The sequence below is a fragment of the Pseudomonadales bacterium genome, from assembly GCA_024234215.1.
In the GTDB taxonomy this organism is placed as follows: Bacteria; Pseudomonadota; Gammaproteobacteria; order Pseudomonadales; family UBA5862; genus JACKOQ01.
This window is the reverse complement of sequence record JACKOQ010000003.1, coordinates 229,862-342,181: the sequence shown is the minus strand read 5'-3', so window position 1 is coordinate 342,181 and position 112,320 is coordinate 229,862. Positions and strand designations below refer to the sequence as shown.

Genomic DNA, 112,320 nt, shown 5'->3' with positions numbered 1-112,320 from the left:
GCTCGGGTGATGCGCGCGGCATGCACCGGGCGCAGGGCGAGTATGCGCTGCTGATGGGGCAGATCGACGATGCGCAGCGGCAGCTCGAATATGCCCGCGCGCTGTCGCAGGGCAACTACGGCGAGAGTGCCTCGGTCGACGAGCGGCTGGGGCAGATTCGGCGGCTGCGCAAGCAGTTGGGCATGGCGACGCGCTGAATCAGCGTGGCGGCAGGCTTTTCGAGAAGGCCAGCATCCGCTCCAGCGGCACCATGGCCTGCCGACACAGCTCTGCGTCGAGTTCGATCTCGTTGCACTCATCACGCAGGCTGACCAGCAGATTCTCCAGATGGTTCATCGCCATCCACGGGCAGTGGGCACAACTGTGACAGGTGGCGCCACGGCCGCCGGTGGGGGCCTCCAGAAAACGTTTGCCCGGCGCGAGCTGTTCGAGCTTGTAGATCAGGCCGCGGTCGGTGGCGACGATGAAGGTGTCGTTGGGCAGCCTGCGGGCCGCCTCGATGATCTGGGTGGTTGAACCGACCAGATCGGCCAGATCGAGCACCGTCTTCGGCGATTCGGGGTGGGCCAGCACGGCTGCGTCAGGGTAGACATGCTTGAGGTCGCGAATGCCTTGGGCCTTGAACTCCTCATGGACGATGCAGGCGCCGTCCCACAGCAGCATGTCGGCGCCGCTCTGCTCGGCCAGGTAGCTGCCCAGGTGCTTGTCCGGTGCCCAGAGAATCTTCTGACCCTCTGCGCTCAGATGTTCGATCAGTTCGAGCGCCATGCTGGAGGTGGCCACCCAGTCGGCACGCGCCTTCACGGCGGCGGAGGTGTTGGCATAGACCACCACGGTGTGGTCGGGATGGGCATCGCAGAAGGCCGAAAAAGGGTCGATCGGGCAGCTGATGTCGAGTGAACAGGTGGCCTCCAGCGTTGGCATCAGCACCCGCTTGTGCGGTGTGAGAATCTTGGCGGTCTCGCCCATGAAGCGCACGCCGACCACCATCAGCGTGGTGGCGGGGTGTTCCTTGCCGAAGCGGGCCATCTGCAGCGAGTCGGAGACGAAGCCGCCGGTCTCCTCGGCCAGTCGCTGCAACTGCGGGTCGGTGTAGTAGTGGGCGACGATGACCGCATTCTTGCTGGCCAGCAGCGCCTCGATCTGCCGTTTCAGTGCCTGATACTGCGCTTCGGCCAAGTGATGCCCGTCGCGGGCTTCGACGAAGAGGGTTTCGTCGATCTGGTGACTTTTCAGCAGCTTTTCGGTCACGTTCATGGGCAGTGCGACCTCTCGGCGATCCGGGTGTGATGCTGGGCCCGATTGTAGCATGGCCCACCCGGCGCGCATGGCCGGGCCGTCAGCGCCACCGTGCAGCTCAGTCGTCGAGCCACTGCCGGATGCTGGTCGCCTGGTGGGGGGCATTGCCGATGTAACCGGCCGGGGTGAGCTGCCGCAGCCGGGCCTTTTCGGCCTCCGGAATCGCCAACTGGTCGATGAACTGTTGCAGCGCTGCCTGGTCGATGGCCTGACCGCGGGTCAATTCCTTCAGCTTCTCGTAGGGCTCCTCGACGCCATGGCGGCGCATCACCATCTGGATGGCTTCGGCCAGCACCTCCCAGGCACTGTCCAGATCGGCGGCGATCCGTTCGCGGTTGATCTCCAGCTTGCCGAGTCCCTTGAGTGTCGAGTGCAGGGCGATAGTGGTGTGCGCAAAGGCGGTGCCGAGGTTGCGCAGCACGGTGGAGTCGGTCAGGTCGCGCTGCCAGCGCGAGATCGGCAGCTTGCTGGAGAAGTGGTGCAGCAGCGCATTGGCGATGCCGAGATTGCCCTCGGCATTCTCGAAATCGATCGGATTGACCTTGTGCGGCATCGTCGAGGAGCCCACCTCGCCGGCGACCCGCTTCTGACCAAAATAGCCGAGCGAGATGTAGCCCCAGAGGTCGCGGGTGAAGTCGATCAGCACGGTGTTGAAGCGGGCGATGGCATCGAACAGCTCGGCCAGGCAGTCGTGTGGCTCGATCTGGGTGGTGTAGGGGTTCCACGCCAGCCCCAGGTCGGTGACGAAGCGGCTGGCCAGCGTCGGCCAGTCGAGCTCGGGGTAGCTGACGCAGTGCGCATTGAAGTTGCCGACGGCGCCATTCATCTTGCCGAGCAGCGCAGTGGTGGCGATCTGCTGCCGCTGCCGCCGCAGACGATAGGCGACATTGGCGAACTCCTTGCCGACGGTGGTGGGCGAGGCGCTCTGGCCATGGGTGCGCGACAGCATCGGCAAGCCGGCAAGCTGCACGCTGAACTCGGCGATGGTGTCGATCAGTCGATCGATCAGCGGCAGCAGGATGTCGTTGCGGGCACCCTGCACCATCAGCGCATGGCTCAGGTTGTTGATGTCCTCGGAGGTGCAGCCGAAGTGGATGAACTCCAGCCGTGGCCGCAGTTCCGGCTGGCTGGCGAAGCACTGCTTCAGGTGGTACTCCACCGCCTTGACGTCATGGTTGGTGCCGCGTTCGATCTGCTTGATCTGCTCGGCGGCCGCCTCATCGAACTGGTCGACCAGGGAGTTCAGAAAATGGTTGGCCGCGCTCGACAGCGGCGGCAGCTCGGGCAGTTGACCGGATTGCGCCAGATGCTGAAACCAGCGCACCTCGACCAGCAGCCGATGGCGAATCAGGCCGAACTCGCTGAAGTAGCGCCGCAGTTCGGTGCTTTTGTCGGCATAGCGGCCATCGATCGGGGAGAGTGCGGTCAGGGTCGAGAGTGTCATGGGCGGTCCGGGGTTGACTTGAAGGGGGCAGTTTCGCTGTGCGGGGTGGTCAGTGGCGCTGGAGCAGGCGGTCGGCCGTGTTGATCAGGGCGCGCCGCTGCCAGAGCAAAAACAGCGGGCGTCCGCCCAGCTGGCGCCAGAGCATGGCCGAGCGCACGGCGGCGAACAGCAGCAGGCGAATCTTGTCGGCGATCTCGCTGTTCTGCAGATGGCGCGGCTCGCCGACCACCTGGATGCGAAAGCGCAGCGTGCTGAGGCTCTGCTGATAGAGCCGCGAGAGCTGACCGACCAGTGCGGCCTGGTCGAAGTCGGGCAACTGCTGCTGGCGGCCGATCTGGACCAGCTCCTGGCCGATCTGATCGAGCATCCGTGGCTGCGCCGCGAGCTTGCCCTGCAGGTGGATGGCGGCCACCGCATAGCGCAGCGTACTGACCATCTCGTCACTCTTGCCGTTCTGGCGCCAACCACTGAGCAGGCGCAGCCCGGGCAGGATCGGCGAGAGGCCACCGAACACCGCCTCGGTCGAGGCGGGATGGGTGCAGAGGGTCGCCGTCACGGCAGTCTCGATGTTCGATTGCGAGACCACGCCGGTGCGGGCGAGGCGATCGACCCCTTGGGCAAACTGCAGGAGGGCGGCAAAGGCCAGGGCCTGTTCCTCGATCGATCTGGCCATCTAGGCTCCGTGGCGGAGGGCAGGGGAAAACGGCTGGGCCGGCTGCATCACAGGCAGGGCGGTTTCGATCACTCCACCGCCCAGGCAGATCTCGTCCTGATAGAACACCACATACTGCCCCGGCGTCACCGCCCGCTGCGGCGTGTCGAACCGGACCCGACAGCGGCCGTCCTCGGCCGGCTCCAGCCAGCAGGGCTGATCCGGCTGACGATAGCGCGTCTTGGCGGCGAGCCGGCAGGGCAGGCGTGGGCCCTCACCATCGATCCAGTGGAGCGCCGAGGTGGTGAGTCCATCTGCCAGCAGCAGCGGATGGTCATGGCCCTGCACCACGATCAGCGTGTTGCGGTCCAGATCCTTGGCGGCCACATACCAGGGGGCCTCGGCGGCGCCATGGACACCGCCGACACCCAGACCCTGGCGCTGCCCGATCGTGTGGTGGAGCAGCCCGTGGTGCTCGCCGAGCCGGCGACCCTCGGCGGTTTCGATCGGCCCCGGCTGCGCGGGCAGATAGCGGGTCAGAAAATCGCGGAAGCGGCGCTCACCGATGAAGCAGATGCCGGTGCTGTCCTTTTTGCTCTGGGTGGCGAGGCCGAGCTGAGCGGCAATCTGCCGCACCTGCGACTTCTGCAGCGCTCCGACCGGAAAGTGGCTGCGGGCAAACTGCTGTGCGCTGACCGCATGCAGGAAGTAGCTCTGGTCCTTGTTGGCATCGAGCCCCTTCAGCAGCCGGGTCTGCCCGCCCTGCCGATCGAGGCGGGCATAGTGGCCGGTGGCGATCTGGTCGGCACCCAGCAGTTCGGCATACTCGGCGAAGACCTTGAACTTGATCTCGCGGTTGCACAACACATCGGGGTTGGGGGTGCGGCCGGCGCGGTATTCGCTCAGAAAGTGGCTGAAGACCTGGTCCCAGTATTCGGCGGCGAAGTTGGCGGTGTGCAGTTCGATGCCGAGCTGATCGGCCACCTGCCGGGCATCGGCCAGGTCCTGTTTCGCCGTACAGTATTCGGTGCCGTCATCCTCCTCCCAGTTCTTCATGAACAGTCCGACCACCTGGTGGCCCTGCTGCTTCAGCAGGAAGGCAGCGACCGAGGAGTCGACCCCGCCGGACATGCCGACGACGATGCGTTGTGCGAAGGAGGGTGGCACCTGCTGTGACCGGGCGAGCAAAAGGGCGGCAATTATAGCCTATTGCCCGGAATGCTCATGAATGAAATCGAGCGGATAGCGCTTGCCGCGCAGGTAGTCCTCGACGTTGCGCAGCACCAGCGGGCTGCGCAGCCGGTCACGGCGGGCGCGCAGTTCGTCGACGGTCAGCCACAGTGTGCGCAGGATGCCGGTGTCGAGCGGACGTTCGGGATGGTGCCGCAGCGGTTCGGCAATGAAGCAGGTGCGCAGATAACTGATGCCGTTGTAGGCCGAGGTGTAGGTATAGAGGCCGAGCAGCGCCTTGACGGTGACCTCCCAGCCGGTCTCCTCCAGCGTCTCGCGCACGGCCGCGGCGGCCAGGGTCTCGCCCTGATCGAGGTGGCCGGCCGGCTGGTTGATGACCAGGCGCTCGCCCTCGCTCTCTTCGACCAGCAGAAAGTGGCCATCGCGCTCCACGATGGTGGCGACCGTGGCGTGGGGATACCAATCCATGCAGGGCTCCGGTGGATGACTGGCAATTGGGATAATGGACGCTTTATAGAATAATACAGCCAGACGGCTTCCCGCCGCCGACCCTGATCGACCGGACAGATCACATGAGCCAGCTCACCCACCTCGACGCCGACGGCAATGCCCGGATGGTCGACATCACCGACAAGGCCGAGAGCAGCCGGGAGGCCACTGCCGAGGCGATCGTGCGCATGGCGCCCGACACGCTGCGGCTGATCACTGAGGGACGGCACAAGAAGGGCGATGTACTCACCGTCGCCCGCATTGCCGGCATCCAGGCCGCCAAGCGCTGTGCCGAGCTGATTCCGCTCTGTCATCCGCTGCTGCTCAGCGCCATTCAGGTCGAACTGACGCCCGACATCGCGCAGAGTCGGGTGGTGATCCGCGCCACCTGCCGCCTGAGGGGGCAGACCGGTGTCGAGATGGAGGCGCTGACTGCGGCCAGCATCGCCGCGCTGACCATTTACGACATGTGCAAGGGGGTCGACCGGGGGATGGTGATCGATGGCGTGCGCCTGCTCGAGAAACGGGGTGGCCGAAGCGGCCATTGGCAGGCCGAGACGCCGTCGACGCCATGAAGATCTGCTACTTCGCCCGCGTGCGCGAGGACCTGGGGCTCGACCATGAGCTGCTGCAACCGCCGCCGCAGGTCGATCGGGTCGATCGGCTGATGGCCCATCTGATCGCCGCACGCGGCCCGCTGTGGGCCGAAGTGTTGGACCCCGAGCGCATCCTCGTTGCAGTCAACCAGCAGATCGCCGCCTTCGACACGCCGATTGGGGCGGACGACGAAGTGGCGTTCTTTCCGCCGATGACCGGGGGTTGAGATGTTCGAGGTGCGGGTTCAGCAGCACGATTTTTCGCTCGAAGCCGAGGTGAACCAGTTGCGCCAGCAGGCCCCGGGCGCCGGGGCGGTGGTCGCCTTCGTCGGCCTGGTGCGGGAGCTGGGTGAGGCGCGGCAGATCGAGCAGCTCGTTCTCGAACACTATCCGCAGATGACCGAAAACAGCCTGCGGCAGATCGTCGAGGAGGCGCGGCAGCGCTGGCCGCTGCTCGCCGCGCGGGTGGTGCATCGGGTGGGGGCGCTGACACCGGCCGAGCAGATCGTGCTGGTGGCCACGGCCACGGCGCATCGCCACGACGCCTTCGCGGCGGCCGAATTCATCATGGATTTTCTCAAAACCTCCGCACCCTTCTGGAAGAAAGAGCAGGGCGTCAGCGGCGCGCACTGGATCGACGCGCGCGACAGCGACCAGAGGGCCCGCGAACGCTGGCAGCGCTGAGTCATCCTCTGGGCGACCTCTTTGGTGCGCGTTGCGGTCTTGATGCCGGCACTCGGCGGGGGTGGGGTGCCGTCTGCGCTGGCGACTCGATCTGAACGCTGCGCCACTCACCGGGCGCCAGACCATCGAGTGTCCAGTCGCCGATGCGCCAGCGCACCAGCCGCAGTGTCGGCAGACCGACTGCGGCGGTCATGCGCCGCACCTGCCGGTTGCGCCCCTCGCGGATCGTGATCTCGAGCCAGTGGGTGGGCTTGTTGGCGCGCCAGCGAATCGGCGGCTGCCGTGGCCAGAGCGCGGGTTCGTCGATCCGCCGCACCTGTGCCGGCAACGTCATGCCATCGTTCAGCAGTACCCCCTGTTGCAGCGTGCCGATCGCCTCGGTGGTCGGTTCTCCTTCGACCTGCACCCAGTAGCTCTTCTGCTGCTTGTGGCGCGGGTGGGCGATGTGATGCTGCAACTGGCCGTCGTCGGTCAGCAGCAACAGCCCCTCGGAGTCACGGTCGAGCCGGCCGGCCGGATAGACGTTCGGCAGCTCGATGAACGGTTTGAGCGTGGGATGGGCGCCATCGCCCGAAAACTGCGACAGCACGCCATAGGGTTTGTTGAACAGAATCAGCAGCGCCATGCGCGGTCATCAAAAGGTAAAAAAATTACCGGAACGGCCAAAACGGCGATTTCGCTTTGGTATACTCCGGCCATCTTCGGCGACGGGTTGAAATCGAATTACCGAACCGCAACTGTCGTTCTGCCCTGCATGGATGGTGCGGGTCGCGGGTGAGGCAGTCTACCCATCAGTCGCTCCCCTTGGAATGCATCTGGAGCAGTCAGGACCATGAAACGGACAAAGCTGGTGATTCCCAAAGACGGTGAAAAGATCACCGCCAATGCGGATCTCTCTCTCAACGTGCCCAACCACCCCATCATCACCTACATCGAGGGTGACGGCACCGGTGTCGACATCACGCCGGTGATGCTGAAGGTGGTCAACGCCGCCGTCGACAAGGCCTATGGTGCGCGCCGTTCGATTGCCTGGATGGAGATCTACGCCGGTGAGAAGGCGACCCGGGTCTATGGGCCGAACGAGTGGCTGCCCGCCGAGACCCTCGAGGCTTTCAGGGAGTATCTGGTCGGCATCAAGGGGCCATTGACGACGCCGGTCGGCGGCGGCATTCGCTCGCTCAACGTGGCGCTGCGTCAGGAGCTCGACCTCTATGTCTGCATCCGCCCGGTGCGCTGGTTCAAGGGGGTGCCGAGCCCGGTGATCGCACCGCAGAAGACCGACATGGTGATCTTCCGCGAGAACTCCGAGGACATCTATGCCGGCATCGAATGGAAGGCCGATTCGCCCGAGGCGATCAAGCTGATCCGATTCCTGCGCGAAGAGATGGGTGTCACCCAGATCCGCTTTTCGGAGCATTGCGGCATCGGCATCAAACCGGTCTCCGAAGAGGGCACCAAGCGGCTGGTGCGCAAGGCGATCCAGTATGCGATCGACTGCGATCTGCCGTCGGTCACGCTGGTGCACAAGGGCAACATCATGAAGTACACCGAAGGGGCCTTCAAGGATTGGGGCTACGAGCTGGCGCGGGAGCGGTTCGGCGCCACGCCGCTCGATGGCGGAAGCTGGCATGCCTTCAACAATCCCAGAACCGGACGGCAGATCGTCGTCAAGGATGTGATTGCCGACGCTTTCCTGCAGCAGATTCTGATGCGGCCCGAAGAGTACAGCGTCATCGCCACCCTCAACCTCAATGGTGACTACATCTCCGACGCGCTGGCGGCCGAGGTGGGCGGCATCGGTATCGCCCCCGGCGCCAACCTGGGCGGCAGCGTCTCGGTGTTCGAGGCCACCCACGGCACGGCACCCAAGTACGCTGGCCAGGACAAGGTCAATCCGGGGTCACTGGTGCTCTCGGCCGAGATGATGCTGCGCCATATCGGCTGGAGCGAAGCGGCCGACCTGATTCTGAAGGGCGTCGAGGGCGCCATCGAGGCCAAGACCGTCACCTACGACTTCGAGCGGCTGATGCCCGATGCCAAGCTGCTGAGGTGCTCCGAATTCGGCGACGCCATCATCAGGAACATGGAAGGCTGATCGAGCGCTGCGCCTCGGGTGGCCATGCCGATCGCTCCACTGCCCGGCATGGCGCCACCGCCCGCCCATCATGGCGTCATGCCACCGATCACCGCCAGAAACGCCTCCCCGTAACGCTCCAGCTTGGCGGCGCCGACGCCGTTGATCTGCGCCAGATCCGCCAGCGTCCGAGGCCGCTCGGCGGCCATCTGCGCCAGCGTCGCGTCGTGGAAGATCACATAGGCCGGCACGCCGTGGGCGTCCGCCAGCCGCCGCCGTTCGGCGCGCAGCGCCTCGAACAGCGCCTGCTCGGCGCTCGCCAGCAGCGGTGCCGCGCTGCCCTTGCGCCGGCGACGCTCGCGGGCGGTGCTCTCCTCACGAAGAAACAGCCGTTGCTCGCCGCGCAGCACCGGCCGCGCCGCCTCGGTCAGACGCAGGCCACCGTGGCCGTCGATCTCCACACTCACCAGACCCCGCGCGGCAAGCTGGCGGAACAGCGAGCGCCACTGCGCCGCTGGGCGCTCCTGCCCGCGGCCAAACAGAGCGAGCCGGTCGTGGCCGAAGCTTGCGATGCGCGGATCATCCCCGCCGCGCAGCACCTCGATCAGATAGCCCACACCGAAGCGCTGGCCGGTGCGGTAGACACAGGAGAGCGCGAGCTGCGCCGCCTCGGTGGCGTCGAAGGTGGCCGGCGGGTCGAGGCAGTTGTCGCAGTTGCCGCAGGGCGCCGGGAGTTGTTCGCCGAAATAGGCGAGCAGCGCCTGGCGCCGGCAGCCGGTGCTCTCGGCGAGGCCCAGCAGCGCGCTGAACTTGGCCTGCTCGACGCGGCGGCGCTCTTCGGGCGCATCGCTGGCCGCCAGCAACTGGCGCGTGCCGACCACGTCCGCCAGGCTGTAACCGAGCCAGGCGTTGGCCGGCAGGCCGTCGCGCCCGGCGCGGCCGGTCTCCTGGTAATAGCCCTCGACGTTCTTCGGCAGCCCCAGATGCGCCACGAAGCGCACGTCCGGCTTGTCGATGCCCATGCCGAAGGCCACCGTCGCCACCATCGTGAGGCCATCCTCGCGCAGGAAGCGGCGCTGGTTTGCAGAGCGCGTTTCGGCCGGCAGACCGGCGTGGTAGATCAGTGCCGGGCGGCCGTGACGCGCGAGCCACTCCGCGGTCTCCTCCACCCGGCGGCGGGTCGGGCAGTAGACGATGCCGCTGTCGGTGCGGTGGTGTGCATCCAGAAACGCCAGCAGCTGCTCGCGTAGGCCCTCGCCCTGGCGGATGTGGTAACGGATGTTCGGGCGATCGAAACTCGCCGTGAATACCGCCGCAGCGGTGAGCCCAAGGCGCTGCACGATATCGCGCTGCGTCGGCCCGTCGGCGGTGGCGGTCAGCGCCAGGCGCGGCACGCCGGGAAAGCGCTCGCCGAGCACGCCAAGGCCGAGATACTCGGGCCGGAAGTCGTGCCCCCACTGCGATACGCAGTGCGCCTCGTCGATCGCGATCAGCGCCACCGGCACGCGCGACAGCAGTTCCAGCGTGCGCTCGCCAACCAGACGCTCCGGCGCCATGTAGACCACCTTCAGCCGCCCGGCGAGCAGCTCGCGCTCGATCGCCGCCGCCTCGCCGGCCGGCAGGCCCGAGTGCAGCGCCGCCGCAGCCACGCCGAGCTCGCGCAGCGCCGCCACCTGGTCGTCCATCAGCGCGATCAGCGGCGACACCACCACGCCGACGCCGCCCCGCACCAGCGCCGGCACCTGATAGCACAGCGACTTGCCGCCGCCGGTCGGCATGATCACCAGCGCGTCGCCGCCGGCCACCACGTGGTCGATGATCGCCGCCTGCCGGCCGCGGAAGGCGTGATAGCCGAAGACGCGGGTGAGGATGTCGAGGGGGGTGTCGAGGCCGGCGAGTGTCATGGGTCTTGGCTCATCTTCGGCAGTACGTTGTGGGATTGCATCGCCCTGCACGCCTCAGCCGATGCCCGCGCCAAGGCGTCGAGGTGATCGCGCAGTGGGATACCGAATCCACCGTCACAGTGCCCTAAACACGTGACCCCGATGCCAGGCCAGATAGGGCGCGTGCGCCGCACTCAGCCGCGTGAGCCGCAGCGCCGGGTTCAGACCGAGGATCGCGACCGCCCCGGCCGGCAGCGCGGGTGAAATCTCGATGCGGCCGGCGGCGTCGAAGGCGATGAAGCCCTGATCGAAGGCCACGTCCAGATGCGCGGCCAAGAGCAGGCCGTTGTGCACGTCCAGGCGCTCGGCGTCGCTGGCGTCCTTCCACGGCTTGGCGTGACTGGCGCGCAGCAGCTCCGGCACGTCGAGGCCGGTGAGCGCGCAGCGCCCGCCCCAGTAGTCGAACAGTCCCTGGCGGAACAGCGCCTGCCCGCGCCGCTGGCGCACCCATGCCAGCGCCTCGGTGGTGTCGACGTCGGCAGTGGTTTGTTTGAATTCGGTCAGCAGCGCATCGGGCAAGGTGCGCTCCAGCACCCGCGCCCGGTGCAGCAGCGTCAGCAGGTCGTTGGCCGAGCCCACCCGTCGTGCGCCCTGCGCCGCGCCGGGCAACGACCCGCTCCACGCCGTGCCGATGGCGGTTTCCGTCAGCACATCGCGGCGCGACAGCGCGGCAATGAGCGCCTCATCCTGCCCGCGCAGCCACAGCGTCAGGTCACGGCCCGGGATGGCGAACGCCAGCCAGCCGTCGGTCTCGCCCAGTTCCACCACGAAGCCGGCGTCATGGGCGAGCTTGGCGAGCAGGATCGGCGAGAGGCCGGTCATGTCGGATGCGCCGCCAGCCGGTTGTGCGCCGGCGCGCGGCGGCGCCAGTGGGTGTCGATCGCCTGCACGAAATCGGCGCGCACCAGCTTGGCCCGCGCCGCACACCAGTCGCCGACGTCGCGGCGCAGCACGAAGCCTTCGACGTGCGGCGCGCCGCAGGCCGATGGCGTTTCTTCGAGCAGCCGCTTCACCGTCGCCAGCGTCAGCCGGCCGCGGGCAACTTCGGGCACCGCCGGGATGCCGATCCGCGCCAGCAGTGCATTGCGCCGCGCCCGGCTCCAGAAGCGCCCGCTGGCACGATCGTAGACGTCGAAGGCGATGAACCAGTCCGGCAGCGCCGTGTAGGGAATGCTGTGGGTCAAGGCGCACCATTCGCCGAACAGCATCAGCTCTGGCGTGAGCACCTCGCGCAGCCCAGATTCATGCTGCGCCAGCCAGGCCGGCAGCCGGGCGAACTGGCCGGCATGGGGCTCGTACAGATACTGCCCGCGGTTCTGGGCGCGCAAGCTGCCATCCGGTGCCAGCGACAGCCCCAGGTTGGCGCCGTCGAGTTTTTCCTCCACCACCACCTCGTCGGCCAGCAACGCCTGCACCTCGGCGGGCGCAAGCACCTTGTCGTCGCGCGGCGCACCCGCGCCGAGCCAGGCCAGGTGTGGCGTGTGGGGGAAGCGGAAGAATCCTTCACTCATGGCAGCGGCGGCACGGCCTCATTTGGAAACTTCGCCTTGAAAAAGCGGCAAATGTCTTGCGGGCAGAGAAACTCGACGCGCACACCATGTTGCTGTAACCGATCATGCCAGCGCAGCCACTTGCTATCGGTGGCTTGCAGCACCGGAGGTTTCTTCGGGTGCGCATGCGCCACGGCGACGAATTTGCGGTCGGGCGGGTCGAACGCAGCCGCCAACGCCGGATCGGGAAACTCCGCATAGTCGTTGTCTGCGAGCTCGGTCAGCGCGACGCGCTGCACGCGTTTAGGGTTGGCCTGATTCTGCAAAAGCCACTTGAGGAAAGCCTCGCCCACACCCTTGCCTTTGTTGGCATTGAGCCCTTTTTGATATTCGCCCAATATGTGGAATGCAGTGTCGATGACCACGCAGTCCTTTGCTCGGATGTGCTGCAGTCGCTCAATGCAGGCAGCCACGCACTCGGACGATACATCTTGGTGGTGCCGGCTGGCCACTCGTAGCACATTGGTATCAATGACGACCTCAGCCATGCGTCGCTCCTTCGCCCTCCATGCGCCGCCTGATCGCTGCCTGGCTGCGTGCCGCGATTTCGCCCAGATCGTCGCCGAAAAAACCCTCCGGCCAGTTTTCGATCTCGCCGAACATGTCGAGCTTGAGCTCCTCCAGCGCCGCGCCTTCTTCGCCATCGCGAACGAAGTAAACGGCAATCTCCTCGGGTTTGAGCAAGCCTTCGGCCACGCGGCGCTGGAGGCGTAGCAGAAAGTGCTCCGAGTGGCTTTCGATGACGAGCTGCACGCCGCGGGGCTTGCCATCCTCGTAGGCTTGGACGGCGCTGATGAAAGCATCTGCCAGCTCGGTCTGCACGCGCGGATGCAGGTGAATTTCCGGCTGTTCCATCCAGACGGTGGATTGTGGTGGTGCATAAAACGCTTGCACCAGGGCGGGTAAAACCTGCGAGACGCCAAAGCCCACATCGGTGAGCTTGACTTCCGGTGAGTGCGCACGCGTGCGCACTACCACCTCGTATTCCTTGCGTCCTTCGGCAATCGGGCGCACGGTAAAGTCGTTAATCACACCCAGATCCTTGAGCCAGGCAGCGATAAAGACATCAAAACGCTGGAGGCGCTGCTTGTAGCCGCGATTGAGTTTGCGTTTGGCATCGCTGGCGGCGAGGATTGCAGCGATCGCAAATTCCCCTCGCACCCCGACATCGGGCACTGTGTCGCCCGCCCAGTGATAGGTACGCCGGGGAGGTTCGCGCAGCGGCCCCAGATAGATCACCCTTTCAAGCTGGCGTTCCACCTCCAGCGGCAGCAGGGCCAGTGCATCCGCATTCTGGTAGCGCGCCAGCGTCACGTCCGAGAAGCGGTAGAACTTTTCTGGCAACTCGAGGCCCCATTTGCGGCCGGGGGCATGCACCAGCTTTAGCGGTTGAACGTCCAAGACGGATTTTCTGGAGTCATCGATCCTGTGATCGACTGTCAACCTCGGCTCCGCGCCCTGCCGCAGTTCGTAACGGAACGACTCCAAGGTTGGCAGCCCGCGCCCATCAGCACGCAACGTGGCTTGCAGGCGCAAGGTCTCACCGGTGTAGGCGGTTTGCTTGGCGAGTGGGTCGCGCAGGGTCAGCGGCGCGGGCAGCTTCCAGCCCAGGGTGAACCCGAGTTTGGCCCTGAGGTCGTGTCCATAGAGACAATCGGCAAACGTGCCGAGGTCGATGTCCGACTGCAAATCGCCCAAATGCAGGGCACGCCTGCGGTCGGTCAGCCGTGCAGTCTGCTTGAGCGCGAGCAGCAAATGTCCCAGGCTGCTCTTGCCGGCGCTATTGGCACCGAAGATCACCGTGAGTGGAGCCATACGGATTGGCCCCGTATCCCGCCATGCTTTGAAGTTTTGGATGCGAAGTTCGGTCAGCATGCTGCACTCTCATCGATCGTCGTTGAGTCGATCCCAGGCTTCGAGCACGAGGCGCTGGGTGCGGTATTCGCCGTACTGGCGGGTCTCCTTGTCCTTGAGCACGCGGAAGGTTTCGGAGGGGTAGTCGGCCCCCATCACGTCGGCGGGGTCGAGGATGTAGCGCAGTTCATCGCGGGTCAGGCCGTAGAGGCGGGCGTAGCAGGCGTCGAGTTCGGCGCGCAGCTTTGCGCGGCGCTCGGGGTTCCAGGGGAAGGGCTGGCCGCGCTCGGAGGGCGGACGCGGGTCGAAGGCCGGGTTTTCGGCCACCAGGTCGTCGTAGAAGGGCCGCAGGTCGAAGGCGGTGTAGGTGAGCTCCAGCACGCGCGGGACGATGAAGGCCAGCGCCTCGGGGGTGTAGGCGGTGGGGGGCAGCACTGGGAACTGCTTGATGTAGAAATAGTTGAGCGTGGTTCCGCCGATCTTTTGCCGGGCGACGAAATCGAGGGCCAAGGCGCACAGATTGCCGATCAAGGCCGCACACAGACCGGGATGATCTTGCAACGCGACGGGCAGTAATAGCGGAATCTTGTTACCGACGCCGACTCGAGGAAACACCGCCGCAATCACCGTGCGCTCGTCGGTAGAACGGCAGATGTCCCGCCAGCCCATCAGCCAGCCGCGCTGCCAGCCTTTGTCCCGCAGCCGCGCCTCCACCTCGGCGCGCTCCACCCAGTAGCGCGGGGTGGCGGTGACGTCGGGGCGGGCCTTTTCGGCGTCCGTGCTGTCGCGGGCGCCGTCGGCTTCGTCGTCGTCGGTCAGCTTGGCCTGCGCGCCGGCGTAGGTGGCCCAGCGGTGGTCGAACTGGTGGATCAGCTTGGCTTCGTACAGCGGCACCGGGTCGGCCAGTTCGCCGCGCTGGGCGGCAGTGCGGAACAGGTGGCTGTCGTTCGACATGTGGAACAGGGTGGCGAACGAGATCCCCCACGGGTTGCCGTCCGGCCGCCTCTCGTCCCACAGCACCGGCACGCGGCGGTAGATCTTTTTGGTCAGTTCGGCGTCGGCCTGGCTGCGGAACACCGGGCAGGTGCGGGTGTTGGGGTTGAGCAGCGCGAACTCCTCGCGGGAAAGCGTGAGGTGGCGTCGTCGATCTTTTAAATCGGCCGGCGTGTTTAGAAAGAACGCCAGAACCGTTTCTTTGGTCTCGCCGATGGTCAACAGACAGAACTTCATCAGGCTGATCACTGCCGGAAACAACCGGGCTCGATTGTCGAAGTCGAACAGGCTCACCAGCCGGCCGTCGGCAATGTGCGAGAAGAACGCCTTGGTGGAGTCGTCGGTGGCGACACCGCTCGGCACGATGATGCCGGCGCGGCCCTGGGCGGCGCGCAGGGCGAGCGCGGTTTCGGCAAAGAGGGCGTAGGTGTTGACGTCGCCGACGCCGGTGAGCGGGTAGCGCAGGCCTTTGTGGGCGAAGGCGCTGGCGGCCTCCGCGGCGCGCTTGGCGGTCTCGAAGGACTCGAACAAGCGCCGCTCGGGACTGTCGACCGGGGCGCGTTGCAGCGCAGTGATGGCGCGGGCGCGTTCGGCCTTGTTGCGGGCGTTCGCGACATCGGGCGCGCGGCTGGCAAAAAACTCCTGCTCCTGCAGCTTGATGCGCTCCCACGGCGGGTTGCCGAGCACGCAGTCGAAGCCGCCGCGCGCGAACACCTGGGCAAAGGCTTCGCGCCAGTGCAGCACCTGGTGGGCGCGGGCGGTCTGGCGCGCGGTTTCGACTACTGCCTCGTCCACCGGCTGGCCGGTGAGCGCGCGCAGCAGGTGTTCGCTGGTCGGGATGCGCGCTTCGGTTTCCGGCCGCTTGGGGCTGAGGTAGGCGGCGAGCAGCAGGTCTTCGGCCAGGCCCGCCCGCTCCTGTTGAGCGCGCACGGCTTCATACGCGGCGCGTTTGGCGGCGATCTGCTCCAGCGTGTCGTCGGGCAGATCGTCGAGCGCGGCGAGCTCGGCGGCAACGGTGTGGCGGGCAAAGTCGAGCAGCGGCTGCGGGCCCTGCTCGGTCAGGCGCGCGAGCGCCTTGCGCGCCTCGCGATTGCGTTTTTTGAGCCGCTCGCAGGTGGGCTTGTCGTCGCCCGTCAGCGGCTTGAAGGCGTCGTCCGCAATGCCCTGGGTGAGGCAGGCCGGGTCGAGCACGCCGAGCAGGGCGTCGCCCAGCACCAGGTGGGTGTCCAGAAACGACAGCGGCGCCTCGGGCGTCATCGCTTCCAGCCACAAGGCGATCCTGGCGAGTTCCAGCGCCATCGGGTTGCGGTCGACGCCGAACAGGCAGTGCGAGACCACCTCGCGCAGCGCGCGGCGGTGTTCGGCGGCGCCGGGCTGGCCCTGGGCGCGGGCGCGCGCCAGATGCGCCGCCAGCCGCCGCGCGGCGGCGAGCAGGAAGTGGCCGCTGCCAACCGCCGGGTCGATGACGGTGATGGAGAGGATGGCGGCGGCTTCGTCGTCCGGGCGTTCGGCCTTTTTCTGCGCGATGACCGGCTCCAGCGCCGAGTCGAGCAGCGCCTGCACCAGGCTGTCGGGCGTGTAGTAGCTGCCGGAGAGCTTGCGGGCGTTGCCGCGGGTCTCATCGCCGCCGGCGAAGCCGAAGCGGGTGGCGCCCTCGTCGACCACCGGCACCAGTTCCAGCAGGCTCTCATAGACGCTGCCGAGCTCCTCCGGCCCTAAGGCGTGCCAATTCACGCGCTCGGTGGCGCCGTCGCGGGCGATCCAGGCCAGCGCCCAGAGCGCGCCCAGCAGGTGGCGGTTTTGCAGCTGGGCAGCGTCGAGCCAAGGGGTCTGCTCGCTGCCGAACAGGCCGCCCAAGGCGGGCAGCGCCAGGCGCGGTTCGCCGCTGGCCAGACCGCGGAAGGTGACTTTCAGCGCGGCATGGAGATCGGTGTGCGCGTCGTGCGCGCTGCGGCGCACGGCGCGCTCGCGCAGGCGGCGCAGGCCGTAGCCGCGTTCGTACAGCCGTTGGGCGGCGGGGTCGCTGGCGGGCGGGTGCAGCAGGCCGCGTTCTTCCACCGTGAGCAGAAAGATCAGCCGGTAGACCAGGCGCAGCAGTTGCTGGAAGTAGCCGGCGGGGGTGAGCCGGCCTGCGGTCAGCGCGGCGCGTAAATCAGTGTTGGCGGGCTCGGCCAGAAAACCTTGGCCGAGTTCGGCGAGTGCGCGCTCGACGCCGCGGCGCAGTTCGTCGCGGGCGCGGATGCCGGTCTGCTGGCCGACCTGGCGCCAGGCTTCGAGCGCGCAGTTGGCCGAGTCGCCGTCCGGGCGGCCGAAGCGGCTGGCGTGGATGGTGAGCCACAGCGCCGAGAAGTCGGCGAAGCGCTCCTCGGTGAAGATGCGTTCGAGGTCCGCTTCGAGCCACGCCGGGCGGGTGAGGCTCAAGTTGTCGCGCACCAGGCGCAGCTTGAGGCCGTTGCTGACCAGGCCCCACAGCGCGGCGTCGGCGGCGTTGAGGTATTCCTGCAAGAGGCCAAACGGGCTGCGCCGGCGGCCGGCTTCGCCGAAACGGGCGTGGCCCTCGTCGAGCCCTTCGCTGGGCGCGGCGATCAGCACCGGCACGTGGCCTTGGGTGTGGCTGATGGGAAAGCTGCGCTCGCCCAGCACGATGGGCGCCGGCAGCTTGTGCAGCGCGTCGAAACCGAGTGTTTCGAGCAGTGCGGTGATGAAGCGCTCGGCCGCCGCAGGTGTAGGCGTGGGCGTGGGCGTGGCCAGCGTGGGCTGGAACTTCAGCCACTGCGCCTGGGCCATGCGCCAGGCGCGGGCGATCTCGTCACGCAGGTTGAGGCCGTCGGGAATGGCGTAGTCGTGTGGCTGTTGCCGCGGCGCTTCGAGGTGGGCGACCTTGGCCAGCCACTCGGCGTTGAACAGGCTGCCTTCGATCGTGAGGGCGTCGTAGGCGAGTGTGGGCAGGGGGCGGCGGGTCATGTCTGCACCGGCAGCAGCACGTAGGCGGCGATCACGTCCACCGGCAGCAGCGCGCGCACCTGATACTCGCCGCGCGCACGGGCGGCGTCGCGCACGCGGCGATGGTCGGCGAGCAGCAGCTCGGCGCGCTGCGCGGCCAGTGATTCCAGCGCGGCCGTCTGCTGCCCGAGGGATGCCAGCGCCTCGGCTACGAAGCGGCTGCGTGCGGCGGGGGCGAGTTCCGCGCCGGCCGGCGCCGCGAACCAGTCGGCCACCGGCGGGGCGATCTGCCACTGCGGGTCGTTCCGGCCGACCAGCGCCACCGGCAGGGCTTCTTCGACCATCAGCGTGCGGGCGCCATCGCCGCGGCCGAGCGTGAGCTGGTGGCGCAGGCGCAGCAGCAGCACGGTGGTGAACTGGGTGACCGCGGGGCTGATCCAGGCGCCGGTGCGGCCGAGGCGCGCCGGGTCGGACGGGCCGTCGGTGCGCTCGTCGAGCGTGAACTCCAGCAGATGTTCGGCCAGCGTGGCGACCAGCGGATGGGCGCGGTGCATGGGCGCGCAGCCGGGCGCGGCTGGCGGGGCGAAGTCGATGTCCATGCGCTCATCGAGCCCCTGCGCGGCCAGACGCTCGCGCAGAGCCGGCGGCAGCGCCGGCAGCGGTACGCGCAGAATCTCCTTGCCGGCGCGGCGGCGTGCTTCCGAGCCGGCTCCGAGGCGCGCGAGGCTGCGCTCGACGAAGCGGCGCACGGCCGTGGCATCGCCGAGCGCGCTGCGCGCATGCTCCCACTCCGGCAGCACCTCTTCGGGCCGGACGCCGCGCTGGGCGAACACCGTGCGGTTGGCGCGGGTCTTTTCGGCCAGGTCGGTCCAGATGACGTCGAGATCGCGCGCCGGCGGCAGCTCGCCGAAGTCGAATGCCTGCTGCTGGCGCAGGCCGCCATCCTTGCGGCGCAGCAGCACCGCGGACATCAGCGCCTGGGTCAGGCCGTGGTCGTCGTCCGGCAGCGGCACGGGCACGCCGAGTTCGCGACGGATGGCCTCGGCCTTGCGCAGGATGACGTTCAATACCGCACCATCCACCGGATTGTTCTCGCCATAGAGCAGCACCGCGCGCACCAGCCGCGCCGGCTGGCCGAAGCGATCCACGCGCCCTTCGCGCTGCTCGTGGCGCGTGGGATTCCAGGAGAGGTCGTAGTGCACGACGGCGTCGAGGTGCTGCTGGAGATTCACGCCTTCGGACAGGCAGTCGGTGGCGATCAGCAGCCGCTGTTCATGCTCGCCGAGCGCCTCGGCGCGGGCGCGGCGCTCCTCGGCCGGCAGCTCGCCGGTCACCACCTCGATGGTGTGTTTGGGGAAGCGCTGGCGCAAATGCGCGCCGAGGTAATGCGCAGTGGCGATGTAGCGGCAGAACACCACCGGCGCGTGGCCGGCCTTGAACAGCTCATCAAGAATGAGCGCCAGCCGGGCGAGCTTGGGGTCGTCGCGCTCGCCTTCCAGCCGGCGCGCCTGTTCCAGCAGCGCGCCGAGCGCGGCATCCTCGGCGCCCGGTTCGACGTCGTCGTCAGTGAGGGCATCGCTGCTGCCGTCGAACACGCGCGCGGCCAGATCCTCGGCGCCGTCGTCGTCGGCCGCCAGGCGCCGGGTGCCGAGCGCCTGCGCCGCCGCGGCCGGGCTCGAGGAGACGCAGCGCATCAGCGCCAGCGTGCCCCAGAAGGTGAGGCGCTGGCGGCGCGCATCATCGCCCGCGCGTTCGGTGACGGCGGCGCAGTAGTCGAGCACGGCCTCGAAGAACTGCTCCCAGCGACCACCGAGCCGGTAGGTGGCCTCGGCCACCTCACGGCGCGGGAACAGGCCGTCATCTTTCCAGGCATTGATGTCCGGGCGGCGGCGCTGCACGTAGTGGGCGGCGAGCTCCTGACGCAGCCGGTCGCGCGCCTCGCCCTGGGCGGTGGCGAGCGCCTCGAAGGCCGGCTTGAGCAGTGCGAGCAACCGGTAGAACGCCTGCTCGTCGCCACTGTGCGGGGTGGCGGTGAGCAGCACCAGGTGGCGGTGCGGGTTGGCGGCCAGCTCCTTGAGCAGCGCGTAACGCAAATGCGTGCGGTCGCTGGCAGACGAGCAGGTGTGGGCCTCGTCGACGATCACCAGCTCGGGGCAGGCGCGGGCGAATTCGTCGCGCCGCTTCTGGCTTTTGATGTAGTCCAGGCTGACCACGGTGACGGCATGCTGCTCGAACAGGCTCACGCCGACCGGCAGGCCGCGCTCCAGACGCGCGGCGCTGGCGGCGGTGACCGCGACCGCCGGGAAGTGGAAGCGTTCGGTCAATTCCCCGACCCACTGCTCGACCAGGTGCGGCGGGCAGAGCACGGCAAAGCGCTGGATCTCGCCGCGATCGAACAGCTCGCGGGCGATCAGCAGCGCCTCGATGGTCTTGCCGATGCCGACGTCGTCGGCGATCAGCAGGCGCACCGGGTCGAGCTTGAGCGCCATCAGCAGCGGCACCAGCTGATAGCTGCGCGGCTCGATGCCGACGTTGCCGAAGCTGCGGAATGGCCCGGCGCCGCGGCGCAGCGATAGCGTCAGCGCGTCGGCCAGCAGCGCGGCGGTTTCGCGGTTGCCGATGTCGTCGGCCGCAGGGGCGTCGAAATGTGCAGGCCGGATGTCCGGTTCGAGTTCCAGGTGCAGCCAGGCAGTGTCGGCCTCGGAGCCCGACAGCGGGCGCAGGTGCAGGGCCTCGGGCTCGCTGGTCGGCAGCACCACCCAGTCACGGCCGCGGGCGCGGACCAGGCTGCCGGGGGTGTAAGTCGGTGCGTTCATCGGTCAACCCAGCAGGCGGCGTTGCAGTCGGGTTTGCATGTCTTGCCTGCCATCGGCGATCAGCATGACGGTGACGGTGCCGGCCGATACCTGATAGACCACCCGCCATGGCTTGTAGTGAAGCTGGCGGAACTGCTTGATACCGAGGGCGGCCAGCTCCGGCGGGTACTCGCCGCGCTCGGGGAAGTCGCGCAACGTGGCGAGCTTTTCGTGGATCCGCTCCAGCACACCATCGGCGCGCTCGATGCCGTCCTGCGCGGCGATGAAGGCGTACAGGTCATCGAGATCGCGCAGCGCATCCTCGGTGAGAAGGACGGCAAAGCTCATTCGCTGCCCTGGTGACGCGCCTTCACCCGGGCGACGGCGTCATCGAGCGGCACGACCTTGCCTTCAGCGATCTGCTGCTGGCCGAGCGCCAGAATCTTGAGCAGGGCAAGCGTCTGTTGCGTCTGCTCGTAGCTGTGGATGTCCTGCACCACGGCCTTGGCCTCGCCGTTCAGGGTGATGACCATGGAGGTGCCCTCCTCGCCGAGCTGGCGCACGACCTCGGAGGCATGGGCCTTGAAGTAGCTCAGTGGGCGGATGTGGGTGGCGAGTTTCATGTCAGTGCCTCGTCATGATGGCTGAATTCGGTCCGATTATAGGTCGCCTGCCAGCGATTGGAACCCGGCACTGCGGTCATCGGCCGATCAGCTTCGCGAGCTTGCCGAAGGCGAGCGCCCACTGGGAGCGATCGTCGCCGAAGCGGACGAAGGTGTAGCCCCGGTCTTCCCATTCGGTTTGCAGGTCGCGCGGCGTATCCGGCAGGGCCACGGCCACGTAGTGGTCGGCCCAGTGCAGCAGCGGGCTGCCGCCGTGCTCGACGGCAACCGGCGGCGGCAGATCGCTCGTTTCGGCAGCAAACGCCTGCCGCCAGATCGCCTGCCAGCCTTTGGCTTCGTCCACGTCTGCTTCTGCGCCGGATGACGACTGCGGCGGAGCATTCTCGGTCAGCGCGGTTTCGGAGCAGGCCAGGCGCCACAGGATGCGGCGGGCGTGTTCGTCGCGCCGGTCCAGCAGTTCGTGTTCCGGCTGGTTGTAGTAGGAGAGCAGGCAGCGGTAGCAGCCGGCGACGCAGGCGGTGTCGGGCAGGTCCGGCAAGTCGGCGGGCGGCGTCTGCCGCAGCGTCGCCAGATCGTCCGGCAGCTCGAGGTGCAGCAGGCGCAGCGCGGTCTGGGCGACGCGCGCCAGCGCATCCGCTTCGCTCACCAGGCGCGACAGCACGCCGGCGCCGCCTTCGGTGGCCTCGTAGAACAGCACGCCTTTGCGCTCGGCGCGGCTCGGCAGGGGTTCGGCCAGCAGTTCGCTCTCTTCGAGCTGGAACAGCGACTCGATGCCACGCTTGAGCGCGTACTGCACGGTGGCCAGGGTCACATCCGACCAGGCGCCCGCCGGTTGCAGCAACAGCGCGTTTTTCTGGTCTTCGACATAGGGCACCACGCGCTGCGGCGGCAGCTTGTCGGGGTCGGGCTCGGCGGCGCCGTTGGCCTCTTCGGTTTCGTCTTTTTGCCAGTAGCCGGTCTTGGGGCTCAGGTTGAAGCCGAACACGCCCTTGTCCTTGCGCCGGCGCAGGCCCTTGTTGATGCGGGTGATGGTGGCGCCGGCGCTGTAGCGCAGCTGCACGATGTCGCCCTCGGCGTCGCGCGCCACCAGCACACGGGCGTCGATCTGGCCGTTGCGCCGCGCCCACTGGAAGGTGGTCTGCAACTCGAAGGCCTGACGCTGGCGCTCCTCGTCGTTGGCGGTGATGCGCTCGGCGGGTTCGGTGTCGACGGCATCGACGCGGTAGAGCTCGCGCACCCACTCGGCGTTGCCGAGATCGGCCCGGCAGGCGTGGCAGCGCTCGTCCTGGATGTCGAAATGCGCGGCGCCGCAGGCCGCGCAGAGGCGCGCGGCCAGTGTCGGCAGCCGCTGCTGGCTCGCCTCGCCCTGCTGGCTGCCGACGGCGATGCGCACGCGCACCACGCGAAAGGCGCGGCCTTCGTGATAGACCAGGCTGCGCGGGCCGAACTCGGCGATGCCCAGAAAGCGCGGCCGCTGCAGGAAGGTCTGGTTGCGCGCGCCGTCGCCGCTGCCCGGCACATAGGCCATCAGCGGCAGGCGCGGGAAGTTGTAACCGGGCAAAAAGCCTTCGGTCGCAAGGTAGCGGTAGGTGTAGAAGTCGCTCGAAAGGGTCTCGCGGCCGTGCAGCAGCAGCTCGATCTGTTCGATGGCCTGGCGGTGGCGGCGCTTGGCGGCGTCCTTTTCCTTGGGATCGCGCACGGTGAAGTCGTTGAGCGTTGCCTGGGCCTGGTCGCGCTGGCGCACGGCGCCGTTGAACAGCTCGCGCCACCGGCGAAAGGCGGCATCGAAGGCATCGACCGCGCCGCTCAGCACGCGCGCGGCAAAGGCTTCGGCGCCGTCGTACCAGGGCGCCTGCTGCGTGCCGAGCTGCGGCGCGAGGTTGTGCAGGATCGGCAGCGCCTGGGCCTCGGCGTGGCGGCGCACTTCCAGCTGGGCGAAAGCGTCGAGCAGTTCCCGGCGCACCGGCAGGCCGGGCTGCTCGGGCTGCACCACGTCGGCGATCGCCTTGCCGAGCGCCTCGCCGCTGGCGGCGAGCCAGATCGCCTGCAGGTGGCTTTCGAGCAACTGGCGGTTGGCCAGATCGATCAAGGGCGCGCGCACCTCCCCGTGCACCATCTGCCGCTGCTCGTGGAAGAAGAACTGGTCGTGCGGGCTGCGCGCGGCGCAGTAGGTGACCACCAGCGCCGCCTGGCCGCTGCGCCCGGCGCGGCCGGCGCGTTGCGCGTAGTTGGCGGGCGTGGGCGGCACGTTGCGCAGGTAGACGGCATTGAGCGCCGAGATGTCGACGCCGAGCTCCATCGTCGGCGAGCAGTAGAGCACCGGCAGAAAGCGCGTGCTCTCGCCAAGCAGCCGGGCGCTGTCGCCCAGCTCGCCGTGCAGGGCCTCGCGGTCCTTGTCACTGTGGCGAAAGCGCGCCTCGCGAATCTCGCGCACGCGCGATTCGACCTGGGCGGTGTGCTCGCGGCCCTCGAAGCGCAAGATGGCGGCGCCACCCGCTTGCAGGGTCTGCGCCAAGGTGCCGTAAAGCTGGGTGAAAAAGGCGTTGGCGCGGCCGCGGGCGAGCGTGCCGTCGCCGGCCAGCAGGCGCACGCGCTGGGAGGCGAGCCGCCAGCCGGGGGCGCGAAACGGCGTGGTGTCGTCACAGCGCACGAACTTGCCGCGCGCGGCGCCGAGCATCCACTCCAGCAGCTCGCGGTAGGCATCGCGCCCGAGCGGCTTGTCCACACCCCACAGCGAGCCCTGGCGCAGCGCCTTGCCGAGCGGGCTTTGCAGACCGGCGCGCAGGATCAGATCCTCGTCCCGTCCCTGGCGCTGACCGCCGCCGGGCGGGTCCAGAAACAGCCAGCGCGCCGGGCGCAGCGTTTCGTCACGGCCAAAGGCCCAGGGCAGGCGCAGGAACTTGCGGCTCTCGTCGGCCAGCTTGCGCAACTGCTGGTCGTCGAGCGCGGCGGCGTCCACCGCGAGGCCCCGGCGCAGGTGATCGAACAGCGCGGTGAATGCCTGGGCGCGCACCGTGGGGCTCGCCGCGCGCAATACGGCCGGCGCGTCGCGGAAGTTTTCCGGGTCCGCGGCGAAGGGCTCCAGATCCTGATACACGACGCGCAGCAGGCCGAGCTGTTCGAGGTTGGGGTTGGTGTAGCGCCAGCCACGCCGCTGGTCGAACCAGGCGCGGTAGGCCAGCACCTGGCGCAGCACGTTGGCGGCATCCTGCAGATCGCGGCCGGACAGCGCCGGTTCTTGCAGCCATTCGGCGAGGTGGGTTTGCGCCGGGTCCGCCTGGGGCGGGATCGGCCGGTCGAAGCCGAGCGCGCGCACCATGCGCTCGCCCAGATCGGCATCGGCGACGCCCTGTGGCGCGGCGTCGAGTGCGCCGAAAAAGGCCGATCGGATCAGGCTGACGAAGATGAAATCGTTGAAATGGCCGGCCTGCAGCGCGGCGTCCTGGCGGTTATCGGTGAAGGCGAGCAGCTTGCGCGTGTGCGGCGCAAAGCCGGCCTGCTGCTGCATCCACTCCAGCGTCGCGGTGGTGATGACCGTGGTGGCCGAACTGCGGCCCTCGGCCGAGAGCGACGCCAGCCGGTTGGTGTCCTTGCCCTGCACGCTGTGCACCGCGCGGCAGCGCAGGCAGAAGCGGAACTTGCCAGGCAGAAAGTAGCCGGGCACGCCTTGGCCGAGCACGCCGTCGGGTGCCGCGCGCAGCGGCACGGCCTTGAGCTTGCGGTAGGTCTTCTTCAGTCGCGGCGTGTTGGCGGCGCCGGTTTCGAGCCAGCTTTCCGGGTAGTCCTCGAGGTCGCCGGTGAAGGTGAAATCGGCGTCGCCCGGCCCCACCAGAAAGAAGCCGGTCTGTTCGCCCTCGCTGTCGGCATCGGCGGCGTCCTCGTCCTTGATGGCCGTGACGTCGTCGATGTCGCGCGGCAGCAGCACCGGCGCGCCGCCTTCGACGCGCTGGCGCACACCGTGGTACTCCTGCCCGCAGTCGCGGCAGAAGTAGGTGGGGTAGAGACGCTTCAAATCCTCGCTACCCGGCAGGTACTGCTGGCCTTCGAGCACCACCGCGCGCGTGCCAGGCGGCTCCAGCGTGACGTAGGCAGTCGCCGCGCCGGAGAGGAACTGGTGCAGCTTGAAGGCAAAGAACGGGTTGGGTGAGTCACTGCGGCCCGGCATGCGCTCCCGTTCGGGCAATGCGGCGGCGAGCAGGAACGCCTGCAAGGCGGTGAGGCAATACTCACGATCGAGGCCGGATGTCGTCGCCAGCGCTACGGCCGCCTCGTCCACCGTCAGCGGCTTGGCACGCACCGGCTTGCCGTCGCGAAAGTCGAGACCGAGCGTGGTCTCGACCCAGATGGCGAGCGGATGGCCGCGCAGCTGGGCATCCGCAAGGCGTTCAAAGCCGCCGGCGGTGATCGCCTCGGTCAGTTCGGTGGCGACGCTGTCGGCCGTGCGGGTGGGATCGGTGGCGCGCTCCAGCGTCTCGGTGATGACGTCGCCAGGCTCGATGGCGGCATCGAACAGCTTGGCCGCGACCTCGGCAACCACCCGGTTCTTTTCTTCCTGCGAACCCTCGCTCGCCATCGTCGCCGAGGTGCCGATGCACTGCAGGCGTTCGGCGTTGAGGCGCTGCCTGACGCGCCGCACCAGCAGCGCGACGTCGGCGCCCTGGCGGCCGCGATAGGTGTGCAGCTCGTCCAGCACCAGAAAGCGCAGGTCCGCGCAGTGGTCGATCACCTCGCGGTCGAGCGCATCCTGCCGGGTGAGCAGCAACTCCAGCATCATGAAATTGGTGAGCAGGATGTCGGGCGGGTTGGCGCGAATCTGCTCGCGTACCTCCTCGCGCTCCTGGCCGGTATAGCGCGCGAAGGTGACAGGCGGGGTGAGCCCGGGCAAAAACTTCTGCAGCTCTTCGAGCTGGCTGTTGGCGAGCGCGTTCATCGGGTAGATCACGATGGCGCGCGTGCGCGGCGTCGGGTCCTCGGCCTTGGCGCGCAGGATGGCATCGACGATGGGAATGAAAAAACACAGCGACTTGCCCGAACCGGTGCCGGTGGTCACCACATAGCTGTGGCCGGCTCGCGCCAGCGCGATGGCCTCGGACTGATGGCGATGCAGCCGCAAGGGCTCGCCGCCGGCCTGAAAGATGCGTTCGGTTCCGGAATGAAGTTCGCCCGCCGCCACGTGCTCAGTGATCGACTTGCCCGGCTTGAAGCGCGGGTTGATCTGGATCAGCGGCTGCGGCCAGTAGCGGCCGGAATCAAAGGTCTGATCGACCTGGCTGCGGATGTCGTCGGCGCCGATGTGGGTGAATGAACGCGCGAAGGCGCTGTAACCGTCGATCAGGCTGCTTCTCAGTGAAAACAGATCCAAATTTTCTCCTGAAGCCTGTTCTGTTCATGAGTTCACACGGCTGAAAGCACCCATCGGCTGGCCGGGGACTGGGTGTCGGTGACCAGGCCAGCAGGTTTTCCGGCATCACACTGGAGTTTGCTTCCTGGCTTGATTGTATCTTCTTGGAAGGCCGAGCGTTGCAGCGACAGGCGTCGAATCCGCATCGCGTCCTTGGGCACTTTCACTCTACGGCCATGCTTTCCAGAGAGCGCTGGCTGGCGGTGTCGTGATGCTCATGCGTTTTTGCCATCTCCGGGCGAGCGGGTGGAAGATCGGGTGCCGCGTCGGCGGGAAGTGAGCTGCTCTCTTCCAGCATGTCCAGAGGCCTGATGCCGATGGCGTGGTAGCCCTTGGGACCCTTGGAGATCTCGAAACTGACTCTCTGGCCCGCCTTGAGGGTCTTGTATCCGTCCATGATGATGGCGGAGTAGTGGGCGAACATGTCTTCAGGGCGGTCGTCCGCAATGATGAAACCGTAGCCCTTGGCGTTGTTGAACCACTTGACATGGCCCAGGCTGATTGTCGACATCACAATCGTCTCCTTTTTTATTATTGCGCACGGGTTTTCCCGATGCTGTTATGGCGGACGGTCGTTCAGCGCGGATCCATGCAGCGCATGGATCAAAAATGTTTTCTGGCTGCTTTTGGCCGGGAATGTCTTGCCTTGTCATGGCCGGAACTCCATCTCCGCGCGAGCCAAACCTTAATCGAAGGTGGCTGGCAAATCAATTTCTTGAAGCGTGTCATCGGCCAGAGCTGTGGAGTGGTTCTGACGGCATGGTGACGGTCCATGGAGCCTTGCCCCCGTGCAGCGTCAGCTGAGCGCGACCGTTGCCCTGTTCTGATTGCGCTCCAGGAGTGATCTGGCATCGCTGGGATCCAGCGAGCGACTCAGCAGAAAGCCCTGTGCCTCATGGCAGCCCAGGCGGCGCAGGTAATCCAACTGCTCCGTGGTTTCGACGCCTTCGGCCACCAGATTGAGTTTCAGCCCTTTGCCAATGGATGCAATGGCATCGACCAGGCAGGCATCCGGGTTGGTGACGTTGATCTCGTTGATGAACACGCGATCGATTTTCAAGGTGGTGAGGGGGAATTTCTGCAGGTAACTGAGCGATGAAAATCCGGTTCCGAAATCATCGAGCGCGATCTTGACGCCATGCTGATGCAGCGCCTGAAGTTTGGCGACAACGCCCTCCCAATCCTTCATCAGCAGATTTTCGGTGATCTCGACCTCCAGCAGGCTGGGGTCGAGTCGATGCTCTTCGAGAACGGCGAGCACCAGCGATGTGAAGTCGGGCTGCTCGATCTGCAGGACAGAAAAGTTGATGCCCATGCGGATTGGCTCCAGCCCTGCATCGAGCCACTCACGCAAGGCGGCGCAGCCCTGCCTCAATACCCATTCGCCGAGCATCAGCACCAATCCGCTCTCTTCGGCGATGGGGATGAATTCGTTCGGCAGCAGCAGTCCGCGCAGTGGGTGGCGCCAGCGCACCAATGCCTCCATGCCGAGGATTTTTCCTGAATCGATGTCCATCTGTGGCTGGTACTGCACGCAGAACTGCTGGCCCTCGATGCCTCGACGAATGTCGTTTTCGAGCAGCAACCGTTCCGAAGCGGCTGCATCCATGCTCGATTCGTAAAAGCAGAAGCCATTGCGGTTGCGCTTTTTCACCTGATACATCGCCAGATCGGCATGGCCGACCAGTTGGTTCATCGATGTGCCGTCGCGGGGATAGAGCGCGATGCCAATGCTGGCACCGATGAAGATTTCGTGGCCATCGAGCAGAAACGGGCTGGCGAGGCGGGCCATGATCTTGCTGGCGATGGTGGCGGCGTCCTGCTCCGAGTTCAGGCTGGGCAGCAGCAGGGTGAACTCGTCTCCGCCAAAGCGTGCCAGCGTATCGCCTTCGCGCAGCGATGAACGCAGGGTTTCGCTGACCGCCTGCAGCAGCAGGTCACCGGTTGCGTGTCCCAGCGAGTCGTTCACCACCTTGAAACGGTCCAGGTCGATGAACAGCACCGCAAAGAGCTCTTTGTTGCGTTTGGCGTGGGCAACGGCCATGTCCAGCCGGTCCTTGAACAGGGTCCGGTTGGGCAGCCCGGTCAGCAGATCGTGGTAGGCCTGAAACTGGATGGTCTGTTCCGCCTGTTTGCGCTCGGTGATGTCGCGCGCAATGCCGAAGGTTCCCTGGGTGGTGGAGCTGATTTCACTGATGCTCTGGTCGATCACGCCCGTTTGAGAGAGGTCGAGCGGGAAGTACTCGACATAGAGATGGCGCACTTGGTGGAATTTGTTCCTGACCCGAATTTCAGCCTGTCTTCTGAATGAGCGGTCGGTATCGTCGTGCTCGCTGTCGCATGACAATTGCTGCCACTCCTCGCCGTCCAGTACGACGGAGAAGTGCTGGCCAAGCAGTGCCTCTGTCTGATAGCCAAGCAGGTCGGAAACGCGGTTGTTGATGAAGGTGAAACGGCCTTCATGATCGAGGACATAAATGACGTCGGGAGAGTGTTCGACCAGATGGCGATGCAGTTTTTCCGACTGCCACAGCCGTTGTTGAAACAGCCGGTTTTCGGTTTTCAGCCGTTGATTGGTCAGCGTATTGGAGAGAGTCTTGAGCAGTTCATCGCTCGAGTAGGGCTTGCGGATGTAATCGGTGGCGCCCAGCAACAGCGCCTGGGTGATGGCGCCGAATGAAGATTCGCCGCTGATGACGATGACCGGCGTCTCATACTGTTGGTCGGCAATGTGCTGAAGCACATCATGCCCGCTGATGTCTTCCATGCGCAGGTCGAGCAGGATGGCGTCGAAGTGGTCGTTATCGAGTCGCTCGATCGCCTGTCGACCACCCTGGGCCAGTTCAGTCTGGTATCCATGCAGGACGAGCAGTTCTTGCAGGCTCCGCAGCAGACGGATTTCATCATCGACCACCAGCAAACGGGCAGCGTCGGGCTGCTTGCCGGAGATGCTCATCTGCATTGTCGTGCCACCCTGCGGACGCTCTGCTGTGATGAATGGATGTTCTCCGTCTGGAAACGGAGATCGCCTGGCCGTCCTGGCTCTTGTGACTCCTTTGAGCTGCGCTCCCTTACATGTCGATGTTCAGTGGTACAAAGCGAAAAAGTGGTTAATAAAAAATACGGCACACTCGATGTCAATCGAGTGACGTGTCTTGCTGAAGTCGCGGGGACCTGTTTGAAGTGCCGATGGGTGACGGTGCATGGAAACTGCATTGGCCTGCATGAAATTGATGCGTCTTTTTTTGTTATCTGGCGAGGTAAAATGCTCGACCCTTCAAATCGGACTGTCTTTTTTTGCGCATCTTTTTCAGAACCATAACAAAGACGGATGACCATGTCCAGATAAAGCATTTCGTTGTCGAGACAAGCATGCGTGCCTGTCATCAGCAGGGGTGGGGCAGGCGCAATCTGACATCACCAAGAAAAAAACCATGCGGGGAGTGCATCCTGCGCATCTGCGGTCATGATGGAGATCGACAATGCGCCGGCCGATTATTCTGTGGCGCTCCCGAGCGAGAAAAAAATACCGGAACTGGTGATACCCAATTGAGGTTTGCCGTCCACCATGCGTTCTTCGGTCATTTCGATCAGACGATAAAAGAGTGCGCGGGTCAGCCGTCCATGAAGGCGTCCGCGAATCGCGAGGTAGGGCGATGGCTCACCGGTGGCGCTCTCTTCGACCCACAGGGGGTGGTCGGGGCCGGCCAGCACCTGGTCGCCGACCTGGGTGGTGAAGCAGAAGCGCCGTTGATCGCCTTCGCCCGCCACTTCCACATCGGTGACCAGAAAGTGGGCATCCTCGACCTCGATGCGCAGTCGTTCGGCCGGTGTCACCAGATAGCTGTGGCCATCTTCATCGCGACGCAGGATGGTCGAGAACAGCCGTACCAGCTCCTTGCGCCTGATCGGTTCGCCTTCGTGGTACCAGGTGCCGTCACGCGCAATGCGAATGTCGATCTCGCCAACCCGCGCCGGATGCCACTGATCGACGGGCGGCAAGCTGGCAGGAGGTTTGAAGTGGTGAATCTGTTGGGCCAGATGTTCCACTGTGGGATCGGAGGTGTTCATGTCGGGAGTCTCATGGGTGGCTGACGCAAGGCGGGGAAATTCTCCTGTGAGCCGGGCCGCCAATGCAATGGATCGATGCCGGCAGGCTTGCGCTGACTGTACTGGATGGCAGAAGAAGGGTGGCTGGCCTGATCTACGGGAGGGTCACCAGGGCAGAGGAGAGAGATTGACGGGGATCGCCTGCATGGTGGATGCTAACCAATCGAATATTTCCGTTCGGTAGCCGTCGGTGGGCCAGCGTCGGCGGACATGGCGTCATGGAGGGCGATGTGCTTTTCGCCCCGCCGCGTTCCGCCCCTTGGTCAATGCCGCATGACATAACAATAAAACAGGAGGGAGAGCGAATGGCGCTTGATTTTGCGACGCGTCGGTTTCTGGAAATGATGGCTGAACGGGGCCGGCCGCCGCTGCACGCGGGAACACCGACCGAAGCGCGGTTGGCCAGCGCGGCGATGGCCGATCTGGCGGGCCCGGCACCGCCGATGGTGCGAGTCGAAGACCATTCGGTGGTCAGCAGCGATGGCGGTTCGGTGCCGATGCGGCTGGTGGTGCCGATCGAGTCGCCGCGCGGATTGATCGTCTTCTACCATGGCGGTGGCTGGGTGATCGGCTCGGCACAGCAGAGCGAGACCGTCGGCCGCAAGCTGGCGGAGCGCACCTCCTGTGCGGTACTGCTGGTCGACTACCGGCTGGCGCCGGAGCACCGCTATCCAATTGCGGTCGAGGACTCCTACGCGGCGCTGTTGTGGGCCGATGCGAACCTGCAGCGGATCGCCGGCCGCAGGGTGCCGTTGATGGTGGCCGGTGACAGTGCCGGCGGCAATCTGGCGGCAGTGATGGCGCTGCGCGCCCGCGACCAGCAGGGTCCTGCCTTGGCGTTGCAGGTGCTCATCTATCCGGTGACCGATGCCGATTTCGAGCGTGCTTCCTACGTCGATCCGGAAAACCAGCTCTTTTTGTCGCGTGAGTCGATGCTCTGGTTCTGGGATCACTATCTGCCAGACCCGGCACGGCGGCTGGAGCCCGATGCCTCGCCGCTGCACGCGGCCGATCTTTCCGGATTGCCGCCGGCAGTGGTGCTGACCGCCGAGCATGACGTGCTGCGCGATGAGGGCGAGGCCTATGCACAGCGCCTGCAGCAGGCGGGTGTCGCCGTCGATTTCAAGCGCCATGCCGGCCAGATGCATGGTTTTTTCACCGTACTGGCCCTGCCCGGCAGTGAAGGCGGTTATCAGCAGGTGGTCAAGGCGGTTCGCGGCGCGCTGGCCCAGGCAGAGCAGGCGGCGAAAAAAGCGGCTGGGGCCGGCTGATCGGCATTTGAACCGAATTCCATGCCGGAACCATCACATTACTCATTCAAATAAAAGGAGAGAGCCGAAATGTCGAACTTGCAGAGCACGAAGAGCGCCGATGTCGATGCCGTGGTGGTGGGTGCCGGATTTTCCGGCATGTACATGGTGCACAAGCTGCGCGATCAGCTGGGGTTGACCGTCAAGGGCTATGAGCGGGCCGACAATGTCGGTGGCACCTGGTACTGGAACCGCTATCCCGGTGCACGCTGCGACTCGGAGAGCTACATCTACTGCTACTCCTTCAACAAGGAGATGCTGCAGGAGTGGGAGTGGAGTGGCAAATATCCCGAGCAGCCGGAAATTCTCAAGTATTTGAATTATGCCGCCGACAGGCTCGATGTCCGGCGCAGCTTTCAGTTCAACACCAGTGTCGTCGCTGCAAGATTTCTCGATGCCGACAACCTGTGGGAGATCGAGACCGACCGCGGCGAGAAGGTGCTGGCGCGTTACTTCATCACCGCCATCGGCTGCCTCTCCACCGGGCAGGTGCCCAAGATCAAGGGGCTCGACAGCTTCAAGGGGCAGTGGTACCACACCGGCGGCTGGCCGCATGAAGGGGTCGATTTCAGCGGCAAACGGGTGGGCGTGATCGGCACCGGTTCGAGCGGGGTGCAGTCGATTCCGGTGATTGCCCAGCAGGCCGGTCATCTGACCGTCTTCCAGCGTACGCCACAGTTCGCCGTGCCGGCGCGCCATGGTACGGTCGACCGTGCCTATCTGGAGAAGGTCAAGGCCAACTACGATTCGATCTGGGAAAAGGCGCGCAGCTCCTACGCGGGCTATACCCATGACCGGGGTACGACCTCGGCCCTGGCGCTTTCCGACGAAGAGCGCGAGGCACGGTTTGAGGCGGGATGGCAGCAGGGCGGCTTCCAGTTCCTGTCGCTCTTCAGCGACACCAGCCTCGATCGGCGTGCCAACGACACCGCCGCCGAGTTCATCCGACGCAAGATCCGGCAGACCGTGAATAACCCGGAAACGGCCGAAAAGCTGCTGCCGACCGACCATCCGCTCGGCTCCAAGCGGTCACTGATCGACACTGACTACTTTGAGACCTATAACCGCGACAATGTGCAACTGGTCGATATTCGCCACTGTCCGATCGAGGAGATCACGCCGAACGGCATCAAGACCGCCGATGGCACCGAGTATCCGCTCGACATCATCGTCTTTGCCACCGGCTTCGATGCCATGACCGGCTCGTTCTTCAAGATGAACATCCAGGGCCGGAATGGTCAGCCGCTGCAGCAAAAGTGGGCCGAAGGGCCCAAGACCTACCTGGGCGTGTCGACCTCCGGCTTTCCCAACATGTTCACCATCACCGGTCCAGGCAGCCCGTCGGTGCTGTGCAACATGCCGGTCTGCATCGAACAGCATGTGGAGTGGATCGCCGATCTGATCCAGTATGCCGACCAGAAGCAGATCAGACTGATCGAGGCCGATGTCGCGGCCGAAAACGCCTGGGTGAACCATGTCAACGAGCTGGCCTCGATGACGATGTTCATGCTGGCCGACTCCTGGTATCTGGGGGCCAACATTCCCGGAAAACCGCGGGTGTTCATGCCCTATCCCGGCGGCATGAACACCTACCGGCTGAAGTGCGAAGAGGTGGCGGCCAAACAGTATGAGGGTTTCATTCTGCAAGGCGGTGACGCTCGACCGCCGCGTGCGGCCTGATCGATCGACAAACGCCCACCGTCGTTCCATTCCTGGCTCCGCATGGTGACTCCATGCGGAGCCATTTTTTTGAGGAGGCAGATCATGAGTGCAAACTGGTGGCAGAGCGAGTTCGAACTCGATGGCGATCTGGCCTATCTGAACCATGCCGGTGTCGCCCCTTGGCCGAGGCGCACCCGTGATGCCGTGGTGGCCTTTGCCGAGGAGAACCTGCACCGTGGTGCCAGCGGCTATCCCCGCTGGATCGAGCGTGAGGGCGCGCTGCGCGAGTCGTTGCGGCGGCTGATCAATGCCCGCTCCGTTGCTGAGATCGCGCTGCTGAAGAACACCTCCGAGGCGCTCTCGGTGGTCGCGCATGGCCTGTCTTGGCAGCCGGGCGACAACGTGGTGATCAGCAATCAGGAGTTCCCCTCCAACCGCATCGTCTGGGAGTCGCTGCAACGCCATGGCGTTACGGTGCGCAGTGCCGACCTGGCGCAGGGCAGCTCGCCCGAGCAGGCGCTGCTCGATCAGATCGATGTCCACACCCGGCTGCTGGCGGTCAGTTCGGTGCAGTACGGCACCGGTCTCAAGATGGATCTGTCGCTGCTTGGCCGGGCATTGCGTGGCAGCGGGGTCAAATTCTGCGTGGACGCGATCCAGAGCCTGGGTGCCATCCCCTTTGATGTCGAGGCCATCGGTGCGGACTTTGTCGCCGCGGATGGGCACAAATGGCTGCTGGCGCCGGAAGGACTGGCGCTGTTCTACTGCCGCCGGCAGTGGCTGGAGCAGCTCGAACTGCACCAGTATGGCTGGCACATGGTGGCCGATGCGGGCGATTATGACCGCCAGAGCTGGCAGCCGGCCGCCGATGCCCGTCGTTTCGAGTGCGGCAGCCCCAACATGACCGGGGTGATGGGGTTGCAGGCCAGCCTGACGCTGCTCGATGAGGTGGGCATCGAACGGGTGGCGGTTGAGCTGCAACGGCGGGTCGATCTGCTGGTCGAGCGGCTCGGTGCCGATCCGCGCATCGAACTGATCACGCCGGCCGCTGCCGACCGGCGTGCCGGCATCGTCACCTTTCGCCACCGCGATCGGCCCGCGGCACTGCTGCATCGGCAGTTGAGCGCGCAGCAGATCGTCTGCGCCGCCCGCGCCGGTGGCGTGCGCTTCTCACCCCACTTCTACACCCCGTGGAGCGCGCTGGAGCGGGCCGTCGAGGCCGTGCTCGGTTAGTGTGGGTGCAGGCCGGCTGCCGTGCCCTGCTACAGCGTGCGGGTCAGACCGCCGTCGATGTCGAGGATCGAACCCTGGCAGTAGGCGGAGGCTGAAGAGGCCAGAAAGGCCACCGCGGCGGCAATTTCGGCCGGCTGGCCGATGCGCGGGATGCCCAAGTTTCTGGCCATTGCCGTGGCGGCTGCCGCCGGATCGAGGTTGTGAGCCGCAGCCAGTTGGTCGATTCGTGCCTGCAGGCGATCGGTGGCGATCAGCCCTGGGTTGATCGCATTGACCTTGACCCCCTCGGCCATGCCGCGCTCGGCCAGCACCTTGGTGAGGTTCAGCAGCGCCGCATTGACCGCGCCGCCGATCGCGAACTCGGCATCGCCGGTGCGGCCACCGACGCCGACGATGTTGACGATGGCGCCCGTCGAGCGGACCAGATGCGGCCAGGCGGCCCGGGAGCAACGGACCGTGCTGAAGAACTTCAGCGCGAAGCCATCCTCCCAGTCTGCTTCGCTGAGCTGCAGGAAGTCACCGCGACGGGTGGCGCCGGCGTTGTTGACCAGCAGGTCGATGGTGCCGAACCGCTCGATCGCAAAATCGATCAACCGCTGTGGTGCCTGGGGATCACGCAGATCGGCCGGAAAAATCACCGCCCGGCCGTTGCAGGCGGTGGCGACCTGTTGCAGCGTTTCCGCCGAACGGGCCGCCAACACCAGCTGCACTCCTTCAGCGGCGAGCTGTTCGGCAATGGCGCACCCGATGCCACGGCTGGCGCCGGTGACGATGGCCACCTTGCCGGCGAGATGCAGCTCCATGTCGGCCTCGCGGAGTCGGTGAGTGGAGGTTGCGTGTCTAGATGCCGTAGGCCAGCCGCAGCAGCGAGAGTGGATGCTCGGTCGCCTTGTCACCCTCGCTGAAATTTTCGATGTGGGCGCCGGCCATCGGACAGTCGCTGCCATAGTGGTCGGGTGCGCGTTCATCCAGTTCGCGGACGATCGGTCGGCAGATTTTCTTCGAGAACTCGAAATATTCCGCCTTGACTCCATAGGTGCCATCGTGGCCGGAGCAGCGTTCGATGCTCTGCACCTCGGTGCCTGGAATCAGTTGCAGCAGGTCACGGGTTTTGGGGCCGATGTTCTGCACCCGCTGGTGGCAGGCGGCATGGTAGAGCACCCGACCGAGTGACTGTTTGAAGTCGAGCCGAAGCAGGCCATAACGGTGCCGTTCGAGCAGGTATTCGAACGGATCGAAAAAGGCCGCCTTGACTCGCGCAACGGCGGCGTCATGGGGGAACATCAGTGGCAACTCCTGTTTGAACATCAGTACACAGGAGGGGACCGGCGCGATGAGGTCCCAGCCATCCTCGACCAGTTCGAGAAGCTGCGGGATGTTCTGCTCCTTGGCCTGCGCCACCGATTGCAGGTCACCCAGTTCGAGCTTCGGCATGCCGCAGCAGCGCTCCTGCCGCACCCGGGTCACGGTGATGCCGTTGTGAATCAGCACCCGGGCCAGATCCTCGACCAGTTGCGGTGCATTGTAGTTGCCGTAGCAGGTGACGAAGAGCGCGACCTTGCCGCTGGTGCTGCCGGCAGGTTGGGGCGGTTGGTCGGGGCCGTCAAGCCGATCGAGACGGTTGCGGCCCTTGCTGGAATGGTATTCGGGCACCCGCGCCTGCGGATGCACGCCCAGCGTGGCCGCCAGCGCCTTGCGACCCAGGTCGCTGCGGTTGACGACGTTGACCACCTCGGCCACCAGCGGAAGGCTGGCCAGGGCGCCGACTTGGTCGGTGCTGGCCAGCACCCGGTTGCGCAGCGAGGTGCCCTGCTCCTGGAATGCCGTGGCCTTGGCGCGCAGCATCAGGTGGGGAAAGTCGATGGCCCACTCATGCGGCGGTACATAGGGGCACTTGGTCATGAAGCAGAGGTCGCAGAGGTAGCACTGCTCGACCACCTTGGCATAGTCCGCCTTGGCGACACCATCGACCTCCATCGTCGGCGACTCGTCCACCAGATCGAACAGGGTCGGAAAGCTGTTGCAGAGGCTGACGCAGCGGCGACAGCCATGGCAGATGTCGAAGACCCGCTCCAGCTCCTCATCGAGCTGCGCGCGGTCATGGAATTGCGGATTTTCCCAGTCGAGCGGATGGCGGGTGGGGGCTTCGAGGCTGCCTTCGCGGGACATGGGTCATCTCCTGTGACGGGTAAACCGAAAGCGGGAACCGAAGTTCCCGCTTGTGATCGACAGATGGGCTGCCGCGGCTCAGTTGCCGAGGGTGTCGAGTGCCTTCTGGAAGCGGTTGGCGTGCGAGCGCTCGGCCTTGGCCAGCGTCTCGAACCAGTCGGCGATCTCGTCGAAGCCCTCTTCGCGGGCGGCCTTGGCCATGCCGGGATACATGTCGGTGTACTCGTGGGTCTCACCGGCGATGGCCGCCTTCAGGTTGTCGCCGGTCGGACCGATTGGCAGCCCGGTGGCCGGATCGCCGACCTTCTCCAGATATTCGAGGTGGCCATGGGCATGGCCGGTTTCACCCTCTGCGGTGGAGCGAAAGACCGCCGCCACGTCGTTGTAGCCCTCGACGTCGGCCTTGGCGGCAAAGTAGAGATAGCGGCGATTGGCCTGGGACTCCCCGGCAAAGGCGGCTTTCAGGTTGCTTTCGGTTTTACTTCCTTTCAGTGCAGTCATGATCAGCCTCTCATGGGTGGTCGTGGTTTGCGGGCTGGAATGGTGCCGGTGGGGTTCCCGGCGCCGACTCCGTGGTCGCACTCTAAGCGAGCGCGGGCCATTTGGCCAGAGCGAGCGAGCGGGTGGAACCGGAGCGATTCACTCGCCGGAAGCGGATTCGACGGCCTGTTGCACCATCCGCTTCAGTTCGCCCTGCTGGTAGAGCTCGGTCATGATGTCGCAACCGCCCACCAGCTCGCCATCGATGAAGAGCTGCGGGAAGGTCGGCCAGTTGGAGTGGCGCGGCAGATTGGCGCGAATCTCCGGGTTGGAGAGCACATCGACATAGGCGAATTTCGCGCCGCAGGCCATCAGGATCTTCGATGACTGGGCCGAGAAGCCGCACTGGGGCGCTTCGGGCGAGCCCTTCATGTAGAGGATGATCGGGTTGCCTTCGATCTGCTGTTGAATCAGTTCGATGATGTCGCTCATGGTGTGCTGCTCCTCGGGGCAAGAAGTGGGTGGTGGCGCAACGTGCGCCTGGGTAACTGGAGGGGACAGTGTAATCCCGGACGGAAAAAGATTATCACGCCAGTGGCTGGGGATATATGGACGACGCTACCGTTGTGCAGCCACATAGCTGCGCTCGCGCAGCGCCTGAATCTGGTCGCGCAGCCGTGCCGCGGCCTCGAATTCGAGGTTTCTGGCATGCAGATACATCTGCTCTTCCAGTTTCTTCACGGCCTTCTCCAGCTGTTGTGGCGGCAGTGGCTGCAACTCGGCGGCCGGTGGCGGGGCCTTGCGGCCACGCCGGCCACGGTTGCCGGGCGCCACTGCCCCTTCGAGGATATCGCTGACCTCTTTGTGGATGCCGCGCGGTGTGATGCCATGCTGACGGTTGAATTCGAGCTGCACGCCGCGGCGCCGTTCGGTCTCGTCGATCGCACGCTGCATCGAACCGGTGAGGGTGTCGGCATAGAGAATCGCCTTGCCTTCGAGGTTGCGCGCCGCCCGGCCGATGGTCTGGATCAGTGAGCGTTCGGAGCGCAGAAAGCCCTCCTTGTCGGCATCGAGGATGGCGACCAGCGCCACTTCGGGCATGTCGAGCCCCTCGCGCAGCAGGTTGATGCCGACCAGCACATCGAACTCGCCAAGGCGCAGATCGCGGATGATCTCGACCCGTTCGACGGTGTCGATGTCGGAGTGCAGATAGCGCACCTTGACGCCATGTTCGCCGAGGTAGTCGGTGAGGTCCTCGGCCATCCGCTTGGTCAGGGTGGTGACCAGCACGCGCTGCCGCTGGTTGACGCGCTGCCGAATCTGCGACAGCAGGTCATCGACCTGGTTGGCGGCGGGACGCACCTCGATTTCGGGGTCGATGAGACCGGTGGGACGCACCAGTTGCTCCACCACCCTGGCGCTGTGTTCCGCTTCGTAGACCGACGGGGTGGCCGAGATGAAGAGGGTCTGCGGCGAGAGCCGCTCCCATTCGTCAAAGCGCAGCGGACGGTTGTCGAGCGCCGAGGGCAGGCGAAAACCGTACTGCACCAGCGTCTCCTTGCGCGCCCGGTCGCCGCGGTACATGGCGCCAAGCTGTGGAATGGTGACGTGGGATTCATCGATTACCAGCAGGGCGTTGGCCGGCAGATAGTCGAACAGGGTGGGCGGTGGCTCTCCCGGCTGGCGGCCGGAGAGGTAGCGGGAGTAGTTCTCGATGCCGGTGCAGTAGCCCAGTTCGCTGATCATCTCCAGGTCGAACTGGGTGCGCTGTTCGAGCCGCTGCGCCTCGACCAGGCGGTTCTGGCCGCGCAGCAGCGCCAGACGCTCGGCCAGCTCGACCTTCACCTGCTCCATCATCTCGACCATGGTTTCGCGTGGCGTGACGTAGTGGCTCTTGGGAAAGATGGTCGCGCGTGGCAACTGCCGCAGTTGCTCGCCGGTCAACGGGTCGAACAGGGTGATGCGCTCGATTGTGTCGTCGAACAGCTCGACCCGCACCGCCTCGATTTCGGAGTCGGCCGGATGGATGTCGATCACATCGCCCCGCACCCGGTAGGTGGCGCGGCGCAGTTCGGCATCGTTGCGGCTGTATTGCAGCTCGGCCAGGCGGCGCAGCAGCATCCGCTGATCGATCCGGTCGCCACGGTCGAGGTGCAGCACCATCTTGAGGTAGGCGGCCGGGTCGCCGAGGCCGTAGATCGCCGACACGGTGGCCACCACCAGCACATCCTCACGCTCCATCAGTGCCTTGGTGGCCGACAGCCGCATCTGCTCGATGTGGTCGTTGACCGAGGAGTCTTTCTCGATGTAGGTGTCGGAGGAGGGGACGTAGGCTTCGGGCTGGTAATAGTCGTAGTAGGAGACGAAATACTCCACCGCGTTGCGGGGAAAGAACTCGCGGAACTCGCCATAGAGTTGCGCCGCCAGTGTCTTGTTGTGCGCCAGCACCAGGGTCGGCCGCTGCACCTGCGCCACCACGTTGGCGATGGTGAAGGTCTTGCCCGAGCCGGTGACGCCCAGCAGCGTCTGGTAGGCCAGACCATCCTCCAGCCCTTCGACCAGCGCCGCGATGGCCGCCGGCTGGTCCCCGGCCGGCGCATAGCCGGCGTGCAGTTCGAACCGACCTGAGCCGCTCAAGCCGACTGGCTCCAGAGCGCCTTGCGTTGCAGGTAGCTCTGTCGACAGAGTGCGATGTCGGCCAGGTAGTTGGGCAGCTCTTCGAGCCGCAGCGCCTGCGGGCCATCGACCAGTGCCTCGGCCGGCTGCGGATGGAAGTCGACCAGCACCATGTTGGCGCCGGCGATGAGGCCCTGCGCCGTGGCGTGGCAGAGATCGAGCAGGCCATCGGGGTCGCTGTCGCGGCTGCCGACCGAGTGCGACGGGTCGATGCAGACCGGCATGCGGGTGAGCCGCTTGACCACCGGCACCTGACTGAAGTCGACCAGATTGCGGTGTGGCGCGCCATACTCGCTCTTCATGCCGCGCAGGCAGAAGATCACATTGGAGTTGCCTTCGCTGGCCAGATACTCCGCGGCATTCAGCGACTCGTTCAGCGTGATGCCGAAGCCGCGCTTGAGCAGGATCGGATAGCGCTGCTGCCGCCCCAGCGCCTTCAGCAGCTCGAAGTTCTGGGTGTTGCGGGTGCCGATCTGCAACATCACACCAGTGGGGCGGCCGAGCCGCTCCAGGGTCTGGTCGATCTCCTCGACCTGCGCCTCGTGGGTCACCTCCATGGCGATCACCTTGATGCCGTATTTACCCGCCAGTTCAAACAGATCGGGCAGGCAGTCGGCGCCATGGCCCTGAAAGGCGTAGGGGCTGGTGCGCGGCTTGTAGGCGCCCATGCGGGTGCATTCAAGGCCATGTTCGTGCAGGGCCTTCATCATCGCCTCGACATTGCGGCGGTTGTCCACTGCGCAGAGCCCGGCGAAGAGCTGAAAGCCCTCCTGTGAGAAGTCGACACCGTTGTAATGAAAGCCGCTGACCCGGTCGCGGTCGCGGTGGCGGCCGAGGATGCGGTACTCATCGGAGATGCGCACCACTCGCTCCACCGCGGCCAGGCTCTCGATTTCGGCGCGGTCGAGGCGGGCGGTGTTGCCGAGCAGGTAGATCTCGGTCAGGGTTTGCTGCTGACCCTGAATCTGGTGGGTTTGCAGCCGGATGTCAGGCAGCTTGTGCAGATGGGCGAGCATCTGCTGGTAGTCTGACGAGGCGGGATCGATGTCGGGACGCAGTATCAGCAACATGGGGGGCTCTCGATGACGAAGGTGGAGGCGGGCTGCACACTACTGCGGATCACGCCAGCGCCGGACGAGGTCGCCATAGCCGTCGATGCGGCGGTCACGCAGAAAGGGCCAAGAGCGGCGTACCTGTTCGCTGCGACCGAAGTCGATGCCGATCAGCTTGATTTCGGTCTCATCACTGCCCGCCTGCCACAGCAGCTCGCCTTGTGGTCCGCAGGCGAAACTCGAACCCCAGAAGCGTGATCCGGCCGTGGCACCGCTGGGGTCGACCTCATGGCCGACGCGGTTCACCGCGACCAGCGGCAAACCATTGGCAATCGCATGGCCACGCTGCACGGTGATCCAGGCATCGCGCTGCCGCCGTTGCTCATCGGTACTGTCGTCGGGGTCCCAGCCAATCGCGGTGGGGTAGATCAGCAACTCGGCGCCGGCCAGCGCCATCAGCCGTGCTGCCTCAGGGTACCACTGATCCCAGCAGACCATGACGCCGAGCAGGCCGGCGCTGGTCTGGATCGGCCGAAAGGCCTGCTCCGGCCTGTTGTGGGGCAGATCACCGGGGGTGAAGTAGTACTTTTCGTAATAGCCGGGGTCATCGGGGATGTGCATCTTGCGGTAGCAGCCAGCCAGGCTGCCGTCGCGCTCCAGCACCACGGCACTGTTGTGGTAGAGACCGGCCGCGCGCCGCTCGAACAGTGAGCCGATGACGACTGCGTTCAGTTCGCGCGCCAGTTGACCCAGCGCCGTGGTCGAGGGTCCGGGAATCGGTTCGGCCCGCTCGAACTGGGCGGCCTCTTCGCTGACGCAGAAGTAGGGGCCATTGTGCAGCTCCGGCAGCACCAGCAGATCGATCTTCTCGCCGCGCAGCGGCTCCAGCAAGGTCCGGATGGCGTGCAGATTGGTGGCGGCATCCTGCTGGCAGGCACGTTGTACCAGCGCAACCTGTAATGGGGTCATGGCGGTTCCTGGACGCTTCATCGACAAAGGGATGGTCGGGACGATCGCGCGCATGGTAAACGCGCATCCATCTTCTGTGCCAGAACAGCAGGTGGATCAGCAGTGTCGTCGCAGGATGAGGGGCCGGTTGACGGCCATTGGGAGCGGACAGCGAAAGACGAGGCAGCTCTTGCAGGAGAGGGCGCATGATGAGAGCCCCATCATGCGCCCTCTCACCACAGGTGATTACTGAACCGACTGGATGGAGATGATGTAGTCGATGACGTTCAACATCCTCGCCTTGGCGACGGTTTCGCTCTCGTGCGAGTCGTAGTAGAACACCTGTCCCCAGACCGGCATGTCCTTGGGACCATGGCCACGGATGTTCGCCCCTTCGGCGATGCGGCCATCGATCGACTGGCGAATGCGCCAGTAGGGGAATTTGCCGCCATTGTTCTTGCTGATCTGGGTCAGATCGGTCGGTTTCGGCGTCAGGTTGGCGGCCAGTTGCCCGTCGCCCTTGCCGGCCATGCCGTGGCACACCGCGCAGTTGTTGACGTAGTCGCGGGGGGGCTCGGCTGCCAGGGCGGCCTGACCTGCCATCAAGGCAGAACAGGTCAGCAGAGCGGTGAAAGCGCGGGGGACGATCTTATGCATTATGGTCTCCTCGGGGTTGATGCCGGACAGTCCATCGGTCGTGCTGTCCGGCTGGGACAATTCCCTATCATCACTGCAAGTCAGAGCACCCAGTTTCTCTGTGGGTGCTTGGAATTGTTATTAAAACGTCGATCGAAAGCAAGCGCTCATTCGCTTGCGTCCGACGGTTCATGATGAGTGGCCGAATCTCTCCCAGGCCTTGGTCGAGCGCTGCAGGGTGCCCTTGGCCATCCGCAGAATGCCACTGTCGCGCTGCCAGGCCGCTGACAGTTCGCCGGGCAGTTGGCCGAGGCAGGGCGCACACTGTTCGATGATGGCGACGGCCTGGTCATGGCAGCCCTGCAGCAGGATTTCGGTCGCAGGCTGGCGTGGATCGAGGTCGCTGATGCTGCGGTAGGCCATGATCAGGAACAGCAGCGACTGGCGCTGCGCCAGCGGCCAGCGGTGGACGGTGGCAAGGCGAAACAGATGGCTGGCGAGTGCCGCGAAGATGAAGCTCGATTCGAGGGTGGCGAACGGGCGCGTGTAGTCGGCGAAGCCATCGCCCGGCAGGAGATCCTCCGCGCGCACCACGACCTGCTGCAGGCGGGCATGGCCATGTCTGAACTCCGGCATCCAGGCGGCGGCCGGCAGATCCTCGATGGTGACGCCGGCCTGCTGGCTCGACAGCCGCACGACCTTGAGCTGTCGTCGGCCGTCGGCCGTCTCGCCGCTGGCTGCCAGCACCAGCAGTTGCTGGGCGGCAGTGCCGCCGGAGACATAGCTCTTCTCGCCATCGAGCAACCAGTGATCCTGATTGGCGGTCAGGGTGGTGGCGATGTCGCGCGGGCTCTTGCCGCCACGTTCGGTGACCAGCAGCGCGGCGCGGCGTTGATCATCGAGTCCCGGAAAGAGTTGCTGCAACGCATTGTGATAGCCGCTGCAGAAGGCATGGGCCACCCGGCCGGCCAGTGCGCCGCCGATGATGGCGCGGTCGATCGGGGTGAGTGCTCGGGCGGGAAACAGCGTCGCGATGCGCAGATAGTGTGCCCACCACGATTCCATGCTGACCGGCCAGTCGTACGGAGTGTCGCTGGATGGGCCATGGATCAGCAGCCAGTCGAACAGCCAGGGGGCCTGCTCGGTGGAGGAGTGCGTCAATGCATTGATTTCGTTCATTGATTCCGGTCCGTGTGCGAAGGTTCGAAGCGCCATTGTCACGCGTCGGTCGGGTCGTGAACAGCCTGCGGTGGCCAACGACCAGTCGTGCGGTTTGAACAGCGCTGCTGTTCGGCACGACGGCGGAGTGTGATCCGAATCACGGTCTGCGTCAGCCGAAGCCGCCGGATCGCCGTTCGTCCGCCGCGTGCTGCCTTTCATCGCTCTTTGCCGGCACAGCGTCGATGCGCGTCTATCTTTTGATCAGACATTCATCATTGCTGATCTGACCATGCATCCGAACAAGCGACTTCACGGCGGTTTTACCCTGATCGAGCTGGTGATCCTGATGGTGGCCATCGCGCTGATGGCCACCATTGCCATCCCCAGTTTCGATTCGAGTGTCTCACGCAACAGCATCGACGCCGCGCAGAGCGAGTTGCAGTCGGCGCTCAATCTGGCACGCAGTGAGGCGGTCAAGCGCGGCAAGACGGTCACCCTCTGTGCCAGCAGTGACCAGCAGAGTTGCAGCACGGCCTGGAGCAGTGGCTGGTTGCTGTTCGTCGACAACAACTCCAACAGCGCGCTCAACAATGGCGAGGAGATCCTGCGCGTCGGCCGGGCCGTGAATGGCCGCAACAGTCTGGCGATGAGCGGATCGGTCTCGAACAACGCCATCCAGTTCAAGAGCAGTGGCTTCTCCAATCAGAACGCGACTTGGACCTACTGTGCCGCCGACAAGGTGGTCAGCAAGGCCCGGGGCATCGTCGTCGAAAGTTCGGGCCTGACCCGCAGATCGCGAGACACCAACGGTGACGGTGTGCAAGAGGGTTTTTCAGCAGCGTTGTCATGTCCATGAGGGGGCGGTGGCAGATGAAAAAAGGTGCATCACACGCAAAAGAGGCAGGCTTCAGCCTGATCGAGGGGCTGGTGGCGCTGGTGATCTTCTCGATCGGTCTGCTCGGCATGGCCGGGCTGCACTCGACCGGCATGCGCATCAACTCCGAGAGCTGGCAGCGTGCCCGCGCCAACAACATGGCGATGGACATCCTCGACCGCATCCGGGCCAACCGGGATGAAGCGTTGGCGAACAACATCTACCTGACTGATCTGACCGATGCCTCCACGACCTATGCCGCCTGCAGCGGCGCATGCGGCTCGGCCCAGGCGGTGGCCAACAATGACCTGCGGCAGTGGAAGTCGACCATCGAGTCGCAACTGCCGGCCGGCAAGGCTGGCATTGCCGTGGTCAATCCGGGCCCCAATCCGGTCTATGTCGTCACCGTGCAGTGGGATGAGAGCCGCGGCACCGGCACGCCGATCAGTTACGTGATCCGCTCAGAACTGTGAGGCCGGCAACGATGAAAAGGCACACCCATTCAAGCAGGCAGTCCGGGGTTACCCTGATCGAATTGATGGTAGCAATGGTGATCGGCCTGCTGCTGTTGAGCGGGCTGGTCAATGTGCTGGTCGGCAGCAAAAAGAGCTACCAGTGGCAGGATGAGCTGTCGCGTCTGCAGGAGAATGGCCGGTTTGCCGTGCAGACGCTGAGCCGGGAGATTCGCCTGGCCGGTTATGCGGGCTGCTCACCCGTCATCAACAACCTGCTGAATCCGGCGGGCACTGGCTACAGCAATTCTCTGTTTGATCTGAGTGAGGTGGCTACCGGATGGGAGTTTACCGGCACTGCCGTGGGCAACAGCTATGCAATGAACAGCACCAATCCGACAGGGGTTGCATTGTCATCCTGGGATGATCCGGCCTTGGCTGATCTTGCCGCTGGCCTGCAGAACAAGGTGGTGCCGGGCACCGATGTGCTGGTGCTGAAGCGCGCTTCGGCCAAGGCCGGCGTCACCGCATCGGGCAACACCCCGGCCAACGCCAACACCGTCAACCTGACGGCTGCCAGCGGCATTGCAGCGGGCACCATCCTGATGATCTCCGATTGCAGTGGCGCCGATGTGTTCCAGAATCGGGCGAACGCCAATGCCCACAACGTCACCCGCGGCGCCAGCAACAGCAATCCGGGCCCAGGCAACGTCAACCCCGGCCACTACAATTTCAGCCACCGCTATGAGTCCGATGCCGAAATCTACACGGTGGCGGTGACGGTTTTCTACATCGGCATCAGCGCTGGCGGTGAGCCGGCGCTCTACCAGATCTCCTATGACATGGGCAGTGCCGGCACGCCGGTGGCGCTGGTGGAGGGGGTCGAGAACATGCAACTGCTCTATGGCATCGATCTGAATGGCGACGATGTGCCGGAACAGTATGTGACCGCAGCGGCGCTGGGCGGCAATGCCGACCGGGTGCGCACCATCCGGCTCGGACTGCTGCTGCGCTCCTTCGCCAAGGTCGATAAAGACAGCGTGATTTCCAGTTATGACCTGTTGGGCACCACCCTCACCACCCCCAACGATGGGCGCAACCGCTCGGTACTGACCACGACGGTCAAGCTGCGCAACCGCGGGCAGATGTGATTTCAGGGGCGAACCAAAGATGAAGCGATCGAACGGCATGGCGATACATCGAGGCGGCAATCGGCAGCGGGGCGCGATACTGGTCGTGGGACTGATCGTATTGCTGCTGATGACACTGCTGGGACTGTCGATCATGGGCGGCAATGCCGTCGAAGAGAAGATGGCCGGCAACGAGCGTGATCGGCAGATCGCCTTTCAGGCGGCCGAGGCCGCCTTGCGCGAAGGTGAGCGCTTGATCGTGCAGACCAACAGTTGGCAGACGCGGGTCAATGACAACTGCACCAACGGCTTCTGCAAGTCGAAGAAGCTGGATGCCAACTATGCGGCCAGCATTGGTGTCAGCAGTTGCAGCGCCAACAGCCTGGAGGAGCGCTGGGTCGACATTCCGGGCTGCACCGGCAGCCGCAATGTCTGGAGCACGGCCAATCGCCACCGCAGCTACACCACCTCGGCCTTCAGTGAAGTCAATGCCCAGGCGATGTACATCATCGAACTGGTCGGCAACTCCATCGAACCGCCCAACGACATCACCACCTGCCCCAGCGTGATGGTGTCCGACATCTGCCCGGATGTCTTTCGCGTCACTGCGGTCGGCATCGGTGGCACCTCTGCAACCCGGGTCGTGTTGCAGAGCACCTATAAAAAACCCTTGTAGTAGATGTTGACGCAAGAGGAATCCGCCATGGCACATCACCGCTCCAGCAGAAACAGCGCGCGCTCCCTGCTGATGCTGCTGGGCATCCTGCTCAGCCATGGGCTGTTCGCGCAGGTCTCATCCGACACCGTGAGCAGTTTCACTTCATTGCCACCGGTCACCACCCCCAGCACGCCACCGCTGCTGCTGATTGCGATGTCGCGCGATCACGAGCTGTTCCGCAAGGCCTACTCCGACTACAGCGACATCGATGGCGATGGCCAGATTGACACCACCTACAAGGACAGCATCGAGTATCTCGGCTATTTCGACAGCAACTTCTGTTATCAGTACGACAACGGCAAGTTTTCTCCGATCGGGCAGGTCAACAGTGGGACTCACAAATGCAGCACTGTCGATGGCTGGAGTGGCAACTTTCTCAACTGGGCCAGCATGACCCGCATCGACCTGATCCGCACCGTGCTCTATGGCGGCAAACGGCAGGTCGATCCCACCAGCAGCAGTGGCAATGTGCTGCTGGAGCGCGAACTGATCCCGCCCGACATCCATGCCTTTGCCAAGGTCTATGATGGGGCTGCCAGCGGCGCCATCGCGCTGGCCGATCTGGTGCAGGGCAGTCCGGCCAATGGCGCCATCACGCTGTGCAATGTCTCCAAGTGGCCGGCTTCGACCGCTCAGAGCGGCACACTCGACACCAGCAGCTACCCTCCTCTGCTGCGGGTGGCCTATGGCAATGCCACAGGACGGGTCGGCTACCCCAACTGGGGGGCGACCGAGGTGGTGCAGTGTCAGTGGAATGGCACTGCCAACTCGGCGGGTGATGCCGACCGCCCTGCTGGCAATGACACCAGCAATGCCTACAAGGTGCTGGTCGAGCGCTGTGTGGCCAGTCAGGATGGTCCGGTCTCTGCCCGCTGCAAGCGTTACGACAACAACACGCCGAGCAACAGCAGCGATGACCTGTTCAAGCCGATCGGTCTGCTGCAACGCTATGGCGAGCGTGGCCAGATGCGTTTTGGCCTGATGACCGGCAGTTACGACAACAACAGCCACGGCGGCGTGCTGCGCCAGGGGGTGGGTCTGCTCAGTGAGGTCAGCACCACCACCGGCAAGATCACCGCTGACAAACTGATCGGCACGCTCGACAAGCTGCGCATCGCGACTTACCGCCGGGCCAGCGCAAGCGCGCTCGGCAGCGGTGGTGGCTACCAGAACTGCGGCGACTATGTGCCTGCCAGCTATGTCAAGAATGGCTCCTGCGCCGACTGGGGCAACCCGCTCGGCGAGATCTACCTCGAAGCGGTGCGCTATCTGGCCGGGGCCAGTGCGGCCTCGTCGGCCTATCTGGTCACCGAGGGTCCGACAGCCACTGAAAACGACATGGTTCCAGGGTTGACCCGCCTGACCAGTTGGAGCGACCCCTACAACTTCGGCCCCAGCAGCAGTGCCGTGCCTTGCGCCCAGTGCGCGCTGTTGCTGATCTCCACCTCACAGGGCTCGTTCGACTCGATGCGCGATGCCGCCGACTGGCCCAGCAGCGGCTTGCCGACAGGATTTGCCGTGGCCACGGCCACCAATGCGATACAGACCAAGGAGGGGCTGGATGGCGTCAGCGTGCTGGCTGGCCGTGTGGGCAGCAGCACCGATCAGGAGTGCAGTCCCAAAACCATGGCGGCGGGCACGCTCGATCAGGTGGATGGCATCTGCCCCGAGGCGCCCAGTGCCGAGGGTGGCTATGACATCGCCGGACTGGCCTACGAGGCGGCCGTCAAGGATCTGCGTACTGGTTTGAGCGGCACCCAGAAGATCAAGACCTTTGCAGTCTCGGTGGCCGAAGACCTGCCCAGCTTCATCGTCACCAGCAGCACCAACGCTGCCAAGCAGGCGCAGATCGTGCCGCTGTGCAAGTCGAGGTACTCCCACAATGTGGCAGTCTCGCATGACTTTCAGAAATGCTCGCTGGTCGATGTGATCAAGGAGTCGAACCCGTCCACACTCCCATCCCCTTGCACCAGCAATGGCAGCTACCACCGCTTTCTGCTGACCTGGGAGGGCACCGCCTGGGGCAGTGACCATGACTTCGACATGGAGCAGCGGCTGGAGTATTGCGAGGCGGCTGGAAATCTCTGGGTCAGAACCTCGGTGACCCGGGATCAGGCAGGCGCCGAATTCAACTTTGGTTTCACGCTGGTGGGCACCGATCCGACTCAGACGGTGAACTACCCGGCCGAGGTGACCATCAGCGAAAGCAACAGCGTCGTCACTCAGCCTGCACGCTCACTGCTGATCACCGGCGGCGGCACCCGCCTGCAGAAGCCACTGTGGCTGGCGGCCAAGTATGGTGGCTTCACTGACCTGGATGGCGACGGCACGCCGGTTTACAAGGGCAGCAGCAGCGACCGCCGCGAGTGGGACAGTGTCGACAACCTGACCGGTGTGCCAACGCCAGACGGCGTGCCCGACAACTACTACCAACTGCGCAACCCTACCAGTCTGGAGGCGGCGCTGACCCGCATCTTCGCCTCGGTGGCCGGTTCGGTGGCCTCCGGTACCGCAGCGGCGGTGGTGGCCAACAGTTCGACCGGGGTCGGCGCGGTCTATCAGGCGCTCTACCATCCGCTGATCGAGAACGGTGGCCAGAAAATCACCTGGGGCGGCACGCTGCAGGCGCTCTTCATCGACGGCAAGGGCCGGCTGCGTGAAGACTCCAACGGCGACGCCACCCTCGATGGCTGTGATGTCGACCCGGTGGTGGAGATCTTCTTTGACGCGGTCAATTTGCCGACCGGCACCAAGATTCGCCGCTACACCGGCGGCACGGCCAATTGCAGCAATATCGGTGCACCAGTGGTGCTGGCGCTGGAAAACCTGCACCTGCTGTGGAGCGCTAACCCGCTGCTGGCTAACCTCAGCGATGTGACGACCCAGCGCAACTACGCCACCGCCACCGATGCGCCCTCCGGTGGCGGTCGGCACCTGCTGACGGCGATCGACGGCACGCTGACCAACTTTGATACCGCCAGCATCAACAGCAGCAACTTCACCTGGTTCAATGTGGCGAGCGAGGCAGAGGCTGACAACATCGTGCGCTGGGTGCGCGGCGAAGAGGGCATCACCGGTCAGCGCAGCCGCACCATCGAGTTCGACGCCAGCCACAGCGGCCTCGAACCCTGGCGGCTCGGTGACATCATCAACTCCACGCCAACGGTGGTCGGGCGGCCCAATGCCAACTATGACCTGCTCTATGGCGATGCCAGTTACCTTACCTTCAAGACGCAGTATGCCGGCCGTCGCCAGGTGGTCTATGTCGGCGCCAACGACGGCATGGTGCATGCGTTCAACGGTGGTTTCTGGGACGAAGCCAATCTGGCGTTCACCACCAGCAGCGCCAGCAAGACCGCCCATCCGCTGGGGGCGGAGCTGTGGGGCTATGTGCCGGAAAATCTGCTGCCGCACCTCAAGTGGCTGACCGATCCGGCCTATCCGCATGTCTACTACATGGACGGTTCGCCGAAGAGCTATGACGTCAGGATTTTCTCTGACGATGCCACCCATCCGGGCGGTTGGGGCACCATTCTGGTGGTCGGAATGCGTCTGGGTGGCGGCGCCATCACCGTCGACACCGCAAACAATGGTCTGGGGGCCCCCAACAACAGCGATGACCGCACTCTGCGCTCGGCCTATGTGGTGCTCGACGTCACCGACCCGGAGCAACCGCCGGCACTGATTGCCGAGATCAGCCATGCCAACCTCGGCCTGACCACCAGCCAGCCAACGCTGGTGAAGCGGGTGACGCTGGGTGTCACCCCCTCCTATCAGTGGGAACTGGTCTTTGGTTCCGGTCCGACGGTGTTGACGGATGTCACCAGCACGCAGAATGCGAGACTCTACCGCTATGACCTGGTCAACAGGGCATTCGTCAGCGGTTTCGCGCCGCTCGATCTGGGGGTTGGCAACAGCTTCGTCGGTGATCCGAGCAGCGTCGACTGGGATCTCGACTACCTCGATGACGCTGTCTATTTCGGCATCGCCTCGGGCACCGGCAGCAGCATGAGTGGCCGGGTGTCGCGGTTGAGGCTGAGTGACAACCAGATCTACCCGCTGCTCAACGGCGCTCAGCCGGTGGTGGCGGCACCGATGACCTCGATCGATGGCAATGGCAGCCGCTGGATCCATGTCGGCAGCGGCAAGCTGCTCTCGACCACAGATCGCAGCAATGCCCAGAGCCAGGCGCTCTATGGCATCAAGGAGCCCTATGACAGCTCGACCTCGACCTGGACCTGGGGCACGGTGTCGGCGAGTGATCTGCTCGATTCGAATTCAGTGCGGGTCTTCACCGACGGCAGTGTGACGGGTGTGGATGCGAATGGAAATGCCGCTGCGATCAGGACCGTTGGCGGTACCACGCTGACGTACACCGTCAACGGTGGCAACGGTGGCAACGGTGGCGGTGGTGGCGGTGGTAGCACGATCACCACCTTCGCCCAGCTGAAAGAGGTGGAGAAGACGCTGCCCGGCTGGCAGAAATCACTGCCGGCGAATGGCAGCGACCCCAGCACGCGGGTGCTGCATGCCGGGGCGCGCATCGCCGACATCGTGCTCTTCAGCGACCATCAGCCGTCGCTGGCCGCCTCCTGTGACATCGGCAGCAGCCATCTTCATGTGCTGCATCACCAGACCGGCACGGCGCTCACCTATGCACCGATCGGCAGCACCACCACGGTGCTCAACAACAGCAAGCCGATGTCGTTGAGCTCGCTCGATCTGGGGCCTGGCATCGCGTCGATGCCGGTGATCCATCAGGGAGCCGGGGATGATGGCATCACCGTGATCACCCAGCAGTCGACCGGCAGCCTGACCGGTTCCGATGTCAATCTTCAGCCAGCGCTGCGGGCACGGCAATCCTGGCTCGAGCTCGATCCGGCCGAGGTGTTCAAGTGAGGTGAGGCATCGAGCCCGCCACGCGGCGGGTTCAAGGTGACTGGAAGCGGTCGAGGTCGGCGGCGGTGTCGACGTCGAACAGAATGCCGGGGTCATCCAGGTCGACAAAGGTGATCTGCGCCTGGTGCTGCTCCAGCAGCCCGCGTGCGCCACGATCGCCGGTGAGCTGTCGCAGTGGCGCGAAGTACTGGCGGCCAAAACCGACCGGATGGCCCCACTGGCCAGCGTGGCGTGGCACGACCAGGGCATGCTCGTCCAGCCGGGCGAGCAGCGTGGCGATGCTCTGACGGCGGATGCCGGGCATGTCGCCGAGCAGCAGCAGGCAGCCGGTATACCCTTCGAGCAGCGCGATGCCCGCGGCCAGCGTGTGGCCCATGCCGAGCGCCGCATCAGGGCTCCAGTGAGGATGGCCACCCCACTGCTCGACCAGGCGCCAGGCTTCGCTGGCCCCGGGGCGCAGCATCACATGCACATCCTGTTTCCAGGGGGTGAGCGGCTGCAGGCTGGCCTCCAGCAGCACGCCACCCTGCCTCAGGGGCGCCATCAGCTTGTCGGCACCGTAGCGCCGCCCGGCGCCTGCGGCCAGCAGCAGCAGTGCGTGGCGCGGCGTCGGCTCAGCCGTCGACACGGGCGCGCACCTGAATCAGCTTGGCCAGAATGGAGATGGCGATTTCCGGTGGCGTCTTGCTCTGGATCGGCAGGCCGATTGGTGCATCGAGCCGGGCGATCGCCGATTTGGGCAGATCGAGCTGCTCCAGCCGTTCGCGCCGCTGCGCCGAGGTGCGCAGCGAACCCAGCGCACCGACATAGAAGGCCGATGAGTTGAGCGCCTCCATCAGCGCCATGTCGTCGATGCGGGGGTCATGGGTCAGGGTGACCACCGCGCTGTTGGCACCGTCCGCCCAGTGACGCACGGCATCGTCGGGCATGCCGCCGGCCAGCGTGATCGGCGGGCCGTTCCAGGCGGCCAGAAGTTCGGGACGCGGGTCGGTCAGGATCACCTCGAAATCGAGCGCCAGCGCCATCTCGGCCAGATAGCGGGCGATCTGGCCGGCGCCGACCAGCAGCAGGCGGTAACGCGGTCCGAACACCTGGGTCAGCCGCTGCTGCGCCAGACGGGTGGGGCTGTAGTGCTGCGGCTGGAACAGTTGCATCTGACCGCTGGAGAGGTCGAGCGTGCGGCCGATCAGGCGGCGCTGTTCGATCGCGGTAAAGATGGCGGCGAAATGGGACTGGGTCGCTGCGGTCGGTGACAGCGGCTCCACCACCAGCGACAGCCGGCCGCCGCAGGGCAGACCAAGCCGTTCGGTCTCGGCCTTGCTGACGCCGTAGCTGAGCTCTTCGGGGCGCTCGCTGGCGATCTCGCCACTGCGCAGCGCAGCAATCAGATCATCCTCGACACAGCCACCCGACAGCGAACCGCGCACCTCGCCGCTGCGGTTGCAGGCCAGAATGGAGCCAACCGGACGCGGCGAAGAACCGAAGGTGGCGGTGATGGTGCAGAGCCAGCCCGATTGACCGCTCTGCAGCCAGTGCGTGAGCTGGCCGATCACTTCGAGGTTGATGCTGTCCACGGGGTGGTTCCTGTCTGTGCGGTTGGTCGATCAAAAACATCGGGCGGCTGTTTTGCTGCGGTGTCCGGCAGCGGACCCGGGAGACGGCCGGATCGAATTCTATTCCAATCGGCACAGCGGCTATAATGCCAGCCTGCGCCATCGTGATCGCACTGCCGGCGATCACCGCTCGACACGTGGCCTTTGGTAGCGGTCACCACTGCAAGAGGATTCGAAATGCCCACCATCACTTTGCCCGATCACTCCCGCCGTCAGTTCGATCATCCGCTCACCGTGCAGCAGGTGGCTGCGGCGATCGGCCCTGGACTCGCTGGTGCCGCACTGGCCGGCCAGGTGAATGGCCGACTGGTCGACACCTCCTTTGTCATCGATCAGGATGCCGAGCTGGCCATCATCACCGCGCGCGATGAAGCGGGAGTGGAGGTGCTGCGCCACTCCTGTGCCCACCTGCTGGCGATGGCGGTCAAAGGACTCTTTCCCACGGCCCAGGTCACCATCGGTCCGGTGATCGAGGAGGGCTTCTACTATGACTTCGCCTATGAGCGGCCCTTTACCCCGGAAGATCTCGAAAAGATCGAAGCACGCATGGTCGAGCTGGCCGAGCGCGACATCCCGGTAGTGCGACAGCTCATGAGCCGTGATCAGGCGATCGCGCTGTTCGAGTCGATGGGCGAACAGTACAAGGTCGAGATCATTCGGGAGATTCCGGCCAGCGAGGCGCTCTCCTGCTATCGGCAGGGCGACTTCATCGACCTCTGCCGCGGGCCCCATGTGCCCAGCACCGGCAAGCTCAAGGCGTTCAAGCTCACCAAGGTGGCGGGTGCCTACTGGCGAGGCGACTCCCGCAACGCGATGTTGCAGCGCATCTATGGCACCGCCTGGCCCGATACCAAGGCGCTCAAGCAGTACCTGCATCGTATCGAAGAGGCGAGCAAGCGTGACCACCGCCGCATCGGCAAGCAGCTCGATCTGTTTCATGCGCAGGAAGAGGCGCCCGGCATGGTGTTCTGGCATCCCAAGGGCTGGACACTCTATCAGGTGATCGAGCAGTACATGCGCAGGGTGCAGCAGGCGCATGGCTACCAGGAGATCAAGACCCCGCAACTGGTCGACTACTCGCTCTGGCACCGCTCCGGCCATGCCGACAAGTTCGGCAAGGAGATGTTCAGCACCGAGTCCGAGAGCCGCAACTACGCAGTCAAGCCGATGAACTGCCCCTGCCATGTGCAGGTCTTCAACCAGGGGTTGCGCAGCTACCGCGACCTGCCGCTGCGGCTGGCCGAGTTTGGCTCCTGTCACCGCAATGAGCCTTCGGGAACGCTGCATGGATTGATGCGGGTGCGCGCCTTCACCCAGGACGATGCCCACATCTTCTGCAGCGAGGCGTCGATTCAGCAGGAGGTGGCCGACTTCATCGACCTGCTGTTCAAGGTCTACCGCGATTTTGGCTTTGACGAGGTACAGTTGAAGCTCTCCACCCGCCCGGCCAATCGGGTCGGCTCCGACGAGGTGTGGGACAAAGCCGAAGCGGCCTTGGCCGAGGCGCTCGATCAGAAGGGGCTCAACTGGGATCTGCTGCCTGGCGAGGGGGCCTTCTATGGTCCGAAGATCGAATTCTCGCTGAAGGATTGCCTGGGACGCATCTGGCAGTGCGGTACGATCCAGGTCGACTTCTCGATGCCGGGCCGGCTCGATGCGCAGTATGTGGGTGAGGATGGGCAGCGGCATGTGCCGGTCATGCTGCACCGCGCCATCCTCGGCTCCTTCGAGCGCTTCATCGGCATCCTGATCGAGCACCATGCCGGTGCCTTCCCGGTCTGGCTGGCGCCGGTGCAGCTGGTGGTCAACAGCATCACCGATGCACAGGCGAATTATTGCCGCGAAGTGACAGAACAGTTGGTCGCTGCCGGTTTTAGAGCCGTTCCAGACTTGAGAAACGAGAAGATCGGCTTTAAAATCCGCGAGCATACCTTGCAAAAGGTGCCCTATCTGCTGGTCATCGGCGATAGGGAGGTCGAATCCAATCAAGTGGCTGTACGTGCGCGCGATGGCAAGGATCTGGGTCAGATGAGTCTGGCACAGCTCGTTGCCCTTTTGAATGTTCAAATGGCGCAGCTCGGCCGCGTTTCCGTGGAGAATTGACAATCAAGCGCGAGTCAGGAAGAGGATCCGAAAAAAACCGGATCAATGGAGCGATTACCGCTCCCCAGGTTCGAGTGGTGGATGCCGAGGGTCAGCAGGTGGGAGTCATCCCGCTGAGTGAGGCACTGCGGCTGGCCGAAGAGGCCAAGCTCGATCTGGTCGAGATCGCCGCATCGGCCGATCCTCCGGTCTGCAAGATCATGGACTACGGCAAGTATGTTTTTGAGGCCAAAAAACAGAAAGCCGCTGCCAAGAAAAAGCAGAAACAGATTCAGATCAAAGAGGTCAAGTTCAGGCCAGGGACGGACGAGGGGGATTATCAGGTCAAACTACGCAACCTGATACGTTTCCTTGAAGAGGGTGACAAGGCCAAGGTCACGCTCAGATTTCGGGGTCGGGAGATGGCCCATCAGCGCCTTGGCGTCGAACTGCTCAAGCGTATTGAGCAGGATCTCGAACCGCATGGCGTGGTGGAGCAGATGCCGGCAATGGAAGGACGCCAGATGACCATGGTGATCTCCCCGAAAAAGAAAAAGTAGCTCCGATGTCGCGGTTTTCCGCAACCTTGGGGTCATCATCCAACGAATGCGCAGTGGTGAAAAAATGCCGAAGATCAAAACCAACCGTGGGGCGGCCAAGCGATTTCGCAAGACCGCGACCGGTTTCAAGCACAAGCAATCCTTCAAGAATCACATTCTGACCAAGAAGAGCACCAAGCGTAAGCGTCAGCTGCGCCCGATGCATGCCGTCGACCATGCCGATCAGTCGGCGGTGGCGCGTATGCTGCCCTATCTGTGAGTGTCGGTCAGACCATGTTGATTTGCAGAGGATTCATCAATGGCTCGTGTTAAACGCGGTGTGCAGGCACATCGCCGTCACAAGAAGATTCTCGACCAGGCCAAGGGCTACTATGGCGCCCGCAGCCGGGTCTATCGTGTCGCCAAACAGGCGGTCATCAAGGCTGGACAGTATGCCTACCGTGACCGTCGGCAGCGCAAGCGCGCCTTCCGCGCGCTGTGGATCACCCGCATCAATGCGGCGGCACGCCTGCATGGGCTGAACTACAGCCGGATGATCGATGGGCTCAACAAGAGCTCGATTCAGATCGATCGCAAGATTCTGGCGGAGCTGGCCATGCATGACCAGGATGCCTTTGCCGCTCTGGCAAGCCGGGCCAAGGCCGCGCTGGGAGGCTGAAGAGCACGCTCTTCAAGGGTTGGACGTTAAGGGGAAGCGCTGGTCTTCCCCTTTTTTTATCCCGAAGGAAGCATGATGGAAAGTCTTGAGAAGCTGTTGCACGACGCCGAGGCGGCGATTGCCGACTCGGCCGATCTGATGGCTCTGGATCAGGTTCGGGTGTTCTATCTGGGCAAAAAAGGCGTCATCACCCAGCAGCTCAAGGAGTTGGGAGCACTGCCGGCCGAAGAGCGCAGAGCGGCGGGAGCGCTCGTCAACCGGGTCAAGGAGCAGTTGCAGGTGTTGCTGGCGCAGCGCAAGCAGACACTGGATGCGCAGGCGCTCGATCAGCAACTGGCGCAAGGCTGGGTCGATGTGACGCTGCCCGGGCGCGGACAGTCGAGTGGTGCACTGCATCCGATCACCAAGGTGCTGGAGCGGATGGAAGACATTTTCACTTCGATCGGCTACGAAGTGGCCGAAGGGCCGGAGGTGGAGGATGACTACCACAACTTCGAGGCACTCAACATTCCGGCCCACCATCCGGCGCGGGCCATGCACGACACCTTCTACATCGACGCCCATCGGTTGCTGAGAACCCACACCTCACCGGTGCAGATTCGGCAGATGAAGCAGGGCCAGCCACCATTTCGCCTGATTTGTCCGGGGCGCGTCTACCGTTGTGACTCTGACGTGACTCATACGCCGATGTTCCACCAGGTCGAGGGGCTGGTGGTCGACCGCGACATCTCCTTCGCTGATCTGAAAGGAACCGTCAGCGGTTTTCTGCGCAGTTTTTTCGAGCGCGATCTGCAAGTGCGATTCAGACCCTCCTATTTCCCCTTCACGGAGCCCTCGGCCGAGGTCGATATTTCGTGTGTGATCTGTTCGGGAAGTGGCTGCCGGGTCTGCAAATCGAGCGGCTGGCTCGAGGTGATGGGGTGTGGCATGGTCCATCCGCAGGTGTTTCGGCACTGCGGCATCGACAGCGAGCTGTGGAGCGGCTTTGCCTTCGGCATGGGCGTGGAGCGGTTGGCGATGCTCCGTTATGGTGTCGATGATCTGCGACTCTTCTTTGAAAACGATCTGCGGCTGTTGGAACAGTTCCATTGAGCCGAATCTTGCCATGTCTGCGCCTGATCAAACCGAATCTGGACGACCTGCATGAAGTTTAGTGAAGCCTGGTTGCGTGAATGGATCGATCCGCCTTTTGCCACGGCGGAGCTGTCGGCCCGCCTGACGATGGCTGGCCTCGAAGTGGATGGCCAGAGTGCGGCAGCGCCCGCACTCAGTGGTGTGGTGGTGGCCGAGATCATCGCGGTGCAGCCGCACCCCAATGCCGATCGGCTCAGACTCTGCCGCGTCAACGCGGGTGAGCGGGGGGAGTTGGAAGTTGTCTGTGGCGCCCCCAATGTGCGAGTCGGCCTGCGCGTGCCCCTGGTGCTGGCTGGCGCTCGCCTGCCGGATGGCAGCGAAATCGTCGCCACCACTGTGCGTGGAGTCCATTCGGCGGGCATGCTGGCCGCAGCCAGTGAGCTGGGCCTCGATCTGGCAGGCGAGGGTTTGCTGGAACTGGATGCGCAGGCACCGCTTGGTGCCGCGCTGAGTGATGTGCTGCAACTGGATGATCAGATCATCGAGATCGGTCTGACGCCGAACCGCGGTGACTGTCTCGGCATTGCCGGATTGGCCAGGGAGGTGGGGGTGCTGGCGCGTCAGGCGGTTTGTGCTCCGGCCGAGCGCACCGTACCCGCGTTGAGCGAGCGGGTCATTCCCGTGCGGGTCGAAGCACCCGAGGCCTGTCCGCGTTATCTCGGCCGCGTGATAGAAAACATCCAGCCGGACTGCAAAACACCGCTGTGGCTGCGTGAACGGCTGCGACGCAGTGGCGTCCGCTCGATCAGTCCAGTGGTGGATGTGACCAACTACGTGATGCTGGAGTTGGGGCAACCGCTGCATGCCTTTGATCTGGAGAAAATTCAGGGCGGCATCCAGGTGCGCATGGCGCGCGCGGGCGAATCGATCACCCTGCTCGATGGTCAGCAGTTGCAGTTGGATCAGGAGGTTCTGCTGATCGCCGATGCGGTCAAGCCGTTGGCGATGGCCGGCATCATGGGGGGCGCGGACTCTGGCGTCACCGCGACGACACGCCACCTGTTCATCGAAAGCGCCTTCTTCGCCCCATTGGCGATTGCCGGCCGAGCCCGGCGTCATGGGCTGCACACCGATGCCTCTCATCGCTATGAACGCGGTGTCGATTTTGAACTGCCGCGCCGTGCGCTGGAGCGGGCCACCGCATTGCTGACCGGGATCGTGGGCGGGGTGCCCGGTCCGATCATCGAGCAGGTGCAGCCCGAACTGCTGCCAAAGCCCGCAGTCATCGCGTTGCGGGCATCGAGGATCAGCCGGCTGCTGGGCATGGAGATGGCGCCGACGGAGGTGGAAGATCTGCTCGGCCGCCTGGGTTGCCGGATCGAGTCCGAGGCTGCCGGGCAGTGGTGCGTGACAGTGCCCAGTTTTCGTTTCGATCTGAACATCGAGGTCGATCTGATCGAAGAGCTGGCACGGTTGCATGGCTATGACCGGCTGCCCACCCGTGTTCCACTCATGCCGCTCCAGCCTGGTGCCGGCTCCGAACGGACCCTGTCGCTGCGGGAGTTTCGCCGGCGCCTGACCGCTCGGGGTTATCAAGAGGCCATCACCTACAGCTTTGTCGATCCGGAGCTGAACCGCCTGATCGATCCGGCCCACGAAGCCTTGCCGCTGGCCAATCCCATGTCCAAAGAGATGGCGGTCATGCGCGGCAGTCTCTGGCCCGGTCTGCTATTGGCGCTGCGGGGCAACCTCAATCGGCAGCAGTCCCGCGTCCGCCTGTTTGAAAGTGGGCTACGCTTTGTACAGCAAGGTGATCAACTGCTGCAGGAGCCGATGCTGGCTGGAGTGATTGCGGGATCGCGCCATCCGGAGTCCTGGGGCATCACCAACAGTGAAATGGTCGATTTCTTTGATCTCAAGGGTGACATCGAGACTCTTTTTGCACTGACTGGCGCACGGCATCAGCTCGAACTGCAGCCAGCACACCATCCGGCACTGCATCCCGGACAATCGGCACAGCTTGTCCGGGATGGCAAGGTACTGGGTCAGATGGGGCAGCTCCATCCCACCCTTGTAGATAGCTTTGACTTGAAGTCAGTTCCATATCTTTTTGAATTAAATTTGAATTTAGCGCTTGAGAATCATCTCGAAGCCTACAGGAGCTGGTCTCATTACCCAAGCGTGAGGCGGGATCTGGCGTTTCTGGTCGACCGGGAGTTGCCGTTCAGGATGCTCGAGCAGGCGATCAAGGCCGCTGCCGGGCCTGATCTGTCGCAGCTGATCCTGTTTGATCTGTATCAAGGAAAAGGCATTGATCCTAAAAGAAAAAGTATGGCATTGGGGTTGATATTTCAATCACAATCGCACACTCTTGGCGAAGCGGAAATCCAGAGCAGTCTGGATGCGGTGATCCGTGCATTGGAGCAGCGGTTTCAGGCGGAGATGAGGAGATAACAACAGATGGAGTCGCGTGTGCTCACCAAGGCGGAGATGGCTGAACGCCTGTTTGAAGAGGTGGGGCTCAACAAACGTGAAGCGAAGGAGATCGTTGAACTCTTCTTCGAAGAGATCAAACTCTGTCTTGAGTCAAACGAGCACGTCAAGTTGTCTGGATTTGGCAACTTCGAGTTGCGAGACAAGAATCGGCGACCTGGACGAAATCCGAAGACCGGTGAAGAGATTCCGATCACTGCACGCCGGGTGGTCACCTTTCGTCCGGGGCAAAAACTGAAGGCGCGTGTCGAAAACTATGTTGGAACCAAGCCAAAACAATGAGTTGCCGGTCATTCCCGGAAAAAAGTACTTCACCATCGGTGAAGTGAGTGAACTGTGTGACGTCAAACCCCATGTGCTGCGTTACTGGGAGCAGGAATTCCCGCAGCTCAATCCAGTCAAGCGGCGCGGCAACCGCCGTTACTACCAGCGGCAGGAGGTGCTGCTGATCAGGCAGATTCGCAGCCTGCTCTACGATCAGGGCTATACCATCGGCGGCGCACGTCAGCGGCTGTCAGGTGATGAAGCCAAGCATGAAGAGACACAATACCGGCAGTTGGTGCGTCAGATGATCGCGGAACTGGAACAGCTTCTGCTCCAGTTGAAAGAGTGATTGGCCGCCGGTCGCGCTTTTGCCGAATGTTGTTTCATCGCACCAGCCATGCCGGCTGCACCCAGTTTCGCATCCATGAAAAACGAGCATTGAATCGGGTGTGCGCACCGTGCGGGGCAATCGAAGCTGAGGTCCATGCATGAACGATGCGTTGCCCAGGCGGGTTGGCCAGAAGCTCCATTTTGCACGCATCCATCTGCGTGAACTCGAAAAGATGGCGGGACTCTCCGCCACCGACCTGCTGTCGCGGCGGGTTGCCTACAGCGAATCCTTTGCTTTTCATCTGACTGGTGCGGTGCGCTGCCATCTGATTGAAGTGGCGGGTTTTTACAAGATTGATCCGCTGCCTGCGCCGGATCTTGAATCGATGCTGTCACTGCTGGCCGAGCGGTGTGGAGCCTCACCGGAAATCAGTGAGCTGCGAATTCTTGCATCGCGTGGCGACTCCTGGCTGAAGCGCCTCGCTGTTTTTTACCATGCGTGCAGCGAGGGGATTGGCGTCAACAGCGAGCCGGCACGGAATGGCCTGGAATCGCACATGACCTTGCTTGATCTGCAAGAGCTTGCTGAACAGCGGGCCGTTCTGCCCACTGTCGCTGAATGCGCGAGCTGGTTGAGTGCGGCCATGGAGTTGATAGAGCGGCAGCGGCAAGGCATGGCGCAGTGGTAACAAGGCGGTTGCGTTGACAGCGGTGCGCTTCGGGGGGTATTTTCAAGGCTCCCTGAAGCAGGAGTGATAGATGGCCGCAACCTTTCTGGAAATTGTCGAGCTCGCCGATGGTGAAGTGGTGCTGCAGCGCAGTGATGGCGCGGGTGATCCGCTGATCCAGCTGCGCTTCTCCGATGAGGCCATCTCCTATCTGAATTCCTCCCATGTCGAAATCGCCAAGGCGATGATCCAGGCTGGAATCCAGCTCATCGGCAGAGCCCATTCGTTCTCTGCTCATCTTGATCAGGGTGCCGATGACGATCTGGAACCTCGCACTCTGCATTGATTCGATTGCCCTCTGCCGAGAGTCGCTTGACTGCGGCAGATGCCCGCTTGTCTGAGAGGGTACGGACGATCGCAATCGCCATCGGGGTGTCGCTGTTGCTTGATGCAGGTCATGGTGCCGCCTCGAGGGTATGAGAAGATGAGCCGACGCAGCAGAAGGGGTGAAGATGGACAAGCATGATTTGATTCACGAATTGCCTGAATACCGCGAAGCGATCCATCGTCTGAAAATGAATGATGCGCACTTCGCCAGGCTGTTCGAACGCTACCACGATGTTGACCGGGAGGTGCGACGCATCGAGACCGGCATCGAAGTCAGCTCGGATGGCTACATCGAAGGCCTCAAGCGTGAACGCCTGTGGCTGAAGGATCAGCTTTACGGTCTGCTGCAGGCACAGGCCAAAACGGCAGAGTGAGCGGCTGATTGTTGTCAGCGCCGCCCCTGCAATGGCTTGTGCTTCATTGCTGCAGTTCGGCCTCGGTGAACAGCCCTTCGAAGAGTGCGCTCGACAGATAGCGCTCCGCCGAGTCGGGCAGGATCACCACGATACATTTGCCCTGATGCTGGGGCTGTGCGGCGACGCGGGCTGCTGCGGCGGCAGCGGCGCCACAGGAGATGCCTGCCAGAATGCCTTCTTCGCGCATCAGGCGGTGGGCGAAGGCGATCGCCTCGTCATTGCTGACCTGTTCGACCTGATCGACCAGACCGAGATCGAGATTTTTCGGCACGAAACCTGCCCCGATGCCCTGAATTTTGTGAGGCTTGTGGGCGGGTGCCTTGCCTTCGAGGGTGTTTTTGATCACGGAGGAGTCAAGGGGCTCCACGGCCACGGTGGTGATCGGTTTGCCCTGGGTCTGCTTGATGTAGCGTGAAACGCCGGTCAAGGTCCCGCCGGTGCCAACGCCTGCGACCAGGATGTCGATTTTGCCATCGGTGTCGCGCCAGATTTCTGGACCTGTGGTCTGTTCATGGATGGCAGGGTTGGCCGGATTCTCGAACTGCTGCAACAGCAAGTAGCGGTCGGGGTTGCTCTGGGCGATCTCCTGCGCCTTGACGATGGCACCGTTCATCCCCTTGGATGGGTCGGTCAATATCAGCTTGGCGCCAAGCGCACGCATGATCTTGCGACGCTCCAGAGAGAAGCTTGAGGGCATCGTCAGGGTCAGTCCATAGCCTCTGGCCGCAGCGACATAGGCGAGTGCGATGCCGGTGTTGCCGCTGGTGGGTTCGACCAGTTCCATGCCCGGCTTCAGTCGGCCTGATTTTTCCGCATCCCACACCATCGACGCGCCGATCCGGCACTTGACCGAGTAGGCGGGATTCCGCCCTTCGATCTTGGCGTACACGCTGCCTTGGGTCACGCGATTCAACTTGACCATCGGGGTATTGCCGATCGACAGGCTGTTGTCCGCAAAGAGATTGGCCATGAGGACTCCTTGAAAAGCTTGATGATGGGTGTGGTCCGTTTCAATCCGGCCCTCGCAGTGTGCCCGATGGTCGGTGAGGAGGCAATCTGCCACCGTGAAGTGGGAGCACGGCCTGCGATATCGGCATCTTTTTTCTAAGAGATGTCTCAAATCGTCGGCGGTCTCTTCTTAAAAATTTGCTGACCAATGCGTCAAATTATTCTTAATAGATTGATAACAATATTTATTTTATATTCTTCAGCGCTGTCGTCTGCGCTTTTTGCTTGAGCGGGGTGATTCAAAGCCACAGGGTTTTGCTAGATTTGCTCCCGCATGGAAGCAATGCAGGAGGCGCAATGCAGGATGCACAAATAGGGAGGTTGCAACGGAACTGAGCCGACAGGGTTGTTAGGCTGGATAAAAGGGGCGTACTGGATGGGCGCCCCTTTTATTTTTCCCCCATCTTCGTTCTCGTCACCTCTAGTTCAGATCGGCCAGCGGATGTCTGCCATCCGGCCACGGCGCTTCAGTAAAACTTTCGAGCAGTCGGTCAGGCAGCGCGCGAATAGAAGGATAGCGCCACTTTGGCCGTTGATCACGTTCGACCAGCCGGGCGCGCACTCCTTCGGTGAATTCGTGCTGACAGGCGCACTGTAGTGACAGCACCAACTCCTGTCGGAACGCCCCAGCCAGTGAAGCAGGCGGCTGTTCGCGCAACTGGTGCCAAGTGAGCAGCGCCGAAATCATCGACCCTTCTCGCAGATTTTTCACCGCGCCGGCAAGCCATGGATCATGCTGTGGCAGTTCCAGGATGGCCTCCACGACAGCGGCCAACTCAGTGGCCGCGCAGGTTTCATGAATGAGGCTCTGGTGTTTTTCGGTTGCTGATTCAGGTGGCTGGGCAGATTGCTTTCCAGCGATCTCTGCGAGCAGCGCACTCAAGTGCTGGTGGTTGCTGGTGCTCTCCTGGTTCCACTGCGTCTGTTGCAGGCGCTGTTCGACCTCGACCTGGTTTTCACGGCTGAGCAGGTGATCGGCCACACCAAGCAGCCGCGCATCGCTGGCATTGAGCGGGGCGCCGGTCAAACCGAGAAACAGGCTGATCTGCCTGGGCAGTTGCCCGAGAAACCAACTGGCGCCGGCGTCGGGATAGAGGCCGATGCGGATTTCCGGCATGGCCAGGCGTGAGTCGGGCGTGACCACCCGGTGGCTGCAACCGGCCATCAATCCCCATCCACCCCCCATGACGATGCCGGATCCCCAGCACAGCAGCGGTTTTGGATAGCGGTGCAGCAGGTGATCGAGCCGGTATTCGCGGCTGAAGAACGCTTCGGCGTAGGGATTGGGTCCGTCGGGGTGGGCGATCATGCTGCGATGGAGTTCGACCACATCGCCGCCGGCACAGAAAGCGCGCTGGCCGGCACCCTTCAGCACCACCAGAATCAGTTCAGGATCTTCGGCCCATCGCCGCAGCTGCTGGTCGAGCAGTTCGATCATCGGCAGCGACAGCGCATTGAGGGTGCGCTCGGCATTCAGGATCGCATGGCCGATCTTGCCGCCGTGGCGGTTGGGTTGCTCGATGAACAGAACCGGTGGATCGAGTTGGTGGTCGGGGCGGTTGTTCACGCAACTGACATCCAGGGCGGTGAGTGAATCCACGGCTTCAGAGGTGCCGCAAGCCTTTCGTCAACAGCTGCTTTCGGCTATAGTTCGCGCCTTTGCAGGCCCTTGGGCCCGTGATGCCGAGTATCGGGGCGTAGCGCAGCTTGGTAGCGCACCACACTGGGGGTGTGGTGGTCGCAGGTTCAAATCCTGTCGTCCCGACCAATTCCGATCTCTTCTTCGTTTCACGTCTACCGGACGTGGCCTGCGCCAAGGGTTATCTTTCGAAACGGGCTGGCCACGGCGAATCCAGCGCTTTCAAACAGTGGTTCGTCACCGGGCAGATGGTGATAAATCACCATGCGGCCACGCTGTGCGGCATCGTATTCGCGCAGCAGGTCATCGAGACCGCTGTGAGATGGATTGCCGGTGACACGGGCATCATGCAGGATCACTTCTCCCTGACTGGCATGTAGCAGCAGTTGCTCCGGAATCGGCCGGGTGTCGCCACTGTAGAAGAACTGACCCGGCAGAGCCAGGCCAAAGGCGCTGTCGGGCAGATGGTGGCGGGCAGGAAAGACCCGATAGTGGTTGTGCTTCAACCAGAAGCCGGTATCGACCGGAATCAGCCTGAATGAATCCCAGAAGTTGACGCCCCCTTCGGCCAGGCAACTGACGCCGGCTGCCAGCCGATGGTGCAGGGTGGTCAGCAGGGTCACCGGAACGAACAGCCGGATCTCCCGTGGTTCAGGTGCGAAGGTGGCGCGGTAGAAGAGCGTCTCCAGGCCGCCGATGTGGTCGAAGTGGCAGTGGGTGATGAAGAGTGCTTCGGGCAGCCGCTGATAGCAGGCTTCATAGCGCAGCAGGGTGTCAGGGCCGCAGTCGATCAGCAGCTGGGGTTGGCCAGACTCTTCGATGACGCAGGCCGAACTGCCGAGTTCGCTGCCGCCAGCCGGACCGGTGCCCATGAAGCAGGCGGAAAAACGTGGCTGATCGATGCTCATCGGTGGCAGTTCAGCATGAAGTGCGGTGACGTGCCGGACGGGTCAGCCGCCGCCCACCGGCGAGCCGGTCGGGCGGTAACCGGACGTGGCTTCAACTGAAGACCGCTTCGCTGCTGAGGCCATTTTCTTCCATGATTTCACGCAGTCGCCGCAGGGCTTCGACCTGGATCTGCCGGACCCGTTCGCGGGTGAGGCCGATCTCCTTGCCGACATCCTCGAGCGTGGTCATTTCATAACCGCGCAGACCAAAGCGGCGTGACAGCACTTCGGCCTGTTTGTCCGACAGTTGGTCGAGCCATTTGCCGAGGTTGGCGTGCAGGTCGTTCTGTTGCAGGGTTTCGACCGGATCGGGCAGGTGCAGATCGGGGAGGGTATCGAGCACCGAGCGGTCGGAATCGGCGGCAACCGGCACATCGATCGAGGTGATGCGCTCGTTCAGCTTGAACATGCGTGTCACGTCGTCGACCGGCTTGTCGAGCAGCTTGGCGACATCGTCGGCGGTGGGATCATGGTCGAGGTGCTTGGTCAGCTCGCGGGCCGCCCGCAGGTAGACGTTGAGCTCCTTGACGATGTGGATCGGCAGCCGGATGGTGCGGGTCTGGCTCATGATGGCCCGCTCGATGGTCTGACGAATCCACCAGGTGGCATAGGTCGAGAAGCGAAAGCCGCGCTCGGGGTCGAATTTTTCGACGGCCCGGATCAGCCCGAGGTTGCCCTCTTCGATCACGTCGAGCAGAGAGAGGCCACGGTTGAGGTAGCGGCGGGAGATCTTCACCACCAGGCGCAGGTTGCTCTCGATCATGCGGTTGCGGGCTTTCAGTTCACCGCGCAGTGCGCGGCGGGCGAAGAAGACCTCCTCGCGGGCCGACAGCAGTGGCGTGAAGCCGATTTCGCTGAGGTAGATCTGGGTGGCGTCGAGATTCTTCTGCAGCGTGACATTGATCGAGGCGTTGCTGCCTTCGACGGTGGTCACTCCATGGGTCACACGCCGGCTCGCTCTGCCCAGTACGGCGGACAACCCCTCATCCAGCGCCGAGGTGTCATCGAGGGTTTCGAACTCCTCGTCCACCTCATCGAAGGTGAGAATGTCATCGTACATGTCGAAGTTGCCCACATCTGCTGACGCATAGAACCCGCTCATTGTTCTGCTCCCAAACATCACTGTCAATCGAGGTCATTGGGACTGGAATCCGCTAGGGCTGCCGAGGCAGGTAGAGCAGCGGATCGATGGGTTTGCCTTGACGACGAATCTCGAAGTGCAGCAATCCAGTTGTTTGCCCATCACTTCCTGTTTCGGCAATGGGCTGCCCAACTTTAACCTCTTCTGCTTCGGCGACCAGCAATCGACGGTTGTAGCCGTAGGCGCTCAGGAACTCGTCGTTGTGTTTGATGATCAGCAGGTTGCCGTAGGCACGCAGTCCATTGCCGGCGTAGACCACGGTTCCGCCGGCAGCCGCCAGTACCTGGGTGCCTTCGGGTGCGGCGATGTCGATGCCCTTGTTGGTGCCGCCGGCGCTGTCATAACCGCGCAGCACCTTGCCGGCCACCGGCCAGCGCCAGGGCAGCGTGCTGGTGACGGAGGAAGTTTCTGCCGGAGCTGGAGTTCTGACCGGTGAGCCTTTGGCATTGACGGGGGTTGAGTGACCGGCGCTGCTGGCGGAGGTGTCGCGGCTGAGCCGCAGGCGCTGACCGGGATAGATGGTGTAGGGCTCCTTGATGCCATTGAGGGCGGCCAGTTGACGGTAATCCATGCCATGACGAAAGGCGATGGCGACCAGTGTGTCGCCCTTGACTACGACATACTCTCGTGGTGGGGTTCGGCGAGGTTCGGTCTTGCTGCGCTTATTCTCTGCGGTGGCGTCGTCGTGGTCGGACAGCGGCAGCGGCGAGGCACAGGCGCAGAGCAACAGGGTGATACCCAGAAGGGCGAGCCAGCGGCTGTTCCGTGGGTCGAAGGGATGCTGCCGGGCCGCGATGTGCATGGAGGAGACAGTCCGAGCGGGTGGTCCGGCCATGGCGGGCAGGGCTCAGCCGGAGAGGGCGCCAGGGATCAGCGGCACGAACAGCACCCGCTCCAGCGTCTCTTCGCGCAGCAGACCCTCACTGGAGCGGGTGATGCGTTTGAGCAATTGATTCTGCAGGCGACCGACCGGCGTCACCATGCAGCCGTCTGCTGCCAGTTGGGCCAGCAGTGCCTCCGGGAGCGTGGCGGGTGCCGCCGAGACGATGATGCCGCCAAATTCGCCGCCGCCGGGCCAGCCCTGATGGCCATCGACATGGTCGGAGAGGACATTCCGGTAACCCAGTTGACGCAGTCTCTGTCGTGCCCGCAGCAGCAGCGGGCGAATGCGTTCGATGGTGAAGACCTTGGGAACCAGTTCGGCAAGCAGCGCGGTCTGGTAACCGGAGCCGGTGCCGACCTCCAGCACCTGCTCGGGCGTGCCATGGGCCAGCAGGGCCTCGAGCATCCGCGCGACGGTGTAGGGCTGCGAGATGGTCTGGTTGAAGCCGATCGGCAATGCCTTGTCTTCATAGGCGTGGTGTGCCATCGCCTCGTCGATGAAGAGGTGGCGCGGCACTTCGCGCATTGCCTCCAGCACCTGTCTGTTGCTGATGCCCTGCTGGCGCAACCGGTCGATCAGCCGCTCACGGGTGCGGACCGAGGTCATGCCGATGCCGAGCGTGCCGGGGCGCATCAGCGCAGACTCTCCAGCCAGCGGGTCAGGGTGTCGAAGGCTTCATAGCGGGTCATGTCGATCTGCAGTGGCGTGACCGAGACATAGCCATGGCGCACCGCGTCGAAGTCGGTGCCGGGGCCGGCATCCTGTTCCAGGCCCATCTGTCCGATCCAGTAGCCCTGCCGACCGCGCGGATCCTGAAACGGGGTGGGGCCGGGCGAGACACCACGGTGGCCGAGCCGGGTCAGCTTGATCCCCTGCAACTGATCGAGCGGTAGATCGGGCACATTGACATTGAGGACGGTGCGGGGCTCCAGATGGAGCCGATCGGCCTGCTCGATCAGGCGTCGCACAATGATGGCGGCGGTCTGATAGTGGTGCAGTTCGTTTTCTCCCTGTCGAACCAGCGAAACGGCAATCGGCGTGGCATGCAGCGCGCGGCCTTCCATCGCGGCCGCCACTGTGCCGGAGTAGAGCACATCATCGCCGAGGTTGGCACCGGAATTGATGCCGGAGACGACGCGGTCGGGCGGTTGCGCACTGAGCGAATGGATGCCGAGGTGGACGCAGTCGGTCGGGGTGCCGGCAATGCTGATGAAGCCATTGTCGTGGGTGCGTGGATAGAGTGGACGGTCGAGGGTCAGAGAGTTGCTGGCACCGCTGCGGTCACGGTCGGGTGCCACCACTGTCAAGGTGCCGAGTCGGGCCAGCTCCCGGGTCAGGGCGGCGATGCCCGGGGCGAAAACGCCGTCGTCGTTGGAGATCAACAGATTCATGATGCAGTGATTCCTTGGCTGGGTGTCGCTTGATTGCCCGGGGTGGCACGCTGGAGCAGAGCCACCGCGTGGGCGGCGATGCCCTCGCCCCGACCGATGGCGCCGAGCCGTTCGGTGGTGGTGGCCTTGACGTTGATCTGGCACGTCTGGATGCCAAGCGATTCAGCGATGGTGGCCCGCATCTGTGGTACATGAACGGCGATGCGCGGCTGCTGGGCCACCAGCGTCAGATCGGCATTGGCCAGTTGCCAGCCCTGCTGGCTGATCTGCGCCAGACAGTGCCGCAGCAACTGACGACTGTCGACACCTGCGTAGGCCGGATCGCTGTCGGGGAACCAGTGGCCGATGTCGCCGAGGGCGGCCGCGCCCAACAGTGCATCCATCAATGCATGGAGCAGCACGTCGCCATCGGAGTGGGCGACGATGCGAAAGGCGCAGGGGATGGCCACGCCGCCCAGCACCAGCGGTCGGGTGCCGGCCGAGTGGTCGCTGCCATCGACCAGACGATGGACGTCAAAGCCGTGACCGATGCGCATCATGCGCTGGCTTCCCGAGCGAATTGCGCCGCCTGGCGCTGCAGATGGAACTCGGCCAGCGGTAGATCCTCGCTGCGGGTCACCTTGATGTTGTCGTCACTGCCGGCCACCAGCAGCGGGCGATGGCCGATCAGTTCCATCGCCTCGGCCTCGTCGGTGACCAGTTGCTGACGGGTGGTGGCCTGTTCCAGCGCTGTGATCAGCGGCTCCAGCGTGAACAGTTGCGGGGTCTGGGCATGCCAGAGCCGGGTTCGCGAGACAGTCTGTTGAACCTGATGGGTCTCGTCCAGCCGCTTCATGGTGTCGCGCACCGCCACGCCGAGCAGCCCGCCGTCGGCATGGTGTGTGGTCTGTTCGATCAGTGTGCGGATGTCGGCCGGGCGCACACAGGGGCGGGCGGCATCGTGCACCAGCACCCGTTGATGGCCAGCCGCCTGTTCGCGCAGCCGGCGCAGGCCGGCCAGCACCGAGTGGCAGCGTTCGGCACCGCCCGTGACAGTGGTGATGCGTGGGTGGTCGTGCAGGCCAAGAGTGGGCCACCAGCGGTCGTGCGGATGCAGCACGACGACGATGGCTTGAATTTCAGTCAGTTGCAGCAGCCGTTCGAGCGTGTGTTCGAGCATCGCCCTGCCGAGCAGCGGCAGGTATTGCTTCGGCAGCTCGGCGCCCAGACGGCTGCCAAGACCCGCGGCGGGCACCACCGCCCACAGTGGGGTCGTTGATCTGGTCGGTGGCGAGGCACTCATCAGCGGGGCTGTGGCCCGGGCCTCTGACCAGCGTGGGTCTGTTCATTGACGAACAGGAACAGCGTCTCGTTCGGGCGAACCAGGCCCAGCTCTTCGCGGGCCTTCACCTCGATCTGCTCCAGCCCGCTCTTCAGCGAGGTGACTTCGAGTCCGATCTGCTCGTTGCGGGCCTGCAACAGGGCATTCTCCTGCTGCTGGCGCTCAATGCCCTGTTGCAGCCGCTGCAGTTCCAACCGGCTGCCAACCCCGCTCCACAGACTGAGCTGCAGGGCCGCCAGCAGAAACAGCAGCAGCAGAGCGAGCCAGAGACGATGCTCACGCCTGAGTCTGTTCACGCATCACGCTCGCCGCGGTCACCCGCGAAACTCAGCCCGACCCCGGTATGGCGCACGGCCCTGCAACTCCTCTTCGATTCTGAGCAGACGGTTGTATTTGGCAACCCGGTCCGAGCGGCAGAGCGACCCGGTCTTGATCTGTCCGGCAGCGGTGGCGACGGCCAGATCGGCGATGGTGGTGTCTTCGGTCTCGCCGGAGCGGTGGGAGATCACCGTGGTGTAACCCGCGGCCTTGGCCATGCGGATCGCGGCCAGGGTCTCGGTCAGACTGCCTATCTGATTGAACTTGATCAGGATTGAGTTTGCAATCCCCTGTTCGATGCCGCGTTGCAGAATCCGGGTGTTGGTGACGAACAGGTCATCGCCGACCAGCTGCACGCGCTCGCCGATCAGCTGGGTGAGCTGCTTCCAGCCACTCCAGTCGCTCTCGTGCATGCCATCCTCGATCGACAGGATCGGATACTTGCCGGCCAGTGTGGCCAGGTAGTCGGCAAAACCGCCGGCGTCATAGATCTTGCCTTCGCCGGTGAGCCGATAGTGGCCATCGTGGTAGAACTCCGAGGCGGCGCAGTCGAGCGCCAGGGTCACCTCCTTGCCGAGTTGATAGCCGCTTTTCTGGATCGCTTCGAGAATCGCCTCGAGGGCGGCTTCGTTGCTCGGCAGGTTGGGGGCAAAGCCGCCCTCATCGCCGACCGAGGTGGCGAGTCCACGCCCATGCAGCACCTTCTTCAGGCTGTGAAAGATCTCGGCGCCGCAGCGCAGCGCTTCGGCAAAGCTGGGCGCGCCGACCGGCTGGATCATGAACTCCTGGATGTCGACGTTGTTGTCGGCATGTTCGCCGCCGTTGATGATGTTCATCATCGGCACCGGCAGCGTCAGTTGCGTGGTGCCGTTGAGTTCGGCGATGTGCTGGTAGAGCGGCTTGCCGAGTGACTGGGCGGCCGCCTTGGCGGCGGCCAGCGAGACGGCGAGGATGGCATTGGCGCCGAATTTCGACTTGTTTTCGGTGCCGTCGGCTTCGATCATCGCTTGGTCGAGTGCGGCCTGATCGGTGGCATCACGCCCCTTCAGCAGTGCCCCGATCGGGCCGTTGACATGGCCCACCGCCTGCAGAACGCCCTTGCCGCCGTAGCGGGCCGGGTCGCCATCGCGCAGTTCCAGTGCCTCCCGTGAGCCGGTCGAAGCGCCAGACGGGGCGCAGGCAGTGCCGACGACGCCGGAGTGCAGCAGCACGTCGGCCTCGATGGTCGGATTGCCGCGGGAGTCGAGTACCTCGCGGGCGCGGATCTGTCTGATGGTTGCCGTCATTGCCTCATTTCTCCATGTCAGCGCGGTGCTGCCGATCGGCAGCGTTGGGATTCACAGGGTGGTTTCGATCAGTCCCTGCTGTTTGACCAGGTGGTCGATGTCACGCAGGGTGTGCAGCAGCTCGCCCATCCGGGCCAGCGGCCAGGAGTTGGGGCCATCGCTCTTGGCGCGGTCGGGATCGGGGTGGGTCTCCATGAAGAGTCCGGCGACACCGGCGGCGACTGCGCCGCGGGCCAGCACCGGCACCATTTCGCGCTGCCCACCGGAGGCGCTGCCCTGGCCGCCGGGCAACTGCACCGAGTGGGTGGCATCGAACACCACCGGTGCGCCGGTCTCGCGCATCACCGCCAGCGATCGCAGGTCACAGACCAGGTTGTTGTAGCCGAAGCTGACGCCGCGCTCGCAGACCATGATCTGCGGGTTGCCGGTGGCGCGCGCCTTGGCGACGACATGGGCCATGTCCCATGGGGCGAGAAACTGCCCCTTCTTGATGTTGACCGGCAGGCCGGCGGCCGCCACCCGCTGGATGAAGTTGGTCTGGCGGCACAGAAAGGCGGGCGTCTGCAGCACCGAGACCACCGAGGCCACCTCGTCGATCGGCGTCTCTTCATGGACATCGGTCAGCACCGGTACGCCGATCTGCGCTTTGACCTGCTCGAGGATGCGCAGGCCGGCATCGATGCCCGGTCCGCGGTAGCTCTGATGCGACGAACGGTTGGCCTTGTCGAACGACGATTTGTAGATGAAAGGAATGTCGAGAGCGCGGCAGAGTTCGGCCAGCTCGCCGGCGGTGTCGAGCGCCAACTGCTCCGATTCGATGACACAGGGGCCGGCAATCAGAAAGAACGGCCGGTCGAGCCCCACTTCAAAGCCACAGAGTTGCATGGTCGCGCCTCATTCAGTCGGAGTGGATGGCAAGTGGTCGGCCACTGCGCTGGCGGTGGTCGAGCGCCGCACGCACGAAGCCGCTGAACAGCGGATGGCCGTCGAGCGGTGAGGAGGTGAACTCGGGGTGGAACTGGCAGGCGACGAACCAGGGGTGGTCCTCCAGTTCGATCGCTTCCACCAGTGCATCGTCCATCGACCAGCCGGAGATCTTCATGCCCTGCTGCTGCAACCGTTCGAGGTAGTTGTTGTTGACCTCGTAACGGTGGCGGTGGCGCTCGGTGATGATGTCGCGGCCGTAGAGTTCACGAATCCTGCTCTGCTTGACCAGTCGACACTCCTGGGCTCCCAGCCGCATGGTGCCGCCGAGATCCGTGCTCTCTTCGCGGGTCTCGATGCTGCCGCTGCGGTCGGCCCACTCGGTGATCAGCCCGATCACCGGGTCGGGAGTGATCGGATCGAACTCGGTGCTGTTGGCCTGCGGCAGCCCCAGCCGGTTGCGCGCCAGCTCGATGACCGCCAGTTGCATGCCGAGACAGATGCCCAGATAGGGGATGCCCTGTTCGCGGGCATGGCGCACCGCCTTCAGCTTGCCCTCGATGCCGCGCACACCGAAACCGCCGGGGACCAGAATCGCATCGACGCCGATCAGTTTGTCGATGTCGCTGCTCTCCAGCTCCTCGGAGTCGATGTAGCGGATCGTCACCCGGGTGCGGCTGTGGATGCCGGCATGGATCAGTGCTTCGTTGAGCGACTTGTAGGCATCGAGCAGATTGATGTACTTGCCGACCATCGCAATGGTGATCTGCTGCCGGGGGTTGAGCTGCGCCTCGACCACCTGCCGCCAGGGGGTCAGGTCGGCCTGCCGGCAGTCGATGCGCAGCATGTCGGTGACGATCTCATCGAGCCCGCTCTGCTGCAGCAGCAGCGGAATGCGGTAGATGGTGTCGGTGTCGAGCAGCGGGATCACCGCGCGCTGCTCGACATTGGTGAAGAGCGCGATCTTGCGCCGGGCATCCTCGGGAATTTCATGGTCGGAGCGGCAGATGAGGATGTCGGGCTGCAGGCCGATCGAGCGCATCTCCTTTACCGAGTGCTGGGTCGGTTTGGTCTTGGTCTCGCCGGCGCTGGCGATGTAGGGAATCAGCACCAGATGCATGAACAGGCAATGCTGGGCGCCCAGTTCCAGCTTGAGCTGGCGGATCGCCTCCAGAAAGGGCTGTGACTCGATGTCGCCGACCGTGCCGCCCACTTCGACCAGCGCGACGTCGACATTGCCGACCCCCTCGATGATGCGACGCTTGATCTCGTCGGTGATGTGCGGAATCACCTGCACCGTGCCGCCTAGGTAGTCGCCGCGGCGCTCCTTGCGCAGCACGGTCTCGTAGACCCGACCGGTGGTGAAGTTGTTCAGCCGGCTCATGCGCGCATGCAGAAAACGCTCATAGTGGCCGAGGTCGAGGTCGGTCTCCGCACCATCCTCGGTGACGAAGACCTCGCCGTGCTGGAACGGGCTCATGGTGCCCGGATCGACGTTGATGTAGGGATCGAGCTTGATCATGGTGACCTTCAGGCCACGCGCTTCGAGAATCGCGCCGAGCGAGGCCGAGGTGATGCCTTTGCCAAGGGAGGAGACCACGCCTCCGGTGACGAAAATGTACTTGGTCATGCAGGATCCTGTTGGAAACCGAAGGGCGTTGCGCGATCCGTCATGGATCGGCCGGGAGCGGGGCGCGAGTATATCAAATCGGCGGCAGCGGTTCAGGGGTGGCGTCGGCGACTCAATCACTCTCCAGCGTGGCGATTGCTCGGCTCGCGATCAGCAGCCGCAGCGTCTCGGTCAGATCGAAACCGGCAGTGGTGGCCAGATGGGCTTCGAGTGCGCTGCCAAGGGGCTCTCCTTTCAGCAGGCGCCCGATGAAGTCGCCGGCAGCCAGCGGCAGCGGAATCAGCTCGACATCGAGCTGAGGACGGAGGATCAGCGCGCTCTCGGGCAGAACCGGATCGACGGCGCGCAGATCGCCGCGGCCCTGATGCGCGGCCCAGATCGACACCACGGCATGGCGGGAGGTCAACAGCCTGACCGACGGCTGAAAGGTGATCTTCAGCCGTGCCAGCGTTGCCGGCTGCTGCAGCTGCCGGGTCAGGCTGGCGGTCGGCAGCTCGACGGCATCGGCCGCGTGACAGGCTTCGATGCGCAGCCACTCCAGTCGGGCGACATCGGCGAGGTAGGGCAGGGTCGCGGCGGGCGCGAAACTGTCGATGAAGTTGGGCAGCGCAGCGCCATGGCAGGCCAGCATCGGCAGGCGCGGTGGTGCTTGCCGGATGAACTGCCAGACCATGGCGTTAAAGAATGGCTCGCCGACCAGCGTCCGGGTGACCGGATAGCTCTGCGCCAGGGCGCTGGTCAGCGAGACCCGCAGGTGGTTACGATGGATGGCGAAACGGGCGGCGGGGTCGGAACCGTTCCAGACCCGCAGCCCGGCTGGAGTGGGCAGCGTGGGGTCGAGCAGCGCCTCCAGCAGTGACTGGTTCATCGCCCGCTCCCGGAGCGGGCGAGCTCGGTCCGATCGAGGTCGCGCAGCAGCCGTTCGGCCTGCTGGCTCTCTTCGAACAGCAGATCGAAGGGCGGCAGCTCATGGTCACGCTCCAGCAGCGTCGCCACCGGACCGAGCAGTGCCAGCGCCTGCCGATAGAGCTGCCAGACTTCAGCCGCCACGGGCCGATCGTGGCTGTCGAGCAGCAGCGGGGCGCCGGCGTCATCCTGCGTTTCGCTGAAGCCGGCCAGATGGATCTCGCCGACCGGGCAGCTCGCCAGGGCGCGCAGAGTGGCAGCGGTGTCACGCTGGTGGTTGATGCAGGAGAGATGCAGGTTGCTCAGATCGAGCAGCAGAGCGCAACCACTGCGGCGCAGCAACTCCTGAATGAAATCGGTTTCGGCCATCGTCGAGGCGGCGAATTCGACATAGGTGGCCGGATTTTCCAGCAGGATTTGCCGTTGCAGATGGGTCTGGGTCTGTTCGATGTGGTCGCAGAGCCGTTGCAGCGTCACTGGGGTGTAGGGCAGCGGCAGCAGGTCGTTGAAAAAAAAGCCGCCATGGCTCGACCAGGCCAGATGTTCGGAGAAGCTCTCGGGCTGGTAGCGGTCGAGCAGCGCCTTGAGCCGGTCGAGGTGGTCGACATCGAGTGGCGCCTCGCCGCCCAGCGACAGCCCGACGCCATGGATCGACAGCGGGTAGCGCTCACGGATGCGGGTCAGATAGTGGTGGTGCGGGCCGCCGGCCATCAGGTAGTTTTCGGCATGGACCTCAAAAAAGCCGATGTCGGGCCAGTCGCTGACGATCCGTTGAAAATGATCGGCCTTCAGGCCCACGCCCGCGCGTGCCGGCAGGCTGTTCATGGGCTTTTCAGCAAAGGGGAGGCCGTGCGGCAATGGTGGTTGTGACGACATCCGCTGTGATGCGTTGATCTGGTTTGAATGCGCTGCGTGGGGCGCCACATTGGACCCCCGGTCCGGAGTGGTCAAGAGTGAGCGTGGTCGAATCTCTTTGTGCTGTTGTAATGGCGCGCCGAATGCTCTGCAATGCGCTCTTGTCACACCAACCGAATGTACCGGGGCCGCCATGCATGCCACCCTGCCACTGTTGCAGCCGAGTGATTTTCCTGCCCTGCAGCGCCAGCGGCTGACCACCCTGCAGGTCAACCTCGGTTACCGCTGCAATCAATCCTGCCTGCACTGCCATGTCAATGCCGGTCCGACCCGCAAGGAGCAGATGGAGGCTGACACCCTGGCGCTGATTCCACGGGTGATCGAGGCCTGCGGCATCGATACGCTCGATCTGACCGGTGGCGCGCCGGAGCTGCACCCCGACTTCAGGGCAGTGGTGCGCAGCGCGCGGGCGCTCGGTGTCAGGGTGATCGACCGTTGCAACCTGACGATCCTGTTCGAGCCCGGACAGCAGGATCTGGCCGAGTTTCTGGCGGCCGAGCAGGTCGAGGTGGTGGCATCGCTGCCCTGTTATCTGCCCGAGAATGTCGACCGCCAGCGCGGCAATGGCGTGTTCGACAGGAGCATTGCCGCGCTGCAGCGGCTCAACGCACTCGGCTATGGCCGCGCCGGCAGTGGCCTGACCCTCAATCTGGTCTTCAATCCGCAGGGGCCATCGCTGCCACCCAGCCAGAGTGCGTTGCAGGCCGACTATGCGCGTGAGCTTTATGCGCAGTTCGGCATCGTCTTCAATCAGCTCTTCGTGCTGGCCAACATGCCGATTCAGCGCTTCGGTTCGACGCTGATCTCCAAGGGCAGCTTCGCCGACTACCTGCGGCTGCTGCGGGAGAATTTCGCCGCCGCCAACCTCGAGCAGGTCATGTGCCGCACATTGGTCAGTGTCGACTGGCAGGGCCATCTGCATGACTGCGACTTCAATCAGCAGTTGGGACTGCCGCTGCCGGCGTTCGATGGTCTGGACTCGCCGCCACATCTGCGCGATCTGCTGCGCGTTGCGCTGGAGGGACGGCCGATCCAGGTGGCCGACCACTGCTATGGCTGCACCGCCGGACAGGGCAGCAGTTGCGGTGGTTCGCTGAATCAGTAGGCGTCAGGAGTTCATTCGATGCGAAAAGGCGCGATTGCGGTCGGACTGCTGGGGCTGGTCATGCTGTTCTTCGCGCTCGGGCTGCACCGCCAGTTGACCTTCGATCAGCTCAAGGAGAGTCTCGGTCAGCTCATGGCATGGCGTGCCGCCGAGCCGTTCCGCAGCGCGCTGCTGTTCTTCGTGCTCTACCTGCTGGTGACGGCGCTGTCGCTGCCCGGCGCGGCCATCATGACGCTGGCGGCGGGGGCGCTGTTCGGCCTGGGCTGGGGCTTCGTGATCGTCTCCTTCGCCTCCAGTCTGGGTGCGACCCTGGCCTTCATGACCGCGCGCTACCTGCTGCATGATGCCGTGCAGCGACGCTTCGGCAATCGGCTGCAGGCGATCAATGCTGGAATGGCCCGCGATGGCGCCCTCTATCTCTTCACGCTGCGGCTGGTGCCGATCTTTCCGTTCTTCATCATCAACCTGCTGATGGGGTTGACGCCAATCGGCAGCTGGACCTTCTACTGGGTCAGTCAGCTCGGCATGGTGGCGGGCACGCTGGTCTATGTGAACGCCGGCACCCAGTTGGCCCAGCTCACTGATCTGTCTGGCATCTTCTCGCCTGCGCTGCTGCTGTCGTTGGCACTGCTCGGGTTTTTTCCGCTGCTGAGCAAGCGGCTGTTGCAGACTTGGCAGCGACGGCGTGTGTATGCCCGCTGGCGCCGACCCCGCCGTTTCGACCGCAATCTGCTGGTGATCGGTGGTGGTGCGGCGGGTCTGGTCACTGCGTACATCGCTGCGACGGTGAAGGCGAGGGTGACCCTGATCGAAGCGCATAAGATGGGGGGCGACTGCCTCAACCATGGCTGCGTGCCGAGCAAGGCGCTGATCGAAGTGGCCCGTCTGGCCCATGCCATCCGCCATGCGCCAAGACAGGGGCTGGTGGTGGGCGAGCCAGTGGTCGACTTTCGCAGGGTGATGGCGCGGGTGCAGGCGGTGATTCGGCAGATCGAACCGCATGACAGCATCGAGCGCTACACCGGGCTGGGCGTCGAGGTGCTCGAAGGCCGGGCCCGCCTGGTCGATCCGTGGACGGTTGCGGTGGCAATGAAGCAGGGGGGCGAGCGGCGGCTGACCGCACGCAGCATCGTGCTCGCCACCGGTGCCCAGCCACTGGTGCCGCCGTTGCCGGGGCTGGAGGAGGTGGGTTATCTCACCAGCGACACCCTGTGGGCGCAGTTCGCCACGCTCGATGTGCTGCCTGGACGGATCGTGGTGCTGGGCGGCGGTCCGATCGGCTGTGAGCTGGCGCAGAGCCTTGCCCGGCTGGGGGCGGAGGTGACCCAGATCGAGCGCTCCGAGCGCATCCTGCAGCAGGAGGATGAAGAGGTTGCCCTGCTGCTGCAGGATGCGCTCGGACAGGAGGGTGTGATCCTGCTCACCGGCCATCTGGCACTGCGGTGCGAGCGCGACGGCGAGCGCAAGTTCATCGTGGTCGCCGATGCAGAGCAACAGACGAGACGCATCGAATTCGATGCACTGATCTGCGCGGTCGGCCGTGTTGCCCGGCTGACCGGTTATGGTCTGGAAGAGCTGGGCATCGCGACCGACCGCAGGGTGCAGACCAATGACTACCTCGAGACCCTCTACCCCAACATCCTGGCCGCCGGCGACCTGGTGGGGCCCTGGCAGTTCACCCACGCAGCCGCGCATCAGGCCTGGTATGCCGCCGTCAATGCGCTCTTTGGCCAGTTCTGGCGCTTCCGCGTCGATCACTCGGTGCTGCCGCGCGCCACCTTCGTCGATCCGGAGCTGGCGCGTGTCGGGCTCAACGAGCAGGAGGCCAGGGCCCAGGGGGTGCCCTACGAGGTCACCCGTTATGAACTGGCCGAGCTGGACCGTGCCATCATCGATGACAAGAGACGGGGCTTCGTCAAGGTGCTGACGGTGCCCGGGAGAGACCGCATCCTCGGTGTCACCATCGTTGGTGAGCAGGCTGCCGAGCTGATCGCCGAGTTCGTGCTGGCGATGCAGCAGGGGGTGGGTTTGAACGCGCTGCTGGGCACCCTGCACATCTATCCGACGCTGGCCGAAGCCAACAAGTATGTCGCCGGGCAGTGGCGACAGGCCCATGCGCCGCAGCGGCTGCTGGCCTGGGCGGCGCGTTACCACCGCTGGCGGCGGGGTGGCTGATGCGGCTCTGCATCATCGTGCCGATTCTGAACGAGGCGCAGCGGTTGCCCCGGTTGCTGGATGAGCTGGCGCCGCTGCAACGGCAGGGTGTCGAGGTGATCCTGGTCGATGGCGGCAGTGACGATGGCTCCGCCGGGATGGTCGAGGCGGCCGGTTTCACCCTGGTCCGCTCTGCGCGCGGGCGCGCCCGGCAGATGAACGCCGGCGCGGCGCTGGCCCGTGGCGACACCCTGCTGTTTCTGCATGCCGACACCCGCCTGCCGGCGCAAGCCATCCAGTCGATCGAGCAGGCGCTGGCGGCTGGCACTGCCTGCTGGGGCCGCTTCGATGTCACCCTTTCGGGTCGCTCCTGCCTGCTGTGGGTGGTGGCGCGAATGATGAACTGGCGCTCGCGCTGCTCCGGCATCGCCACCGGCGACCAGGCGATCTTCGTCACCCGGGCGGTCTTTGATGCGGTCGGTGGCTTTCCCGACCAGCCGCTGATGGAGGACATCGAACTCTCCCGGCGACTCAAGCGGCGCTCGCGCCCTGCCTGTCTGCGCAACCGGGTGCTCACCTCGGGCCGCCGCTGGCACGGCAAGGGCCCATGGCGGACGATTCTGCTGATGTGGCGGCTGCGCTGGGCCTATTGGCGCGGCACGCCGGCGGAGCAGTTGGCGCGCCGCTATCGCTGAAGCCAGGTCGGCAGGGCTGCGGGCGTGTTACCGCTGATCTTGCGCTGAGCCATCCTGCCTGACCAGGTGTTGCTGTTTGTCGAGCGCCATGTAGTCGACCAGAATGTGGCCGCTCTCGACGATGAGCGGATCCTTGCCCGGATCGGGGTTGAGCTCATCCTTCTCTTCGCTCTTGGCGATCTGGGTCACCGAGCTGAGCGGCGCCTCACCGCGGCTGGCACGCAGTTGATTCTCCAGATCGAGCCGTTCACGTTCGATCTTCTCACGTTCACTGTCACGCGTTTTTTCGTTCAGTGAGAGCTCTTTCTGATCACGCAGCCGTTTTTGCAGTTCGGCCCGCCTGATCAGATAGATGAACTCCGGGTTCTGGTCGCTGCGCTGAGCATGGTTGGTGCGCAGCAGCGGCAACAGGCGCTGGTGATCCTCGAAGATGCGAAAGGGGGTCGCGGCGATGGTGTCCCACGGCAGTGCATCGGGCAGGGCGCTTTCGCCGATCTCCTTGGTGTCGACCAGGCTTGGAAAGCTGATGTCAGGGGTCACGCCGCGGTTCTGGGTGCTCTGCCCCGAGATGCGGTAGAACTTGGCGGTGGTGATCTTGATCTGCCCCTCGTTGAGGTCGATCAGGGACTGCACCGTGCCCTTGCCGAAGGTCTGTTCGCCAATGACCAGTCCGCGCTGATAATCCTGTATGGCGCCGGCGAAGATCTCCGAGGCCGAGGCGCTCAGGCGGTTGACCAGCACCGCCAGCGGACCGCTGTAGAAGATGCGCGGGTCAGGATCGCCCTGCAATTCGGTGCGGCCATTGTTGAGTCGCACCTGGACGGTGGGGCCCTGCTGGATGAACAGGCCGATCAGTGAGTTGACCTCCTGCAGCGAGCCGCCGCCGTTGTTGCGCAGATCGAGCACGATGCCGTCGACCTTGGCGGCCTTGAGTTCGCCAAGCAGCCTGGCCACATCGCGGGTGGTGCTCTTGTAGTTGCGATCGCCACGGCGCTGGGCCTCGAAATCGGCATAGAAGGCGGGCAGGGTGATGACGCCGATGCGGGTCTGGCTGCCGTTCTGGTCGACCGGGAAGATTTTCGACTGGGCCGCCTGCTCTTCGAGCTTGACCTCGTTGCGCTCGATGGTGACGATCTTGCTGCCACCCTCGGTGCGGTCATGCGGGATCACCTTCAGACGCACCTGCGTGCCCTTCTTGCCGCGAATCTTCTCGACCACGTCATCCAGCCGCCAGCCGACGATGTCGACCAGCTCACCCTCGGCACCCTGACCCACCGCGATGATCCGGTCGCCGCTGTGCAACTGCCCCGATTTGTCGGCCGGACCCTTCGGCACCAGCCGGACGATCTTGATCTCCTCATCCTCCGAGCTGAGTACGGCGCCGATGCCTTCGAGCGAGAGGCTCATGTTGATCTGGAAGTTCTCCGACAGCCGAGGGGAGAAGTACTGGGTGTGCGGGTCGAAGTTGCTGGTCAACGCATCCATGTAGAGCTGGAACACATCGCGGCTGCCGGTCTGCTGCAGGCGGCTGAGCTGGTTGTGAAAGCGCTTGATCAGCACCTGGTTGGCCTTGGCCGGATCTTCATGGTCGTCGGCCAGCCGCAGCGTGATCAGGCTGTTCTTGAGCTGCCGGCGCCACAGCTGCTGCTGCGCGGCGCTGTCCCGCGGCCAGGGGGCCTGTTCGCGGTCGAGATCGAGGCGCTCGTCTTGCGTCAGATCCAGCGTCTGTGGCTGCTTTTCGAGCAGGTCGAGCGAATAGGTGAGCCGTTCGGCCAGCCGTTGCTGGAAGCGGTTGTAGATGTGAAAGGCCGGTTCGACATTGCCGGTGCGCAGGCCGTCATCGAGCAGTTTGCGCACCGTCTCGAATTCCTCGATGTCACGGGTCAGAAAATGGCTCCGTGTTGGATCGAGCAGTTTCAGATAGCGGTCGAGCAGCTTGCTGGAGAGCTGGTCATCGATGTCGACATGCCGGTAATGGTTCTGCTGCAGGTGTATCAGCACCTCTTCGGCGATGTCGCTGAACTCCCCCTTGTAGTCGAGGAGGGCGACCGGTGTGGGTGCGGCCGTGACGCTGGTGATGCACAAAAAGAGCAGCAGCAGTGCGCGGGCCGCCGTTTCAGGATAAAAAAATTGCTTCATGAATCCAGGGGTGCGATCGGGAATGGAAGGAGTGATGCGTTTTTTTTTGCAACTGCTGCCGCGCTGAAAAGCTTAACTGATTCGGTTGCGGCTCGCCATGCGTGGGTTTGACACCGACGGATCGGATACCTAATATCCGCCGCGCTTCTGGTGTCCCAACGGCATTCGCCGGCGGGATTAAACGGGAAGCCGGTGCGTCCCTCGTCACGAGGTGACCAGTCCGGCGCTGCCCCCGCAACGGTAAGCGAGTCGAGGTGCCGCACGATGCCACTGGGTTCGACCTGGGAAGGCGCGGCACCGGGAGCAATCCACTCGCAAGCCCGGAGACCGGCCAGTTGCTCAGGTACGGCAATCGCGGAGGGCGATGCGCGGCAGTGGGCGGTGCGCCGGTGGGCGTGCCCTGCGTCCGGTTTTCCCTTTGCGGCCGAGCACTTTTTTCAAAAAGCGCGCGGGTGTGCGCGAAGGGAACCTCCAATGAATGCATTCAGACTCAAAACCCTGTTGACACTGTCGACGCTGGTGGCCGTTGAAGCTGCCGCCGCGCCGCCGCCGATGTCGCTGGTGATCACACCAACACGAACCGCCCGCACCGTCGATGCCTCTCTGGCCGCAGTGACCGTCATCGATCGCGCGCAGATCGAGCGCCAGCAGCCGCGGTCGCTGCAGGAGCTGCTGACCGGTATGCCGGGCGTCTCGCTCTCCAACAGTGGCGGCGTTGGCCAGCTCACCACGCTGTCGCTGCGTGGCACCGAACCGGACCATCTGCTGGTGCTGGTCGATGGCGTGAAGGTCGGCTCGGCGACCACCGGCATGACGGCCTTCCAGGATCTGCCGGTGGAGCAGATCGAACGCATCGAGATCGTCCGGGGTCCGCGTTCCAGCCTCTACGGTTCCGAGGCGATCGGTGGCGTGGTGCAGATCTTCACCCGCAAGGGCCGCGGGCCGATCAAACCCACAGTGGCACTGGGTGCCGGTTCGCAGGGCGGTTATCAGGCATCCGCCGGCGTTTCTGGCGGCAGTGATGCGAGCTGGTTCAGCCTCAACGCCAACGGTTTCGGCAACAGTGGCGACAACGCCTGCTACAGCAGCCAGGGCTGCTTTACGGTGGAACCGGACAAGGATGGCTACCACAACGAATCGGCCGCGTTGCGGGCCGGGCACCGCTTTGCCAATGGCGCCGAACTGGATGGCCACTGGCTGCAGGCAGTCGGCGAAAACGAATATGATGGTTTCTACAACCGTTCCGAAGTCGTCGAGCAGGTGGTGGGCGGCTCGCTGCGTTTTGCGCCGCTGGAGCCCTGGCTGGTCACGCTGCGCGCCGGGCGCAGCCGCGATGAGTCGGACAATTACAGTGGGCAGACCTTTCAGACCCGCTTCGACACGCTGCGCGACAGCGGGTCATGGCAGAACGATCTGACGCTGCATCCCGGGCAACTGCTGACGCTGGGCGTCGACTGGCAGCAGGACCGGATCGACAGCACCACCCTCTATGACCAGACTTCACGCCGCAACGAGGGCCTGTTCGGCCAGTATCAGGGGCGGTGGGGTGCCCATGACCTGCAACTGAGTCTGCGCCGCGACGACAACGAACAGTATGGCCACCATGACACCGCCACCGCGGCCTGGGGCTATGGCTTTGCCAACGGCGTGCGGCTGTTCGCCAGCCATGGCACGGCGTTCAAGGCGGCCAACTTCAATGACCTCTACTATCCCGGTTACAGCAATCCTGATCTGAAGCCGGAGGAGTCTGCCAGCAGTGAGATTGGTCTTGGTAGCCAGCCGAGCTGGGGCAGGTGGTCGCTCAACCTGTTCGACACCCAGATCGACGAGCTGATCCTGTTCGATTTCAACCAGAGCAGACCGGTCAACATCGAGGAGGCCCGCATTCGCGGCGTCGAAGCGACCCTGGGCGGTGAACTGGCCGACTGGGAACTGAACAGCACGCTGACATTGCAACAGCCGGAAAATCGCACTTCCGGTGCCAACGAGGGCAACATCCTGCCACGGCGGGCGCGGCAGATGGTTCGGCTCGATGCCGACCGTGCACTGGGTGCCTACCGGTTCGGCGTCACACTCAATGGCGCGGGGCGGCGCTACGACAACGCCAGCAACAGCCGGGAGCTGGGCGGCTACGGCACCGTCGATCTGCGTGCCGAGTGGCTGTTTGCCAAGGCGTGGCGGCTGCAGGGGCGAATTGCCAACCTGCTGGCCCACGACTACGAGACCGCGAAGTTCTATAATCAGCCCGGTCAGACTTGGTTTCTGACCCTGCGCTATCAACCCTGAACCGGCCTGCCGTGGGCCGTTGGAGAGTTCCGATGACAGACAACACACTCCGTTACTCAGCAGCGACCCAATGGCTGATCGGGCTGACACTGGCACTGCTGATGGCGGCCACCCGCAGCCAGCACTTTGCCAGCCTCGAGACGCTGCCGAGCGCCTCCTGGGCGGTCTTCTTTCTGGCCGGTCTCTACCTGACGCCGCGCTGGGCAGTGGTCGGGCTGCTGGCCGAGGCAGCGCTGCTCGACTATGTGGCCATCACCTGGGGTGGGGTCAGCAGCTTTTGTGTCACACCGGCCTACCTCTTTCTGCTGCCGGCCTATGGCACGCTCTGGCTGGCCGGGCGCTGGTATGGACAGCGTCATCTGCACGCCATAAAGCCACTGCCCTTGCTGGGCAGCCTGACGTTGGCGGGGGTGGTCTGTGAGCTCTGGTCGGGTGGCAGCTTCTACTTTCTGGGGGGACGGTTTGGTGAAACCTCGCTGGCAGTGTTCGGGCAGCGGCTGCTGACCTATCTGCCGTCAGAGCTGTTCGACCTGTTCTTCTATGTCGCCATTGCCGTGCTGCTGCAGTGGCTCGTTGCCCGCGCGGCTGGTCGCCTGCGGCCGGTATCGGCCTGACGCCGTTGCGGACGCGGTGCCCTGCCGCGTCCGGAATCACCTTGCCTCAGCCCGCCTCGATCCAGATCGCTTCGGCGCGGCCGCAGAGCTGGTTGGCGGCGTTGAAGATGGCGCTGCCGGCCAGCAGCTTGCGCCCGGAGCTGCCGATCTGCCAGCCGATCACCACACACTCCTCGCCGGGTCTGATCTCCCCTTCGATCGATCCGCTGAGGGTGCCGAGAAAACCGGGCTTGCGGTCGATCATGAAGGCGTAGGCACCCGGGCAGTCGAGCGCCGACCACAGAAAGATCGGATCGATCAGGCCGCTGGCATCGGCCAGTGATGCATCGGGCGTCCAAGCGGCGGCCACCATCATCGTGTCGTCCACCCGTCCCGGATGAATCCGCAGGCCATCGTTTTCGCCACGCTGCGCACTGCAGACGAAGCAGATCGGATGCACCGGGCGTTGCAGTGCCACCGAATCGGCCATCAGCCGCCGGGCGGTGGCGAAGTCAGGGGGGGCGGGAACACTCAGCGTCAACTGGGTCGGTTCACCCTCGACCAGCGTCTCGCCCTGATCCTGCAACAGTGCGCCGCCACTGGGGGTGCGCACGATCGGCAGCGGGCGGTCGAGGGGGGTCGGTCTGGCCAGTTTGATCCGTGCCGGACCCTCGATGAATGCCGCCACCGCACCGGCGACATAGCCGCCATTGCCCATGCCGGGTGGGCCGACGAAACGTTGATGAATGGTCACATGTGGCGGCATCGAAGGAACCTCGCGGTTGGGTTGTCAGGGGTTGTGCAGGGCGCACCGCAGCCGGCCGATGAAGCCGTAGAAGGCATTGCCGATGGTCGAGGCGGGCGGCAGCGGCAGGCGGATCACTGTATCGGGTGGCGGGCAGTCGGCACAGATCAGCCAGCTCGGTGGCCGTCGGGTGTCCGGGACCGCCGCGCTGTCGGCAGGGTCGGTGATCACACCGAGCTGGCGAATGGCCAGCTCATCGAGCCCGCCCTGGCGGTTGATACGGTGGCTGAGCCCCACGCCACACTGCCGGCAGTGGCCATGCAGCGTGCCGTCGCACCCAAGAAGCGCCGGCATCGCCAGCGCGTCGATGGCGCTTGCCGCGTGGTAGCGGGTGCTGGCGGTTTCGATGATGAACGGACTTTCGATCGAGGTGAACGGCGGGCAGTTCCAGCCGTCAGTGCTGGCATGGATGGCCGCGATCTGCTGCAACCAGGCGCGAGTCGCCGGATCGAGGGCGTCGAGCTGCGCCGCCAGCCGCTCCTCGCGGCAGGCCTCGTGCAGCGCCAGATAGGCGCGCTGCCGCGCCGGCTCGGCTGCTTCGATCTGCTGCTGCAGTGGATGGCGCGCGCGGTGCAGCGCAATGGCATCGAGCACCTCGCTGCGCAGCCGGGCGCGCGTTTCGCGGTCGGGAAACTCGATGGCCGGACTCATCGGTTCGGCCGATCAGGAATGCTCGAACGGCACTGGTCTGGCTCTGTGACGGCGGGCCGACACCGCCAGCGTCAGCAGGGCTGCGGCACCAAACAGGGGGGCAGCCCCCGGCAGCGGCACCGGTGCCACTTCACCCAGGACCCGCAACTGGCCGGTGACCGCCCAGTTGAACGCCCCGGAGCTGGCGGACGGATCGATGTCGATCTGGCTGATCGAGAGTTGCAGTGCCGAAATCAGGCTGTTGGCGGGCAGCCCGCTGAAGGGAGCGCCCTGGGCGGTGCGCAGCAGCGAGGATTCCGGACCCACGATGCCGATGCCTCCGCCCTGGTTGCCGATGACATCGACCCGGATGTCATCGATTGCCGGGCTCAGCAGATAGCCGAGAAAGTTCGAATAGTTGGCATCGTCGGCATTGTCGGTCAGCGTGTGGACAGTGCCGGCGGCACTGCCGTCGAAGCTCAGGGCGTCGAAGATCAGGCTGTCGACATCGGTCAGGCCGCCGGGTTGCACCGAATAGGAGAAGCGGATCGACAGCGCATTGGCTGCCGTGGCAGGGGAGGGCAGCTCATGGCTAAAAGAGAAATCCATCACCGCCAAGGTGGTGGCGGCATGGCCGAGCGGTGCGAGCAGCAGGGCCGTCAGGGTAGTGCCGGCCAGGGTCAATTTTTTCATTGCATTCAACTCCCGTGGTGAAATCAGTCAGCGAGAATGGGGTCTGCAAACCTTCATGGATGGACGGTGCTGTCGCTGCTCTGCTGCCCATTGCCCAGCAGTTCACCGATCTCATCCAGCACCTTCGGGTCGTCGATGGTGGCTGGCATCGGGTAGGGCTCGTGGTCGGCGATCTGCCGCAGCACGTTGCGCAATATCTTGCCGGAGCGGGTCTTGGGCAGCCGCTTCACCACCAGCGCGCGGCGAAAGCAGGCGATCGGACCGATCTGCTGGCGCACCGTTGCGACCAGTGCCTGCTCCAGTGCCTCGGGCTCGATCTCGGCGCCATCCTTCATCACCACCAGCGCCAGTGGCAACTGGCCCTTCAGCTCATCCTTGGTCGCCACCACGGCGCACTCGGCCACGGCCGGATGGGCGGCGATCACCTCCTCCATCTCGCCGGTCGAGAGCCGGTGGCCGGCGACATTGATCACATCGTCGGTGCGACCCATGATGAACAGGTGGCCCTCTTCGTCGAAATAACCACCATCGCCGCTGAGATAGTAACCGGGGTAGGGGGCCAGATAGGCGGCGACGAAGCGTGGATGGTCGCCCCACAGCGTAGGCAGACAGCCGGGTGGCAGCGGCTGCCGGATGACGACACTGCCCTGCTGGCCCGCGGGCAGTGGCGTCCCGGCGGCATCGAGGATGCGCACATCGAAGCCTGGCATCGGCAGGGTGGCCGAGCCTGGTTTGCTCGGCTGCATCTCGATGCCGGTCGGATTGCCGGCAATCGCCCAGCCGGTCTCGGTCTGCCACCAGTGGTCGATCACCGGCACCGGCAGCAGCCTGCGCAGCCAGTGGTAGGTGGGTGGATCGAGCCGCTCGCCGGCCAGAAACAGCTGCTTGAGGCAGCCGATGTCGTGCCGGGCCAGCAGATGGCCTTCGGGATCCTCCTTCTTGATCGCGCGCATTGCGGTGGGTGCGGTGAAGAAGGCCCGCACCTGATGCTCGGCGATCACCCGCCAGAAGGCGCCGGCGTCGGGCGTGCGCACCGGCTTGCCTTCGTAGAGCAGGGTGGTGCAACCGGCAAACAGCGGCCCGTAGACGATGTAGGAGTGGCCCACCACCCAGCCGACATCCGAGGCGGCCCAGAAGGTGTCGCCGATGCCGCAGTCGTAGATCGCCCGCATGCTGTATTTGAGGGCCACGGCATGGCCGCCGTTGTCGCGCACCACCCCTTTGGGGCGACCGGTGGTGCCGGAGGTGTAGAGAATGTAGAGCGGATCGGTGGCACGAACCGGCACCGGCTCGGCGGCTTCGGCCGTGCTTTCGAGGCTGTGCCAGTCGTGGTCGCGGCCCGGCAGCAGCGTGGCCGGGTGCTGGGGCCGCTGCAGAATGACACAGTGCTGCGGGCGGTGCTGGCTCAGGCGCAGCGCCTCGTCGAGCAGCGGTTTGTAGGGAATGACCCGGTCGACCTCGATGCCGCAGGAGGCGCTGAGCAGCACCCTGGGCTTGGCATCGTCGATGCGCAATGCCAGCTCGCGTGGCGCAAAACCGCCGAACACCACCGAATGGATGGCGCCGAGCCGGGCGCTGGCCAGCATGGCGATCACCGCTTCGGGCACCATCGGCATGTAGATCACCACCCGGTCGCCCTGAGCGACGCCCAGATCCTGCAGAAATCCGGCGACCTTCGCGACGCGGTCGCGCAGTTGATGGAAGCTGTAACGCGCCTGGCTACCGGTGACCGGCGAGTCGTAGATCAGCGCCGTCTGCTCGCCGCGGCCCTGCTCGATGTGAAAGTCGACCGCCAGGTAACAGCTGTTGAGCTCGCCATCGACAAACCAGCGGTCGATGCCATGCTCATCCTGGCCCAGCAGTGTGGTGGGGGCGCGGTACCAGCTGATCTCATGGGCACGGTCACCCCAGAACTGCTCGGGATGGGTGATCGACTGTCGGTGAAGGTCGCGGTAGCTCATCGAAGGGAACCTGCCTTGGCGTGAAGCGCGGTGCTGAGTGTGGTCTGCGGATTTGCCGGCTAACTTAAAGGGCAGGCACCGCCTTGGCAACCGCCGCAGCGGTGAAGATGCCTTGACAGCCGGTGGTTCGATACTTTCTATAATAAAAAGCGCGCTGGCCTGTGACTGCACCCGGGCCAGCGGACCCTATTCATCCTTTTTCAATCGAACACAAGGTTACAACGGTATGGGCAGATCCCTGGTGATCGTCGAATCACCGGCCAAGGCCAAGACGATCAACAAATATCTGGGACGGGAGTTCATCGTCAAATCGAGCGTTGGCCACATCCGTGACCTGCCGGTCAGTGGTGGCGAGGCGAGCAAGGAGCGCGGCGCGAAGCGTGGCAAGACCAAGGCAGCGGCCGACGACAAAACGCCCGTGGTCAGCCCGCTGGTGCGCCGCATGGGGGTCGATCCGGAGCAGGGCTGGCAGGCGCGCTACGAGATTCTGCCGGGCAAGGAGAAGGTGGTCGATGAGCTGCGCCACCTGGCCGCCGAGGCCGACACCATCTACCTCGCCACCGACCTCGACCGCGAGGGTGAGGCGATCGCCTGGCACCTGATGCAGGCGATCGGCGGCGATCCGGCCCGCTATCGGCGGGTGGTGTTCAACGAGATCACCCAGCGCGCCATCCGCGACGCCTTCGACAGCCCCGGCACGCTCGACCTCAACCGGGTCAATGCCCAGCAGGCGCGCCGTTTTCTCGACCGGGTGGTGGGCTACATGCTCTCGCCGCTGCTGTGGAGCAAGATCACCCGTGGCCTGTCGGCCGGGCGGGTGCAGTCGGTGGCCGTCAAGCTGGTGGTCGAGCGCGAACGGGAGATTCGCGCCTTTCTGCCCGAGGAGTACTGGACGCTCGATGCCGAACTGCTCGGCAAGGGCCACACGCCGGTCTGGTTCCAGGTCGCCAAAGAGGGCGATAAAAAATTTCAGCCGGGTGATGAAGCCACCACCCGCAAGGCGATGGCTGCCCTGCAAGGCGCCGAGTTCATCCTGCGCCAGCGCGAAGACAAGCCGACCCAGTCCCGACCCGGTGCGCCCTTCATCACCTCCACGCTGCAACAGGCGGCCAGCACCCGTCTCGGCTTCGGCGTGAAGAAGACCATGACCCTGGCGCAGCGGCTCTACGAGGCCGGCTACATCACCTACATGCGCACCGACTCGACCAACCTCAGCGCCGAGGCGGTGGCGAGCTGTCGCGAACTGATCAAAAGCGAATTCGGCGCCACCTACCTGCCGCCGCAGCCACAGGGCTATGCCAGCCGCAGCGGCGCGCAGGAGGCGCACGAGGCGATCCGTCCGACTGACGTGCGGGCGAAACCCGGCAAGATCGCCGGACTGGAGCCGGATCAGCAGCGGCTTTACGAACTGATCTGGCGGCAGTTCGTCGCCTGCCAGATGGCGCCGGCGCGCTTCACCTCCACCACGCTGGTGGTCGAGGCAGGCGACCACGAACTGCGCGCGCGCGGCCGGGTCATGCTGTTCGATGGCTTTCTCAAGGTGCTGCCGGCACTGGCCAAGGGCGAGGATGACCGTGAACTGCCCGACCTGAAGGAGGGCGCCAGACTCGACCTGCAACAGCTCAAACCGGCGCAGCACTTCACCAAGCCGCCGGCCCGCTACAGCGAAGCGACCCTGGTGCGGGAGCTGGAGAAGCGCGGCATCGGCCGCCCCTCGACCTATGCCGCCATCATCTCGACCATCCAGGAGCGTGGCTACGTGCGGCTCGACCAGCGCCGCTTCCATGCCGAAAAGATGGGCGAACTGGTGACCGACCGGCTGGCCGAATGCTTCACCCAGTTGATGGACTACGGCTTCACCGCGCAGCTCGAACAGCAGCTCGACGAAGTGGCCGCCGGTCAGGTGGAGTGGAAGGCCGTGCTCGACACCTTCTACGACGACTTCAGCAGCAAGCTGCGGCTGGCCGAGCGGCCGCAAGGGGGGATGCGCGGCAACCAGCCGACCGCCACCGACATCCCCTGTCCGCGTTGCGCACGGCCGATGCTGATCCGCTCCGGCAAGACCGGCATCTTTCTCGGTTGCTCAGGCTTTGCGCTGCCGGCGGCCGAACAGTGCAAGGAGACCCTCAACTTGCTGCCGGGCGAAGAGGCGATTCTGGCCGATGCAGACGACGAAGCCGAATCGCGCCAGTTGCGCGCCCGCCACCGCTGCCCGCTCTGCGGCACCGCGATGGAGAGCTACCTGGTCGACGCCAGCCAGAAACTGCACGTCTGCGGCAACAACCCCGACTGCGCCGGCTACGAGATCGAACGGGGCAGCTACAAGCTCAAGGGCTATGACGGCCCCTCGATCGCCTGCGACAAATGCGGCGAATCGATGCAACTGAAGAGCGGCCGCTTCGGCAAATTCTTCGCCTGCACCGCGGCGGATTGCAGCAACACCCGCAAGCTGCTGAAGAGTGGTCAGGCGGCTCCGCCCAAGAGCGCCCCGATTCCGATGCCCGAACTGCGCTGCGCCAAGGTCAACGACCATTACGTGCTGCGCGACGGTGCCGCCGGCCTGTTTCTGGCCGCCAGCCAGTTTCCCAAACACCGCGAGACCCGGGCACCGCGGGTCAGGGAACTGCTGCCCCATGCCGATCAGCTCGACCCCAAATATGCCCACCTGCTCAGCGCGCCGCTGACCGACGACCAGGGCAACGACACCTTCATCCGCTTCAGCCGCAAGGAGGGCGCCCTCTACCTCAGCAGCGAGGCCGACGACAAGGCCACCGGCTGGCAGGCGCGTTATCAGAATGGCAAGTGGGTTGCGTCCAGCGGCCAGAAACGCGACAGCGCCAAACCTGCCACCGCCACCCGCAAAAAACGCAAGGTGGCCTGATGCGTGGTTCCGAAAGTGGCGAGCGGATGATCCCCCTCAACCCCCAGCAGCGAGACAGTGCATGAGCTACCGCCTGACCACCATCACCACCAAGGGCGGCGATGGTGGCGAGACCAGTCTGGCCGACGGCCAGCGTCTGCCCAAGGACGATGCCCGCATCGAAGCCATCGGCACCGTCGATGAACTCAACGCCTGCATCGGCCTGCTGCGCACCGAGATCGAACCCGGCGACATCATCAACCGGCTGCTCGAAGAGGTGCAGCAGCAACTGTTCGACCTGGGCGGCGAACTGGCCCTGCCGGGCAGCCAGCGTCTAAAGGGCGAATATGTCGCCATGCTCGAAGAGGCCCAGAGCGTGCTGAACGACGCCCTGCCGCCGCTGCGCAACTTCGTGCTGCCCGGTGGCAACCGCAGCGCCGCGACCGCCCATCTGGCCCGCACCGTCTGCCGCCGCGCCGAACGGCGGCTGATCCATCTCGACCGTCAATCGCCCCTCAACCCTGCCAGCCGCATCTACCTCAACCGGCTCTCCGACCTGCTGTTCGTCATCGCCCGCACCCTGCTGCGTCAGCAGAGCGAACACGAAGCCCAGTGGGGCGTCGACCGCGAAAGCGATTTCCCAAGGCGCTGAAGCGCGGCAGAATCCGCCGACTTCGGTCATCGCACATTCTGTTTTCGGGTGCGATGTCGTAAAGTCTGGCCAACCGCGTCCGCGCGCTCGAGCGGGCCATTTCAAAGAGCGGTGCCTCGGGGTGCCGTCTGTGGCAGGGAGGGGGCTTTCGTGAGAGCGAATCTTTTTGAATCAAGCTGTTGTGAAGAGCAAAAAGTGATATGCGCCTTTTTTGAAATAGATATACGCCTTCACAAGTGTATATTGCACGTTAGAATTTGACTCAGCATTTCTCCAAAAAGAAGAGAAGATGAATTCACCACGTGACCTTCTCAAGGGCTTGCTCGAATATATCGAAGAGCAAGCAAAAGAAATTGATCCGAAAGGGCGTTTTCGGTATCCGGAACCCCGATTTTTCAGCGCACGCCCAGTTCAGAAAACTAAAATTCATAAGTATTTCAACAAACTGCTAGACAGACAGGAGTGAAGATGTCCAAGCCCAGTCAGCGCAAAACCGCGGCTCGAAACGAGGCGCCCTATCTGTCCGCTGACGAGCGTCGCGCCAAGGGCAAGGCGCTGCGCGATGTGGTGCCGAGGACCTCGCAGGCGGGATGGAAGCCGCCAAAGAATCGCCGGGATCCGGTCGAGATCATCCAGTGAATCCAGTGCCGGTCGGCTGGAGAACCTCATTCCAATCCGCTACGGCCGCATGTCCGCTTCGCCATTCGCCTTCTACCGAGGCTCGGCGGCGCTGATGGCCGCGGATCTCTCCACGACGCCGACCAGTGGGCTCCGGGTGCAGGCGTGCGGCGACGCGCATTTGATGAACTTCGGCGGTTTCGCGACGCCCGAGCGCAACATCATCTTCGACATCAATGACCTGGACGAAACCCTGCCGGCGCCGTTCGAATGGGATTTGAAACGCCTGACCGCGAGCGTGGTGATCGCCGCGCAGCATCTGCGTCTGCCCGACAGCGATGCGGCGCGCGTTGCCATCGATGTGGCCTGCGAATACCGCGAGCGGATGGCCGATTACGCGTCGATGCGCGCGCTCGACGTCTGGTATGACCGGATCGACGCGGAACGCTTCATCGAGCGGGCAACCGATCCGGATCTGCAGAAGGAGCTTCGCAAACGCGTCACCGAAAACATCGAGGAAGCCCAGCGCAAGACGGAGCCCGATTTCCTGTACCCGAAGCTGGTGTCGCAGGAAGGCACAAGGCCCGCGATCAGGACGAGCCGCCGCTGATCTTTCATCCCACGCCGGAGCAGGCGCCGGGGCTGGCGGGTGGGGCGGTGGAGGCGGTCGCCGTCTACAGCAAGAGTCTGCCGGAGCATGTTCAGACCCTGTTCGGCCGGTATCGCTTTTTCGACTACGCCGTCAAGGTCGTTGGCGTGGGCAGCGTCGGCACCTTGTGTGGCATCTGTCTGTTCATGGCGGCGGACGACGATCCGCTGTTCCTGCAGGTGAAAGAGGCGCGCGCCTCGGTGCTGGAGCCCTATGCCGACAAGAGTCTGCACGCCAATCATGGCGAGCGCGTGGTGGTTGGCCAACGCATCATGCAGTCGGCGAGCGATGTGTTTCTCGGCTGGACGCACCTGCTGACCGGACAGGACGCCTATATCCGGCAGCCCGCGAAGTGAAAGTGTCTGCGGTCATCGAGGACTGGGATACGGAAGCGTTGCGCCACTACGGGCGCATGTGCGCACATGCGCTGGCACGCGCACACGCCTGCTCCGGCGATGCGGCGATGCTCGCCGGCTACATGGGCGCCGGGCAGGCCTTCGATGACGCGATCGGCGAGTTCGCAGTAGAGTATGCCGATCAGAACATGAGCGACTACCGCGCCTTCATCAAGGCGATCCGCGACGGGCGAATTCGTGCTCAACAAGACGAGTAGCGCTGTGATGCCCCGCAGCAGGGGTGATGCCATGACGGACGCCAATCTCCCCGTTTTCTTCCAGCATTGCCGAGCGAAAACCGGGGAAAGACCACGCTTCTTGGCCAGGTTCTCAAGCCAGATGCCGAAAAACAGTGTCTCCGGTTTTCCGCTGGCGCGACATCGGGTTTGCCTCGCTTCAGCGATTTTCAGGGTGGGCAAAGGCCTTCAGGTCGTGCCCACGCGGGTTCAACGATTCGCAACCCGATTCGCGCGATGACGCGCGTTTTCTCAGTGGGCACGCTGCGCTTTGCCCACCCTGCCACTGACACCTTCACAGGCAGTGTCGACCTTAAAAGTGTTCATCAATCCCGGGATGCTCAGTCCGACCCTGTTTTTGCTGTCGGGTCGATGCCAAACAAGCCGCACCGTTCGCCGGCCACCGGAGCAGGCAGGCGCGGCGGAATGATGCTTTACAGCTTCGTTGGCTTGTTGCGGGAGGTCGTGACCATGAGCGCCTTTTCGTCCCTGCTTGATGAGGTTCGAGCATGCACCCGCTGCGCGGCGCACTTGCCGCTGGGGCCTCGGCCGATACTTCAGTTGCATCCGAAGGCCAGAGTTCTGATTGCCGGGCAGGCGCCGGGCAGAAAGGCTCATGCCACGGGCCTGCCGTTCGATGACGCCAGTGGAAACCGCTTGCGCGTTACTGGACATCCTGGCCCACCCGAACCAGTCGAAATATCCAAGGCAGCGCGTTCTTGTCGTTTCGTGCGACAACTACGCCTACTTGGTGTCGTTTCGGGACTGTTTGAATCAAGGTGAACCCGATGCCGAAAATTGATGAATACGAACTCAAAGTGTTGGGCGCCTTCGAGAAAGGCTAACTCAAGTCTGTCGTAACGAAAGCGGAACTTACCAGATTCAAGGCTGCCGCGCGTGCCACCGCAATCAAGGATCGCCGGGTCAATGCTCGCCTGTCCTCTGGCTACCTGAACGATATTCAGGTCATGGCACACCCATTGGCCCCACCGGGTTCCGCTGCCGCATCCCAGTCCGCGAAACACCCTCTGGTTGCGCCGGAACCCCTGGTTCGAGTGTGAAGTTCTCCCCGCGCTTCGCAAGCGCGTGGCAGCGGTGCTCGCAAAATGAGCCGGCCCGACAGGCGGATCACCGGCCAAAATCGCACAGGCGCTGTTCGCAGTGAGGGAGTCTGCGCCATTCAGGTCACGGCGCTCAACCTTGCACTCTCTGCGCTGCTGCCGGTCAACAGCGCGGCAAAGTCGGCCAGGGGCAGGTCGATGCGTTCGATGTCGACCTCGGCGAGAAAGCGCGCCTCGTTGCGGGTGAGTCTGCCTGGCAGCACGGCCCAGTGCTGATGCGAGGAGCGTTTGAGAATCTGCCGGGCGAAGGTGCGGCTCAGTTGATCGTCGAAGCGGCAGCCGAGAAAGAGGAACTGGCGGCCGTCGCGGCGCAGCTTCACTTCATCGGGAATCGGCGTCTGGATGTCGATTTCGGTCAGCACCTCGACGAAGTCTGAGTCGGAGACCAGAAAGTTGGCGGCGGGCGCAATGCTGCCGAGCGGCTGGTAGAGCAGGGTGGGCCAGTCGTGGGCCTGCCCGGCGCTGGCCGGGCTGCCATCGGCCTGAAAGTAGTTGACCCATTCGCCGAACTGTTCGGCCTGGCTGACCCCCTGCACCGCGCCCCAGTTGCGCCCGGTGGCCGCCAATGCCTGCGCCATCAGGTCGTCATACCAGGCACTGACCAGCAGCGGCAGCCGGGGCAGACTGGCCAGCCAGTGGCAGAGCGGCGGCGGGGCGGGCCGTGGGGCGAAGGTGTCGCTCATCAAGCCGCGCAGGGTCTTGCGGTGCTTGAAGTTCTCGATGAACTGCGCGGCGCCAGTCAGGTTGTTGCGGCTTCTGGGCGGCACGCTGACCCGTTCGGTCAGTTTTTTGACCAGCGTGGCCGATGAGGCGGGCGGTACGGCCGCGGCTTCGACCAGGTCAATGAGGCCGGCACCCAGGTAGGGCACCAACTGGCCGGCGGCCGCACAGGTGGTGATTTTCGCCAAGACCGGGTCCATCAGGCCACCTCGACCGGTTTTGTCGACAACCGCTCCAGCAACTCCGGTGGCAGCCGGAACAGCCCCCGTCCGCCTGACAGTGACTGGTAGTGGAATCCGGCCTGGTTGCTCAGCAGGTTGAACCACTGTTGCAGCGTGAGGCCGGCCGGACAGGCGCCGATCTGAATCACCGAGCCATCCGGCGCGAAACGGACATGGATCATCTGGTCGCTGCTGTTCATCGGGGTGATCTCCGGTCTGGGTGGGGATGGGTTGCCTGAGGAGTCAACGAGGTCGCTTCAGAAGCCGGAGGCGAAGCCGAGCAGTTCGACCGTGACATCCTCCTCTCCGAGCAGGGCCTGGCAGGCCAGGCGCGATTTGGAGCCGATACCGATCAGGGTGTCGAGCCGTTCGTTCTCGATGCGGGCAATTTTGGAGAGGCTCTTGCGGCCTTCGTGCACGAACAGGTGGCACGAGCCACATTTGGCGTCGCCCTCGCACTTGTGTTCGATGGCCTCGCCGGCGGCGAGCAGTGCACTCAGCAGACTGGTGCCGGGGCTGGCTTCGAAGCTGTTTCCGGAGGGCCTGACGGTGATGATGGGCATGGTCGATCTCCTGTTGATCGCGGGGTCATAGATAGATGGTGGTGCCGGCGCCCACGTTGATCGAGGCATCCTTGAGGGTGGCGACGATGAACGCCACCTGCTCTTCGTCCAGATGGGCGTGGAATGGCAGCGCCAGGGCGCGGTCGGCCAGTTTTTCGGTGACCGGCAGCCGCGAGACGGCGGTGCCGGCCGGCAGATAGGCGCGCTGGCGGTGCAGTGGCTGGCAGTAGGGATAGGCTTCGATCGCCTCGGTGTGCAGGTCATCGACGATGGCGTCGCGGCTCGAACGGCTGAAGCGGGTGCCGAGGTGGACCAGATAGAGAAACCAGTGCACCTCTTCGACATCGGGTGCCTGATAGGGTGGTTTGATCCCTTCGAAAGAGAGGATCTGCTCACGGTAGAACGCCTCGACCTGCCGCCGACGCTCGAGAATGGCCGGCAGTCGCGACAGTTGCGCCAGACCAAGCGCGGCCGTGAGGTCGCTCATGGCCAGCTGTGCGCAGGGCAGGCCAGCGCTGACCACCGAGTGACGGTCGGCGGGATGGCGACTGCGCAGGGTGCGCAGACGGGCCGCGAGTGCGCTGTCATCGGTCACCACCATGCCGCCTTCGCCGCAGACCAGCGCACCGGGCTGAGAGAAGTCGAACAGCGCGCAGGCTCCGAAACTGCCGACCAGCCGCCCACCGCGGCGTGAGCCGATGGCTTCGCTGGAGTCCTCGATCAGCAGCAGTCGATGCTGTTGCGCCAGCCGGGTGAAGGCGTCCCAATCGGCGGGATGGCCATTGCTGTTGCCGACCAGCAGCGCGCGACTGGCGGGTGTGATGGCGGCAGCGGCCTTCTCGGGCGACATGGTTCCCGACCAGTAGTCGACATCGGCAAAGAGCGGGCGGGCGCCGCTCAGGGCGATGGCATGGGCCAGCGGCTGCCAGCCGAACGCCGAGGCGACCACTTCGTCACCCGGGCCGATTTCGCAGGCTCGCAGCAGCAGCCACAGACCCGCGGTGCCGCTGGCCACCGCGATGGCGTGGCGCCGTCCCAGATAGGTGGCGAAGGCGGCTTCGAAAGCCTCAACAACCGGTCCGGATGAGATGCGCGTCGATTTGAGCAGATCGATCACGGCATCGAGTTCGAGCTGCGTCAGATCGGGATCGGAGAGCGGAATCTCGAATGCGCTCATCGTTGGGCACCGGGTCGGCGCATGGCCAGCAGCAGTGCGGTGGCACGGGCGGGATCGCGGGTGATCTGCACGCAGTGGTTGCGGGTGTCGAGCAGATGCAGCGCGCAGTTGGGGTAGTCGCGAAAGGGTGCCTCGTCGACATCGGCCGCATCGCAGCTGTGCAGACCGATGCCCGCCAGCGATTGACGCAATGCCGGCAACTGCTGGCGGGTCAGATCGGGCGACGACAGCCAGCCTTCCAGTTCGGCCAGCAGTTCCATGGTCAGCACCGCTTCACGCATCGTCCATGCGCCTGGCATCGACGGTGAGTGGCAGGGTCGTCTCCGCCGCCAGGGCCGGCAGCAGCAGTCGCCAGCCATTGGCGAGCGTGACGGTGCCGCCCCACAGGTCGGGTTTCTCCATGGCCACGATCGGCTCTTCCAGATCCTTTTTGGGCACATAGGCCGACAACTGGCCCGAGGAACTCTTGCGAATCATCACTTTCATCGGTTTTTCCGTGGGTTGCCCGGGTGGAGGTGGGGGTGCGACAGCAGCGCCGCCGTGGAGTGAATCGATCGACCACTCATGGCCAGAACAGCCGCTTCGGATCGGCATTGACCGGTGCCAGCGCGGCGCGCAGGCTGGCGTAGACGCCATGGAGCTGCCACTGACCGCTCTGGTGCTCCTTGCGGAACAGCCGCCAGCAGCGACCGATGACGAACTCCAGACGGGCGATGTCGATCACGCCTCCGTCCGGCTCCAGGTTGCGTGAACAGCAGGGGCTCTCGATGCGGTAGCCGCTGCTCTCTGGTACGACCGTCGGTTGCACATAGCGGTAGCGGCGGCGGTGAACCAGCATCGCGCCGATGCGATGGCGGTCGAACTCGTTGGGGTGATGTACAGCGCTGCCCTGCTGAACCACTGCTTCAGCGGGCCGCCCCGGCAGATGCAGCAGCGTGGTTTGCAGTGATGGCGTTGCTGCCGACTCACGCTCTTGGCGCTCCACGACTCACCTCGTCCGGTTGCAGTTCGATGGCTTCACAGCGGTACCAGCTCCTCTTCCAGGCAGCCCAGCACCGCTCTGTGCTCGATGAAATCGACCAGGTAGACCGGAACATTGGCCTGCTGATGCAGGCCGACCCGCACGATCTCGCCGACCGCCCCGGCCTCGATCAGCAGGGCGCCGGCCTCGGCCAGTGGATGGGAGCCGTCGTTGTAGAGGTCGCTCTGGGCGCGGACCTGCTGGCCGCAGTCGTAGCGCGGCGGTCGCCGATCGATCATGGCGTGCTCCCGGATGAGGATGGGGTGGCATCGACCTGTTCCGACCAGGGCAGGGGCTCCAGTTCGCGGCCCTTCATGCCGACGCAGTAGCCATGGTCGATGAAATCGACGCCGTAGATGTAGAAACGCTGCAAAAAGGTGCCGATGCTGGTGACATAGCCGATGTCGCCCTTGCGCACCAGCACATCGCCGATTTCACGTCCAGGAAAGGTCCCGTCGTTGCGCACCATGCGCCTCGATCGCACCCGGTCGCCATAGGCGAAGGCCGGCGGGCCATGCAGTTCGGTCGAATCGCTGTCACGGCTGATGTCGCCCATCATTGCTACTCCATCGAAGCCAGATCGTTCGAAGCCAGGCCATCGCCACCGCAACGGCGTTGCCGCACCAGTTCACGCACGATGGGGTCCGGATCGTCCGCCAGTTGCGGCAGATGGCCGGGTTCGATCCGTCTGGCCACCGCGTGGCGGACCCGCCAGTCAGGATCATCGAGCCAGTGGAGAAGCTGCCGTGGTGCAGCGCGCTCCACCAGCAGCAGCCGCACTTCCGGGTCGGGATCGTTCCAGAGCTGCGGGAGCAGCGCCTCATCGGCCCGCAGCGCGATCAGCCTGCGCACGCCGGGGTCGGGATCGTCCAGCATCACTCTGAGCAAGCCGGCCGGCAGGCGGCGCGCGACGATCTGACGCACGTAGTAATCGGCATCGTCGGCCATCGCCCGCAATGCCTCGGGTGGCAGCCGTCCCGCCACCCGGATCCGCACCTCGCGGCTCGGGTCATGGATCAGCGGCAACAACTGGCGCAGCGGCAGGCGCTGTGCCGCACTCCAGCGCACGATCTCATCCGGGTCATCGACCAGACGGCGCAACTGGAACAGGTCGACATGACGCGCCGCGACCGCACGCACCTCGAAATAGGGGTGGTCGAGATGGCTGCCGGCGAGTTGGGGGTGACGGGCAAAGAAGCGGTCGATGCGTGGCGCATAGCGGTCATTCATGCAGGCATGGCCGGGGCTGCAGCCGCCATCGCGTTGCAGTGCATGGTGGTCGCACTGGCGGCAATCGACCGGCTGCCCAATCCAGGTGAGCGTGGCGATCTCACTCGTCATCATCCGCTCCCCGGCGTGCCAGCACCTGTTCCAGCACCGCGCCGCCCAGGCGGTCGGCCGGATCGAGTTCGCGCAACTTGGCCAGCATGGCCTGACCGAGGCTCAGATCGCCCAGCCGCAGGCTCAGATAGGCGCAGCCCTTCAGGGAGAAGAGATAGAAGCGCTCGGCCACTGCGGCAAAGTCATCGAAGCGTGCCGCAGTGGCGCTCACCGTCTGCCAGCTCTCTGGCAGACCACAGCCGCGGGCAGCGAGCGTAAGACAGCGCAGCCCCAGTTCGCGTGCCTGCATGAGCCGGCCCTTGTAGAAACAGAACCGGTACCAGGCGATCAGCACGGCCGGATGGTCGGGTGCCAGGGCCGAGGCCTGCAGCAGGTGCCGTTCGGCCAGATCGTCATCGGCATAGGCCGAGCCGGCGGCGCGCAGTGCTGCTTCGACTGCCTCGGGCAGCGCCCCGCCGAGGCAGGCCGCAGCCCAGTCTGCATCGGCCAGCAGGGCAGCGGGCCGCGACGCGCAGTGCAGGTCGGTGATCCAGTGGCTGGCGGCTGACATCGGCTTTCACTGCCCATTCGGTTGAACGCGGCGGACGATGGCGGAGACCGCCACCGCGGGAGTGGCCGTCGTGCTGCTGCAATTGCCGGCTCCGGCGACGTTGCGGAAGGTCAGGCCCGACTCGGTGGCCGTTTCGGCAAAGCCGACGGTGGCGCCTTCGAGCAGAAGCCGGCTCTCGACCGGCAGAAACAGCTTGAAGCCGTTGCACTCCAGCACGGCATCACCCTGCCGGGGTGACTGCTCCACACTGAACTCACTGGTGACGCCCGAGCAGCCGCCCGGGCTCACCTGCAACCGAAAGCCGGTCACGCCCTCGCCGCCGAAGCGGACCATGCGCTGCATGAATTTTTCGGCTGCTGCCGTCAGGGTGATGTTCACGGGTCACCTCATGCTCTGGCCTGGTAGCGCGGCTGGGCGCCGTCGATGACGCAGGTGTTGTCCACCGGACAGACCGCCACACACTGCGGATCATCGAAGTAGCCGATGCATTCGGTGCACTTTTTGGGGTTGATGACAAAGACCCCATCCTTTTCATAGATCGCGACATTGGGGCACTCGGGTTCACAGGCCGAACAGCCGGTGCATTGCGATGCGACAATCTTGTAAGCCATGAAAGATCTCCTGCTGGATGATGAAAAAAGAGGCTCAGGCGGCGATGAAGGCACCCTGGCGGATGTCGGCATCGCCGCGGCTCTGGTGGGTGATCTCGCCGGCGCGCACGCGGCCGACGTAGTCCATGAAGTAGGCGATCACCGACTGCTCGATGTGCTGGTGGGCGTACTTGTCCACCGGGTCGATGCCCGCCTTCTTGAGGTCGTCCTTGGGGCAGCCGCCGATCTTGGCCACGAACACGGCGTGGCAGTCGTTGATGGCGCGGATGACGGTTTCGAGCGAGTCCTCCTCGCCGTAGCCGCCCTGGCAGTACAGATCCACGCGGCGATGGCCGACGAACTTCGAGCCCTTGGCGTCGACTTCGTAGATCTGGAACTCGCTGGCGTGGCCGAAGTGCTCGTTGACCTTGCCCTGGCCCTTGGTGGCGACGGCGATCAGCAGGCTGATGCCTTCGGCGTCAGCCAGCTTGGCCAGCTCGGCCTTTTCCGCCTCCTTGGCCGCGACCGTGGCCTGGCGCTCCTGCTCGACCAGCGCCTGGTAGGCCTTGCGCGTGTCGGCGTCGTAGACCACCTCCATGGCGTCGATCTTGTCGGTGGTGAACTCGGCGCTGCGGTCCTCACCCAGCAGGCCGACCGCGTCGGCGCGGCACTGGCGGCAGTGGCGCATCATGTTCATCTCGCCCTCGCAGGCGTCCTGCAGGGCCTTCAGTTCCTGCGCGGTCGGGCCGCGCTGGCCGTTCAGGCCGAACACGGTGCCATGCTCGGGCGCCGAGATCAGCGGCATGATGTTGTGCAGGAAGGCGCCGCGGCTCTTGACGGCCCGGTTCACCTCGACCAGGTGCTGGTCGTTGATGCCCGGGATCATCACCGAGTTGATCTTGCTGAGGATGCCGCGCGCGGTCAGCATCTCCAGCCCCTGCATCTGCCGCTCGGTCAGGATCTTCGCGGCGTCGATCCCGGTCCAGCGCTTTTTCTTGTAGTAGATCCACGGGTAGATGTGCTGGCCGACCTCGGGGTCGACCATGTTGACGGTGATGGTGACGTGGTCCACGTTGAAGTTGGCGATGGTGTCGACGTGGTCGGGTAGCGCCAGACCATTGGTCGACAGGCACAGCTTGATGTCCGGCGCGGTCTTCGAGATCAGCTCGAAGGTCTTGAAGGTCTTGTCGGGATTGGCGAGCGGATCGCCCGGGCCGGCGATGCCGAGCACCGTCATCTGCGGGATGGTCGAGGCCACCGCCAGCACCTTCTTGGCTGCCTGCTCGGGGGTGAGCTTCTCGCTCACCACGCCGGGGCGGGACTCATTGGCGCAGTCGTACTTGCGGTTGCAGTAGTTGCACTGGATGTTGCAGGCCGGTGCCACCGCCACGTGCATGCGGGCGTAGTGGTGATGCGCCTCCTCGCTGTAGCAGGGGTGGTTCTTCACCTTCTCCCACACCTCGGGCGCCATGTCGGCCGGGCCGTCCGACGAGCCGCAGCTCGCCTTGCCGCTGCCGCCGGTGGTGCCGCAGCCCTTGTGCTCGGCGATCTCCTGCATGATCTGCTCCAGTGGTGCTGGAGACGAGAGGCTGATGGGGCTCAACGTGTTGCTCTGATCCATGTTCCGCTCCAATGGCTTGCAAGTCTGTCTGGATGAAGAATTTGGCTGTCAAACCCTCTACGCAAACAGCGTGCCGGGATGAGAGCTGAATCCAACCCATTGTTAAGTATAAAAATTCACGTAGAGGAGGCGATTGTCGGCAATCAGACACAATCGATGTCGGTGTCGTTTTTGTTGCAGAGCCGACAGGCGGAGCGAGGCGGCTGATCGCACCGGGATGAAGCGGCGGGGCGCTACAGATGCTTGAGTGGAATCTGATGCTTCTTCAAGGCGTAGCCGATCTGGCGTGGCGTGAGGTTGAGCAGCCGTGCCGCCTTGGCCTGGACCCAACCGGACTGCTCCATGGCCTGAATCAGCCGGTCACGCTCGGAGCTGTCTGCGGCCTCGTCACTGAACTCTGCAAGCGCGGGCGCGCGCCACTGCGGCTCGTCGCTCGATGGCTGCGGCAGAGGCTGGTTGCCGGGAATCTGCAACAGCATCGAGAAGCATTTGCCCTGCTGGCACGGCAGGTCGAGGTTTTGCACCAGGGTGCCACGGGTCATGGTGGCGGTGCGCTCGATGCAGTTCTCCAGCTCCCGCACATTGCCGGGCCAGTTGCAGGTGAGCAGGATCTGCACCGCTTCGGCCGATAAGGTCAGCTTGCGCTGGTTTTCGCGGTTGAACTTGTCCAGAAAGAATGCCGCCAGCAGCGGAATGTCTTCGCGCCGCTCGCGCAGGGCCGGCAGCGCGAGTGTGACCACATTGATGCGGTAGTAGAGGTCGGCCCGGAACTCCTTGTTCGATACCGCCTCTTCCAGATTCCGGTTGGTGGCCGTGATGATCCGCACATCGACATGGATCGGCCGGTTGCCACCGACCCGTTCGAACTCGCGCTCCTGCAGCACCCGCAGCAGCTTGCTCTGAAAGGCCGGGGAGACCTCGCCGATCTCATCGAGAAACAGCGTGCCGCCATCGGCCAGTTCAAACCGCCCTTTGCGGTCGCTGGTGGCGCCGGTGAAGGCGCCTTTCTCATGGCCGAACAGCTCCGATTCGAGCAGCGACTCGGTCAGTGCGGCGCAGTTGACGCGGATGAAGGGTTTGTCCTTGCGCGGGCTCAGATAGTGGATCGCCCGGGCGATCACCTCCTTGCCGGTGCCACTCTCGCCGCGCAGCAGCACCGTGGCCCGACTCGGCGCCACCTGATGCACCTCGGCGAACACCTCCTGCATCCGCCTGCTTTGGCCAATCACGCTGTCGAGGCTGTACTTGCCGCGCAGCTCCTTCTGCAGGCGACTCCTCTCGACCAGCAGCTCTTCGCGTTCGGCGGCGATGTTGCGATGCAGCCGGATCATCTGGCCGACCAGATTGGCCACCATCTTCAGAAAGCGGATGTCCCGTTCGAAATGGGTGGTGCTGAGGGCATCTTCCGTTTCGCGGTCGACCGCAAGGGCGCCGAGCAGTTCATTGCCGGCCTGGATCGGCACACCCAGAAAGGCGATCACCTGATCGGCGGAAAAGTCGCGTGATTCGGTGCGGTTGAGAAAGCGTGGCTCCAGGCGGATGTCGGGCACGACGATCGGCATGCCGCTTTTGATAATCTGGCCGATCACCCCCTCGCCGCTGCGGTATTTGCCCCGTTCGATCTCCTGACTGGTCAGATCGGGCGCGCCGGCGATGTAAAAACCGCCGGAGGGTTGGCGCAGACAGACCATGCCACGGCGCATCCGCAGGTGGGCGCTCAGAATGTTCAGCACCCCGCGCAGGCTCTTTTCGGTGTCGAGGGAGGAGCCGAGCACCTTGCTGATTTCGTAGATGGCCAGCAGTTGGCTGGCCACCGCCTCATGCCTGCTTCTGGCAACGTTGCCCATCGGCTTGCCGCCATTGCTTGCTGTCACCACCTTGAGTCACTCCGGGCGTGCCATCTGTTGAACTGCTTTGCCTGACAGGTTGGATACTGCAAATTGCGCTCCACTTCTCGAAAAGGCGCTCTGCTGCGTCGGGCACTCAGCGTGCGGCGCGCCAGTTGCCGCGCAAGCAAATGCAACGGCGCCCTTCGTCTGGCCTGATTCATGGAGGATTCGTTGTTCCAAAGCTGACAGGAGTGTCGGGTCAGCGACATTGCGGTTTCGGGGTCATGTTTCGACAACCTATTGAAAATAATTGTTTTTATGAGATGGCACGAAAGCGGCATTGCCAGGATTGACCACGCCATGCATTGAGTGAATCCGTTGAGGGCAGAGGGGATGGAATCAGTGAGATCACCGAACGCGCCGACCTCTTCGAAGCAGCCGATCTATCTCGACTACGCTGCCACCACGCCGATCGATCCGCGGGTGGTGGCGAAGATGCTGCCCTTTCTGACCGGAAATTTCGGCAATGCGGCGAGCCGTTCGCACCGCCTCGGCTGGCAGGCCGAGGCGGCGATCGAAGCGGCGCGCGCCGAGGTCGCGGCGCTGGTCAACTGTGAACCGCGCGAGATCGTCTGGACCTCGGGCGCCACCGAGTCGGACAACCTGGCCATCAAGGGCGCCGCCCATTTTCATCAGAACCGGGGGCGACACCTGCTGACGGTGAAGACCGAACACAAGGCGGTTCTCGACAGTTTTCGCGAACTGGAGCGGTTCGGCTTCGAGGTGACCTATCTCGCTCCGCAATCGAATGGTCTGATCGATCCGCAGCAGTTCGCCGAGGCGATCCGACCCGACACCACGCTGGCGTCGGTGATGCACGTCAACAACGAGATCGGCGTCGTTCAGGACATCGCCAGTCTGGGCGCGATCTGTCGTCAGCATGGCGTGCTGTTCCATGTCGACGCCGCCCAGTCCACCGGCAAGGTCGGGATCGACCTGGCCGAACTGCCGGTCGATCTGATGTCGTTCTCGGCCCACAAGAGCTACGGCCCCAAGGGGATCGGCGCGCTTTACGTCCGGCGCAAGCCGCGGGTGCGCATCGAGGCGCAGATGCATGGCGGTGGCCACGAGCGCGGCATGCGCTCGGGCACGCTGGCCACCCATCAGATCGTCGGCATGGGTGAAGCCTTTCGCCTGGCGAAACAGGAGATGGCGGCCGACAGTGCCCGCATCACCGCGCTGCGTGACCGCATGTTGGCGGGGCTGATGCAGATCGGCGAGGTCCATCTCAATGGTGATCCGCAGCAGCGGGTGCCGCACACGCTCAACGTCAGCTTCAATTTCATCGAAGGGGAGTCGCTGATGATGGCGATCAAGGAGCTGGCGGTCTCCAGTGGCTCGGCCTGCACCTCGGCCAGCCTCGAACCCTCCTATGTGCTGCGCGCGCTGGGGCTCAGCGATGAGCTGGCGCACAGCTCGATCCGTTTCTCGCTCGGACGCTTCACCACTGCCGCGGAGATCGACCATGCGCTGGTCACGGTCCGGGCGGGTGTGGAGCGGCTGCGCGCGCTGTCGCCGCTGTGGGACATGCACCAGCAGGGCATCGACCTGAACAGCGTGAGCTGGGCAGCGCATTGACCCTAATCCCCCTCTTTTTCAGGAGTCAGAACGATGGCGTACAGCGACAAGTTGATGGACCACTACGAGAACCCGCGCAATGTCGGCGTTCTCGACCAGGAGGATGCCAGTGTCGGCACCGGCATGGTGGGCGCGCCGGCCTGCGGTGACGTGATGCGGTTGCAGATCAAGGTCAACGAGGTCGGCATCATCGAGGATGCGCGCTTCAAGACCTACGGCTGCGGCAGTGCCATCGCCTCCAGTTCGCTGGTGACCGAGTGGCTCAAGGGGCGGACACTGAGCGAGGCGATGCAGATCAAAAACCGCGAGATTGCCGATGAACTGGCGCTGCCACCGGTGAAGGTGCACTGCTCGGTGCTGGCCGAGGATGCGATCAAGGCGGCGATCGAGGATTACCAGAGCAAACGGCCTGCCGGCGTCGAAACGGCCGGGGCCACCGAGATCACCCGGCTTACGGCCGCCTCCTAGGAGTCACCCCCATGCAGACAGAAGTCGTCGATCCAACGCTGGCATCGCCCGCGGCGCAGTTGATGTTCACCGAGCGTGCCGCCAGCAAGGTCAGGGAGATGATTGCCGAGGAGGGCTGCCCGGAGCTGAAGCTGCGGGTCACGGTCTCCGGTGGCGGATGCTCCGGTTTTCAGTATGGTTTCAGCTTCGATGACCAGGCCGATGAAGAGGACACCGCATTCGATCGGCATGGTGTGCAGCTGCTGATCGATCCGCTGAGCCTCTCCTATCTGGTCGGGGCCGAGATCGACTTTCACGATGGGCTCGATGGGTCACGTTTCGTGATCAAGAACCCCAATGCCAAGACCAGCTGTGGTTGCGGCAAGTCGTTCGCCACCTGAGAGTGCGAGGTTCCGCCATGTCGATCACCCTGACCGAAAGCGCCGCCAGGCAGGTGAGGAGATTCCTCGACCAGCGTGGTGCAGGCATCGGCCTGCGCATCGGCGTTCGCCCCAGCGGCTGCTCCGGAATGTCCTATCTGCTCGAATTCGTCGATCTGGCCAGTCCCGATGACCTGTGCTTCGAGAGCCGTGGCATCACCCTGCTGGTGGACCCGGGCAGTCTGGTCTACATCGAGGGCACCGAACTCGATTTCGTCCGTGAGGGGCTCAACGAAGGCTTTGCCTTCAACAACCCCAATGCCGCCAACCACTGCGGTTGCGGCGAGAGCTTCACGCTATGAACGCCCTGACGCAGCAGGGCGCGGCACAGCGCAGCGCGGTGGCTGACGATCACTTCGCGCTCTTCGGTCTGCCGGTGCGGTTCCAGCTCGACAGCGTCCGGCTGGCGGCGGCCTATCGCCAGCTTCAGAGCCAGGTGCATCCCGACCGCCATGCCGGTGGCAGCGTCACCGAGCAGCGTCTCGCCCTGCAGTGGGCCACCCGCGCCAATGAGGCCTATCAGACCCTCAGGAACCCGCTCGAGCGCGCCTGCTACCTGCTGCGGCTGCGTCACGGCATGGTGGCACTGAGCGAATCCGCCGTGCTGCCGGCGAATTTCCTGCTGCAGCAGATGGATTGGCACGAACAGCTCGGCCAGGCCAGACGCCAGCGTGATGGGGCGGCACTGGGACAGTTGCAGACGCTGCTCTGCGCGGAGCGCTTTGCCCTGCATGGCCAGCTTGCCGTTCGGCTCGATGTCGAGGGCGATGCGGCCGGCGCCGCCGAGCTGGTGTGCAAACTCAACTGCATCCACAAGCTGATCACCGCGATCGATGAGGCCAGACTGGCGCTGGAGTAGAACATGGCACTGTTACAGATCGCCGAACCGGGTCGAAGCACTGCACCGCACAGCCAGCGCTGGGTGATCGGCATCGACCTGGGCACCACCAACTCGCTGGTGGCCACCGTCCGCAACGGTGCGGGAGAACTGCTGAGCGATGAGGCGGGGCGTGTGCTGTTGCCCTCGGTGGTGCACTATCGGTCGGATGGCAGCAGTGTGGTGGGCCATGCCGCCCAGGCACATCAGCGCAGCGACCCCTGCAACACCCTGGTCTCGATCAAACGCTTCATGGGCCGCGAGCTTGACGACCTGTCGATGGCGGCCCGTCGCCACTACCGGTTCGTCGACCGCCCCGGCATGGTCCGCATCGAAACCGCCGCCGGTGTGAAAACGCCGCTGGAGGTCTCCGCCGACCTGCTGCAGGCATTGCGGTTGCGTGCCGAACAGCGTCTGGGCGGCGAGCTGTTCGGTGCCGTCATCACCGTGCCGGCCTATTTCGACGAGGCGCAGCGCCAGGCCACCAAGGATGCCGCCCGGCTGGCTGGCATCGATGTGCTGCGGCTGCTCAACGAACCGACCGCCGCCGCGGTGGCCTATGGCCTCGACCAGTCGGTGGAGGGGCTCTATGCGATCTATGACCTGGGGGGCGGCACCTTCGACTTCTCGCTGCTGCGACTGCACCGTGGCCTGTTCGAGGTGTTGGCCACCAGCGGCGATTCGGCGCTGGGTGGCGATGATTTCGACCTCTGCATCTATCAGTGGATGCTCTCCCAGGTCAATCTGGCCCGGCTCGATGCCGGTGATTCGGCCCTGTTGCTGGCCAAGGCGCGAGAAGCCAAGGAGGCACTGAGCAGCGCGGCGGGGGTGGTGATCGATGCCACGCTGGCGGATGGGACGCTGCTGGGCTTCATGCTGGAGCGGGCGACCTTCGACGAACTCTGTGCCGGACTGGTGGAGAGAACGCTGCTGCCGGTGCGTCGGGCACTGCGTGATGCCGGCGTTGGCACCCATGAAATTCAGGGTGTCGTGCTGGTGGGCGGCGCCACCCGCATGCCGGCGATTCGCCAGGCCGTGGCCCGCCTTTTTGGCCAGCAGCCGCTGACCCGCCTCGACCCCGATACCGTGGTGGCGCTTGGTGCCGCGATTCAGGCCGATGCACTGGCCGGCAACCGTACCGACGGCTGGCTGCTGCTCGATGTGACGCCACTGTCGCTCGGCATCGAGACCATGGGCGGTCTGGTGGAGAAGATCATTCCGCGCAACAGCACCCTGCCGACCGCGCGGGCCCAGGAGTTCACCACCTTCAAGGATGGGCAGAGTGCCATCACGCTGCATGTGCTGCAGGGCGAGCGGGAACAGGTCGAGCTCTGCCGGTCGCTGGCGCGCTGTGAGTTGCGCGGCATTCCGCCGATGGCGGCGGGTGCGGCGCGCATTCGGGTCACCTTCCAGATCGATGCCGATGGGCTGCTCACCGTTTCCGCCTGCGAGCAGCACAGCGGGGTGACGACCGAAGTGCTGGTCAAGCCCGCCTACGGCCTGGATGAGCAGGAGGTGGTGCGGATGCTGCGCGACTCCCGCGAGCATGCCCGCGAGGATGCCGCAGTGCGGATGTTGCGCGAGCAGAAACTCGAAGGAGAGCGGTTGCTGGAGGCGGCCCGGTCTGCGCTCGGCAGCGACCGGGCGCTGCTCTCGCCGGATGAGCAGCGTCTGATCGAGCAGCAGATGCAGCGGCTCGAAGCGGCGCTGGCCACGGCCGAGCGCGCCGGGATCACGCAGTGCATCGAGCTGTTGCAGCGCGAGACCGATGAGTTCGCCGCCCGCCGCATGAATGCCGCCATCCATCAGGCGCTGGCAGGTCGACACGCGGCAGAGCTTGCGGCGGAGCTCTGAGCCCGGACCGAATGGGCGACTGAAGCCACCGACGAGGAGTGACCATGCCGACCATCACCCTGTTGCCCCACGAAGCGCTCTCGCCCCGGCAGATCAGTTTCGAGGCCACCCCCGGCGCCAGACTCAGCGACCTGCTGCTGCGGCAGGGGGTGGCGCTTCCCCATGCCTGCGAAAAAGCCTGCGTCTGTACCACCTGTCATCTCATCATCCGCCAGGGGTTCGACTCCCTGCCGATGGCGAAGGAGGAAGAGGAGGACCAGCTCGGCAAGGCCTGGGGGCTCGAAGCCTGCTCGCGCCTCGGCTGTCAGGCACGCATGGGACAGCAGGATCTGGTGATCGAAATCCCGCGTTATACGCTCAACTTCGTCCACGAAAGCGGCTGAAGCGTCAGGCGCCGTTCGCAGCGAGCGATTCACGGCAACGCAAGATTCCAGGTTGTTCCGCACACCGGGCCTGCCCGGTCCTCATGCGGTTCGCCCTCTGTAACCACCTCCCCGCAGTGAAGCGGCGCCGGGCCAGACAGCTTTCGAAGAGCCCCGGCATCATCGACAGCAGCCACTGTCGCAAAGGCGACAATGACGACATTTGTCGGTCGTCGAAATGGCGCCATCTGTGCAACATGATGAAATAAAAAGACAAAAACAGAGATGCGGCGCATGGCATGGTCATTGCTGAACCCCTGTTGAGTCTCTTCATTCAATGGACCATCTGTCATGTCCGAACCCACACTGGCCATCGATCGGCGGGTCATCATCAATGACACCACCCTGCGTGATGGTGAACAGACCGCGTCGGTGGTCTTCACGCTGCAAGAGCGGCTGGCCATCGCCCGGGCGCTGGCCGAGGCCGGGGTGCCGGAGCTGGAGGCGGGCATTCCGATCATGGGAGGCGAAGAGCGCGAAGCGCTGGCGGCGATCGCCGCGTTGCGGCTGCCGGTGCGGCTG

The 112,320-nt window shown here is 64.4% G+C and carries 106 protein-coding genes, 1 tRNA gene, 1 pseudogene and 1 riboswitch (2 of these 109 only partly in view); of the genes and pseudogenes, 41 read left to right on the top strand and 67 right to left on the bottom strand.

Annotated elements, in window-relative coordinates:
• On the top strand, positions 1–197 hold the final stretch of the coding sequence (locus H7A13_08315; GenBank protein MCP5333347.1) for a M48 family metallopeptidase. The gene continues 1,267 nt to the left of window position 1, outside the view; 197 of the gene's 1,464 nt are visible here — the last part of the coding sequence; its start codon lies off the left edge, out of view; it ends in the stop codon at positions 195–197.
• A gap of 1 nt (position 198) precedes the next feature.
• Here H7A13_08315 and nadA read toward each other — a convergent pair whose 3' ends face one another.
• From nadA to H7A13_08290, 5 genes are all read right to left on the bottom strand, one after another.
• On the bottom strand, positions 199–1,257 hold the full coding sequence (gene nadA, locus H7A13_08310; GenBank protein MCP5333346.1) for a quinolinate synthase NadA: 1,059 nt from the start codon (positions 1,255–1,257) through the stop codon (positions 199–201).
• A gap of 100 nt (positions 1,258–1,357) precedes the next feature.
• Positions 1,358–2,743: an adenylosuccinate lyase gene (gene purB / locus H7A13_08305; GenBank protein ID MCP5333345.1), complete on the bottom strand. Its 1,386-nt coding sequence runs from the start codon at positions 2,741–2,743 to the stop codon at positions 1,358–1,360.
• A gap of 49 nt (positions 2,744–2,792) precedes the next feature.
• Entirely contained in the window at positions 2,793–3,416 is a 624-nt protein-coding gene (gene hflD / locus H7A13_08300) for a high frequency lysogenization protein HflD (protein MCP5333344.1), read from the bottom strand.
• The gene (mnmA, locus tag H7A13_08295) at positions 3,417–4,562 is read right to left on the bottom strand and encodes a tRNA 2-thiouridine(34) synthase MnmA (GenBank protein ID MCP5333343.1); all 1,146 of its coding nucleotides are present in this window, start codon (positions 4,560–4,562) and stop codon (positions 3,417–3,419) included.
• 39 nt (positions 4,563–4,601) lie between these two features.
• Positions 4,602–5,054, bottom strand: coding sequence for an NUDIX hydrolase (locus H7A13_08290; protein MCP5333342.1), 453 nt, complete (start codon positions 5,052–5,054; stop codon positions 4,602–4,604).
• A gap of 104 nt (positions 5,055–5,158) precedes the next feature.
• On the opposite strand from H7A13_08290, the gene moaC reads away from it, so the two are divergent.
• From moaC to H7A13_08275, 3 genes are read left to right on the top strand one after another with little or no spacing between them, the layout of a single operon-like run.
• On the top strand, positions 5,159–5,650 hold the full coding sequence (gene moaC / locus H7A13_08285; protein MCP5333341.1) for a cyclic pyranopterin monophosphate synthase MoaC: 492 nt from the start codon (positions 5,159–5,161) through the stop codon (positions 5,648–5,650).
• Entirely contained in the window at positions 5,647–5,898 is a 252-nt protein-coding gene (gene moaD / locus H7A13_08280) for a molybdopterin converting factor subunit 1 (GenBank protein MCP5333340.1), read from the top strand. The genes moaC and moaD overlap by 4 nt, the downstream gene beginning before the upstream one ends.
• A 1-nt stretch (position 5,899) precedes the next feature.
• Complete coding sequence (locus tag H7A13_08275) at positions 5,900–6,355, top strand: molybdenum cofactor biosynthesis protein MoaE (protein MCP5333339.1); 456 nt, start codon at positions 5,900–5,902, stop codon at positions 6,353–6,355.
• A 1-nt stretch (position 6,356) separates the two neighbouring features.
• On the opposite strand, the gene H7A13_08270 is transcribed toward H7A13_08275, so the two are convergent.
• Positions 6,357–6,980, bottom strand: a complete 624-nt coding sequence (locus H7A13_08270; protein MCP5333338.1) for a pseudouridine synthase — start codon at positions 6,978–6,980, stop codon at positions 6,357–6,359.
• Between the two features lie 207 nt (positions 6,981–7,187).
• Between H7A13_08270 and icd the strand changes: the two genes are divergently transcribed.
• Positions 7,188–8,450, top strand: coding sequence for an NADP-dependent isocitrate dehydrogenase (gene icd / locus H7A13_08265; GenBank protein MCP5333337.1), 1,263 nt, complete (start codon positions 7,188–7,190; stop codon positions 8,448–8,450).
• 68 nt (positions 8,451–8,518) lie between these two features.
• On the opposite strand, the gene recQ is transcribed toward icd, so the two are convergent.
• The 13 genes from recQ to H7A13_08200 form a co-directional block, all read right to left on the bottom strand.
• A complete protein-coding gene (recQ, locus tag H7A13_08260; protein ID MCP5333336.1) occupies positions 8,519–10,333 on the bottom strand; it encodes a DNA helicase RecQ in 1,815 nt (604 codons plus the stop codon).
• A gap of 114 nt (positions 10,334–10,447) precedes the next feature.
• A complete protein-coding gene (locus H7A13_08255) occupies positions 10,448–11,194 on the bottom strand; it encodes an HNH endonuclease (GenBank protein ID MCP5333335.1) in 747 nt (248 codons plus the stop codon).
• The gene (locus tag H7A13_08250; GenBank protein ID MCP5333334.1) at positions 11,191–11,883 is read right to left on the bottom strand and encodes an RNA ligase family protein; all 693 of its coding nucleotides are present in this window, start codon (positions 11,881–11,883) and stop codon (positions 11,191–11,193) included. The genes H7A13_08255 and H7A13_08250 overlap by 4 nt, the downstream gene beginning before the upstream one ends.
• Positions 11,880–12,410: a hypothetical protein gene (locus tag H7A13_08245; GenBank protein ID MCP5333333.1), complete on the bottom strand. Its 531-nt coding sequence runs from the start codon at positions 12,408–12,410 to the stop codon at positions 11,880–11,882. Before H7A13_08245 ends, H7A13_08250 begins: the two co-directional genes overlap by 4 nt.
• Complete coding sequence (locus tag H7A13_08240; protein ID MCP5333332.1) at positions 12,403–13,797, bottom strand: DUF3696 domain-containing protein; 1,395 nt, start codon at positions 13,795–13,797, stop codon at positions 12,403–12,405. The genes H7A13_08245 and H7A13_08240 overlap by 8 nt, the downstream gene beginning before the upstream one ends.
• A gap of 9 nt (positions 13,798–13,806) precedes the next feature.
• Entirely contained in the window at positions 13,807–17,733 is a 3,927-nt protein-coding gene (locus H7A13_08235) for an N-6 DNA methylase (GenBank protein ID MCP5333331.1), read from the bottom strand.
• The gene (locus H7A13_08230; GenBank protein MCP5333330.1) at positions 17,730–20,528 is read right to left on the bottom strand and encodes a DEAD/DEAH box helicase; all 2,799 of its coding nucleotides are present in this window, start codon (positions 20,526–20,528) and stop codon (positions 17,730–17,732) included. Before H7A13_08230 ends, H7A13_08235 begins: the two co-directional genes overlap by 4 nt.
• Before the next feature lie 3 nt (positions 20,529–20,531).
• The gene (locus tag H7A13_08225) at positions 20,532–20,855 is read right to left on the bottom strand and encodes a type II toxin-antitoxin system RelE/ParE family toxin (protein ID MCP5333329.1); all 324 of its coding nucleotides are present in this window, start codon (positions 20,853–20,855) and stop codon (positions 20,532–20,534) included.
• Positions 20,852–21,130 carry a type II toxin-antitoxin system Phd/YefM family antitoxin gene (locus H7A13_08220; protein MCP5333328.1) on the bottom strand — a complete coding sequence of 93 codons (279 nt, stop codon included), beginning with the start codon at positions 21,128–21,130 and terminating at the stop codon, positions 20,852–20,854. Before H7A13_08220 ends, H7A13_08225 begins: the two co-directional genes overlap by 4 nt.
• Positions 21,131–21,206: 76 nt before the next feature.
• Positions 21,207–26,492, bottom strand: a complete 5,286-nt coding sequence (locus H7A13_08215; protein ID MCP5333327.1) for a DEAD/DEAH box helicase — start codon at positions 26,490–26,492, stop codon at positions 21,207–21,209.
• 202 nt (positions 26,493–26,694) lie between these two features.
• Positions 26,695–27,033 carry a cold shock domain-containing protein gene (locus H7A13_08210; protein MCP5333326.1) on the bottom strand — a complete coding sequence of 113 codons (339 nt, stop codon included), beginning with the start codon at positions 27,031–27,033 and terminating at the stop codon, positions 26,695–26,697.
• Between the two features lie 294 nt (positions 27,034–27,327).
• Complete coding sequence (locus tag H7A13_08205; GenBank protein ID MCP5333325.1) at positions 27,328–29,487, bottom strand: EAL domain-containing protein; 2,160 nt, start codon at positions 29,485–29,487, stop codon at positions 27,328–27,330.
• Between the two features lie 539 nt (positions 29,488–30,026).
• Positions 30,027–30,602 (bottom strand): DUF1285 domain-containing protein, encoded by a 576-nt coding sequence (locus H7A13_08200; GenBank protein MCP5333324.1) that lies wholly within the window; start codon positions 30,600–30,602, stop codon positions 30,027–30,029.
• Between the two features lie 344 nt (positions 30,603–30,946).
• Between H7A13_08200 and H7A13_08195 the strand changes: the two genes are divergently transcribed.
• The 3 genes from H7A13_08195 (at position 30,947) to H7A13_08185 (ending at position 34,846) form a co-directional block, all read left to right on the top strand.
• Positions 30,947–31,912, top strand: coding sequence for an alpha/beta hydrolase (locus tag H7A13_08195; GenBank protein MCP5333323.1), 966 nt, complete (start codon positions 30,947–30,949; stop codon positions 31,910–31,912).
• A 78-nt stretch (positions 31,913–31,990) separates the two neighbouring features.
• Positions 31,991–33,631: an NAD(P)/FAD-dependent oxidoreductase gene (locus H7A13_08190; protein ID MCP5333322.1), complete on the top strand. Its 1,641-nt coding sequence runs from the start codon at positions 31,991–31,993 to the stop codon at positions 33,629–33,631.
• Between the two features lie 84 nt (positions 33,632–33,715).
• A complete protein-coding gene (locus H7A13_08185; GenBank protein ID MCP5333321.1) occupies positions 33,716–34,846 on the top strand; it encodes an aminotransferase class V-fold PLP-dependent enzyme in 1,131 nt (376 codons plus the stop codon).
• 29 nt (positions 34,847–34,875) lie between these two features.
• On the opposite strand, the gene H7A13_08180 is transcribed toward H7A13_08185, so the two are convergent.
• From H7A13_08180 to H7A13_08140, 9 genes are all read right to left on the bottom strand, one after another.
• Complete coding sequence (locus H7A13_08180) at positions 34,876–35,649, bottom strand: SDR family oxidoreductase (protein MCP5333320.1); 774 nt, start codon at positions 35,647–35,649, stop codon at positions 34,876–34,878.
• A gap of 37 nt (positions 35,650–35,686) precedes the next feature.
• Complete coding sequence (locus H7A13_08175; GenBank protein ID MCP5333319.1) at positions 35,687–37,015, bottom strand: Fe-S oxidoreductase; 1,329 nt, start codon at positions 37,013–37,015, stop codon at positions 35,687–35,689.
• Positions 37,016–37,093: 78 nt separating this feature from the next.
• Positions 37,094–37,516 (bottom strand): rubrerythrin, encoded by a 423-nt coding sequence (locus H7A13_08170; protein MCP5333318.1) that lies wholly within the window; start codon positions 37,514–37,516, stop codon positions 37,094–37,096.
• 138 nt (positions 37,517–37,654) lie between these two features.
• Complete coding sequence (gene grxD, locus H7A13_08165) at positions 37,655–37,987, bottom strand: Grx4 family monothiol glutaredoxin (protein MCP5333317.1); 333 nt, start codon at positions 37,985–37,987, stop codon at positions 37,655–37,657.
• A 126-nt stretch (positions 37,988–38,113) separates the two neighbouring features.
• Entirely contained in the window at positions 38,114–40,132 is a 2,019-nt protein-coding gene (gene uvrB / locus H7A13_08160; GenBank protein ID MCP5333316.1) for an excinuclease ABC subunit B, read from the bottom strand.
• The gene (locus H7A13_08155) at positions 40,129–41,241 is read right to left on the bottom strand and encodes a 3-deoxy-7-phosphoheptulonate synthase (protein MCP5333315.1); all 1,113 of its coding nucleotides are present in this window, start codon (positions 41,239–41,241) and stop codon (positions 40,129–40,131) included. The genes uvrB and H7A13_08155 overlap by 4 nt, the downstream gene beginning before the upstream one ends.
• A 39-nt stretch (positions 41,242–41,280) precedes the next feature.
• Entirely contained in the window at positions 41,281–42,192 is a 912-nt protein-coding gene (locus H7A13_08150; GenBank protein MCP5333314.1) for a carbon-nitrogen hydrolase, read from the bottom strand.
• A gap of 225 nt (positions 42,193–42,417) precedes the next feature.
• On the bottom strand, positions 42,418–42,828 hold the full coding sequence (locus tag H7A13_08145; protein MCP5333313.1) for a c-type cytochrome: 411 nt from the start codon (positions 42,826–42,828) through the stop codon (positions 42,418–42,420).
• 168 nt (positions 42,829–42,996) lie between these two features.
• Positions 42,997–43,986: an acyl-CoA dehydrogenase family protein gene (locus H7A13_08140; GenBank protein MCP5333312.1), complete on the bottom strand. Its 990-nt coding sequence runs from the start codon at positions 43,984–43,986 to the stop codon at positions 42,997–42,999.
• 271 nt (positions 43,987–44,257) lie between these two features.
• Between H7A13_08140 and H7A13_08135 the strand changes: the two genes are divergently transcribed.
• From H7A13_08135 to H7A13_08115, 5 genes are all read left to right on the top strand, one after another.
• On the top strand, positions 44,258–44,824 hold the full coding sequence (locus H7A13_08135; protein ID MCP5333311.1) for a GspH/FimT family pseudopilin: 567 nt from the start codon (positions 44,258–44,260) through the stop codon (positions 44,822–44,824).
• A gap of 14 nt (positions 44,825–44,838) precedes the next feature.
• Positions 44,839–45,315, top strand: coding sequence for a type IV pilus modification protein PilV (pilV, locus tag H7A13_08130; protein ID MCP5333310.1), 477 nt, complete (start codon positions 44,839–44,841; stop codon positions 45,313–45,315).
• Positions 45,316–45,380: 65 nt separating this feature from the next.
• Entirely contained in the window at positions 45,381–46,445 is a 1,065-nt protein-coding gene (locus H7A13_08125) for a PilW family protein (protein ID MCP5333309.1), read from the top strand.
• Positions 46,446–46,464: 19 nt separating this feature from the next.
• Complete coding sequence (locus H7A13_08120; GenBank protein ID MCP5333308.1) at positions 46,465–47,100, top strand: hypothetical protein; 636 nt, start codon at positions 46,465–46,467, stop codon at positions 47,098–47,100.
• A 27-nt stretch (positions 47,101–47,127) separates the two neighbouring features.
• Entirely contained in the window at positions 47,128–52,041 is a 4,914-nt protein-coding gene (locus H7A13_08115) for a hypothetical protein (GenBank protein ID MCP5333307.1), read from the top strand.
• Positions 52,042–52,072: 31 nt separating this feature from the next.
• Here H7A13_08115 and H7A13_08110 read toward each other — a convergent pair whose 3' ends face one another.
• Entirely contained in the window at positions 52,073–52,669 is a 597-nt protein-coding gene (locus H7A13_08110) for a nucleotidyltransferase family protein (protein ID MCP5333306.1), read from the bottom strand.
• The gene (locus tag H7A13_08105) at positions 52,656–53,615 is read right to left on the bottom strand and encodes an XdhC family protein (GenBank protein MCP5333305.1); all 960 of its coding nucleotides are present in this window, start codon (positions 53,613–53,615) and stop codon (positions 52,656–52,658) included. The genes H7A13_08110 and H7A13_08105 overlap by 14 nt, the downstream gene beginning before the upstream one ends.
• A 216-nt stretch (positions 53,616–53,831) precedes the next feature.
• On the opposite strand from H7A13_08105, the gene thrS reads away from it, so the two are divergent.
• The 11 genes from thrS (at position 53,832) to H7A13_08050 (ending at position 62,544) form a co-directional block, all read left to right on the top strand.
• Positions 53,832–55,757: a threonine--tRNA ligase gene (gene thrS / locus H7A13_08100; protein MCP5333304.1), complete on the top strand. Its 1,926-nt coding sequence runs from the start codon at positions 53,832–53,834 to the stop codon at positions 55,755–55,757.
• Positions 55,754–56,296, top strand: a complete 543-nt coding sequence (gene infC / locus H7A13_08095) for a translation initiation factor IF-3 (GenBank protein ID MCP5333303.1) — start codon at positions 55,754–55,756, stop codon at positions 56,294–56,296. The genes thrS and infC overlap by 4 nt, the downstream gene beginning before the upstream one ends.
• 64 nt (positions 56,297–56,360) lie before the next feature.
• Entirely contained in the window at positions 56,361–56,555 is a 195-nt protein-coding gene (gene rpmI / locus H7A13_08090; protein ID MCP5333302.1) for a 50S ribosomal protein L35, read from the top strand.
• A gap of 39 nt (positions 56,556–56,594) precedes the next feature.
• Positions 56,595–56,954 carry a 50S ribosomal protein L20 gene (rplT, locus tag H7A13_08085; protein MCP5333301.1) on the top strand — a complete coding sequence of 120 codons (360 nt, stop codon included), beginning with the start codon at positions 56,595–56,597 and terminating at the stop codon, positions 56,952–56,954.
• 72 nt (positions 56,955–57,026) lie between these two features.
• Positions 57,027–58,046, top strand: coding sequence for a phenylalanine--tRNA ligase subunit alpha (pheS, locus tag H7A13_08080; protein MCP5333300.1), 1,020 nt, complete (start codon positions 57,027–57,029; stop codon positions 58,044–58,046).
• 51 nt (positions 58,047–58,097) lie between these two features.
• Positions 58,098–60,482, top strand: coding sequence for a phenylalanine--tRNA ligase subunit beta (gene pheT / locus H7A13_08075; protein ID MCP5333299.1), 2,385 nt, complete (start codon positions 58,098–58,100; stop codon positions 60,480–60,482).
• A gap of 6 nt (positions 60,483–60,488) precedes the next feature.
• A complete protein-coding gene (gene ihfA / locus H7A13_08070) occupies positions 60,489–60,803 on the top strand; it encodes an integration host factor subunit alpha (protein MCP5333298.1) in 315 nt (104 codons plus the stop codon).
• Entirely contained in the window at positions 60,778–61,134 is a 357-nt protein-coding gene (locus tag H7A13_08065; protein ID MCP5333297.1) for a MerR family transcriptional regulator, read from the top strand. The genes ihfA and H7A13_08065 overlap by 26 nt, the downstream gene beginning before the upstream one ends.
• 139 nt (positions 61,135–61,273) lie before the next feature.
• The gene (locus tag H7A13_08060) at positions 61,274–61,804 is read left to right on the top strand and encodes a hypothetical protein (GenBank protein MCP5333296.1); all 531 of its coding nucleotides are present in this window, start codon (positions 61,274–61,276) and stop codon (positions 61,802–61,804) included.
• Positions 61,805–61,874: 70 nt separating this feature from the next.
• Complete coding sequence (locus H7A13_08055; GenBank protein MCP5333295.1) at positions 61,875–62,129, top strand: hypothetical protein; 255 nt, start codon at positions 61,875–61,877, stop codon at positions 62,127–62,129.
• A gap of 160 nt (positions 62,130–62,289) precedes the next feature.
• Entirely contained in the window at positions 62,290–62,544 is a 255-nt protein-coding gene (locus H7A13_08050; GenBank protein MCP5333294.1) for a YdcH family protein, read from the top strand.
• Between the two features lie 43 nt (positions 62,545–62,587).
• Here the strand turns inward: H7A13_08050 and cysK are convergent, their stop codons facing one another.
• The gene (gene cysK / locus H7A13_08045; GenBank protein ID MCP5333293.1) at positions 62,588–63,556 is read right to left on the bottom strand and encodes a cysteine synthase A; all 969 of its coding nucleotides are present in this window, start codon (positions 63,554–63,556) and stop codon (positions 62,588–62,590) included.
• 459 nt (positions 63,557–64,015) lie between these two features.
• Positions 64,016–65,161 (bottom strand): enoyl-CoA hydratase/isomerase family protein, encoded by a 1,146-nt coding sequence (locus tag H7A13_08040; GenBank protein MCP5333292.1) that lies wholly within the window; start codon positions 65,159–65,161, stop codon positions 64,016–64,018.
• A gap of 124 nt (positions 65,162–65,285) precedes the next feature.
• On the opposite strand from H7A13_08040, the gene H7A13_08035 reads away from it, so the two are divergent.
• A tRNA-Pro gene (locus H7A13_08035) sits at positions 65,286–65,362 on the top strand.
• Between the two features lie 26 nt (positions 65,363–65,388).
• Here the strand turns inward: H7A13_08035 and H7A13_08030 are convergent.
• The 13 genes from H7A13_08030 to H7A13_07970 all read right to left on the bottom strand — a co-directional run bounded on the left by H7A13_08030 (position 65,389) and on the right by H7A13_07970 (position 76,856).
• The gene (locus tag H7A13_08030) at positions 65,389–66,105 is read right to left on the bottom strand and encodes an MBL fold metallo-hydrolase (GenBank protein MCP5333291.1); all 717 of its coding nucleotides are present in this window, start codon (positions 66,103–66,105) and stop codon (positions 65,389–65,391) included.
• Positions 66,106–66,232: 127 nt separating this feature from the next.
• Positions 66,233–67,240 carry an RNA polymerase sigma factor RpoS gene (rpoS, locus tag H7A13_08025; GenBank protein MCP5333290.1) on the bottom strand — a complete coding sequence of 336 codons (1,008 nt, stop codon included), beginning with the start codon at positions 67,238–67,240 and terminating at the stop codon, positions 66,233–66,235.
• 94 nt (positions 67,241–67,334) lie between these two features.
• On the bottom strand, positions 67,335–68,123 hold the full coding sequence (locus tag H7A13_08020; GenBank protein MCP5333289.1) for a peptidoglycan DD-metalloendopeptidase family protein: 789 nt from the start codon (positions 68,121–68,123) through the stop codon (positions 67,335–67,337).
• 45 nt (positions 68,124–68,168) lie between these two features.
• A complete protein-coding gene (locus H7A13_08015) occupies positions 68,169–68,810 on the bottom strand; it encodes a protein-L-isoaspartate(D-aspartate) O-methyltransferase (GenBank protein ID MCP5333288.1) in 642 nt (213 codons plus the stop codon).
• A 26-nt stretch (positions 68,811–68,836) separates the two neighbouring features.
• On the bottom strand, positions 68,837–69,595 hold the full coding sequence (gene surE / locus H7A13_08010) for a 5'/3'-nucleotidase SurE (protein MCP5333287.1): 759 nt from the start codon (positions 69,593–69,595) through the stop codon (positions 68,837–68,839).
• A complete protein-coding gene (ispF, locus tag H7A13_08005) occupies positions 69,592–70,134 on the bottom strand; it encodes a 2-C-methyl-D-erythritol 2,4-cyclodiphosphate synthase (GenBank protein ID MCP5333286.1) in 543 nt (180 codons plus the stop codon). The genes surE and ispF overlap by 4 nt, the downstream gene beginning before the upstream one ends.
• Complete coding sequence (gene ispD / locus H7A13_08000) at positions 70,131–70,877, bottom strand: 2-C-methyl-D-erythritol 4-phosphate cytidylyltransferase (GenBank protein ID MCP5333285.1); 747 nt, start codon at positions 70,875–70,877, stop codon at positions 70,131–70,133. Before ispD ends, ispF begins: the two co-directional genes overlap by 4 nt.
• The gene (locus tag H7A13_07995; protein ID MCP5333284.1) at positions 70,877–71,212 is read right to left on the bottom strand and encodes a septum formation initiator family protein; all 336 of its coding nucleotides are present in this window, start codon (positions 71,210–71,212) and stop codon (positions 70,877–70,879) included. Before H7A13_07995 ends, ispD begins: the two co-directional genes overlap by 1 nt.
• 18 nt (positions 71,213–71,230) lie before the next feature.
• Positions 71,231–72,520: a phosphopyruvate hydratase gene (eno, locus tag H7A13_07990; protein MCP5333283.1), complete on the bottom strand. Its 1,290-nt coding sequence runs from the start codon at positions 72,518–72,520 to the stop codon at positions 71,231–71,233.
• A 51-nt stretch (positions 72,521–72,571) separates the two neighbouring features.
• Entirely contained in the window at positions 72,572–73,405 is an 834-nt protein-coding gene (gene kdsA / locus H7A13_07985) for a 3-deoxy-8-phosphooctulonate synthase (GenBank protein MCP5333282.1), read from the bottom strand.
• Positions 73,406–73,418: 13 nt separating this feature from the next.
• A complete protein-coding gene (locus H7A13_07980) occupies positions 73,419–75,074 on the bottom strand; it encodes a CTP synthase (protein MCP5333281.1) in 1,656 nt (551 codons plus the stop codon).
• 112 nt (positions 75,075–75,186) lie between these two features.
• On the bottom strand, positions 75,187–75,942 hold the full coding sequence (locus H7A13_07975; GenBank protein MCP5333280.1) for a putative DNA-binding domain-containing protein: 756 nt from the start codon (positions 75,940–75,942) through the stop codon (positions 75,187–75,189).
• Positions 75,939–76,856: a DUF692 domain-containing protein gene (locus H7A13_07970; GenBank protein MCP5333279.1), complete on the bottom strand. Its 918-nt coding sequence runs from the start codon at positions 76,854–76,856 to the stop codon at positions 75,939–75,941. The genes H7A13_07975 and H7A13_07970 overlap by 4 nt, the downstream gene beginning before the upstream one ends.
• Positions 76,857–77,028: 172 nt before the next feature.
• Between H7A13_07970 and arsS the strand changes: the two genes are divergently transcribed.
• Genes arsS through H7A13_07955 form a run of 3 tightly spaced genes read left to right on the top strand, consistent with a single transcriptional unit; the run spans position 77,029 to position 80,849 of the window.
• Entirely contained in the window at positions 77,029–78,000 is a 972-nt protein-coding gene (gene arsS / locus H7A13_07965) for an arsenosugar biosynthesis radical SAM protein ArsS (GenBank protein MCP5333278.1), read from the top strand.
• Between the two features lie 18 nt (positions 78,001–78,018).
• Positions 78,019–80,175, top strand: a complete 2,157-nt coding sequence (locus tag H7A13_07960) for an FAD-dependent oxidoreductase (protein MCP5333277.1) — start codon at positions 78,019–78,021, stop codon at positions 80,173–80,175.
• On the top strand, positions 80,175–80,849 hold the full coding sequence (locus H7A13_07955) for a TIGR04283 family arsenosugar biosynthesis glycosyltransferase (protein ID MCP5333276.1): 675 nt from the start codon (positions 80,175–80,177) through the stop codon (positions 80,847–80,849). Before H7A13_07960 ends, H7A13_07955 begins: the two co-directional genes overlap by 1 nt.
• A gap of 27 nt (positions 80,850–80,876) precedes the next feature.
• Here H7A13_07955 and H7A13_07950 read toward each other — a convergent pair whose 3' ends face one another.
• Positions 80,877–82,988 (bottom strand): carboxy terminal-processing peptidase, encoded by a 2,112-nt coding sequence (locus tag H7A13_07950; protein MCP5333275.1) that lies wholly within the window; start codon positions 82,986–82,988, stop codon positions 80,877–80,879.
• A 131-nt stretch (positions 82,989–83,119) separates the two neighbouring features.
• Positions 83,120–83,339, top strand: a riboswitch (cobalamin riboswitch).
• Between the two features lie 123 nt (positions 83,340–83,462).
• Between H7A13_07950 and btuB the strand changes: the two genes are divergently transcribed.
• The gene (gene btuB, locus H7A13_07945) at positions 83,463–85,274 is read left to right on the top strand and encodes a TonB-dependent vitamin B12 receptor (protein MCP5333274.1); all 1,812 of its coding nucleotides are present in this window, start codon (positions 83,463–83,465) and stop codon (positions 85,272–85,274) included.
• A gap of 32 nt (positions 85,275–85,306) precedes the next feature.
• Positions 85,307–85,888, top strand: coding sequence for a hypothetical protein (locus H7A13_07940; GenBank protein ID MCP5333273.1), 582 nt, complete (start codon positions 85,307–85,309; stop codon positions 85,886–85,888).
• 46 nt (positions 85,889–85,934) lie between these two features.
• Here H7A13_07940 and H7A13_07935 read toward each other — a convergent pair whose 3' ends face one another.
• From H7A13_07935 to H7A13_07920, 4 genes are read right to left on the bottom strand one after another with little or no spacing between them, the layout of a single operon-like run.
• Positions 85,935–86,633, bottom strand: coding sequence for a hypothetical protein (locus H7A13_07935; protein ID MCP5333272.1), 699 nt, complete (start codon positions 86,631–86,633; stop codon positions 85,935–85,937).
• Positions 86,634–86,657: 24 nt separating this feature from the next.
• The gene (locus tag H7A13_07930) at positions 86,658–87,323 is read right to left on the bottom strand and encodes a hypothetical protein (GenBank protein MCP5333271.1); all 666 of its coding nucleotides are present in this window, start codon (positions 87,321–87,323) and stop codon (positions 86,658–86,660) included.
• A 12-nt stretch (positions 87,324–87,335) separates the two neighbouring features.
• Entirely contained in the window at positions 87,336–87,995 is a 660-nt protein-coding gene (locus tag H7A13_07925; protein MCP5333270.1) for a hypothetical protein, read from the bottom strand.
• 53 nt (positions 87,996–88,048) lie between these two features.
• Positions 88,049–89,956: a propionyl-CoA synthetase gene (locus H7A13_07920; GenBank protein MCP5333269.1), complete on the bottom strand. Its 1,908-nt coding sequence runs from the start codon at positions 89,954–89,956 to the stop codon at positions 88,049–88,051.
• Between the two features lie 226 nt (positions 89,957–90,182).
• Between H7A13_07920 and topA the strand changes: the two genes are divergently transcribed.
• The 3 genes and pseudogenes from topA to H7A13_07905 all read left to right on the top strand — a co-directional run bounded on the left by topA (position 90,183) and on the right by H7A13_07905 (position 95,348).
• Complete coding sequence (topA, locus tag H7A13_07915) at positions 90,183–92,837, top strand: type I DNA topoisomerase (GenBank protein ID MCP5333268.1); 2,655 nt, start codon at positions 90,183–90,185, stop codon at positions 92,835–92,837.
• 61 nt (positions 92,838–92,898) lie between these two features.
• On the top strand, positions 92,899–93,468 hold the full coding sequence (locus H7A13_07910) for a cob(I)yrinic acid a,c-diamide adenosyltransferase (GenBank protein MCP5333267.1): 570 nt from the start codon (positions 92,899–92,901) through the stop codon (positions 93,466–93,468).
• 468 nt (positions 93,469–93,936) lie between these two features.
• Positions 93,937–95,348: pseudogene (locus H7A13_07905) on the top strand (DUF2252 domain-containing protein).
• A gap of 270 nt (positions 95,349–95,618) precedes the next feature.
• On the opposite strand, the gene H7A13_07900 reads toward H7A13_07905, so the two are convergent.
• The 16 genes from H7A13_07900 to nifA all read right to left on the bottom strand — a co-directional run bounded on the left by H7A13_07900 (position 95,619) and on the right by nifA (position 106,138).
• Positions 95,619–96,041, bottom strand: coding sequence for a hypothetical protein (locus H7A13_07900; GenBank protein ID MCP5333266.1), 423 nt, complete (start codon positions 96,039–96,041; stop codon positions 95,619–95,621).
• Positions 96,042–96,546: 505 nt separating this feature from the next.
• Complete coding sequence (locus tag H7A13_07895) at positions 96,547–97,407, bottom strand: SIR2 family protein (protein ID MCP5333265.1); 861 nt, start codon at positions 97,405–97,407, stop codon at positions 96,547–96,549.
• The gene (locus H7A13_07890; GenBank protein ID MCP5333264.1) at positions 97,407–97,628 is read right to left on the bottom strand and encodes a hypothetical protein; all 222 of its coding nucleotides are present in this window, start codon (positions 97,626–97,628) and stop codon (positions 97,407–97,409) included. The genes H7A13_07895 and H7A13_07890 overlap by 1 nt, the downstream gene beginning before the upstream one ends.
• Before the next feature lie 57 nt (positions 97,629–97,685).
• Positions 97,686–97,991: a 2Fe-2S iron-sulfur cluster binding domain-containing protein gene (locus tag H7A13_07885; GenBank protein ID MCP5333263.1), complete on the bottom strand. Its 306-nt coding sequence runs from the start codon at positions 97,989–97,991 to the stop codon at positions 97,686–97,688.
• A 25-nt stretch (positions 97,992–98,016) separates the two neighbouring features.
• On the bottom strand, positions 98,017–99,168 hold the full coding sequence (locus H7A13_07880; protein ID MCP5333262.1) for a DegT/DnrJ/EryC1/StrS family aminotransferase: 1,152 nt from the start codon (positions 99,166–99,168) through the stop codon (positions 98,017–98,019).
• Positions 99,165–99,449, bottom strand: a complete 285-nt coding sequence (locus H7A13_07875) for a hypothetical protein (GenBank protein MCP5333261.1) — start codon at positions 99,447–99,449, stop codon at positions 99,165–99,167. The genes H7A13_07880 and H7A13_07875 overlap by 4 nt, the downstream gene beginning before the upstream one ends.
• Entirely contained in the window at positions 99,442–99,654 is a 213-nt protein-coding gene (nifT, locus tag H7A13_07870; protein ID MCP5333260.1) for a putative nitrogen fixation protein NifT, read from the bottom strand. Before nifT ends, H7A13_07875 begins: the two co-directional genes overlap by 8 nt.
• 76 nt (positions 99,655–99,730) lie before the next feature.
• Positions 99,731–100,006 carry a DUF3024 domain-containing protein gene (locus H7A13_07865; protein MCP5333259.1) on the bottom strand — a complete coding sequence of 92 codons (276 nt, stop codon included), beginning with the start codon at positions 100,004–100,006 and terminating at the stop codon, positions 99,731–99,733.
• 179 nt (positions 100,007–100,185) lie between these two features.
• Positions 100,186–100,428, bottom strand: coding sequence for a nitrogen fixation protein NifZ (locus H7A13_07860; GenBank protein ID MCP5333258.1), 243 nt, complete (start codon positions 100,426–100,428; stop codon positions 100,186–100,188).
• Positions 100,425–100,745: a nitrogen fixation protein NifZ gene (locus H7A13_07855; protein MCP5333257.1), complete on the bottom strand. Its 321-nt coding sequence runs from the start codon at positions 100,743–100,745 to the stop codon at positions 100,425–100,427. Before H7A13_07855 ends, H7A13_07860 begins: the two co-directional genes overlap by 4 nt.
• Before the next feature lie 5 nt (positions 100,746–100,750).
• Complete coding sequence (locus tag H7A13_07850) at positions 100,751–101,533, bottom strand: LRV FeS4 cluster domain-containing protein (protein MCP5333256.1); 783 nt, start codon at positions 101,531–101,533, stop codon at positions 100,751–100,753.
• Entirely contained in the window at positions 101,520–102,080 is a 561-nt protein-coding gene (locus H7A13_07845; protein MCP5333255.1) for a hypothetical protein, read from the bottom strand. Before H7A13_07845 ends, H7A13_07850 begins: the two co-directional genes overlap by 14 nt.
• 6 nt (positions 102,081–102,086) lie before the next feature.
• Positions 102,087–102,458, bottom strand: coding sequence for an iron-sulfur cluster assembly accessory protein (locus H7A13_07840; protein ID MCP5333254.1), 372 nt, complete (start codon positions 102,456–102,458; stop codon positions 102,087–102,089).
• Between the two features lie 8 nt (positions 102,459–102,466).
• Positions 102,467–102,691 carry a 4Fe-4S binding protein gene (locus H7A13_07835; protein ID MCP5333253.1) on the bottom strand — a complete coding sequence of 75 codons (225 nt, stop codon included), beginning with the start codon at positions 102,689–102,691 and terminating at the stop codon, positions 102,467–102,469.
• A 34-nt stretch (positions 102,692–102,725) separates the two neighbouring features.
• Positions 102,726–104,291, bottom strand: coding sequence for a nitrogenase cofactor biosynthesis protein NifB (gene nifB, locus H7A13_07830; GenBank protein ID MCP5333252.1), 1,566 nt, complete (start codon positions 104,289–104,291; stop codon positions 102,726–102,728).
• Between the two features lie 233 nt (positions 104,292–104,524).
• Positions 104,525–106,138: a nif-specific transcriptional activator NifA gene (gene nifA / locus H7A13_07825; protein MCP5333251.1), complete on the bottom strand. Its 1,614-nt coding sequence runs from the start codon at positions 106,136–106,138 to the stop codon at positions 104,525–104,527.
• 375 nt (positions 106,139–106,513) lie between these two features.
• Between nifA and H7A13_07820 the strand changes: the two genes are divergently transcribed.
• The 7 genes from H7A13_07820 to fdx are packed head-to-tail and all read left to right on the top strand — an operon-like array spanning position 106,514 to position 111,759.
• Positions 106,514–107,758 (top strand): IscS subfamily cysteine desulfurase, encoded by a 1,245-nt coding sequence (locus tag H7A13_07820; GenBank protein ID MCP5333250.1) that lies wholly within the window; start codon positions 106,514–106,516, stop codon positions 107,756–107,758.
• Positions 107,759–107,791: 33 nt separating this feature from the next.
• Positions 107,792–108,226, top strand: a complete 435-nt coding sequence (iscU, locus tag H7A13_07815; GenBank protein ID MCP5333249.1) for a Fe-S cluster assembly scaffold IscU — start codon at positions 107,792–107,794, stop codon at positions 108,224–108,226.
• Positions 108,227–108,237: 11 nt separating this feature from the next.
• Positions 108,238–108,606 carry an iron-sulfur cluster insertion protein ErpA gene (gene erpA / locus H7A13_07810; GenBank protein ID MCP5333248.1) on the top strand — a complete coding sequence of 123 codons (369 nt, stop codon included), beginning with the start codon at positions 108,238–108,240 and terminating at the stop codon, positions 108,604–108,606.
• 17 nt (positions 108,607–108,623) lie between these two features.
• On the top strand, positions 108,624–108,947 hold the full coding sequence (iscA, locus tag H7A13_07805; protein ID MCP5333247.1) for an iron-sulfur cluster assembly protein IscA: 324 nt from the start codon (positions 108,624–108,626) through the stop codon (positions 108,945–108,947).
• Positions 108,944–109,504: a Fe-S protein assembly co-chaperone HscB gene (gene hscB / locus H7A13_07800; protein MCP5333246.1), complete on the top strand. Its 561-nt coding sequence runs from the start codon at positions 108,944–108,946 to the stop codon at positions 109,502–109,504. Before iscA ends, hscB begins: the two co-directional genes overlap by 4 nt.
• 3 nt (positions 109,505–109,507) lie before the next feature.
• The gene (gene hscA, locus H7A13_07795) at positions 109,508–111,376 is read left to right on the top strand and encodes a Fe-S protein assembly chaperone HscA (GenBank protein MCP5333245.1); all 1,869 of its coding nucleotides are present in this window, start codon (positions 109,508–109,510) and stop codon (positions 111,374–111,376) included.
• Positions 111,377–111,420: 44 nt separating this feature from the next.
• Positions 111,421–111,759, top strand: a complete 339-nt coding sequence (fdx, locus tag H7A13_07790) for an ISC system 2Fe-2S type ferredoxin (GenBank protein ID MCP5333244.1) — start codon at positions 111,421–111,423, stop codon at positions 111,757–111,759.
• 29 nt (positions 111,760–111,788) lie between these two features.
• Here the strand turns inward: fdx and H7A13_07785 are convergent, their stop codons facing one another.
• Positions 111,789–112,091 carry a hypothetical protein gene (locus tag H7A13_07785; protein MCP5333243.1) on the bottom strand — a complete coding sequence of 101 codons (303 nt, stop codon included), beginning with the start codon at positions 112,089–112,091 and terminating at the stop codon, positions 111,789–111,791.
• Between H7A13_07785 and nifV the strand changes: the two genes are divergently transcribed.
• Positions 112,090–112,320 carry the beginning of a homocitrate synthase gene (gene nifV / locus H7A13_07780; GenBank protein ID MCP5333242.1) on the top strand. Its footprint extends 930 nt past the window's final position, so only the first 231 of its 1,161 coding nucleotides appear in the window; its start codon is at positions 112,090–112,092; its stop codon lies beyond the right edge, outside the window. The genes H7A13_07785 and nifV overlap by 2 nt on opposite strands.

Excerpts from the sequence above, each read along its gene's own strand:
- nadA (MCP5333346.1), bottom strand. The coding sequence starts at position 1,257 with ATGAACGTGACCGAAAAGCTGCTGAAAAGTCACCAGATCGACGAAACC.
- purB (MCP5333345.1), bottom strand. The coding sequence starts at position 2,743 with ATGACACTCTCGACCCTGACCGCACTCTCCCCGATCGATGGCCGCTAT.
- hflD (MCP5333344.1), bottom strand. The coding sequence starts at position 3,416 with ATGGCCAGATCGATCGAGGAACAGGCCCTGGCCTTTGCCGCCCTCCTG.
- H7A13_08290 (MCP5333342.1), bottom strand. The coding sequence starts at position 5,054 with ATGGATTGGTATCCCCACGCCACGGTCGCCACCATCGTGGAGCGCGAT.
- moaC (MCP5333341.1), top strand. The coding sequence starts at position 5,159 with ATGAGCCAGCTCACCCACCTCGACGCCGACGGCAATGCCCGGATGGTC.
- moaD (MCP5333340.1), top strand. The coding sequence starts at position 5,647 with ATGAAGATCTGCTACTTCGCCCGCGTGCGCGAGGACCTGGGGCTCGAC.
- H7A13_08275 (MCP5333339.1), top strand. The coding sequence starts at position 5,900 with ATGTTCGAGGTGCGGGTTCAGCAGCACGATTTTTCGCTCGAAGCCGAG.
- H7A13_08270 (MCP5333338.1), bottom strand. The coding sequence starts at position 6,980 with ATGGCGCTGCTGATTCTGTTCAACAAACCCTATGGCGTGCTGTCGCAG.
- icd (MCP5333337.1), top strand. The coding sequence starts at position 7,188 with ATGAAACGGACAAAGCTGGTGATTCCCAAAGACGGTGAAAAGATCACC.
- recQ (MCP5333336.1), bottom strand. The coding sequence starts at position 10,333 with ATGACACTCGCCGGCCTCGACACCCCCCTCGACATCCTCACCCGCGTC.
- H7A13_08255 (MCP5333335.1), bottom strand. The coding sequence starts at position 11,194 with ATGACCGGCCTCTCGCCGATCCTGCTCGCCAAGCTCGCCCATGACGCC.
- H7A13_08250 (MCP5333334.1), bottom strand. The coding sequence starts at position 11,883 with ATGAGTGAAGGATTCTTCCGCTTCCCCCACACGCCACACCTGGCCTGG.
- H7A13_08245 (MCP5333333.1), bottom strand. The coding sequence starts at position 12,410 with ATGGCTGAGGTCGTCATTGATACCAATGTGCTACGAGTGGCCAGCCGG.
- H7A13_08240 (MCP5333332.1), bottom strand. The coding sequence starts at position 13,797 with ATGCTGACCGAACTTCGCATCCAAAACTTCAAAGCATGGCGGGATACG.
- H7A13_08235 (MCP5333331.1), bottom strand. The coding sequence starts at position 17,733 with ATGACCCGCCGCCCCCTGCCCACACTCGCCTACGACGCCCTCACGATC.
- H7A13_08230 (MCP5333330.1), bottom strand. The coding sequence starts at position 20,528 with ATGAACGCACCGACTTACACCCCCGGCAGCCTGGTCCGCGCCCGCGGC.
- H7A13_08225 (MCP5333329.1), bottom strand. The coding sequence starts at position 20,855 with ATGAGCTTTGCCGTCCTTCTCACCGAGGATGCGCTGCGCGATCTCGAT.
- H7A13_08220 (MCP5333328.1), bottom strand. The coding sequence starts at position 21,130 with ATGAAACTCGCCACCCACATCCGCCCACTGAGCTACTTCAAGGCCCAT.
- H7A13_08205 (MCP5333325.1), bottom strand. The coding sequence starts at position 29,487 with ATGAGCATCTCCGGCAAGCAGCCCGACGCTGCCCGTTTGCTGGTGGTC.
- H7A13_08200 (MCP5333324.1), bottom strand. The coding sequence starts at position 30,602 with ATGAACACCTCCGATCCCACAGTGGAACATCTGGCCCAACAGATTCAC.
- H7A13_08195 (MCP5333323.1), top strand. The coding sequence starts at position 30,947 with ATGGCGCTTGATTTTGCGACGCGTCGGTTTCTGGAAATGATGGCTGAA.
- H7A13_08185 (MCP5333321.1), top strand. The coding sequence starts at position 33,716 with ATGAGTGCAAACTGGTGGCAGAGCGAGTTCGAACTCGATGGCGATCTG.
- H7A13_08180 (MCP5333320.1), bottom strand. The coding sequence starts at position 35,649 with ATGGAGCTGCATCTCGCCGGCAAGGTGGCCATCGTCACCGGCGCCAGC.
- H7A13_08175 (MCP5333319.1), bottom strand. The coding sequence starts at position 37,015 with ATGTCCCGCGAAGGCAGCCTCGAAGCCCCCACCCGCCATCCGCTCGAC.
- H7A13_08170 (MCP5333318.1), bottom strand. The coding sequence starts at position 37,516 with ATGACTGCACTGAAAGGAAGTAAAACCGAAAGCAACCTGAAAGCCGCC.
- grxD (MCP5333317.1), bottom strand. The coding sequence starts at position 37,987 with ATGAGCGACATCATCGAACTGATTCAACAGCAGATCGAAGGCAACCCG.
- H7A13_08155 (MCP5333315.1), bottom strand. The coding sequence starts at position 41,241 with ATGTTGCTGATACTGCGTCCCGACATCGATCCCGCCTCGTCAGACTAC.
- H7A13_08150 (MCP5333314.1), bottom strand. The coding sequence starts at position 42,192 with ATGACCCCATTACAGGTTGCGCTGGTACAACGTGCCTGCCAGCAGGAT.
- H7A13_08145 (MCP5333313.1), bottom strand. The coding sequence starts at position 42,828 with ATGCATAAGATCGTCCCCCGCGCTTTCACCGCTCTGCTGACCTGTTCT.
- H7A13_08140 (MCP5333312.1), bottom strand. The coding sequence starts at position 43,986 with ATGAACGAAATCAATGCATTGACGCACTCCTCCACCGAGCAGGCCCCC.
- H7A13_08135 (MCP5333311.1), top strand. The coding sequence starts at position 44,258 with ATGCATCCGAACAAGCGACTTCACGGCGGTTTTACCCTGATCGAGCTG.
- pilV (MCP5333310.1), top strand. The coding sequence starts at position 44,839 with ATGAAAAAAGGTGCATCACACGCAAAAGAGGCAGGCTTCAGCCTGATC.
- H7A13_08125 (MCP5333309.1), top strand. The coding sequence starts at position 45,381 with ATGGTAGCAATGGTGATCGGCCTGCTGCTGTTGAGCGGGCTGGTCAAT.
- H7A13_08120 (MCP5333308.1), top strand. The coding sequence starts at position 46,465 with ATGAAGCGATCGAACGGCATGGCGATACATCGAGGCGGCAATCGGCAG.
- H7A13_08115 (MCP5333307.1), top strand. The coding sequence starts at position 47,128 with ATGGCACATCACCGCTCCAGCAGAAACAGCGCGCGCTCCCTGCTGATG.
- thrS (MCP5333304.1), top strand. The coding sequence starts at position 53,832 with ATGCCCACCATCACTTTGCCCGATCACTCCCGCCGTCAGTTCGATCAT.
- rpmI (MCP5333302.1), top strand. The coding sequence starts at position 56,361 with ATGCCGAAGATCAAAACCAACCGTGGGGCGGCCAAGCGATTTCGCAAG.
- rplT (MCP5333301.1), top strand. The coding sequence starts at position 56,595 with ATGGCTCGTGTTAAACGCGGTGTGCAGGCACATCGCCGTCACAAGAAG.
- pheS (MCP5333300.1), top strand. The coding sequence starts at position 57,027 with ATGATGGAAAGTCTTGAGAAGCTGTTGCACGACGCCGAGGCGGCGATT.
- pheT (MCP5333299.1), top strand. The coding sequence starts at position 58,098 with ATGAAGTTTAGTGAAGCCTGGTTGCGTGAATGGATCGATCCGCCTTTT.
- ihfA (MCP5333298.1), top strand. The coding sequence starts at position 60,489 with ATGGAGTCGCGTGTGCTCACCAAGGCGGAGATGGCTGAACGCCTGTTT.
- H7A13_08065 (MCP5333297.1), top strand. The coding sequence starts at position 60,778 with ATGTTGGAACCAAGCCAAAACAATGAGTTGCCGGTCATTCCCGGAAAA.
- H7A13_08060 (MCP5333296.1), top strand. The coding sequence starts at position 61,274 with ATGAACGATGCGTTGCCCAGGCGGGTTGGCCAGAAGCTCCATTTTGCA.
- H7A13_08055 (MCP5333295.1), top strand. The coding sequence starts at position 61,875 with ATGGCCGCAACCTTTCTGGAAATTGTCGAGCTCGCCGATGGTGAAGTG.
- cysK (MCP5333293.1), bottom strand. The coding sequence starts at position 63,556 with ATGGCCAATCTCTTTGCGGACAACAGCCTGTCGATCGGCAATACCCCG.
- H7A13_08030 (MCP5333291.1), bottom strand. The coding sequence starts at position 66,105 with ATGGGCACCGGTCCGGCTGGCGGCAGCGAACTCGGCAGTTCGGCCTGC.
- rpoS (MCP5333290.1), bottom strand. The coding sequence starts at position 67,240 with ATGTACGATGACATTCTCACCTTCGATGAGGTGGACGAGGAGTTCGAA.
- H7A13_08020 (MCP5333289.1), bottom strand. The coding sequence starts at position 68,123 with ATGCACATCGCGGCCCGGCAGCATCCCTTCGACCCACGGAACAGCCGC.
- H7A13_08015 (MCP5333288.1), bottom strand. The coding sequence starts at position 68,810 with ATGACCTCGGTCCGCACCCGTGAGCGGCTGATCGACCGGTTGCGCCAG.
- surE (MCP5333287.1), bottom strand. The coding sequence starts at position 69,595 with ATGAATCTGTTGATCTCCAACGACGACGGCGTTTTCGCCCCGGGCATC.
- ispF (MCP5333286.1), bottom strand. The coding sequence starts at position 70,134 with ATGATGCGCATCGGTCACGGCTTTGACGTCCATCGTCTGGTCGATGGC.
- ispD (MCP5333285.1), bottom strand. The coding sequence starts at position 70,877 with ATGAGTGCCTCGCCACCGACCAGATCAACGACCCCACTGTGGGCGGTG.
- eno (MCP5333283.1), bottom strand. The coding sequence starts at position 72,520 with ATGACGGCAACCATCAGACAGATCCGCGCCCGCGAGGTACTCGACTCC.
- kdsA (MCP5333282.1), bottom strand. The coding sequence starts at position 73,405 with ATGCAACTCTGTGGCTTTGAAGTGGGGCTCGACCGGCCGTTCTTTCTG.
- H7A13_07980 (MCP5333281.1), bottom strand. The coding sequence starts at position 75,074 with ATGACCAAGTACATTTTCGTCACCGGAGGCGTGGTCTCCTCCCTTGGC.
- H7A13_07975 (MCP5333280.1), bottom strand. The coding sequence starts at position 75,942 with ATGAACCAGTCACTGCTGGAGGCGCTGCTCGACCCCACGCTGCCCACT.
- H7A13_07970 (MCP5333279.1), bottom strand. The coding sequence starts at position 76,856 with ATGTCGTCACAACCACCATTGCCGCACGGCCTCCCCTTTGCTGAAAAG.
- arsS (MCP5333278.1), top strand. The coding sequence starts at position 77,029 with ATGCATGCCACCCTGCCACTGTTGCAGCCGAGTGATTTTCCTGCCCTG.
- H7A13_07960 (MCP5333277.1), top strand. The coding sequence starts at position 78,019 with ATGCGAAAAGGCGCGATTGCGGTCGGACTGCTGGGGCTGGTCATGCTG.
- H7A13_07955 (MCP5333276.1), top strand. The coding sequence starts at position 80,175 with ATGCGGCTCTGCATCATCGTGCCGATTCTGAACGAGGCGCAGCGGTTG.
- H7A13_07950 (MCP5333275.1), bottom strand. The coding sequence starts at position 82,988 with ATGAAGCAATTTTTTTATCCTGAAACGGCGGCCCGCGCACTGCTGCTG.
- btuB (MCP5333274.1), top strand. The coding sequence starts at position 83,463 with ATGAATGCATTCAGACTCAAAACCCTGTTGACACTGTCGACGCTGGTG.
- H7A13_07940 (MCP5333273.1), top strand. The coding sequence starts at position 85,307 with ATGACAGACAACACACTCCGTTACTCAGCAGCGACCCAATGGCTGATC.
- H7A13_07935 (MCP5333272.1), bottom strand. The coding sequence starts at position 86,633 with ATGCCGCCACATGTGACCATTCATCAACGTTTCGTCGGCCCACCCGGC.
- H7A13_07930 (MCP5333271.1), bottom strand. The coding sequence starts at position 87,323 with ATGAGTCCGGCCATCGAGTTTCCCGACCGCGAAACGCGCGCCCGGCTG.
- H7A13_07925 (MCP5333270.1), bottom strand. The coding sequence starts at position 87,995 with ATGAAAAAATTGACCCTGGCCGGCACTACCCTGACGGCCCTGCTGCTC.
- H7A13_07920 (MCP5333269.1), bottom strand. The coding sequence starts at position 89,956 with ATGAGCTACCGCGACCTTCACCGACAGTCGATCACCCATCCCGAGCAG.
- topA (MCP5333268.1), top strand. The coding sequence starts at position 90,183 with ATGGGCAGATCCCTGGTGATCGTCGAATCACCGGCCAAGGCCAAGACG.
- H7A13_07910 (MCP5333267.1), top strand. The coding sequence starts at position 92,899 with ATGAGCTACCGCCTGACCACCATCACCACCAAGGGCGGCGATGGTGGC.
- H7A13_07900 (MCP5333266.1), bottom strand. The coding sequence starts at position 96,041 with ATGTCCAGTAACGCGCAAGCGGTTTCCACTGGCGTCATCGAACGGCAG.
- H7A13_07895 (MCP5333265.1), bottom strand. The coding sequence starts at position 97,407 with ATGGACCCGGTCTTGGCGAAAATCACCACCTGTGCGGCCGCCGGCCAG.
- H7A13_07890 (MCP5333264.1), bottom strand. The coding sequence starts at position 97,628 with ATGAACAGCAGCGACCAGATGATCCATGTCCGTTTCGCGCCGGATGGC.
- H7A13_07885 (MCP5333263.1), bottom strand. The coding sequence starts at position 97,991 with ATGCCCATCATCACCGTCAGGCCCTCCGGAAACAGCTTCGAAGCCAGC.
- H7A13_07880 (MCP5333262.1), bottom strand. The coding sequence starts at position 99,168 with ATGAGCGCATTCGAGATTCCGCTCTCCGATCCCGATCTGACGCAGCTC.
- H7A13_07875 (MCP5333261.1), bottom strand. The coding sequence starts at position 99,449 with ATGCGTGAAGCGGTGCTGACCATGGAACTGCTGGCCGAACTGGAAGGC.
- nifT (MCP5333260.1), bottom strand. The coding sequence starts at position 99,654 with ATGAAAGTGATGATTCGCAAGAGTTCCTCGGGCCAGTTGTCGGCCTAT.
- H7A13_07865 (MCP5333259.1), bottom strand. The coding sequence starts at position 100,006 with ATGCTGGTTCACCGCCGCCGCTACCGCTATGTGCAACCGACGGTCGTA.
- H7A13_07860 (MCP5333258.1), bottom strand. The coding sequence starts at position 100,428 with ATGATCGATCGGCGACCGCCGCGCTACGACTGCGGCCAGCAGGTCCGC.
- H7A13_07855 (MCP5333257.1), bottom strand. The coding sequence starts at position 100,745 with ATGGGCGACATCAGCCGTGACAGCGATTCGACCGAACTGCATGGCCCG.
- H7A13_07850 (MCP5333256.1), bottom strand. The coding sequence starts at position 101,533 with ATGATGACGAGTGAGATCGCCACGCTCACCTGGATTGGGCAGCCGGTC.
- H7A13_07845 (MCP5333255.1), bottom strand. The coding sequence starts at position 102,080 with ATGTCAGCCGCCAGCCACTGGATCACCGACCTGCACTGCGCGTCGCGG.
- H7A13_07835 (MCP5333253.1), bottom strand. The coding sequence starts at position 102,691 with ATGGCTTACAAGATTGTCGCATCGCAATGCACCGGCTGTTCGGCCTGT.
- nifB (MCP5333252.1), bottom strand. The coding sequence starts at position 104,291 with ATGGATCAGAGCAACACGTTGAGCCCCATCAGCCTCTCGTCTCCAGCA.
- nifA (MCP5333251.1), bottom strand. The coding sequence starts at position 106,138 with ATGGGCAACGTTGCCAGAAGCAGGCATGAGGCGGTGGCCAGCCAACTG.
- H7A13_07820 (MCP5333250.1), top strand. The coding sequence starts at position 106,514 with ATGGAATCAGTGAGATCACCGAACGCGCCGACCTCTTCGAAGCAGCCG.
- iscU (MCP5333249.1), top strand. The coding sequence starts at position 107,792 with ATGGCGTACAGCGACAAGTTGATGGACCACTACGAGAACCCGCGCAAT.
- erpA (MCP5333248.1), top strand. The coding sequence starts at position 108,238 with ATGCAGACAGAAGTCGTCGATCCAACGCTGGCATCGCCCGCGGCGCAG.
- iscA (MCP5333247.1), top strand. The coding sequence starts at position 108,624 with ATGTCGATCACCCTGACCGAAAGCGCCGCCAGGCAGGTGAGGAGATTC.
- hscB (MCP5333246.1), top strand. The coding sequence starts at position 108,944 with ATGAACGCCCTGACGCAGCAGGGCGCGGCACAGCGCAGCGCGGTGGCT.
- hscA (MCP5333245.1), top strand. The coding sequence starts at position 109,508 with ATGGCACTGTTACAGATCGCCGAACCGGGTCGAAGCACTGCACCGCAC.
- fdx (MCP5333244.1), top strand. The coding sequence starts at position 111,421 with ATGCCGACCATCACCCTGTTGCCCCACGAAGCGCTCTCGCCCCGGCAG.
- H7A13_07785 (MCP5333243.1), bottom strand. The coding sequence starts at position 112,091 with ATGACAGATGGTCCATTGAATGAAGAGACTCAACAGGGGTTCAGCAAT.